At 39.4% G+C, this 105,503-nt stretch carries 96 protein-coding genes and 1 tRNA gene (1 of these 97 cut by a window edge); 48 read left to right on the plus strand and 49 right to left on the minus strand.

Annotated features, from left to right (window positions below):
* Together Q0H92_RS10105 and Q0H92_RS10110 are read right to left on the minus strand one after the other, a co-directional pair.
* On the minus strand, nucleotides 1-682 hold the 5' portion of the coding sequence (locus tag Q0H92_RS10105) for a leucine-rich repeat domain-containing protein (protein ID WP_296014629.1). Its footprint begins 641 nt before the window's first position; 682 of the gene's 1,323 nt are visible here — the first part of the coding sequence; the start codon lies at nucleotides 680-682; its stop codon lies beyond the left edge, outside the window.
* Nucleotides 683-1,071: 389 nt separating this feature from the next.
* Nucleotides 1,072-1,947, minus strand: a complete 876-nt coding sequence (locus Q0H92_RS10110; RefSeq protein WP_296014631.1) for a methyl-accepting chemotaxis protein — start codon at nucleotides 1,945-1,947, stop codon at nucleotides 1,072-1,074.
* Nucleotides 1,948-2,169: 222 nt separating this feature from the next.
* On the opposite strand from Q0H92_RS10110, the gene Q0H92_RS10115 reads away from it, so the two are divergent.
* From Q0H92_RS10115 to Q0H92_RS10130, 4 genes are all read left to right on the plus strand, one after another.
* Nucleotides 2,170-2,243: transfer RNA gene (locus tag Q0H92_RS10115), tRNA-Pro, on the plus strand.
* A 32-nt stretch (nucleotides 2,244-2,275) separates the two neighbouring features.
* Nucleotides 2,276-3,307: a phosphate acetyltransferase gene (pta, locus tag Q0H92_RS10120; protein ID WP_296014633.1), complete on the plus strand. Its 1,032-nt coding sequence runs from the start codon at nucleotides 2,276-2,278 to the stop codon at nucleotides 3,305-3,307.
* A 60-nt stretch (nucleotides 3,308-3,367) separates the two neighbouring features.
* A complete protein-coding gene (locus tag Q0H92_RS10125) occupies nucleotides 3,368-3,703 on the plus strand; it encodes a DUF4258 domain-containing protein (protein ID WP_296014634.1) in 336 nt (111 codons plus the stop codon).
* Nucleotides 3,703-3,939 carry a type II toxin-antitoxin system MqsA family antitoxin gene (locus Q0H92_RS10130; RefSeq protein WP_296014637.1) on the plus strand — a complete coding sequence of 79 codons (237 nt, stop codon included), beginning with the start codon at nucleotides 3,703-3,705 and terminating at the stop codon, nucleotides 3,937-3,939. Before Q0H92_RS10125 ends, Q0H92_RS10130 begins: the two co-directional genes overlap by 1 nt.
* 44 nt (nucleotides 3,940-3,983) lie before the next feature.
* Here the strand turns inward: Q0H92_RS10130 and Q0H92_RS10135 are convergent, their stop codons facing one another.
* The 3 genes from Q0H92_RS10135 to lysS all read right to left on the minus strand — a co-directional run bounded on the left by Q0H92_RS10135 (nucleotide 3,984) and on the right by lysS (nucleotide 6,875).
* On the minus strand, nucleotides 3,984-4,463 hold the full coding sequence (locus tag Q0H92_RS10135; protein WP_296014638.1) for a small multi-drug export protein: 480 nt from the start codon (nucleotides 4,461-4,463) through the stop codon (nucleotides 3,984-3,986).
* 57 nt (nucleotides 4,464-4,520) lie between these two features.
* On the minus strand, nucleotides 4,521-5,153 hold the full coding sequence (locus Q0H92_RS10140; RefSeq protein ID WP_296014640.1) for a hypothetical protein: 633 nt from the start codon (nucleotides 5,151-5,153) through the stop codon (nucleotides 4,521-4,523).
* Nucleotides 5,154-5,258: 105 nt separating this feature from the next.
* Nucleotides 5,259-6,875, minus strand: a complete 1,617-nt coding sequence (gene lysS / locus Q0H92_RS10145; protein ID WP_296014642.1) for a lysine--tRNA ligase — start codon at nucleotides 6,873-6,875, stop codon at nucleotides 5,259-5,261.
* Nucleotides 6,876-7,118: 243 nt separating this feature from the next.
* Between lysS and Q0H92_RS10150 the strand changes: the two genes are divergently transcribed.
* Nucleotides 7,119-8,891: a phosphoglucomutase gene (locus Q0H92_RS10150; RefSeq protein WP_296014644.1), complete on the plus strand. Its 1,773-nt coding sequence runs from the start codon at nucleotides 7,119-7,121 to the stop codon at nucleotides 8,889-8,891.
* 3 nt (nucleotides 8,892-8,894) lie between these two features.
* Here Q0H92_RS10150 and Q0H92_RS10155 read toward each other — a convergent pair whose 3' ends face one another.
* Entirely contained in the window at nucleotides 8,895-9,734 is an 840-nt protein-coding gene (locus Q0H92_RS10155) for a Cof-type HAD-IIB family hydrolase (RefSeq protein ID WP_296014645.1), read from the minus strand.
* A gap of 77 nt (nucleotides 9,735-9,811) precedes the next feature.
* Nucleotides 9,812-11,407, minus strand: coding sequence for an AAA family ATPase (locus Q0H92_RS10160; protein WP_296014647.1), 1,596 nt, complete (start codon nucleotides 11,405-11,407; stop codon nucleotides 9,812-9,814).
* A 334-nt stretch (nucleotides 11,408-11,741) separates the two neighbouring features.
* Between Q0H92_RS10160 and Q0H92_RS10165 the strand changes: the two genes are divergently transcribed.
* On the plus strand, nucleotides 11,742-12,458 hold the full coding sequence (locus Q0H92_RS10165; protein WP_296014648.1) for a hypothetical protein: 717 nt from the start codon (nucleotides 11,742-11,744) through the stop codon (nucleotides 12,456-12,458).
* 248 nt (nucleotides 12,459-12,706) lie between these two features.
* Here the strand turns inward: Q0H92_RS10165 and ettA are convergent, their stop codons facing one another.
* Together ettA and Q0H92_RS10175 are read right to left on the minus strand one after the other, a co-directional pair.
* Nucleotides 12,707-14,446 carry an energy-dependent translational throttle protein EttA gene (gene ettA, locus Q0H92_RS10170; RefSeq protein ID WP_296014650.1) on the minus strand — a complete coding sequence of 580 codons (1,740 nt, stop codon included), beginning with the start codon at nucleotides 14,444-14,446 and terminating at the stop codon, nucleotides 12,707-12,709.
* A 311-nt stretch (nucleotides 14,447-14,757) separates the two neighbouring features.
* Nucleotides 14,758-16,938: a beta-galactosidase gene (locus Q0H92_RS10175; RefSeq protein WP_296014652.1), complete on the minus strand. Its 2,181-nt coding sequence runs from the start codon at nucleotides 16,936-16,938 to the stop codon at nucleotides 14,758-14,760.
* Nucleotides 16,939-17,338: 400 nt separating this feature from the next.
* Here Q0H92_RS10175 and Q0H92_RS10180 point away from each other — a divergent pair, with 400 nt between their 5' ends.
* Entirely contained in the window at nucleotides 17,339-18,823 is a 1,485-nt protein-coding gene (locus Q0H92_RS10180; protein WP_296014653.1) for a hypothetical protein, read from the plus strand.
* Between the two features lie 457 nt (nucleotides 18,824-19,280).
* Here Q0H92_RS10180 and Q0H92_RS10185 read toward each other — a convergent pair whose 3' ends face one another.
* From Q0H92_RS10185 to Q0H92_RS10200, 4 genes are all read right to left on the minus strand, one after another.
* Nucleotides 19,281-20,123: a sugar ABC transporter permease gene (locus Q0H92_RS10185; RefSeq protein ID WP_294016886.1), complete on the minus strand. Its 843-nt coding sequence runs from the start codon at nucleotides 20,121-20,123 to the stop codon at nucleotides 19,281-19,283.
* Nucleotides 20,120-21,442, minus strand: a complete 1,323-nt coding sequence (locus Q0H92_RS10190; protein ID WP_296014656.1) for a sugar ABC transporter permease — start codon at nucleotides 21,440-21,442, stop codon at nucleotides 20,120-20,122. Before Q0H92_RS10190 ends, Q0H92_RS10185 begins: the two co-directional genes overlap by 4 nt.
* Before the next feature lie 256 nt (nucleotides 21,443-21,698).
* Complete coding sequence (locus Q0H92_RS10195; RefSeq protein ID WP_296014657.1) at nucleotides 21,699-22,898, minus strand: maltose ABC transporter substrate-binding protein; 1,200 nt, start codon at nucleotides 22,896-22,898, stop codon at nucleotides 21,699-21,701.
* A gap of 48 nt (nucleotides 22,899-22,946) precedes the next feature.
* Entirely contained in the window at nucleotides 22,947-23,945 is a 999-nt protein-coding gene (locus Q0H92_RS10200) for a LacI family DNA-binding transcriptional regulator (protein ID WP_296014660.1), read from the minus strand.
* 242 nt (nucleotides 23,946-24,187) lie between these two features.
* On the opposite strand from Q0H92_RS10200, the gene eda reads away from it, so the two are divergent.
* Nucleotides 24,188-24,847 (plus strand): bifunctional 4-hydroxy-2-oxoglutarate aldolase/2-dehydro-3-deoxy-phosphogluconate aldolase, encoded by a 660-nt coding sequence (gene eda, locus Q0H92_RS10205; RefSeq protein WP_296014661.1) that lies wholly within the window; start codon nucleotides 24,188-24,190, stop codon nucleotides 24,845-24,847.
* Nucleotides 24,848-24,857: 10 nt separating this feature from the next.
* Here eda and Q0H92_RS10210 read toward each other — a convergent pair whose 3' ends face one another.
* The 3 genes from Q0H92_RS10210 to gdhA form a co-directional block, all read right to left on the minus strand.
* Nucleotides 24,858-25,262, minus strand: coding sequence for a putative toxin-antitoxin system toxin component, PIN family (locus Q0H92_RS10210; RefSeq protein ID WP_296014663.1), 405 nt, complete (start codon nucleotides 25,260-25,262; stop codon nucleotides 24,858-24,860).
* A complete protein-coding gene (locus Q0H92_RS10215; protein ID WP_296014665.1) occupies nucleotides 25,259-25,507 on the minus strand; it encodes an AbrB/MazE/SpoVT family DNA-binding domain-containing protein in 249 nt (82 codons plus the stop codon). Before Q0H92_RS10215 ends, Q0H92_RS10210 begins: the two co-directional genes overlap by 4 nt.
* 177 nt (nucleotides 25,508-25,684) lie before the next feature.
* Complete coding sequence (gene gdhA, locus Q0H92_RS10220) at nucleotides 25,685-27,040, minus strand: NADP-specific glutamate dehydrogenase (protein ID WP_295799466.1); 1,356 nt, start codon at nucleotides 27,038-27,040, stop codon at nucleotides 25,685-25,687.
* Nucleotides 27,041-27,215: 175 nt separating this feature from the next.
* On the opposite strand from gdhA, the gene Q0H92_RS10225 reads away from it, so the two are divergent.
* Together Q0H92_RS10225 and Q0H92_RS10230 are read left to right on the plus strand one after the other, a co-directional pair.
* Nucleotides 27,216-27,707, plus strand: a complete 492-nt coding sequence (locus tag Q0H92_RS10225) for a hypothetical protein (protein ID WP_296014667.1) — start codon at nucleotides 27,216-27,218, stop codon at nucleotides 27,705-27,707.
* A 67-nt stretch (nucleotides 27,708-27,774) separates the two neighbouring features.
* Complete coding sequence (locus Q0H92_RS10230) at nucleotides 27,775-29,490, plus strand: carbon starvation CstA family protein (RefSeq protein ID WP_296014671.1); 1,716 nt, start codon at nucleotides 27,775-27,777, stop codon at nucleotides 29,488-29,490.
* 114 nt (nucleotides 29,491-29,604) lie between these two features.
* On the opposite strand, the gene Q0H92_RS10235 is transcribed toward Q0H92_RS10230, so the two are convergent.
* Nucleotides 29,605-30,750, minus strand: a complete 1,146-nt coding sequence (locus tag Q0H92_RS10235) for a hypothetical protein (RefSeq protein WP_296014675.1) — start codon at nucleotides 30,748-30,750, stop codon at nucleotides 29,605-29,607.
* Nucleotides 30,751-30,888: 138 nt separating this feature from the next.
* A complete protein-coding gene (locus tag Q0H92_RS10240; protein WP_295795808.1) occupies nucleotides 30,889-32,313 on the minus strand; it encodes an ATP-dependent 6-phosphofructokinase in 1,425 nt (474 codons plus the stop codon).
* 141 nt (nucleotides 32,314-32,454) lie between these two features.
* On the opposite strand from Q0H92_RS10240, the gene Q0H92_RS10245 reads away from it, so the two are divergent.
* On the plus strand, nucleotides 32,455-33,036 hold the full coding sequence (locus tag Q0H92_RS10245) for a LemA family protein (protein ID WP_296014676.1): 582 nt from the start codon (nucleotides 32,455-32,457) through the stop codon (nucleotides 33,034-33,036).
* Nucleotides 33,037-33,051: 15 nt separating this feature from the next.
* The gene (locus tag Q0H92_RS10250; RefSeq protein ID WP_296014677.1) at nucleotides 33,052-33,849 is read left to right on the plus strand and encodes a TPM domain-containing protein; all 798 of its coding nucleotides are present in this window, start codon (nucleotides 33,052-33,054) and stop codon (nucleotides 33,847-33,849) included.
* 100 nt (nucleotides 33,850-33,949) lie between these two features.
* Here the strand turns inward: Q0H92_RS10250 and Q0H92_RS10255 are convergent, their stop codons facing one another.
* From Q0H92_RS10255 to Q0H92_RS10270, 4 genes are all read right to left on the minus strand, one after another.
* A complete protein-coding gene (locus Q0H92_RS10255) occupies nucleotides 33,950-35,140 on the minus strand; it encodes a chemotaxis response regulator protein-glutamate methylesterase (RefSeq protein WP_296014678.1) in 1,191 nt (396 codons plus the stop codon).
* 27 nt (nucleotides 35,141-35,167) lie between these two features.
* The gene (locus Q0H92_RS10260; RefSeq protein WP_296014680.1) at nucleotides 35,168-35,989 is read right to left on the minus strand and encodes a protein-glutamate O-methyltransferase CheR; all 822 of its coding nucleotides are present in this window, start codon (nucleotides 35,987-35,989) and stop codon (nucleotides 35,168-35,170) included.
* A 117-nt stretch (nucleotides 35,990-36,106) separates the two neighbouring features.
* Nucleotides 36,107-37,105, minus strand: coding sequence for a M23 family metallopeptidase (locus Q0H92_RS10265; protein ID WP_296014682.1), 999 nt, complete (start codon nucleotides 37,103-37,105; stop codon nucleotides 36,107-36,109).
* An 8-nt stretch (nucleotides 37,106-37,113) separates the two neighbouring features.
* Entirely contained in the window at nucleotides 37,114-37,719 is a 606-nt protein-coding gene (locus Q0H92_RS10270) for an RlmE family RNA methyltransferase (protein ID WP_296014684.1), read from the minus strand.
* A gap of 192 nt (nucleotides 37,720-37,911) precedes the next feature.
* On the opposite strand from Q0H92_RS10270, the gene Q0H92_RS10275 reads away from it, so the two are divergent.
* A complete protein-coding gene (locus tag Q0H92_RS10275; protein WP_296014686.1) occupies nucleotides 37,912-39,849 on the plus strand; it encodes a long-chain fatty acid--CoA ligase in 1,938 nt (645 codons plus the stop codon).
* On the opposite strand, the gene Q0H92_RS10280 is transcribed toward Q0H92_RS10275, so the two are convergent.
* From Q0H92_RS10280 to ptsP, 4 genes are read right to left on the minus strand one after another with little or no spacing between them, the layout of a single operon-like run.
* The gene (locus Q0H92_RS10280; protein ID WP_296014687.1) at nucleotides 39,846-41,207 is read right to left on the minus strand and encodes a small ribosomal subunit Rsm22 family protein; all 1,362 of its coding nucleotides are present in this window, start codon (nucleotides 41,205-41,207) and stop codon (nucleotides 39,846-39,848) included. The two genes, Q0H92_RS10275 and Q0H92_RS10280, sit on opposite strands and share 4 nt — an antisense overlap.
* Entirely contained in the window at nucleotides 41,207-41,542 is a 336-nt protein-coding gene (locus Q0H92_RS10285; RefSeq protein WP_295795827.1) for a MerR family transcriptional regulator, read from the minus strand. Before Q0H92_RS10285 ends, Q0H92_RS10280 begins: the two co-directional genes overlap by 1 nt.
* Nucleotides 41,542-43,095: a ribosome biogenesis GTPase Der gene (der, locus tag Q0H92_RS10290; protein WP_296014689.1), complete on the minus strand. Its 1,554-nt coding sequence runs from the start codon at nucleotides 43,093-43,095 to the stop codon at nucleotides 41,542-41,544. Before der ends, Q0H92_RS10285 begins: the two co-directional genes overlap by 1 nt.
* Nucleotides 43,096-43,110: 15 nt before the next feature.
* Entirely contained in the window at nucleotides 43,111-44,820 is a 1,710-nt protein-coding gene (gene ptsP, locus Q0H92_RS10295) for a phosphoenolpyruvate--protein phosphotransferase (protein WP_296014691.1), read from the minus strand.
* A gap of 128 nt (nucleotides 44,821-44,948) precedes the next feature.
* Between ptsP and Q0H92_RS10300 the strand changes: the two genes are divergently transcribed.
* From Q0H92_RS10300 to Q0H92_RS10310, 3 genes are all read left to right on the plus strand, one after another.
* Entirely contained in the window at nucleotides 44,949-46,919 is a 1,971-nt protein-coding gene (locus tag Q0H92_RS10300) for a GGDEF domain-containing protein (protein WP_296014693.1), read from the plus strand.
* Nucleotides 46,916-47,410 (plus strand): hypothetical protein, encoded by a 495-nt coding sequence (locus Q0H92_RS10305; protein ID WP_296014695.1) that lies wholly within the window; start codon nucleotides 46,916-46,918, stop codon nucleotides 47,408-47,410. Before Q0H92_RS10300 ends, Q0H92_RS10305 begins: the two co-directional genes overlap by 4 nt.
* Nucleotides 47,411-47,595: 185 nt before the next feature.
* Nucleotides 47,596-48,363 carry a lytic transglycosylase domain-containing protein gene (locus Q0H92_RS10310; protein WP_296014696.1) on the plus strand — a complete coding sequence of 256 codons (768 nt, stop codon included), beginning with the start codon at nucleotides 47,596-47,598 and terminating at the stop codon, nucleotides 48,361-48,363.
* On the opposite strand, the gene Q0H92_RS10315 is transcribed toward Q0H92_RS10310, so the two are convergent.
* From Q0H92_RS10315 to Q0H92_RS10340, 6 genes are all read right to left on the minus strand, one after another.
* Nucleotides 48,360-49,208, minus strand: a complete 849-nt coding sequence (locus Q0H92_RS10315) for a biotin--[acetyl-CoA-carboxylase] ligase (RefSeq protein WP_296014698.1) — start codon at nucleotides 49,206-49,208, stop codon at nucleotides 48,360-48,362. The two genes, Q0H92_RS10310 and Q0H92_RS10315, sit on opposite strands and share 4 nt — an antisense overlap.
* The gene (locus Q0H92_RS10320; RefSeq protein ID WP_296014702.1) at nucleotides 49,208-49,852 is read right to left on the minus strand and encodes a P-II family nitrogen regulator; all 645 of its coding nucleotides are present in this window, start codon (nucleotides 49,850-49,852) and stop codon (nucleotides 49,208-49,210) included. Before Q0H92_RS10320 ends, Q0H92_RS10315 begins: the two co-directional genes overlap by 1 nt.
* Nucleotides 49,849-51,369 (minus strand): DUF1538 domain-containing protein, encoded by a 1,521-nt coding sequence (locus Q0H92_RS10325; RefSeq protein WP_296014703.1) that lies wholly within the window; start codon nucleotides 51,367-51,369, stop codon nucleotides 49,849-49,851. Before Q0H92_RS10325 ends, Q0H92_RS10320 begins: the two co-directional genes overlap by 4 nt.
* Before the next feature lie 104 nt (nucleotides 51,370-51,473).
* Nucleotides 51,474-51,959 carry an S-ribosylhomocysteine lyase gene (locus Q0H92_RS10330; protein WP_296014704.1) on the minus strand — a complete coding sequence of 162 codons (486 nt, stop codon included), beginning with the start codon at nucleotides 51,957-51,959 and terminating at the stop codon, nucleotides 51,474-51,476.
* A gap of 23 nt (nucleotides 51,960-51,982) precedes the next feature.
* Nucleotides 51,983-52,636 carry an HAD hydrolase-like protein gene (locus Q0H92_RS10335; RefSeq protein WP_296014705.1) on the minus strand — a complete coding sequence of 218 codons (654 nt, stop codon included), beginning with the start codon at nucleotides 52,634-52,636 and terminating at the stop codon, nucleotides 51,983-51,985.
* Nucleotides 52,636-53,970 carry an aminopeptidase gene (locus tag Q0H92_RS10340; protein ID WP_296014707.1) on the minus strand — a complete coding sequence of 445 codons (1,335 nt, stop codon included), beginning with the start codon at nucleotides 53,968-53,970 and terminating at the stop codon, nucleotides 52,636-52,638. The genes Q0H92_RS10335 and Q0H92_RS10340 overlap by 1 nt, the downstream gene beginning before the upstream one ends.
* 139 nt (nucleotides 53,971-54,109) lie before the next feature.
* Between Q0H92_RS10340 and Q0H92_RS10345 the strand changes: the two genes are divergently transcribed.
* Genes Q0H92_RS10345 through Q0H92_RS10360 form a run of 4 tightly spaced genes read left to right on the plus strand, consistent with a single transcriptional unit; the run spans nucleotide 54,110 to nucleotide 56,529 of the window.
* Entirely contained in the window at nucleotides 54,110-54,730 is a 621-nt protein-coding gene (locus tag Q0H92_RS10345; protein WP_296014709.1) for a CarD family transcriptional regulator, read from the plus strand.
* A complete protein-coding gene (gene ispF, locus Q0H92_RS10350) occupies nucleotides 54,723-55,904 on the plus strand; it encodes a 2-C-methyl-D-erythritol 2,4-cyclodiphosphate synthase (RefSeq protein WP_296014711.1) in 1,182 nt (393 codons plus the stop codon). The genes Q0H92_RS10345 and ispF overlap by 8 nt, the downstream gene beginning before the upstream one ends.
* A gap of 50 nt (nucleotides 55,905-55,954) precedes the next feature.
* On the plus strand, nucleotides 55,955-56,233 hold the full coding sequence (locus Q0H92_RS10355) for a type II toxin-antitoxin system RelB/DinJ family antitoxin (RefSeq protein ID WP_296014712.1): 279 nt from the start codon (nucleotides 55,955-55,957) through the stop codon (nucleotides 56,231-56,233).
* Nucleotides 56,230-56,529, plus strand: coding sequence for a type II toxin-antitoxin system YafQ family toxin (locus Q0H92_RS10360; protein ID WP_296014713.1), 300 nt, complete (start codon nucleotides 56,230-56,232; stop codon nucleotides 56,527-56,529). Before Q0H92_RS10355 ends, Q0H92_RS10360 begins: the two co-directional genes overlap by 4 nt.
* Before the next feature lie 50 nt (nucleotides 56,530-56,579).
* On the opposite strand, the gene Q0H92_RS10365 is transcribed toward Q0H92_RS10360, so the two are convergent.
* Nucleotides 56,580-56,903: a helix-turn-helix transcriptional regulator gene (locus Q0H92_RS10365; protein ID WP_296014715.1), complete on the minus strand. Its 324-nt coding sequence runs from the start codon at nucleotides 56,901-56,903 to the stop codon at nucleotides 56,580-56,582.
* Between the two features lie 150 nt (nucleotides 56,904-57,053).
* Here Q0H92_RS10365 and Q0H92_RS10370 point away from each other — a divergent pair, with 150 nt between their 5' ends.
* From Q0H92_RS10370 to Q0H92_RS10405, 8 genes are all read left to right on the plus strand, one after another.
* Entirely contained in the window at nucleotides 57,054-57,407 is a 354-nt protein-coding gene (locus tag Q0H92_RS10370) for a hypothetical protein (protein ID WP_296014717.1), read from the plus strand.
* A 79-nt stretch (nucleotides 57,408-57,486) separates the two neighbouring features.
* Entirely contained in the window at nucleotides 57,487-57,843 is a 357-nt protein-coding gene (locus Q0H92_RS10375) for a hypothetical protein (RefSeq protein ID WP_296014718.1), read from the plus strand.
* Between the two features lie 34 nt (nucleotides 57,844-57,877).
* On the plus strand, nucleotides 57,878-58,396 hold the full coding sequence (locus Q0H92_RS10380) for a hypothetical protein (RefSeq protein ID WP_296014719.1): 519 nt from the start codon (nucleotides 57,878-57,880) through the stop codon (nucleotides 58,394-58,396).
* A 62-nt stretch (nucleotides 58,397-58,458) separates the two neighbouring features.
* Entirely contained in the window at nucleotides 58,459-59,133 is a 675-nt protein-coding gene (locus Q0H92_RS10385) for a hypothetical protein (protein ID WP_296014721.1), read from the plus strand.
* 3 nt (nucleotides 59,134-59,136) lie between these two features.
* A complete protein-coding gene (locus Q0H92_RS10390) occupies nucleotides 59,137-59,745 on the plus strand; it encodes a hypothetical protein (RefSeq protein ID WP_296014722.1) in 609 nt (202 codons plus the stop codon).
* Nucleotides 59,746-59,786: 41 nt separating this feature from the next.
* Nucleotides 59,787-60,281: a hypothetical protein gene (locus Q0H92_RS10395; RefSeq protein ID WP_296014723.1), complete on the plus strand. Its 495-nt coding sequence runs from the start codon at nucleotides 59,787-59,789 to the stop codon at nucleotides 60,279-60,281.
* A gap of 82 nt (nucleotides 60,282-60,363) precedes the next feature.
* On the plus strand, nucleotides 60,364-61,611 hold the full coding sequence (locus Q0H92_RS10400) for a hypothetical protein (RefSeq protein WP_296014724.1): 1,248 nt from the start codon (nucleotides 60,364-60,366) through the stop codon (nucleotides 61,609-61,611).
* A 291-nt stretch (nucleotides 61,612-61,902) separates the two neighbouring features.
* Entirely contained in the window at nucleotides 61,903-62,646 is a 744-nt protein-coding gene (locus Q0H92_RS10405) for an AAC(3) family N-acetyltransferase (protein ID WP_296014725.1), read from the plus strand.
* A 3-nt stretch (nucleotides 62,647-62,649) separates the two neighbouring features.
* On the opposite strand, the gene Q0H92_RS10410 is transcribed toward Q0H92_RS10405, so the two are convergent.
* From Q0H92_RS10410 to Q0H92_RS10425, 4 genes are all read right to left on the minus strand, one after another.
* Entirely contained in the window at nucleotides 62,650-63,849 is a 1,200-nt protein-coding gene (locus Q0H92_RS10410; protein ID WP_296014726.1) for an SUMF1/EgtB/PvdO family nonheme iron enzyme, read from the minus strand.
* Nucleotides 63,850-63,922: 73 nt separating this feature from the next.
* On the minus strand, nucleotides 63,923-64,834 hold the full coding sequence (locus Q0H92_RS10415; RefSeq protein ID WP_296014727.1) for an ion transporter: 912 nt from the start codon (nucleotides 64,832-64,834) through the stop codon (nucleotides 63,923-63,925).
* 18 nt (nucleotides 64,835-64,852) lie between these two features.
* Nucleotides 64,853-65,200 (minus strand): hypothetical protein, encoded by a 348-nt coding sequence (locus Q0H92_RS10420; RefSeq protein WP_296014728.1) that lies wholly within the window; start codon nucleotides 65,198-65,200, stop codon nucleotides 64,853-64,855.
* Nucleotides 65,201-65,230: 30 nt separating this feature from the next.
* Nucleotides 65,231-65,935, minus strand: coding sequence for a hypothetical protein (locus Q0H92_RS10425; protein ID WP_296014729.1), 705 nt, complete (start codon nucleotides 65,933-65,935; stop codon nucleotides 65,231-65,233).
* Nucleotides 65,936-66,048: 113 nt separating this feature from the next.
* On the opposite strand from Q0H92_RS10425, the gene Q0H92_RS10430 reads away from it, so the two are divergent.
* From Q0H92_RS10430 to Q0H92_RS10440, 3 genes are all read left to right on the plus strand, one after another.
* On the plus strand, nucleotides 66,049-66,402 hold the full coding sequence (locus Q0H92_RS10430) for a helix-turn-helix transcriptional regulator (RefSeq protein ID WP_296014730.1): 354 nt from the start codon (nucleotides 66,049-66,051) through the stop codon (nucleotides 66,400-66,402).
* 145 nt (nucleotides 66,403-66,547) lie between these two features.
* A complete protein-coding gene (locus Q0H92_RS10435) occupies nucleotides 66,548-67,528 on the plus strand; it encodes a WYL domain-containing protein (protein WP_296014731.1) in 981 nt (326 codons plus the stop codon).
* 179 nt (nucleotides 67,529-67,707) lie between these two features.
* Nucleotides 67,708-68,745: a WYL domain-containing protein gene (locus Q0H92_RS10440; protein ID WP_296014732.1), complete on the plus strand. Its 1,038-nt coding sequence runs from the start codon at nucleotides 67,708-67,710 to the stop codon at nucleotides 68,743-68,745.
* Between the two features lie 224 nt (nucleotides 68,746-68,969).
* Here Q0H92_RS10440 and Q0H92_RS10445 read toward each other — a convergent pair whose 3' ends face one another.
* Together Q0H92_RS10445 and Q0H92_RS10450 are read right to left on the minus strand one after the other, a co-directional pair.
* Nucleotides 68,970-69,335: a hypothetical protein gene (locus tag Q0H92_RS10445; protein WP_296014733.1), complete on the minus strand. Its 366-nt coding sequence runs from the start codon at nucleotides 69,333-69,335 to the stop codon at nucleotides 68,970-68,972.
* A gap of 198 nt (nucleotides 69,336-69,533) precedes the next feature.
* A complete protein-coding gene (locus tag Q0H92_RS10450; protein WP_296014734.1) occupies nucleotides 69,534-71,198 on the minus strand; it encodes an ATP-binding protein in 1,665 nt (554 codons plus the stop codon).
* Nucleotides 71,199-71,555: 357 nt separating this feature from the next.
* On the opposite strand from Q0H92_RS10450, the gene Q0H92_RS10455 reads away from it, so the two are divergent.
* The 3 genes from Q0H92_RS10455 to Q0H92_RS10465 all read left to right on the plus strand — a co-directional run bounded on the left by Q0H92_RS10455 (nucleotide 71,556) and on the right by Q0H92_RS10465 (nucleotide 76,711).
* Nucleotides 71,556-73,235, plus strand: a complete 1,680-nt coding sequence (locus Q0H92_RS10455) for a PcfJ domain-containing protein (RefSeq protein WP_296014735.1) — start codon at nucleotides 71,556-71,558, stop codon at nucleotides 73,233-73,235.
* A 71-nt stretch (nucleotides 73,236-73,306) separates the two neighbouring features.
* Nucleotides 73,307-76,018: an SNF2-related protein gene (locus Q0H92_RS10460; protein ID WP_296014737.1), complete on the plus strand. Its 2,712-nt coding sequence runs from the start codon at nucleotides 73,307-73,309 to the stop codon at nucleotides 76,016-76,018.
* Between the two features lie 435 nt (nucleotides 76,019-76,453).
* On the plus strand, nucleotides 76,454-76,711 hold the full coding sequence (locus tag Q0H92_RS10465) for a phospholipase D-like domain-containing protein (RefSeq protein ID WP_296014738.1): 258 nt from the start codon (nucleotides 76,454-76,456) through the stop codon (nucleotides 76,709-76,711).
* Nucleotides 76,712-76,717: 6 nt separating this feature from the next.
* Here Q0H92_RS10465 and Q0H92_RS10470 read toward each other — a convergent pair whose 3' ends face one another.
* Together Q0H92_RS10470 and Q0H92_RS10475 are read right to left on the minus strand one after the other, a co-directional pair.
* Nucleotides 76,718-78,871 carry a DUF262 domain-containing protein gene (locus Q0H92_RS10470; protein ID WP_296014739.1) on the minus strand — a complete coding sequence of 718 codons (2,154 nt, stop codon included), beginning with the start codon at nucleotides 78,869-78,871 and terminating at the stop codon, nucleotides 76,718-76,720.
* A 3-nt stretch (nucleotides 78,872-78,874) separates the two neighbouring features.
* The gene (locus Q0H92_RS10475; protein WP_296014740.1) at nucleotides 78,875-80,713 is read right to left on the minus strand and encodes a DUF262 domain-containing protein; all 1,839 of its coding nucleotides are present in this window, start codon (nucleotides 80,711-80,713) and stop codon (nucleotides 78,875-78,877) included.
* 570 nt (nucleotides 80,714-81,283) lie between these two features.
* On the opposite strand from Q0H92_RS10475, the gene Q0H92_RS10480 reads away from it, so the two are divergent.
* The 10 genes from Q0H92_RS10480 (at nucleotide 81,284) to Q0H92_RS10525 (ending at nucleotide 93,038) form a co-directional block, all read left to right on the plus strand.
* On the plus strand, nucleotides 81,284-81,871 hold the full coding sequence (locus tag Q0H92_RS10480) for a DJ-1/PfpI family protein (RefSeq protein ID WP_296014741.1): 588 nt from the start codon (nucleotides 81,284-81,286) through the stop codon (nucleotides 81,869-81,871).
* Nucleotides 81,872-81,886: 15 nt separating this feature from the next.
* The gene (locus tag Q0H92_RS10485; RefSeq protein WP_296014743.1) at nucleotides 81,887-82,351 is read left to right on the plus strand and encodes a GNAT family N-acetyltransferase; all 465 of its coding nucleotides are present in this window, start codon (nucleotides 81,887-81,889) and stop codon (nucleotides 82,349-82,351) included.
* A 124-nt stretch (nucleotides 82,352-82,475) separates the two neighbouring features.
* Nucleotides 82,476-83,132 (plus strand): TetR/AcrR family transcriptional regulator, encoded by a 657-nt coding sequence (locus Q0H92_RS10490; protein ID WP_296014744.1) that lies wholly within the window; start codon nucleotides 82,476-82,478, stop codon nucleotides 83,130-83,132.
* 28 nt (nucleotides 83,133-83,160) lie between these two features.
* Nucleotides 83,161-84,018 (plus strand): putative ABC transporter permease, encoded by an 858-nt coding sequence (locus tag Q0H92_RS10495; protein WP_296014746.1) that lies wholly within the window; start codon nucleotides 83,161-83,163, stop codon nucleotides 84,016-84,018.
* A gap of 254 nt (nucleotides 84,019-84,272) precedes the next feature.
* Nucleotides 84,273-85,394 carry a 3-phosphoserine/phosphohydroxythreonine transaminase gene (serC, locus tag Q0H92_RS10500; RefSeq protein ID WP_296014748.1) on the plus strand — a complete coding sequence of 374 codons (1,122 nt, stop codon included), beginning with the start codon at nucleotides 84,273-84,275 and terminating at the stop codon, nucleotides 85,392-85,394.
* A 15-nt stretch (nucleotides 85,395-85,409) separates the two neighbouring features.
* A complete protein-coding gene (locus tag Q0H92_RS10505; RefSeq protein WP_295800892.1) occupies nucleotides 85,410-86,588 on the plus strand; it encodes a phosphoglycerate dehydrogenase in 1,179 nt (392 codons plus the stop codon).
* A gap of 191 nt (nucleotides 86,589-86,779) precedes the next feature.
* Nucleotides 86,780-87,094, plus strand: a complete 315-nt coding sequence (locus Q0H92_RS10510) for a metal-sensing transcriptional repressor (RefSeq protein ID WP_296014750.1) — start codon at nucleotides 86,780-86,782, stop codon at nucleotides 87,092-87,094.
* 19 nt (nucleotides 87,095-87,113) lie between these two features.
* Nucleotides 87,114-87,476 (plus strand): heavy-metal-associated domain-containing protein, encoded by a 363-nt coding sequence (locus Q0H92_RS10515; protein ID WP_296014752.1) that lies wholly within the window; start codon nucleotides 87,114-87,116, stop codon nucleotides 87,474-87,476.
* Nucleotides 87,477-87,526: 50 nt separating this feature from the next.
* Nucleotides 87,527-90,046, plus strand: coding sequence for a heavy metal translocating P-type ATPase (locus Q0H92_RS10520; protein ID WP_296014753.1), 2,520 nt, complete (start codon nucleotides 87,527-87,529; stop codon nucleotides 90,044-90,046).
* 115 nt (nucleotides 90,047-90,161) lie between these two features.
* Nucleotides 90,162-93,038, plus strand: a complete 2,877-nt coding sequence (locus Q0H92_RS10525) for a pitrilysin family protein (RefSeq protein ID WP_296014754.1) — start codon at nucleotides 90,162-90,164, stop codon at nucleotides 93,036-93,038.
* Here the strand turns inward: Q0H92_RS10525 and Q0H92_RS10530 are convergent.
* The 3 genes from Q0H92_RS10530 to Q0H92_RS10540 form a co-directional block, all read right to left on the minus strand.
* Nucleotides 92,950-94,533 carry a RecQ family ATP-dependent DNA helicase gene (locus Q0H92_RS10530; RefSeq protein ID WP_296014755.1) on the minus strand — a complete coding sequence of 528 codons (1,584 nt, stop codon included), beginning with the start codon at nucleotides 94,531-94,533 and terminating at the stop codon, nucleotides 92,950-92,952. The two genes, Q0H92_RS10525 and Q0H92_RS10530, sit on opposite strands and share 89 nt — an antisense overlap.
* A gap of 138 nt (nucleotides 94,534-94,671) precedes the next feature.
* The gene (locus Q0H92_RS10535; RefSeq protein WP_296014758.1) at nucleotides 94,672-96,762 is read right to left on the minus strand and encodes a cation:proton antiporter; all 2,091 of its coding nucleotides are present in this window, start codon (nucleotides 96,760-96,762) and stop codon (nucleotides 94,672-94,674) included.
* Between the two features lie 101 nt (nucleotides 96,763-96,863).
* Nucleotides 96,864-97,628, minus strand: a complete 765-nt coding sequence (locus Q0H92_RS10540) for a class I SAM-dependent methyltransferase (protein WP_296014759.1) — start codon at nucleotides 97,626-97,628, stop codon at nucleotides 96,864-96,866.
* 48 nt (nucleotides 97,629-97,676) lie between these two features.
* Between Q0H92_RS10540 and hprK the strand changes: the two genes are divergently transcribed.
* From hprK to holA, 4 genes are read left to right on the plus strand one after another with little or no spacing between them, the layout of a single operon-like run.
* Entirely contained in the window at nucleotides 97,677-98,666 is a 990-nt protein-coding gene (gene hprK / locus Q0H92_RS10545; RefSeq protein ID WP_296014761.1) for an HPr(Ser) kinase/phosphatase, read from the plus strand.
* A gap of 32 nt (nucleotides 98,667-98,698) precedes the next feature.
* Nucleotides 98,699-98,965 (plus strand): HPr family phosphocarrier protein, encoded by a 267-nt coding sequence (locus Q0H92_RS10550; RefSeq protein ID WP_276780891.1) that lies wholly within the window; start codon nucleotides 98,699-98,701, stop codon nucleotides 98,963-98,965.
* A 3-nt stretch (nucleotides 98,966-98,968) separates the two neighbouring features.
* On the plus strand, nucleotides 98,969-99,583 hold the full coding sequence (lexA, locus tag Q0H92_RS10555; protein WP_013702390.1) for a transcriptional repressor LexA: 615 nt from the start codon (nucleotides 98,969-98,971) through the stop codon (nucleotides 99,581-99,583).
* 1 nt (nucleotide 99,584) lies between these two features.
* Nucleotides 99,585-100,601: a DNA polymerase III subunit delta gene (gene holA, locus Q0H92_RS10560; protein WP_296014763.1), complete on the plus strand. Its 1,017-nt coding sequence runs from the start codon at nucleotides 99,585-99,587 to the stop codon at nucleotides 100,599-100,601.
* Nucleotides 100,602-100,670: 69 nt separating this feature from the next.
* Here holA and rpsD read toward each other — a convergent pair whose 3' ends face one another.
* The 5 genes from rpsD to Q0H92_RS10585 form a co-directional block, all read right to left on the minus strand.
* Nucleotides 100,671-101,264 carry a 30S ribosomal protein S4 gene (gene rpsD, locus Q0H92_RS10565; RefSeq protein WP_296014764.1) on the minus strand — a complete coding sequence of 198 codons (594 nt, stop codon included), beginning with the start codon at nucleotides 101,262-101,264 and terminating at the stop codon, nucleotides 100,671-100,673.
* A 175-nt stretch (nucleotides 101,265-101,439) separates the two neighbouring features.
* Entirely contained in the window at nucleotides 101,440-101,787 is a 348-nt protein-coding gene (locus Q0H92_RS10570) for a hypothetical protein (protein WP_296014765.1), read from the minus strand.
* Between the two features lie 13 nt (nucleotides 101,788-101,800).
* Nucleotides 101,801-103,183 carry an SPFH domain-containing protein gene (locus Q0H92_RS10575; RefSeq protein ID WP_296014766.1) on the minus strand — a complete coding sequence of 461 codons (1,383 nt, stop codon included), beginning with the start codon at nucleotides 103,181-103,183 and terminating at the stop codon, nucleotides 101,801-101,803.
* Nucleotides 103,184-103,315: 132 nt separating this feature from the next.
* A complete protein-coding gene (locus Q0H92_RS10580) occupies nucleotides 103,316-104,431 on the minus strand; it encodes a zinc-ribbon domain-containing protein (protein ID WP_296014768.1) in 1,116 nt (371 codons plus the stop codon).
* Between the two features lie 13 nt (nucleotides 104,432-104,444).
* Nucleotides 104,445-105,383, minus strand: coding sequence for a hypothetical protein (locus Q0H92_RS10585; protein ID WP_296014769.1), 939 nt, complete (start codon nucleotides 105,381-105,383; stop codon nucleotides 104,445-104,447).
* Nucleotides 105,384-105,503: the final 120 nt, after the last annotated feature.

Consider the following 105,503-nt stretch of genomic DNA (forward strand, 5'->3'; position numbering starts at 1 on the left):
CTATTTCATTCACAGTATCTGGAATCGTTACACTTGCAAGTGATGTGCATCCATCAAAAGCATTTTCATCAATAGAGCCTATTCCCTCCGGGAGAACTATGGCAGAAAGAGCTGTGCAGTTCTGAAACTTTGTCACACCAATTGAGCTAAGCCCGGTTGTCCTGCCAAGGTCAAGGCTTATGCAACCTTCTGTAAGAACATCCTTTAAATTTTTAGCTATTTCTAACAAGCCGTCGTCATCTATCGGACCGGCAACAATTATGTTCCAGTTCTCGCCGTTATTATCGCTTATACGCTCCGCAGCCTGCGCCGCAGTGTACACTCTGTTCATAAGAACGCTGCATGAAGCCGTCTCACCCTCTGTAACTGCAACTTCCGCGCTTCCCACGCCGCTCAAGGCACCGCTTAAAGTCGCCTCAACGTCAACCGTGTAGCTTCCGGCATCAAGCTCATTGAACTCCACTGCCCCCCCCGGCACGGCTGTCTGGCTTTCTATAACTTTTCCGCCTTTCAGCAGGGAAACTGTGTACGAGTCGGCCCTGCCACTGCTAGAGACATTCCGGGAAGAGCCCGGAAGCGCAACAAGAACAGAGCCAGCTCCACCGTTTCCGCTTGCGGAATCCATGCACGAGGCAAGCATTAGCATTACCGCTGGTAAAATCAAGAAAATATATTTCTTCATAGTTTTCTCCTGTTAATTTGAATACAATTCTATCTAAAAACAGATTCTGTTCGAGATGTGTCTGCAAAAATACGCACTGTTTTTCCTTTGAACTATCAACGTTGCCGCTTCCGCGGCAGCAAAACAGAGCGTTTTCTGCATTCGCCTCTCTTCCTGCGCCGTTTTTAACTGCTTTATAAAGCCCTGAATTAGGACTACCTATTTATATTATATATCAAACTGTCTGGAAAATCCAAAAGGAAACTAAAAAAAATATATTTTTTTTATAAAAAACACCTGATATTGTCTATACAGCTGAATTTTGCCTCTTTTAAGCCTTCATTTAAACAACGATGCGTACTGTAGCTGTCTGGGAAAAAAAAGAAAGCGAAAAAAAATGTAAGCCAGTGCTACACCTTGAAAAGTCCAATCTTGCCGCCGATTTCTTTTACTGAGTCTGTAATATCGCCGGAAATTGCAGAAAGCATCTTCCTGCTCTCATCTGCAGCCGTGGAGTTTTCCTGCATTCTGTCCATACTGTCTTTTATTGTCAAAGCAGTTGACTGAAGCTTTTTCACTTTTGCAAGGATATGCCTGTTGTCCTCAGACATTTTCGCAGACGAAGATTTTACTTCGGCAGTAGAATCGTTCATAGACTGAAGGGCATCTATAATCTGCTTTGAGCCTATCTGATGTTCTTCCATCGCATTTTTTATCTGCGCCACAATCTGGCCTGTTTCCGCAATATTGTCTGAAACAAGCGAAAATTCCGACAATGTCTCATTTGAAAGAGAGACAACGCCTTTTATTGTCTCCTGAATTTTTGCCAGCCGCGCACCTATGGAATGTGAGCGCTCCGATGAAGTTGCCGACAATTTTCTAATTTCATCCGCAACCACGCTGAATCCCATTCCGGCCTCGCCTGCATGGGCTGCCTCAATCGCGGCATTCATAGCAAGAAGGTTTGTCTGCGAAGCAATGCCTGCAATCGCAAGGTTTGCGTCCTGAAGAATTTTCGACTGCTGCTCAATGTCAAGAATCATTTCATTTACATTCGACTGGTTGGCAATTCCAGTATTAGAATGCTCCTCAAACTGGTCAAAGGAAGAAATCATCTTGCCCACGGAAGCATTCACGGAAGATATATTGCCAATCATCTGTTCAATTGCAGAAGATGCCTGCTGAACATTTTTGGATTGAACCTGAATCATTTTTTCAAGAGACCCGATGCCCGAACTGATTTCATCTACTGCGCCCGCAGAAACATAGTAGGAAACCACTCCCACAAAAAGATTTGTGACAATGAGAGTTGAAACTAAAATAATTACAATAGATGATTTTTTAGCTTAATATTGTTCTTCATTTTCTTTTACGAATCTGCCGAAAATGCTACCACAAAATACCCCCTGTTGCAATAAAAATGAAGTATGCGCACAAGATGAACAAAATATACCTTTTCCGCTGCAATTGATAATCAATACGCCATTTGATATAATTGCAGTGCTTTTCGGGCAATAGCGCAGTTGGTTAGCGTGCGTGTCTGGGGGGCACGAGGTCCCGGATTCGAATTCCGGTTGCCCGATTTTCAAGCAAAACAATTAAAGAAGGTGCATTATGGATTTTGTTTCACAGTTGAAAGAAAAGGCTAAATCGGCCGGAAAAAAAATCGTTCTTTGCGAAGGCGAGGACAAGCGCGTTGTTGAAGCGGCGGCAAAAATCGTAAAGGAAGGAATTGCAAAAATCATCCTTATCGGAAACGCAGACGAATGTGCAAAGGCAGCTCCGGGAGTTGACCTTTCAGGAATCGAGCTTGTAGATCCAGCAACAAGCACAAACACAGACAAGTACGCGGAACTTTTGTTCAAGACACGTGAAGGCAAAATCAACAAGAAAACTGGTCAGGCAGAATATCCTACAGTTCAGGATGCAAAAAACTACATTCTCAAAGACCGCACAATGTTCGGAGCTCTCATTCTCAAGGCTGGAGACGCAGACGGATTTGTAAGCGGCGCTTGCCACTCAACTGCAAACACATTGCGCCCGGGACTTCAGGTTATAAAAACAGCTCCTGGAATAAAAACAGTTTCATCAAGTTTTATCATGGTTGCCCCGGAATGCGGAAACAAATACATAAAGGAAGGCGTTGCTCTTCTTGCTGACTGCGCAATCAACATCGAGCCTTCAAGTGAAGAGCTTGCTGACATCGCAGTTGCGACAGCCGACACAGCAAAGAAAATTGCAGGAATCGAGCCAAGAGTCGCCATGCTAAGCTTCAGCACAAAAGGAAGCGGAAACGACGACAAGTTCTTCAAGAGCGTTCCAAAAGTTCAGGAAGCTGTAAAACTTGCTCAGGAAAAAGCGCCGGACTTGGCATTGGACGGAGAATTTCAGTTTGATGCCGCAGTTGCTCCAGAAGTTGGCGAGCTAAAAGCTCCGGGAAGCAAAGTTGCAGGACACGCAAACGTTTTTGTATTCCCAAATATCAACGCAGGAAACATCGGCTACAAGATTGCCCAGAGAATGGGCGGCTGGATGGCGATTGGACCTGTATGCCAAGGATTCGCAAAACCGCTTAACGACCTTAGCCGCGGCTGCAACGTTGACGACATTGTTGCAACAGTAGCAGTTACAGCATTGCAGGCATAACAAATCACAAGCTGTCCTAAACGGACAGCTTTTTTAATTTTATGCTATAATATAAATGCAATGGAATCAAATAATATCAGTTTGAAAAAAATACAGGAACTTTGCAAAGAGCATAAAATCCGCTGGACAAGGCACATTCTTACAAGGCTTATTCAACGTGGAATTAGCCAAGCTGATGTTGAAAATGCTATAATGAACGGCAGAATTATAGAACAATATGCAGACGACTATCCAGTGCCAAGCTGTCTTATTCTTGGCAAAACAGAATCAAACCAAAGCCTGCACATTTGTTGCAGTTCAAACGAAAAATATATATGGATGATAACTGCATACTATCCTAGTTCAGAAAGCTGGAACGAAAACTTTGATACAAGAAAAAAGACAGGAGGACTATAATGAAAAATGAAAACTGCTTTTTCTGCAAAGGAGAAATGAAAGAAGATATTACAACATTCATGGCAGACCTTGGAAAATGCATTGTAATTATCCGCAATGTTCCTTGTCTAAAATGCCCTCAATGCGGCGAAGAACTTTTTACTGATGAAGTCGCAAAAAACATCGAAAAGATTGTAAACAAGCTAAAGGAAAGTGTTACAGAAATTGCTGTTACTGACTACAAAACAGCAGCATAACAAATCACAAGCTGTCCTAAACGGGCAGCTTCTTTATTAACTTTTTATCCTGCGACTGCGTTTGCAGCTCCGAATCCCAGCAATGTCAAAACAAGCATAATCACGCCGGCAAGCAAAACGCCTCCCATAACGGCAAGAGATGTCTTTTTTCCGTCCAAGTCCAGAAGGCTAGCCGCAAGAGTTCCAGTCCAAGCTCCAGTTCCCGGAAGCGGAATTCCTACAAAAAGAAAAAGCGCAAAGTAAAGCCCGCGTCCAGCTTTTGCCTGCATTTTTTCACCGGCAGCAGTTCCCCTGAGCAAAAAGAAACGGCAGATTCCGCCCACAAGACGCTTGTCCTGACCCCACTCCAAAAACTTTCTTGCGAACAAAAAAATAAAAGGAACAGGAATCATATTTCCAATTATGCTGACAATGTAAGAAGAAATCACCGGCAATTTTAACGCCTGCGAAACAGGAATCGCGCCCCTAAGTTCAATAAGCGGCACCATCGAAATAAAAAACACCCAAAGAAAATTTTTTAACATAAGCTCATTTTAGCATACTTAAGAAATCATTCGCAACTGCAACACAAAATACAGCTTTCAAAATGATTTTTTCCTAGATGCCGCCCAAATTCCAACGCTCATCAAATAGTTTCCGCCGATTACAACAAACGTCCAGCCCACAGAAGCAAGAACGCTCTGCTCGTAAACGTGAAGAAAAAAATACGGACCGACCAAAACGCGGGCAATATTCAAGACAAAAAGAACAACAGCATAAATCAGCGTGGGAACAATTGCGCAAACTGTATGCAAAAATTTCAGCGGAATTTCTTCAAAGAAAATGAAAGAAATCAAAGCCAGAACAGGGCAAACAAAATGCATAAAAAATCCGGAACCTTCAAGCATATAATGGCTGAAATTCTTCATTGTGTATCCGCCAGCATTCGGAATGAGCAAGGCAAGAACAACCGTAATTGTGAGCGTTGTGCAGCAAACCGCAATGTAGGAAAACAGTTTTACTGAATCAGGAATTTTCTTGCCTGAATGTAAAAAACGGATTTTACAAAATGCCATAACAGCGCACGAAATCCCCAAGAGAATATTGCTGTCCTGCGTATAAAATTTAAAAAAACTAAATCCGCCATATTCAATTATGGACAAAATCACAGCGGCAATTTCGAATGCGGCAATCAGAATATTCAGCGCAAGTGAAAAATAAATTTTCTTCTTCATTTGAACAACCCAAGAAAATAGGGATGTCTAACAAGTTCTAAATGTCATTGCCGTATCAAGCACGATAATGACATTTTAAACTTTTGGAACATCCCCGGAAACTTTTTAATATACGCTCAGGATTTTCTGAAGTTTTTCTTTTCCGATAATCCTAAAGAAACTTGCAAGGCGCGGTCCCTGATCTTTTCCAATCAAAGCATGATACAAAGCTGTAAACAACGCCTTTGACTCAAGACCGAGTTCTGTCGCAATGTCGTACATCGCCTGCTGGCATTCCTTGTCAACCGCAAAAGTATCAAGGCGAGGAACAACTTCATCACGCACACGGCGCACAGCAGTCAGCATTTCACCGGAAATATCTTCAGCCTTAGAACCGTCTTCTCTTAAAGTAAAGCAGAAATCCGGAGCGCAGTCTGGAGCGCTTTCTTTAATCCAGTACCAAGCGCATTCACAGCGGCGGCGCAAAGTTTCCTTCTGTTCTTCTTTTACATCCTTAAGGGAAGCAATAACCGCATCGATGTCGCCTGAATAAGTCTGAAGCAAAGTTGTAAGCAAGCGGAATCCAATCTGATACGGCTGAACTTTCGGCATTCCGTTTTCAATCTGGCTAAGTTCGTAGATGCGTTTTTCCTTGAGGAACAAATCTTCGTTCTTTGCCTTGTCGATTCCCCAGGCAATTCGCTCTGTCTTGTCGTAAGCTTCGTATATTGTAACAACGTCCAAGTCAAAGCTGATGCTGAACTCGTGGTCAACTTTGTTCATGGCGAAAATGTAGCGCAAAACTTCAGGCTGATAAACTTCAAGAGCATCAACAAGCGAAATTACTTTTCCTTTTGAAGACGACATTTTTCCCGGAACACCTTTGAGCTTTACAAAGTCGTACTTCATTGTAACTGGAGCATCCCAGCCGAAAACTTTCTTGCTTACAAGTTTTGCAGTGTCGTAGCTTCCGCCCGGAGAAATGTGATCTTTTCCGCCCGGCTCGAATACAACTTTTTCTTCGTTCCATCTCATCGGCCAGTCAACACGCCAGCCCAGCTTGAATTCTTTTGAAGTGCGAAGGTCGCCTTTTTCTTCGTGTCCGCAAGCCTTACATTTATATGTAACGCCATACTCGCCATCGTAGTCAAGGATTTCAGTTTCGTCCTTATTGCATTTGCAGCAGAAAGCGGCTATTGGCCAGTAAATGTCTTCTGGCTTCATTTTATGCTGCTCGTCGCGGTATTCGTTCAGGCATTCTTTTATAAGCTCGCGGTTTTGCAATGCCTTTTTCATTCCTTCTGTGTAACGGTTCGCGCGGTAACGGCTCGCCTGATACAAAAATTCAGGATGGATTCCAACGCGCGGTAGCTGAGTTTCAATATCAACTTCGTGATGGCGCGCATAGTTTTCATCGCGTCCAAAAGTATCTGGCACCATTGTGATTGGATAGCGCAGATATTTTTCAAGAACTTCCGGCTGAGGCATATTGCCCGGAACTTTTCTGAAAACATCGTAGTCGTCCCAAGAATAAATAAAGCGCACATTCTTGCCCCGGTCACGGAGAGCGCGCACAATCAAATCAACAGTAATAATTTCGCGGAAGTTTCCAATGTGAACAGTTCCGCTCGGTGTAATTCCAGAAGCGCAGGTGTAAAGGTCAAGGTCGCCTTTCTGCTTGATAATTCTTGAAGCCTGCTGGTCTGCCCAGTGGCAAAGTTCTTTTTCGTTTCTTTCTGACATAATGCGGATTATTATATTGAAAAAAAAGGCAATGTGCAACGCAAGTTTTTTCACGCATCGTCATCTTCGGGCTTGACCCGAAGACCCATTATGGATTGCCGGAACAAGTCCGACAATGACACTCGCCGTTTTCTTTCCTCCAAACCATCAATCTTTCCCATCGCTGTTTAAAGCTTTGCCTTAAGAACCTGTAAATTTGTTCGCTTCCACACCAGCGGCAAAAGCGTTATAATGGAACACATTATGGAACACAATATGATTTTATCGGCGTCCGGCTGGAGAAAAGTTTTTGCAGAAAGCATGGATGCGGAAGACACATCGCCAAAAATCGGAGAAGCAAACAGTTTTCTCTGCCTTTTAATCGCAGAAACATTCGCTGAATATATAATTTCAAAAACAGAAAAAAAAGAGCCGTCAGTTGTCGTGGCAACAGACACCCGCCCCACAGGAAAAGAAATCGCGCTCAATGTAATTCAAGGACTTTGCGCCTGCGGAATAAAAGTTGTTTTTCTTGGAACTGCCGCCGCCCCGGAAATAATGGCGTACTCAAGAAAGCATGACGGATTCCTCTACATTTCAGCAAGCCACAATCCAATAGGACACAACGGAATAAAATTCGGTCTGAACAATGGAGGCGTTCTTGAAGCCGGGGAATCAAAAAAACTCGCAGAAAGCTTTGCAGCAAAATGCAATTCAGCCGGAGCAGAAGACCACGCACTTTCACTTGCATTCAAAACGCAAAAAGCACAAGTTGAAAATGTGTACGCAAAATGCGCCAAGTATAAAAAACAGTCTCTTGCCGCCTACGAAAAATTTATAAAAACCGTAATAGCCGGAAGCTCCAAAAATTTATTTCAGCACAAGCTGTTCAACATTTTAAAAAAGGCAGCGCAGAAAAATCCGCTTAGCATTGTGTGCGACATGAATGGTTCTGCCCGCGCAACTTCAATAGATAAAAAATTTATCCCGGAAAGCGGAATCGGTTTTATTCCATTCAACGAAGATAAAATTGTCCACGCAATAATTCCAGAGCCAGAAAATCTTGTGCATTGCGCGAAAAAAATCAACGAGCTTCAAAAAGAAGGAAACAAATCCGCCCTGCTTGGTTATATGCCTGACTGCGACGGCGACCGTGGAAACGTTGTCTACTGGAACGGCAAAGAGGCAAAAACCGTGCCGGCACAAGAAGTGTTCGCGCTGTGCGTAATGTCGGAACTTACGTTTGAATACTGGAAAAATCCGGACACAAAAAATCTTGCGGTAGCTGTAAACTGCCCTACTTCCATGAGAATTGACAAAATTTGCGCCAGCCTGAATGCAAAAGTATTCCGCGCGGAAGTTGGAGAAGCAAACGTAGTGAACCTTGCGCGAGAAAAAAGAAGCGAAGGCTTTAACGTAAGAATATTCGGGGAAGGAAGCAACGGCGGAAACATAACATACCCTTCCGCAGTACGGGATCCGGTTGCAACAATTTTTGCCTTGGTAAAACTCCTTGCGCTGCGGGACACAAAAAATAAAATCGGACTGTTTCATTTGTGGTGCAAGATGTCCGGACAGGAAGAAAAATACAATGACAACTTTACGCTCAACGATGTTATTTCCACACTGCCTGAATACACAACAACTGGCGTAAGCGAAAGCCGCGCAGTTCTTCAAGTAAAAACGCAGGACAAAGGCAAGCTCAAGGAAAACTTCAGAAAAGAATTCATTTCATCTTGGGAAGAAAAAAAAGAGCAGCTCAAAAATGAATACGGAATTTCAAGCTACGAAGCGTTCACGACAAACGGCACAAAAGAAACTGCCGCTGACCAAAACTGGAACAATGCGAACGGCGGACTAAAAGTAAAATTCTTGGACAGTTCAAATCAGCCTGTCGCATTTATCTGGATGCGTCCAAGCGGAACAGAGCCAGTCTTTAGAATTATGTGTGATGTAAAAGGAAACAAGACGCAAGAAGAAAAAGCCCTGCTCGAATGGGAAACAGAGCTTCTGCAAAAAGCGGACATTGAATCCTAAAAGCTACAAAACATATTTTTCTATAAAGTCGCCAACGCCGCTTGAGTCGTTATCTTTTTCTGTGATAAAGTCAGCGGCGTTTTTTATGTAGTCAATTCCATTGCTCATGCACACGCCGTAGCCGCATTTTACAATCATGCTTTCATCGTTCATGCTGTCTCCGAATCCCATTGTAGATGAGCGCGGAATTCCAATGTAGTCAGCAAGCCAGTTGATCGATTCGCCTTTTCCGCAGTTCGGCGGAAGGATTTCAAGAAAGTACGGTTTGCTTGTAAAAATAACGGCGGAATCTCCAAGCTCTTCCTTGAGTTTTTTTTGCAGCACTTGAAGAGTTTCAGGCTCGCCCGGAACAAGCATCTTGGGAAATTTTTTTTCACGCAGGAAAGTTTCGTAGTCGTCTATGACTTTGCCTTTCAAGCCGCACATATCAACGTCCTTGCGCGTCCAAGAAGTTTTCTCCGCATAGAAAATTGTGTCCGGGGAATAAACTTCGCTTCTAAGCCCCATTTTTTCAGCTTCGGAATTAGCCTTTAAAAGAACAGAAGAATCAACGCTGCAAGTGTAAATCTGCCTTCTCTCGTGCATATCAAAAACGCTGCAACCGTTTATTGCAATTATGAATTTTCCGAACTCACTGCCAGCAATGTCCAGTCTGCGCACAAAAGGCAGAATTCCATCTTCCGCGCGCCCAGAGCAAAGCACAACATAAATTCCGCGGCGAGCGCATTCCTGCAGCACCTGCACATTTTTGTCGCTGATTTTCCGATTTGAATCCAAAAGAGTGTCGTCCAAGTCAAGCGCAATAAGCTTTACATCAAGAGCGCAAGAAGGAAGCTTTGCCATATAAACCTCGCATAAAAAATCTTGGCAGATTATAAACTACACATAAAGTTGTTTCAATGGGATTTATAAGGACAGTTTTAATGTTTGCCAAGTTCTAAAAGATATTCCTCCACATTTCTATACAAAATCCCCTCTTCTGTTTCTAAGTTTTTTCCTCTATATAAAACTACCTTGCTCAAAATCTTACCATAGCGAAATTCTGTCTGTTCACATTTTTTTGTATCGACAAGATGATGGTACTGTTCTTTGGAAATTTCTTTGCTGTGCTTAATCTCATATATTTTACAGTTAACATTTTCAGAATCATAGACAACCATATCAAATTCACCTACAGCAAACTTAAGCTTAAAAATATCTTTTTCAGGGTTAGCTTTTTTAGTTTCCAGCAAAACAATTTCCTCAAGAATACGACCTTTTACATCGTCAAGAATTTTATCTGTAACTCTTTTTCTATCAATTGCGGAAATATTTTTAAAAACGTCATCCATCATAAGACTTTTTACAAGAGATTCCGCCTGCGAATAACGCAAGCCCGGCTGACTAAAAACGGTTAAAAAAGCCCTATTGTTCAAATCAGCCATAGAAACAACAGGAATATCACAAGTCAAATCCAGCATATCCAAGTATTCTTTAATTTCCTTGCGATGAACATCCTTTATTTCCACAGTCTGATTTTCTTTATTTAAAATTTCCAAAGCCTTCATAAGATTTTTTATCAGCTTCGGTTTATTAACAGTATCAAGAATATCTGTAGGATTATTTCTGTCATTACGGACATTTCTTTGCGCCAAGCCAAAATCATGGGATTTAAAATCGCGCGTCAAAACATCAATAGTAAAACGATGATTCATATCTTCTACAATTCTATTGATTACATTTGTCAGCTCATGTTTTTCATATAGCTCATAAAGATTTCTAAAATGATCTTCATATTGATAATTTTTAAGCGAATGCTGTATGTTTCTGGCAATTGCAGTATTTACATATTCATCAGTACTCTGCTTTGTACCAAAAATTGAATTACTATAATTTTCACCGCTACGGCTCATTGTGCCGCCGTATTTAATATATTCATCAATACTTTGAATTCCAAGAATATCATAAAACTCTCGGAACGGAATAAATGTTGTATGCAAAAGAATGCATCGATCATAAAGCTGCTCATCTTCAGAAAAAATAAAACCAAGAGAATCTGTTCCAGAAAGAACTATCTTCATTCCACTAGCAGCAAAAACATCAGAAAAAAGCGCAGCTCCATCAATAAAATCTTCCATCAGTGTAACTTCATCAATAAAGACATATTTATAGCCTTTAGCTTCCAGCGCTTTTAAATCCTTGTTTACATCAGAAAGCGTATTATTTGAATTTATCTGAATAAAAACTGATTTAGAAAAATTATCTTCCAGCATATTATAAACAATCTGACGGATTAAAGTAGTTTTTCCAGTTCTTCGCAAGCCATAAAGAATAAACACCTTATCATGCGTTTCATTGTATATAAAATTTTTTATGCCTTCATATATATAACGTTTTTTATAAGAACTTACAGATGACGCAAAAGTTTTTAGAGACTCTCCAATTCTAACATCACAATTATAGATATTATCTTTTTCAATCTTTGCCGAAAAAACATGAATTTTAGAATTCTTAATCACCTTTAATTTTTCCTGCAAAAGTTTTCTCTCTTCTATTTGAGCCTTTAAAAGCTCGGCTTCTTTTTCTTTTACAGTCCGCGAAAATTGCCTGCCGTTTTCTGTCCACTGATAATAAAGATATTTTTTTCCTTTTATCGTTTTTGCCGTAATTCCGCCAGATGGAAGAGATTCTATTTTTTTCCTAAGTTCTTCTATGTCATTCATGCTTAAATATTAACTTAATTAACTTACTTTAACAAGTTAATTAGGTTAACCTATGCAATAAATAAAATCTCTAAAAAGCAAACAAATCTCTTGACAAAGTGCCGGGGGGGGGTAAGATAGGGTAACAAAATTAACAAGGAGTTATTTTATGAAAACTTTGAAAAAACTTAGCATTATTTTTGCAAGCATGTTTATGCTGGCTGCATTTGCAGGTTGCGATGATGGAGGATCTGTAGAACATCAAGCATCAGAATTTCCATCTAAAACTGAAGCTTCAGGTATCTTTCCTAACGGAGATGGTTTGCAAAATTCACATAAAATTGAGTTAGCTGAAAATTTAAAGAACGAATACGGTTCATTAAATATAAACTCTATTTCTAGAGGATTAGCCAGAAAATATAAATTTGCTTACGCTTTTGCTGATAAAAATAATGATGGAATTTACACTACTGAAGATATAAACAAAATGACAAATGCTGGATACGGTTATGGGCATGATGCTTTTGTAATGACATCAGCAGAACTAAAAGAAAGTTTTAATGTTAATTCTGATAATATAAACGATTATTTCAAAACACCAGAGCAAGATGTTAAAATCTATTACGGAATATATAAGCTAGATAGCTCGAAAGAAATTCAAGGTGTGATTTTAACAGAAGAAACGAGGACTCCGGCGCAATTCAGTCAAGAGGGAAAACTTAGTAAAACTATGTACAATACCGATATTGATAATGCGATATGTGAATTTAAAGGATATCTTTCAGTCGGAACTATAATAGAAACACAAGATAGAGATACAGCTTCAGAGAAACATATCTGGTATCCTGGCACAATAACAATTACATCTATAGTTCCAAAAAACTAATAAAAATATTCAAAACCAAAAATATACAACTACTGAAATTCATTTTAAAGGAGCATAAAAATGGGAAAGACAACTGTAAAACCAGGCAACAGCCACGCAGGAGAAGGTGGAAGAATGCCTTCAACAACAGGAAACCCAAGCGGTGGAAACCGCGGCAACAATCCGCCTAGCAAATAACATCGCATTGGTTTTATGACACAAAAAAAAGGATGCCTCGCTGGGCATCCTTTTTTTTTACAATTCTACATTTACCTTGTGAGCTTGCGGTACATGGTCTTGTGAGGATGGTCGTCGTCAATGCCAAGAACGTTTTTCTTCCATTCTACGTATTCGCTCCAGTTGCCTTCGAACCATTTGACTTCGCTGTTGTTTTCAAACGCAAGAATGTGAGTGCAGATACGGTCAAGGAAGTAGCGGTCGTGGCTTATTACAAGAACACAGCCAGCAAAACTGTTGATTGCCTCTTCAAGCGAGCGTGTTGTAGAAATGTCAAGGTCGTTTGTAGGCTCGTCCAAAAGCAAAACGTTTCCCGCTTCCTTGAACATAAGCCCCATGTTCAGCCTGTTTTTTTCTCCGCCGGAAAGCACGCTGATTTTCTTGTTCTGCTCCGCGCCGTTAAAGTTGAACCAAGAGCAATACGCATGGGCATTCACTTCGCGCAACGCTCCGTTTACAGGCCGTCCTTTTTCATCAACCGCGCCAAGCTTTATAAGGTCAGCTCCTCCAGAAAGAAGCTCAAGCACAGTCTTGTTCGGGTCAAGCTTGCTTCTCATCTGATCCACGTACACAAGCTTTACTGTGTCGCCGACTTTTATCGTGCCGGAATCCGGAGTTTCTTCACCTTCGCCGGTGGCAGCCTTTGCAAGCATTTTGAACAAAGTAGTTTTTCCTGCTCCGTTCGGTCCTACAACACCAACAACAGCACCAGCCGGAATTGCAAAGTCAAGATTTTCAAAAAGCAGTTTATCGCCGAATGATTTTGTAAGTCCGTTCGCTTCAATTACAAGGCTTCCAAGACGAGGTCCTGCCGGAATTGAAATCTGGCTGTCCTTAAGCTGAACACGCTTCTGCTCTTCCGCCAAAAGCTGCTCGTACTTTGTGATATGCTCCTTGTGCTTTGCCTGACGACCTTTTGCGCCTGCGTGAATCCATTCAAGCTCTTCTTTCATTTCGCGCTGACGGACTGAAGCCTGCTTTTCTTCCTGCTCAAGACGCTTTTCTTTTGCCTCAAGCCATTCAGAATAGTTTCCTTTAAACGGATAGCCTTCGCCTCTGTCCATTTCAAGAATCCAGCCGGCAACATTGTCAAGGAAGTAGCGGTCGTGAGTAATCGCAATGATTGTGCCCTTGTAGTCACGAAGGTGGCGTTCAAGCCAGGCGACAGTTTCTGCGTCAAGGTGGTTAGTAGGTTCGTCCAAAAGCAGAATATCCGGCTGCTGAAGAAGAAGGCGGCACAAAGCAACACGGCGGCGTTCACCTCCAGAAAGCACGTCCACAACTTGATCAGCTGGAGGACATCTTAATGCGTCCATTGCAAGCTCAAGGTTTGTGTCCAAATTCCAAGCGTCCGCGGCATCAAGTTTTTCCTGAAGCTCCGCCTGTCTTGCGCAAAGCTTATCAAAGTCAGCGTCAGGGTCTCCAAACGCCTCGTTCACTTTGTCGAATTCAGCAAGCAAATCTGTAATCGGCTTTACGCCTTCCATTACAATTTCTTTTACAGTCTTGCCTGCTTCAAGCTGCGGCTCCTGCTCCAAGTATCCCATTGTGAATCCAGGAAGCAGATGAGTTTCGCCTGTAAAATCGTTGTCAACGCCCGCAAGAATTTTAAATAAAGAAGACTTACCGGCGCCGTTTTCACCAATAACGCCGATTTTTGCTCCGTAATAATATGAAATGCTTATGTCTTTAAGAACAACTTTAGTCCCGTAAGCGCGGGAAACCCGATCCATTGTGTAAATAATTTTCTTATCGTCTACAGTCTTTGCCATATGCCCAATTGTAGTTTATATAATGATAATTTGCAATGAAGGGGAAAAATAGAGTTTGCTTTCCACCCGCATATAAAAAACAGGTCAAAAGTCAGTGAGGCTTGGGTCAAAACTCACTGACTTTTAAACGAAAACTCACTGACTTTTGAGTGAAATCTCAGTGAGTTTTGACTGAAAATGCACTGAGAATTGAGGTAAAAAAAATCATCCCCAGACTTGCCACAATGACCAAAAAGCAAATCCGGGAATGATGAAGGAGGACTAATTTTAAGCGCTTTAAAAAATCAGACGAATTTTAAAACCGTCCAATCTTAAAGCTGGGCAGAAACTTTTACAAAAGCTCTCGCCTTTATTCCGTTGACTTTTTTGAGCGAATCCTGACCTGCAAAGTCCGGCCACTCTTCTATGAAAATCGGAGCGTCTTTTTTGAGCGCATCAATTTCAAGTGTAAAGTCGTGCGCATTTTTTCCGTAGCGTTTAAGCCCGATGCTCCAAGGATAATTTTCGCCAACAAAAATTCCGTCGTCAATGAGCTTTCCGTTTTCGTAAAGGCGCGCGCAGTTTCCGGCATATCCAATGTCAATAAACAAATCGTCAAGTCCGTTCTGCCAGCTTTCCACGGAAATTTTATAGACCGCAGTTTTTTCATTTTCTGAAATTTTCTGGCACGAAACTTTTGGAGCTTCCGCTTCTTCCTGTTCGCAAGTGTAGATTGTGAATCCGCAGCCGCATTTTTTTGATGAAAATCCTTCTGGAACTTTTTCAAATTCCGGGAACGCCTTGAATGAAATTTTCTTGCAGTCCTGAAATTCAAGTTTTGTTTTTCCGGCTTCGCAATCTTGGAACAAAACTGAATCCGTCACAACAAGATATTCTTTTCCGTTTGCAAAAACTTTGTGAGCATTCAGCGCATCTTCCCGTGAAAGAGTTACAATGTCGCAGTCAGGCGCTTCGCCCTCAAACTGATAAAGAGAAGCGGAAGCGTCCTTTGCAGAACAAACGCTGGAATTTTTTTCAGCCAAAGAGCCAGCAGGTTTTGCCGCCGAATAAAAAACGTAAGCCTTGCGTTGATTATTTAAAACACAAAGCGGAGTTGCAAGCGAAGTCTTTAAAAGTCCATCCGCAATTTTCATGTTGAACGGCAAAAAGAAAAAGTCTTTGTCCGCAACATCGATTGCCGGAAACTTAATGTCCGCGCCGCTTTTTTCTGTGGAAGCAAGCACAACATTTTTATGCTCAGCCATTTTTCTTCTGCGCTGATAGTTGTTTACAAAGACAAAGCCGCGTTTCTTTCCGCATTTTTCGCATTCCCTGTAACGCCAGCTTGTGCGCAAGTCAGAAAAGTTTTCCGGCGTAACAGAATTTGATTCAGGCAAGTCAGTTTCCGTGGAAGCAAGAAATTCTCCAAAATCATGCGCAAAAAGTGAATACAATTTTATTTCGCCGTAAGTTCCGTTTGGAAGCCCGTACTCTCCCAAAGGCGCGCGGAAGTCGTAGTTCTTTATGCTCATGTCGTTCAAAGAGCCAGTCGCAATATTTTCTTCAAGAGTTGTAAGCTTTCCTTCCGGGTTCTGTCCGCCATGATACATATAATAGCCAAGAAGATTGCATCCGCTTCCCATTTTTGCAAGGCTCATCGCGCCAATGTCTTTTGGCTGTGCAATCGGACGACGCTTTAAAGTAACTTGAAGTCCGCCGCCAAGCTCCGCAGTAAGATACGGATACTTTGTCATATCGAATGTGATTCCTTCGCCAAGCCCAAAGTCGCAGCCAATCGCGTGGTCGTTGCGCTCGTAAGTGAACACATAGTTTCCGCTCGGCTCAATTTCTGTAATGCGCGGATCCCACGGAGCTTCGCAGTAGCCGCCCATAACAGGCAAAAGTCCGGCAGTAACAGCACCGCCCCAGCCAGTCGCAGTGTACAAAGGAACATCAAAGCCAATTTTACGCGCCATTTTTTCAAGACGCTTCATGTGGGCTTCTCCAGCCTCGCCTGTAAGTCCGCCGCAATGACCGAATTCATTTTCAATCTGAACTCCGATAATCGGACCGCCGTCTTTTAAAAGCAAGCCTTTTACCTGCTCATAAATCGCCTTGTAGAATTTTTCAACTTCCGCAAAATATTTTTCGTCGTTTGTGTTGCGCGCGTCAGGGCATTTTGCAAGAAGCCAGTCCGGGAATCCTCCGTGGCGAACTTCCGCATGGCTCCAAGGTCCGATGCGCAGAATCATTGAAAGCCCGCATTCTTTTATAGTTTGAACAAATTTCCGAAGATTGCGCCAGCCTGTCCAGTCAAACTGATTTTCAATTTCCTCGTGATGAATCCAAATTACGTAGGAACTTACAATGTCCACGCCGCCCTCTTTCATTTTTAAAAGAGCCTCTTTCCAGCCGCTGTCCGGGTAGCGTGAATAATGGATTTCGCCCATAATCGGAAACCATCTTTTTTCGCCCTTAAAAAGGCTTTTATTATCAAAAGAATATGAAGTCATGTTTTTCTCCAATCGTTGATATTTACACGTGTTGATTTTATAAAATGATAACACGGAAGTTTCAAAAAATCTAGGAAAATTTTTATAACAAAACCTCACAAAACAAAAAGTGAGCAACAGATTGCGCAATAAAAAAGTTAAAAAAAAATGCCCTCAAATGCTGACAAATAGAATATTTTGAATCATAATTATAATAAACTGTCATTCCCGTGCAGCGACACGGGAATCTCTAACAAGGAGGTAAGATAAAAACTGCCGAAAATAGTGTCAGTTTTTATCTTTTCAAGTTTGTGCTACAAACTTGTTATCAACTGCAAATTCTCACTTCGTTGCGAAATTGCGTAAAAAATCAAATCGAAAGTTGAAACTTTCTCATTGACTTTTTATTGGAGGAATCTTTATGAAAAAGCTAATTTTTTCTATTTTACCAGCATTTTTATTCGCATTCATTTCGTGCATGAACATGAGCTCTGGCTCTGGCGAAAACGGCTCTGTGCGTGTTGCCTTGCCGGGAAGCGAGCGCGCCACATATACTTACAGCAAAAATAACGCCGACAAATTCATTGTGCGCCTTTATAATGACGACTTTGACCAAACCGAAGAAGGAACTGTGGGGGGGGTAATAGAGTTTGGCGACCTTGAGCCTGGAAAATACACAGCCACAGCGGAAGCCTGGAATACAGACGAAAACATCCTTGAAGGCAGCGGAAGTACAAAAATTACCGTAAGTGCCGGCGAAACTTCCGAATGCAATATTACAATGATTCTTGAGGGACAAACCGCGTATTATTCACAGTACATGATTCTTACAGATTACGAAAACAACAAGCACATCTACGACTACAAAACATCGCAAAAATCATCTAAGAGCATTAGCTTTGAAACTTCATACAATACCGTGGAAGACAACAACGGACAAATCTACCATATAAAAGACAGCAATTTATATAAGGACAATGAATCTGTTTTACAGATTAGCAACACATCAAATCTTATAAAAAATCCTCTTTATTATGACAATACAACAAATACATATTGGATTGGTCTTGAAAAAAAAATTCTTCAATGGCAATTCTGTTTGCAAAATTCTGACAATAGTTACAATACAGAAGCTTTCGGTAATTTTAGTGCCTCACAAGGTGAAAGCTTTTTAAATTTTGCGGTTCAAGAAAATAAACTTTACCTTATATATATAGAATATAATGATTCAGGATATAATGATTCTGATTCAAATATCATATATTTTACAAAAGATGAAAATTTAAAATTAACAGAGCAAAATAGAATCCAACTTCCAACTATTGGTGTTTCTGGCACAATAACAGACTTGGCGGTTCTTGAAGATGGAACTGTGGCTGTCCTTGTGCGCTCTGTTGGCGTAGAGTCCGAAACAGAAGGATTTAACAACACTTCGGTTACTGACGGCGGAACGGTATACAGCCGCGGCGCGCTTGTTCTTTTGTCTTCGGACTTGTCAACTTATAAAGTTTATGGCTGGACGGATTCTCATAGGACAATCAGCGCAACTGGCGAAGATACAAAAAATGCTGTAAAAAAATGGACTTCAATTGAAGCGTATATTCCAGAATATGAAGAGCGCAATTCGTACTTCTACGGACCGCTTAAAATTGTCGCAATCCGCCCAAAGGAACTTGTAATTGCAGACTGCGGCGCAAATTTTGTCCTGCCTGATTATGACGGCAAAAAGAACGGAAAAATGTATGCCCACAACAGGCTTATGACTGTAAACTTGCGCAACTTTGCCATAGGCTGCAAAAAAGAATTCAGTGAAAGCGAGCTGAAATTCAAAGACTTTGTAATCAACGGCGGAATCGAAGCCACAAGCGCAAGTCCTTACGGTGGCAACTACGTAGACGAAAAATAAAGCAACTATATTGCCCGAACACAGTCATTGCCGTGCATGACACCGCGATGTTTGCATAGCAAACTCGGTTAGCAATCTTGTGTTATAAACATTTTAACAGATTCCCTTGTCAAGCAAGGGAATGACAGTTAAATGGCTGCTTTGACATTGCAATTTTTCCCACTATTCAGGATTATATTCCCAAAAAGTTATAAATTATCTTGATTATATTCCCAAAAAGTTGTATTTCAAATGGCAATATCATAATCTTTAGCAATATGGAAGATTTTTTACTTTAGGCAACAATGGGCAAAAAAAATTCCCCAGTCTAGCCGGGGAATAAAAAGATTACAAAAAACTGTTCGCTCTTGCTCACAGTCGTTTTTTTCTCGGTGGCATTAAGCCTTGCGGCTTAATGTTGGTTAAAAAACAAAAAACTGTTCGCTCCTGCTCACAGTTTTTTGTTTTTTTTCGAGGGTCACTCTTTTACAGCTGCTGTTCCCATACTCATCATCATTGCTTTCTGTGTGAACAGGAAGAAGATTACGAACGGAATACAGATTACCAAAGAACCTGCTGCGAAGTTTGTGAACTCATTCTTTTTATCAGAAACAAAAGAGAACAAGCCCAACGCAAGTGTTTGTTTTTCAGGGCTTCTTAAAACCATCTTTGGGAAGATAAAGTCCATCCATGGTCCTGTAAAACTTGAGATTCCCAAGAATGTGATAATCGGCTTTGTAACAGGAAGAATGATTGTTCCAAAAATTCTAAAGTGGCTTGCTCCGTCAATTCTTGCGGCTTCGTCAAGGTTCTTGCTTACTGTGTCCATGTAGCTTTTTACCATCCAAGTGTTGTACGGAATTCCGCCGGCAACATAAACAAGCACCAGTCCCCACAAAGTATCAAGTCCGCCGATACGGTTCAAGATTACATAGATTGCAATCATTCCTACAAATGAAGGGAAAATCTGAAGAATCAGCATGCTCATCAAAAGAGTGTGCTTAAAGACGAACTTAAAGCGTGAAAAAACATAAGCGCTCAATGAGGAAATCACAACGGTAAGAAGTGTTGTCCAAAGGGCGATAATGAATGTGTTCTTGAACCACAGCCAGTACTGGGTTTCAAAAAACAGATACTTGAAGTGCTTGAGCGTGAATCCGTCCTTGAATGGAACAATATTCATGTTTGCAATTCCGTTTCCGGGAGCGAAAGCGGCGGCGACAACATAAACAAGCGGATAAAAAACAATAAGAGAAATCAGTATAAAAATCAGATAAGAAAAAGTTGTGCTGACTGTCTTGAATGAGCGGTAATTTTTCATACTTCACCTTCCTTATAAGCCTTGGTATTTCTGAACTGATAAATAGCAAACGGCGCAAGAACAACGAAGATAAGTACTGCGATAACAGAAGCGTAGTTGTATCTAAGCATTGTAATTGTAAGCTTGTAAATCCAAGTAACAAGAATATCAGTTCCGCCCGCCATTGTGGTTGTGGAATCTGCAACTGTCGGATCTCCGCCTGTCAAGAAGAAGATAATTCCGAAGTTGTTGATATTGTGCGTAAAGCTCATAATAATCAAAGGCATTGTCTGATAAAGAACAAGCGGCATTGTAATGTGGCGAAGAATCTGAGGTCCGTTCGCACCGTCAATCTTTGCAGCTTCGTACAAATCCTTGGAAATCGCGGTCATCGTTCCCATAGAAAGCATCATAAAGTAGCCGAATCCAGCCCAAAGGTTGATTACGACACACATTATTTTTGCCAGTGTCGCATCTCCAAGCCAAGGAATTGTGCTTCCCTGCTCAAGAATTCCAAGGGCAATAAGAGTTCTGTTTACAATTCCGAAAGTTCCGTTGAGCATCTGACGCCACAGAATCATTGTGATTACGGCTGGAACTGCATAAGGCAAGATAAATATAAACCTGAACACTGGAGCAATTTTGATTCCGCTTTCATTCAAATGAACGGCAACCAAAAGTCCGCCAAAGTAGCAGGTAAAAGTTGAAGCCACAGCCCAAACAAGTGTCCAAATTGCGATGCGTGCAAAACCAGCTGACCAGTTTGTTCCGCCGAAAAGGAGAGCCTTGAAGTTCTGGAATCCAACCCAGTCTACAGTATTTTTAGGAGGAATGTTGTTTGGAGCAGAATAGTTTGTAAAAGCAACCGCAACGCTAAAGAGAAGCGGAACAACAACAAAAACAAGAAGCATAATTACACAAGGAGCAAGTCCAGTTATAGGGAACGCCTTGTTGCCAACTTCTTCCAAAGAGGACTTTTGAGAAACGAATCTCTTTGTCCTGCAGTATTCTTCATAAGATTTTTTTGCGCTTCTTACTGAAATTACGTAAGCCGCCACAAAAAGTGCGATTATCGAAAGAATAAGAATTCCGTCGATAAGCATAAACATAGAGTTATTGCGAAGCTTAACCGGAATATCAGGCTGAGGCTCGCCAAGAGTAATCAAATCAAAAATCTTTCTGCAAGTAACTGGCAGAAAAGCAAGAAAAAGAACTTCAAGGGCAGCAAAAAGAGCGCCTTTGACATATTGTTTAAGGTAAATAATATGGGATAATCCCATGAAGCATAAAGATGCAACTTTTACCTTTTTTGCAGAACTTCCATCGGACTCTATCCGCATAAGACACCTCGCAATTGAATACGTCTGGTCAAGACACGCTTAAACTCAAGGCCTTGACTCATCCGTTTTTACGGTTTGGACAAACCCAAAATCAGTGTAAAGCACAAAAAGTGCTTAAAAAGGCAGACAAAAAATGCGCCGTCTTTTATAAAACTGTTTTTAAATTTTGCAAGAAAACAAAGGGCTGCCGCAAAAAATTCTTTTCGATAATTCTGGGCAGCCCATAGGCTTAGTTTACAATAGCAAGAAAGCTAAATTACATTCCAAGGATTGTAGCGTTGCAAGCGTCAAGTTCTTTCTTAACATCTGCACCGTTCCAAATGTTCTTTGAAGCGTTTCCAAGAGCATCCCAGAAAGCAGACATCTGTGGAACAGAAGGCATTGGGAATGCATAGTCAAGCTGATTGAGGAATCCGCCAATGTATTCGCTTGAAACTTTTACGTTGATTGCTGGCATAGCTCCAGTGATGTCGAATCTGAGCTGCTGCATAGCCGGGCTGATAAGGAACTGAGCAAAGTCAGCTGCTTCTTCCGGATGATCAGAGTATGAGCTTACAAACATAGCGCGTGTTCCAGAGAATGAAGCTGCCGGAACTGTGTCTCCAGGAAGTGAAGGAAGTGGCGCAACACCAAAGTTCAATTTAGCGTCAACAAAGTTCTTTACGTTCCAAGGTCCAGTAATGTGCATTGCAGCCTGTCCGCCCTGGAATGCAGCGTCGCAAACTCCAGTTGAAAGATCAGCAGCAGGAACATCAAGAGCGTTTCTGAGTGACTGGAAGAATTTCATTCCGTTTACAGCATCATCGTTGTTAAGATATGTTGTAGAAGTGTCAGCTCCAGTTGAACCGAAGATGCGGTTTCCGTTTTCTGTTGTGAATACAATTGAATAGTATGCGTTTCCTACATCCATTACAAATCCACGCTTGTCTGGATTCTTTTTGTTGAATTCAATAGCCCATTTTGCAAGGTCATCCCAAGTCTTTGGAACATCTTTTTCAGCAATAAGATCCTTGTTGTAGAACAAAGCATAAGTTTCTGCGCTTACTGGGTAGCCATACATTTTTCCTTCGTAAGTAAGAGCCTTTGAACAAGCGCCAAGAACTTCTTTTGCAACAACGTCAGCGTTTTCTGTTGGAGCAACGTGTCCGCCGTTAACAAGTTCGCCAAGCTTATCATGTGGAGCAGCAAAAAGGTCTGCGCCAACTCCAGCTGGTCCGTCAAGGGCAATCTGTCCTGTTGAATCGCCAAGCTCTACATTTACGAATTTGATTTCTACATTTGGATGAGACTCTGTGTATTTAGCTCCAGCCTGTTTAATGAATTCATCTGGTCCTAAAAGAGACTCCCATACAGTAAGAGTTATTTTTTCAGACTTTTTAGCTTTCTTGCTGCATCCTGTAAATGCGAGCAAACCTGCAGATACTACAGCTACAGCTGCAATAACACCTTTCTTCATTTTGTCCTCCTATTATAAACAATGAAGCTTTTATATTCCAACCGCAAATCAGCGGAAAGATTCCCTTATTCTAAGCTCGTAACCGACTTTTGTGTGGCTTGGAACTTTTTTTCCTTCTATCATATCCACAAGAAGACTTCCTGCCTTCTTTGTAAGATTTGAAACGTTTACATTCAATGCCGTAATTGGAGGCGTATTGTTCTCCAAAACCTGACTGTCGTAAAACGAAATCACCTGAATGTCCGCCGGCACTTCATAGTCATTCTGCTTGAGCCATTTAAGCACATAGACGCAGATAATGTCATCCATGCAGACAAGACACTGCGGATTTTCCTTCATAATATCCGGCAAAACAGAAAAAACATCTTTCTGGCATTCCAGATTCCAATGAACAACGCAGCCGTCCAAGGAAATTCCAGAAGAAGCAAGTCCTCTCTTAAATCCTTCAAAGCGGAATGTGTTCACGCTGTTTTTGCTGTCGCCCGCAAGAACAGCAACTTTTTCACATCCACGGCTTATCATAAACTTTGTCATTTCGTAGCAGCCAGAAATCTGGTCGCTTCCAACATGGCAAAACTCATTGTCCCCGGACGTGCCCATTACAATAAACGGAATCCCTTCTTTTTTCAAGAAGTCCACGGATTCATCTTTTTCTTCAAGACGGGTCAAAATAACGCCGTCAACTTTTCTATTTATAACAAGCCGCCTTAACGGAGTAATATCTCCGCCGCCCTGAACAACAATCAGCGCATCATAGCCAGCCTTGTAAACAGATTCAGAAATTCCAACGAGGCAATTCTGAAAAAACGGATTGTCCTCTTCATTTTTTGGAATCACAACGCCAATATTGAAAGTCTGTCGCAGAACAAGTCCTTTTGCCATCGGATTAGGAACATAGTTGCACGACTGAACTTTTTCCATTACGCGCCGCCGGGTTTCCGCGCCAATCCGCCCCTTGCAGTTTATAACTCGGGACACTGTAGACTTTGAAACTCCAAGTTCCTGGGCAATATCCGAAATTGTAACAACAGAAGCGGACCTTTCCATAAAAACGTTTCCAAATTATTTTATTAAACAATGCAAAGCAAAAAGTTCTGCAATGCTTAAAGTTTACACCAACAATTCTTATAAAACAAGAAAAATCGGTTGCTCAACACGAAAAAGTATACACGTGTCGATTCGATTTGTCAAACTTTTTTTATAAATTCTTTGTAATTTTCTTACAAAAATAATAACGTTTCCAGAAGTTTTTCTTGCGCCCTCTTTTTTTTTATGCAATACTTATTTTCATGTTTGAACAAACCGCAGAAAAAATCAAAAATGCAAAAATCATTCCGGTCGTAAAAATTCAGGAAAAAGAAGACGCAATAGAACTTGCACGCGCGCTCACAAACGGCGGAATGAAAGCTGTTGAAATAACGTTCAGAACAAACGACGGCGAAACCGGGCTAGAAAAAATCGCTGGCTGCATAGAATCAATAAAAAAAGAATTTCCGCATATTCTTGTGGGAGCCGGAACTGTAATAAACGCAAGCCTCGCACAAAAAGCGCAAAATGCTGGCGCGGATTTTCTTGTTTCCCCGGGATTCAATCCAAAAACCGTAAAATGGTGCGTTGAGCATGAAGTTCCTTTTTTCCCTGGAGTTTGCACACCGGGCGAAATTGAGCAGGCATTAGAAGCCGGACTGAATTTTTTAAAGCTTTTCCCTGCGGAAGTAATGGGCGGAACAAAATTCCTAAAATCGCTGGCAGGACCTTTTCCGCAAACAGTTTTCATTCCAACGGGCGGAATAAACGGCGAAAATTTTTCAAGCTATCTTTCATGCAAAAATGTTGGCGCGGTGGGCGGAAGCTGGATGTGCCCCGAAAAACTCATAAAAGAAAAAAATTGGCAGGAAATTGAAAACCTTTGCAAAAAAGCAAATTTTCCATGCATAAAAAGCTGCTGAAAGTAAAAATTTATTTATCTATCAACTCAAAATATCTTGTAGGAGAAAAAATCAACAGCTTATCGATTTTTAAATCTTCAAAATCCTTGTCGCCAGTCAATAAAATATCCGAATCAGACAAAATTGCAGAGTCAAGAACTGGCAAATCTTTTACATCTCTGATTTTTGGATATTTATTTTCATCAATTTTATTTGGCGTTGTAAATTCTTCAAAATTTATTCCGTCAAAGAAGATTTCAAGCTGTTTTAATTTTTCAGGGAATTTCTTTTCAAAGACTTCATTACATTCTTCTTTTGTATAGGAAGAAATTACAACTGCATGTTTTTCAAGCAGATGAGAAAAAACTCTTGCAACTTTTCCGCTTGGAAAAAGCATTGCCGAGATTATGACATTTGTATCAACAAAAACTCTCACCTAGTTTTCCTTAATTCTTTAATGTAGGCAACAACATCTTCTTCTGTTTGAAAACCTGCTTTTTCAGCTTCGCCCTGCATTTGATTTTGCGCATTCGCCAAAGCTATTTGTGATGCATTTGCAATATAAACTTTTCCTTTTTTTTCTTCAAAATACACTTTGTCGCCGGTTTTCAATTGAAGCAAATTTCTTATCATAAGAGGAATTGTTATCTGACCTTTTGATGTTACTTTTGCAAGTTCCATAGAAAATCTCCTTACTTTCCTTACTTCAATATAAATGAAGCAACTCTTGCTGTCAAATTCTAAACAAAAAAAACTGCCCTTTAAGCTAAATGAATTCAGCCTAAAGAGCAGCCTTTGAATAGCTAGCTAAAAACCAGCGACAGATTCCCGTGTCATAGCACAGGAATGACAGTTAAATTAAACCAATCCCTGGGCAACCATTGCGTTTGCAACTTTTACAAATCCTGCAATGTTAGCGCCTGCAACATAGTCGCCTTCTGTAGCGTATTTTTTTGCAGTTTCATAAGCGTTGTCGTGGATGTTTGTCATAATCTGCTTAAGCTTAGAGTCAACTTCTTCAAATGTCCAAGAAAGACGCTCTGAGTTCTGGCTCATTTCAAGTCCGGATACCGCAACACCGCCGGCGTTTGCAGCTTTTCCAGGAGCGAACATAACTTTGTTTTCCTGGAAATACTTTATGGCTTCCGCACGTGTAGGCATATTTGCGCCTTCTGCAACGAGCATACATCCGTTTGCAACAAGTTTCTTTGCATCTTCAAGATAAATTTCATCCTGAGTTGCGCAAGGCAAGGCAAGGTCAGCTTTTACGCCCCAAGGCTTTTCACCTTTGAAGAATTTTGCGTTAGGAAATTTCTTTACATAAGCGTCAACTTTTTCTTTGCGTGCGCGGAATTCTTTTACATAGGCAAGTTTTTCAGCAGTGATTCCGTCTTCATCAAGAATATAGCCAGTTGAATCAGACAAAGTGATTGGCTTTCCGCCGAGCTGAAGAAGCTTTTCAGCAGCGTACTGGGCAACGTTTCCGTCTCCAGAAATAATAGCTGTCTTTCCTTTGAAGTCCTGGCCTTTTTTTGCAAGCATGCATTCAACAAAGTAAATAAGTCCGTAGCCTGTAGCTTCTGTGCGGGCAAGAGAACCGCCGAATGAAAGTCCTTTTCCTGTAAGAACTCCAGTGTACTGGTTTGTAATTCTCTTGTACTGGCCGAACATATAGGCAACTTCTTTTCCGCCTACACCTTTGTCTCCAGCAGGAACGTCTGTGTCTGCGCCAATATGACGATAAAGCTCTGTGATAAATGACTGGCAGAATCTCATAATTTCAGCGTCTGATTTTCCGTGGCCGTCAAAATCTGAACCGCCTTTTCCGCCGCCCATTGGAAGAGTTGTAAGGGAATTCTTAAGAACCTGCTCAAATCCGAGGAATTTCAAAACATCAAGTCCTACTTCCGGAGAAAAACGCAAACCTCCTTTATAAGGTCCGATTGCGCTGTTAAACTGAACACGGAATCCGCGGTTTACATGAGGCTTTCCTGCATCGTCAGTCCAAGGAACACGGAACATTACAATTCTTTCTGGCTCTACGAAACGCTCAAGAACAGCATACTGCTCCAGCTCAGGCATTTTGTCTACCGCAGGAGAAATTGCTTCAAGAACAAGTCCAGCAGCCTGAAGAAAATGACCCTGATCTGCATAGCGAACAGAAATGTCATCCCAAACACGTTTACAATAAGCATTTTTAATACTGTATTCCATATAAACAACCCCTGTTTCTTGATTTTTTAATTTGTAACCCCAGAAATCAAGAAAAAACTTAAATAATATTAAACTATATTAAATGTTTTGAAAAGTAAAAATTCAAAAATTTGTTGCAACATTTTACAAGCCGATATATAATAAATACTGAAATTTCTTTAACGAGGCTTCAGAATTGACAACAGAAAGCTGCCTTGAAAACGTTTTGCTTTCATATAAAAAATACTACGATGTTTCAAAAAATCCAGGCGGAACTTTTTGCGCGACTGCGGAATTCCATTCGCACGAGGAACAGTATTTTTTAACAAAGTCGGCAAGAATTGCAGAGGTGGATTCAAATGAATATGTCTACTTTGCGCTTGAAGAAAAACTTTCATTGCAAAAACTCAAGGAACTTTCAATTTCGGCCTGGGCAGACGGGCTTTCAAAAGTAAAGCCTTTTTGCGGTCACAAAAATTCAGACATAAGCCTGATTGTCATTGCCGGTTCAGTTGAAAAAGACGCAGCCAAGGAAGCAAAAAAAATCAAGTTGCACAAGTCGTACAAGCTTTCATTTTTTGGCTGGAGCAGCTTCAGTCTGATTGTTTACGATCTTTCAGAAAGAAAAACTTGGTTCAACTGGCACGGAAGAAATTTGCGCAGTATTTTTTCTAAAATGCCGCTGTAACTTTTAAGCAAATTTTGAGTGGGCTTCAAAACTCATTCACATTTATATTTTTTTGGAGGCACAAGAGATGGCTGCTTTACTGATTATTTTAGCGGCGCTTGTTCTGCTTTTCTGCGGATACGTTTTTTACGGTTCGTGGCTTGCAAAACAATGGGGAATTGATCCGGCGAAAAAAACACCGGCGCAGGAAACACCAGACGGAGTTGACTACGTGGCGGCAAAACCGGCAGTTCTTATGGGACACCACTACTCTTCTATCGCAGGAGCAGGACCAATCAACGGACCAATACAGGCGGCGGTTTTCGGATGGGTTCCAGTATTTTTGTGGTGCATAATCGGAGGAATTTTCTTCGGCGGAGTTCAGGACTTTGGCTCACTGTTTGCTTCAATAAGGCACAAGGGAAAATCCGTAGGCGAAATCATCAACGACACAATGGGAGCAAAGGCAAAAAAACTCTTTATCATTTTTGCGCTTCTTGTTCTGATTCTTGTAATCGCCTCGTTTGTAAACGTTGTTGCGGGAACATTCTTTACCGTGGCAGGAAGTCCTGTAATGTTCGGGCTTGTTTCAAATCCGACAAACAACCAGACAACAGCAATGATTTCAGTTTTATTCATTGTGCTTGCCATTATCTACGGAATCATTACAAACAAATGCGGACTTAAAACGCTTCCGGCTACAATTCTTGGAATAATCGGAATTGTGATTGTTACAATAATCGGGCTTAACGTAGGATTCGCAATGAGCCGCAACGCTTGGATTGTTTTTGTCGGAGTTTACATAGCAGTGGCTTCTCTTGTTCCAGTGTGGATTATGCTTCAGCCGCGCGACTATCTTTCAAGCTTCCTGCTTTACGCCATGATGCTTGTTGCCCTTGCAGGAATTTTCTTCAACGCGTTCAAAGGAAACTCTGCAATCGCATTTTCAATTCCGGCATTCACGGGTTGGAAAACACAAGCAGGATTCCTTTTCCCGACGCTTTTTATAACAGTAGCTTGCGGAGCCTGCTCTGGATTCCACTCGCTGATTGCAACAGGAACAACTTCAAAACAGCTTGACAACGAAAAAAACGCAAAGCCAATCGGATACGGCTCAATGCTTATTGAATCCGCGCTTGGAATAATCGCACTTATTTCTGTAGGCGTTATCTGGAGCCAGTGGAAGCAAGGAAAATTCGGCTCTCCTTCTGCGGCATTCGGTGCTGGAATCGCGACGCTTTTCGGTGAAGAAGGAAGCGGAATTTACAACACAATAAACGCGCTTCTTACACTTGCAGTTTCTGTATTCGCCCTTACTTCGCTTGACACAGGAACAAGATTAAGCCGGTTTATGTTCAGCGAGCTTTTCCTTAAAGACGGAGAATTTTCTTGGAAGGACGCAAAGGGAATCCGCAAGGTTCTTGCCAATCCGTTCTTTGGAACAATTTCAATGGTTGTAATCGGAAGCGTTCTGGGCGGACTTAAGCTCAGCCAGATTTGGGGACTTTTTGGCGCGGCAAACCAGCTTTTGGCAGGACTTGCTCTCATGGCGGTTGCGGCTTGGCTCGGTCAAGCAGGAAAAAACAACAAAATGTTCTTTATTCCTATGGCATTTATGCTTGCGGCGACTTTGACAAGCCTTGTTCTTACTGTATACAAAAAGATTGCGGCAATGGTTCAAGGCGCGCAGGGTGCTCTTGCCTGGGGAAACTGGTTCCAGCTTATATTCGCGGCGGCAATGGCGGTTCTTGCAGTAATTCTTGTTATTGAAGGAATCCAGACATTTAAAAAACAGAAAAAATAGCTTGGAGCACAAAAGCATGAAAAAAGGCTGCCAAAACAGGCAGCCTTTTTTGTTGTGTGATTTATTAAGTTTTATTTCAAATTAAAAAACAACTACTTAACCAGCAGTCAAATATTACCAAGCAATACGAACGCTGACCGCTGCAGAAGGAATCTTTGAGGCGATGTCGTAGCTTCCGCTTACAGTAAGGTTCAGGAACAGAAGGTCAAGCCCGATTCCTCCAAAAACCTGCGGATAAACAGAGAACCCTGAAGAACTTCCGCTGAATGAGCTAGGAAGAATTCCCCAAGTGAGTGCGTCAAGAACACCATCGTAGTAAGTATCACTTTCTTCTGCAATAATGCTTGCCCAGTCAGCATTTACCTTCCAGTCAACAGAAGTCTTTGAGAACAAGGCGCGTCCTCCAATGAACGGAACAAAGCAAAGCACCTTGATAGAAGCCTGTGTGTTTAACATGAATGTTGTAGACTTAAAGTCGAGGCTGGCTTTTGCGCTGTCATCGTCTACATCAACACCGCCTTTTGTATAATAGAATCCGGCTCCAACAGACCATTTTGGACGCATAAATCCGCCCTCAAAAATCGCATAACGGATGTCGGCTCCAACCGTAAAGAAGTCAATTGCAACAGGATCAATAGATTCGTCAATTGCGCCCATTTTTGAAGTGTCGATTGACATTGCAGTAACGCCAATATCAAACGGAAGAATTATTCCGCCAAGACGCGCGTCAACAGTAATTGTCGGGAAAACAAGCGTGTCGTTTATATCTTTTACATCCTCAACACCGAGCGCAAGTGCAGCATCTTTAAGAGAAGAAACGTCAAGGGCTGAAACTCCAGCATTAACACCAGCGCCAAAGTGGAATCCCGGGAAAATCTTTCCAATCCAGGCTTCCGCATAAACATTCTGCTGAGTCTGCGAGTTCGGAACAACATCTACAAGATCATCGCAAAAGTCGTTAAGTCCATTTTCCGCAACAGTAAACGGAGAATCTGTTGGAATGTAATCTTTGATGTTTACATAAGCTTCATTTACCTTGTCAGCGGCATTAGTTATCTGGCTTTTTTTAACACCATTTTCAAGCAACGCATTGTTGATTTCATCAACTCTTCCAGAAACCATATTATAAACATCATCTGGAATATTAATTGTAACTTCGCCGTCAACACCTTTTACAGTAAGAGGCTTTGCAAAAAGTCCTGAAGCCGCAAAAGCGCAAGCCATTGCCAATGCAGCAAACTGCTTTATTTTCTTTACCATAGTGGTTCTCCTTAGATTCAGCAAAAAAAGAATCTTCTTCATTTATAGCATATTATTCTATGCAAGTCAAAAAAAACAAGCTGCCTTACAAGACTTTACAGTTCCTGCAGGCAGCCCGTTTATTCAGCAAAATCTAATTTAGCTGTTTTTCATTCCGTTGACTTTTTCAAGGCGGGCAAGCGCTTTTGCTTCTGCCTCGTCAGCGTCCTTCTTGAGTTTTTCAACAACAGTGTTGATATTATTAACCATATATACAGGCTGCAAAGTCGCATCCAGACAGTCGCGCCACAATGAGCTTTCCGGGTCAACAATGTTTCTCTTCAAAGTTGCCATTGAAATCGGAATGTGAACATATTTGTCATGTACAAGGCCGATAACAATCTTTGTTTTTCCTGCCATTGCCGCATGAACCGCGTTGTTTCCAAGACGCTCGCAGTAAATAGAATCATTTGCAGTTGTAACAGCCGCGCGAACTTCGTATCCAGGATCAATGTATTTTAGGTTGATATGGATTTTCTTTGAAGCGAAATATTCAGTGATTCTGTCGCGAAGATAAACGCCAATGTCAGCAAGTTTTTTGTTTCCAGAAGCGTCAGTCTGATTTGTAGAAGTCAAAAGCTCCTGTCCAGCACCTTCTGCAACAACAATTACAGCGTGATGGCGTTCGTTCAAGCGGGCTTCAAGATGAGCAAGCAAGCCGTTAGGTCCGTCCAAGTCAAAAGGAACTTCCGGAATAAGACAGAAGTTGGCTTCGTGGCTTGCAAGGGCAGTCGCAGTCGCAATAAATCCAGACTCGCGTCCCATAAGCTTTACAAGACCGATTCCGTTAATCTGAGAATGCGCTTCCATGTGGATTGAATTTACAGCCTGAGTTGCTTTCTGAACAGCAGTTTCAAATCCGAACGAGCGGTCAATAAACTGAAGGTCATTGTCAACAGTCTTTGGAATTCCCACAACTGAAATTTTAAGTCCGCGGCGGTCGATTTCGTTTGCAATATCAAGCGCGCCTCTCTGAGTTCCGTCACCACCGATGATAAACATCATGTTGATTCCCATGCGCTCAATAGAATCCACAATGTCAGAAGTTCTGTCTCCGCCTCCGCGTGAAGTTCCAAGGAAAGTTCCGCCGATTTTATGGATTGCATCAACGTTGTCCGGGTTAAGGTCGATTGTGTCATATCCCTGCTCTGCAAAGAATCCCTTGTAGCCAAACTGAATTCCCTTGATTCTGCGCACACCGTAGCGATTCCAAAGACAGCGTACAACAGCGCGGATTACATCGTTAAGACCAGGGCAAAGACCACCGCAAGTGCAGATTCCCGCTGTAACATGAGCCGGATTGAAGTAAATGTATTCACGAGGACCTGCTTTTTCCATGAACTTGGCTTTGTCATCGCAATCCTCTTCAACACCTTTATAAACATTCACCTGACGGCGAACATAAGAATTGTCTGTAACATAAGCGGCGCGGAAATTTCCGTGTTCCAAAGAAAGTTCAATAGGAGACTTTACCTTGCATTCTCCCAAGTTTTCCACTGAAAAATCATATTTCATTGTTGCCATAGCAAACCTCGTACCGTGAAATAAAAAAGCGTAAAAACACGCTCTTATAAAGATACTTTCAAATAGTAAAAAATTCAATATCGGAATAAAAGAAATTGCTAAACTTGACCAAAAAGCGTTTTTTGCGTAGTTTTCTATATTATGAGAAAAACTTTTTACACTTTGGCGGCAGTTTTTTTGTGCCTTTTTGCATTTTCAAGCTGCGGATACAACGGACTCATCGACAAACGTGAAGCAGTTGAGCAGCAGTGGGCAAACGTAGAAAATCAATATCAGAAACGCTCTGATTTAGTTCCGAATCTTGTGGCGACTGTAAAAGGCTACGCTTCGCATGAAGAAAGCGTTTTCACACAGATTGCTGAATCGCGGTCAAAACTCGGTGGAACTGTAAACGTTGACATAACCGACGATCCTGAAAAATTCGCGCAGTTTCAGGCTGAGCAAAACACTTTTTCTGCAAGCATCGGACGGCTTCTTGCTCTGACGGAAAGCTACCCGGAACTGAAGGCAAACGAAAATTTCCTTGACTTGCAAAGCCAGCTTGAAGGAATTGAAAACAGAATTTCCACGGAACGCAAAAGATACAACGATGCAGTAAGCGAATACAACAAGGCAATTCAAAAATTTCCAGGAGTTCTAACAGCGAAAATGTTCGGCTTTACAAAAAAAGCTTATTTCCGCTCAGAAGAAAAAGCCGCAAAAGCCCCGGAAGTTTCGTTTTAATTCGGAAGCTAAAAAATGAGCGCATCTTTTTTCGGCGGAAGCAAGCAGAACAAAACTTTCATCTGGATTCTAGCTCTTACATTTTTCATTGTAGCTTTTCTGTCGTTTTCAGCAAAAAGCAAAGACGAACAGAACAGCGCAACTTTTAACAATGAAGCTAGCGGAATATACAAGCCGGTTTTAGACAATGCGGGAATTCTTTCCAAGGCGGAACTAAGGCAACTTGAATCTTTCATCACAAATTTGGACGAGCGCACAGGAATTCAGATTGCGGTTATTATTGTAAAAAACTTGGACGGCGAAGACATCGAGTCATTCAGCATGAAGCACGCGGAACAATACAAGCTCGGTCAAAAAGGAACTGACAACGGAGTTCTGCTAACAGTCGCCATGAAAGAGCGCGAAGTAAGAATTGAAACTGGCTACGGTGCGGAAGGAATTCTTACAGATGCAGTTTGCGCGCGCATAATCCGCAATAAAATTGCGCCGCTGTTCAAGCAGGAAAAATATTTTGAAGGAATTGAAAGCGGAATCAAAGCCATTGCTTCAGTTTTAACAAGCGATGAAACAATGACAGAAAATCAGTCCCAAGCTGAAAATTCTGCGGAAGAAGACGAAGAGGAAAGTCCTTTTTCTGTTCTTGCGTTTGTTTTTTTTGTAGTGCTTATTTTTGTAATATTCGGGCGCGGAAAAAATCTCTGGCTTTTGCCTTTTATTTTTGGCGGCGGAAGTTCAGGCAGAAGAAATTCAGACAACTTTAGAAAAGGCGGCGGCGGAAGTTTTGGTGGAGGCGGCGCAAGCGGACGCTGGTAAAATAAATTTGATTTTTAATTACAACTGTCATTCCCTTGCTTGACAAGGGAATCTTTTATAGAGTTAAACAGATTTTCGGGTCAAGTCCGAAGATAACAGATTATTTTCCGTGCTCTCTTACAAGAGTGTTCATTTCGTTTGCCATGTTTTCCAGCGAAACTTGCTTTTGAACGGCTCCAAGCTCATAGGCAACACGCGGCATTCCGTAGACAATAGAAGATTCTTCGTCCTGCCCCAAAGTCCAAGCACCCTGTTTTCTCATTTCCGCAAGCTGAACCGCGCCATCACGTCCCATTCCGGTCATTATAACTCCCAGCGCCCTGTTCTGGTAAATTTTCGCCACGGATTCAAAAAGCCAGTCTGCGGAAGGTCTGTGTCCGTTGCGAAGATCTGCGCTTGAAAGCCGGATTACATTGCACAAAGTTGATTTTTCAACAACAATATGAAAGTTTCCGGGAGCAATATAAATCTGCCCGGGATGAATTTCGTCCTTGTCCTCTGCCTCTTTTACAGAAAGCGGACAAATTTTATCCAAACTCGCGGCGAATTCCTTTGTAAAACCAGCCGGCATGTGCTGAACAACAAGTATTGGCCGTGAAAACTTCGGATCAAGATGCGCAAAAACTTCTCTAAGCGCGTTAGGTCCGCCAGTAGAAATTCCAATTGCAACAACTTCAATTCTGCCGGGTTCTCTTAGAGGAACAATAACTTCCGGCTCTTTTCTTTTTGAAGTGAATAAAACAGGCGAAAAAGTTTCCTGCGACAAAGCTGCCGGAGCAATTTTATCTATGATGCCTTCTTTTTTTGCAGCGGCTTCGGCTTCACGGAGTTTTGCCTGCTTTACAAAAGTTTCTGTTGATGGAATATTTTTTCCGTTTTTGCGGGCAAATCTTCCGCCGTAAGAAGCAATTTTTTCGATAATTGCGCTGGAAACTGATGCAATGTTGCTTGAAACTGAGCCGGACGGTTTTGTAATAAAATCACTTGCGCCAAGCTCAAGACACTGCATTGTTACGGCCGCGCCTTTTGTCGCTATGGAAGAAAGAATTACAACAGGAATATCTATGCCGCGTTTTTTGCGTTCTTCCAAAAACTGAACGCCTGTCATTTCAGGCATTTCTATGTCAAGAAGAATCAAATCCGGCTTAAGAAACGGAATTTTCTGAAGCGCGAATTTTCCGTTCATTGCAGTTCCGCAGACTTTCATGCCTTCGGTTTCGTCTACAATTCTTGAAATAAGATTTCGCATCAACGCTGAATCATCGCAAACAAGTACTTCAATATTGTCCATCAAAATCTCCGCAAGAAAAAGGCGGGCTTATTTTTCATTTTTCTGATAAAGGCAAGCCCACGGTGTTTTTAAGAATTCAAATTTCGTGTCCATTCCAAAAAGGCTTTCAGAATGTCCGATAAAAAGATAAGAATGACGCGCCATTGACTTCCAGAAATTGTCAATTGTTATTTTCTGAGCCGCCTCGTCAAAGTAAATGAGAACGTTCCGGCAAAAAACAATGTCAAAATTTCTTGCGCCCATGTCAAAACGCAAATTGTGGTAGTCAAAGCGGATTGTCTTCATAAGTTCCGGCTTAACCTGATAACCGCCGTCAACTCTTGTAAAATACGAAGCAAGGTAATTCTGCGGAATTCCTGAAATGCGGGAATCCGGGTAAAAACCTTTTTGCGCCGTCATCAGGGATTTTAAGGAAATGTCGGAAGCAATAATTTCAAATGTATAAGGAGCCGGAAGCTTGTCCTTTAGAAGCATCGCCAAAGTGTAAGGCTCTTCGCCAGTTGAACAGCCCGCGCTCCAGATTCTGATTTTAAAATCCCCGACAGTCTGTTTTTTATCTTCAATAACATGAGGAATTACATAATTTATAAGAGCATCAAAATGCGGCTGGTTTCTGAAGAATCTTGTAAGGTTCGTTGTGATGCTGTCAAGGAAAACTTTGAATTCTTCCTTATTGCTTGTTATCAAACGGTAATATTCCTGAGGATCTGTCAGATTTTTTTCACGCAGACGTTCCTTCAATCTGCTGTCAAGAATCGAACGGTTTGTCTCTGAAAAAGTTATTCCGCTTGCATCGTAAATGAGTTTTCTAAATTCATTGAATTGTATATCTGAAAGCAAATCTGCCATAAATCAAATTATATAATTTAATAAAATATTTGTAAACTGAATTACAGCAGCATAAACTTCCAGCGCATAAAAACTGATTGAAGAAATTTCAGAACAAAAATAAATTTTAAAACTGCCTTATTTCCACAAATTCGCAGGATTTATTGAGCGACCGTTTTTGTAAACTGTAAAATGCAAATGCGGACCTGTGCTCATTCCGGTGCTTCCAACTTTTCCGACTCTTGTATTTGTGTCAACGAACTGACCTTTTCTTACAAGAATTTCGTTCATGTGTCCGTAAAGAGTTTTGTAGCCAGAATGATGCGAAACAATCACATATTTTCCATATACTGCATTTTCTCCGCAGGCAGAAACTTTTCCCGGAAGAGCCGCATAAATCGGAGTTCCCTTTGCGCACGCCATATCGATTCCGCCGTGAAACGTTCTCTTTGAACTATCAAAAGGACTTGTGCGCCAGCCGAACATAGAAGAATAATAAAAGCGTGTCTTAAGCGGCTTTGTGAACAAGTCCCCGTTGATTTCCTGCCGTGTAACCCAGTCAAGTTCTGCATAAGGAACAAAAAGCGATTTTCCAGCTGAAAGCTTTTCAGAAAGTCCAATGTTGTTTACTGAAGAACATTTTTGAGCGTCAACATTGTATTTTTTTGAAATCGACTCAACAGTTTCGCCATCTTCCCTTACTGTATAAAGAATTCCAGGCAGCGAAGGAATTTTCAAATACTGTCCAATCTGAATCAAGCGCGAAGCATGAATATTGTTTACGCTGATTATTGTGTCCTGAGTAACGCCGAATTCGTCCGCAATAAAGCCAATCATATCGCCTTTTTTTACGCGGTACGAAATATATGAAAGTCCGTTGTCGTTATATTCAGGCTGAACAGGAATGTCTTCGCCGGAAAAAATTTCAGTTGAAATATGAGATGAAGAATTTGAATCAAATCCGCCTTGACCGCTTGAATTCTTAAAATGAACAACGCCAAATGTAATTCCCGTTACAAAAGCCGCGATTCCAAAAATTGAGCAAGCGCAAGTCAGTGTTAATTTTAAATATGATTTCATTTTTAGAGTTTTACTATAGCACACATCATCTGAAAACTCAATTTTATTTTTTTTCATAGCAGCCTCTAAATTTTTTTGTTCAAACCGATTAAATAAGTTTCAAAAGATTCCGTGCGGCAGGCTTCAGGCTTGAATCCTTTTGCCTGAGTAAAAATTTCGCGCATTTTCATAAGAAGCTTTTGCTGATCTCCGTTCTGAAAAATTTTCACGCAGAAATTTCCGCCAGTTTTAAGCATTGCGCCCGCATACCAAATCGCCATTTCAACAAGCGCCTTTGAACGCAAAGTGTCTATCGTGCGGTTTCCAGTCGTCAAAGGAGCAGCGTCGCAAACAACCAAGTCGTAAGGTCCCTGCTCTTTTATCAGATTTCGGATTTCCTCGCTAAGCAAATCGCCCTGAAAAAAAACAAGATTTTCCGCCTTGACATCTTTTGAAAGATGATTCAAATCCACGGAAACAACTTTTCCAGACTGCTTTATATTTCTCAAAAGCCAGACAGTCCAGCTTCCCGGAGCCGCACCCAAATCAAGAACAATGGAACTTTTTTTAAGCATTCCAAATTTTTCATCTATTTCCTGAAGCTTATAAACGCTTCTTGCAGGGTAACCTTCCTTGAAAGCTTTTTGAGACCAGTAATCGGGCTTTTTGTAAAGATTCTGTTTTGATGGCATATGTTGATTTTCGGAAAAAAAACAAGATTTATTAGCATTGTTGAAGAAATAACACATATAAAATTGCGACTATTTATTATAAAATTCTGTCTTTTTTATAAAAAATTTATACAAATTTCTTTAATTTTCATTGTAACTCTTTTTTTTTTCACTTAAACTTACTGAAAATCAAACAAAATCAAGCAGGTCTATATGAATTACAAATTCGGAGATACTCTTCCAAAATTAGTCAGAAAAAGCGCAATCCAGTGGCCTGAAATTTCAGCGCAGCTTTCAAGAACAAAGTCAGGCGAATACAAGGAAACTAATTACCACGATTTATTTGAAAACGCAATGGACTTTGCCGGCGCGCTTTTGGACATCGGCGTAAAACGGGGAGACAGAATCGGACTCATTGCTGACAACCGCGAAGAGTGGGAACAGGCGGACGTCGGACTTCTTTCAATCGGAGCAATAGACACACCGCGCGGACTTGACGCAACAGAAACAGACCTTGCTTACATTCTTTCTTTTTCAGAAGTTGAAATCACAATTGTTGAAAACGAAACGCAAGTAAAAAAACTTTTGAATATAAAAAAATCAATTCCAACGCTCAAGACAATAATTTCATTTGAGGAAGTTTCAGAAGACACAAAATCAGACTGCGAAAAACAAAAAGTTGCTTGTCTTTGGTTCAGGGATTTGCAGAAATCAGGACACGAATGGCGCAAACAGCATCCAGACGCAGTTGAACAGGAACTTGAAAAAGGAAAGCCGGACGATCTTGCGACAATAATTTTTACAAGCGGAACTACAGGAACTCCAAAAGGCGTAATGCTAAGCCACGGAAATATTTTATGCCAGCTTGATGAAGTTACAGAGCGAATATTTTTAAATCCGGGCGAGCGCGCATTGCTTGTTCTTCCGGTATGGCACGCATTCCAAAGAGCAGTTGAATATGTAATCATTGCTCAAGGTGGAACTCTTTGCTACAGCAAGCCGATTGGAAGCGTTCTTCTTCAGGACTTGCAGAAACTTGATCCTTATCTTTTGCCGGCTGTTCCGCGTGTCTGGTCAGCAGTTTACGACGGAATCTGGCGCAAAATGAGAAAAACCGGAGGAATCGCATTTGCACTTTTCAGATTTTTTGTTGCAGAAGCATTATTATGGAGCAAAATCGACAGAAAATTAAGAAGAAAAAATACTCGCTTCGGTCCGGACTATCTTGGATTTTGGTGGCCGGTTCTTGTATGGCCGTGGCTTCTTCTTTATCCAATCAAACTTCTTGGAAACCTGCTTGTCTTTAGAAAAATCAAAGCGATGGTTGGAAAAAATTTCCGATCTGGAATTGCTGGTGGCGGAGCGTTTCCTAAAAATGTTGATGCGTTTTTCTGGGCAATCGGCGTAAATATTCAGGAAGGCTACGGACTTACAGAAACTTCTCCTATTATAAGCGTCCGTCCGATTGCAGATCCGATTTTCGGAAATGTCGGAACTCCTTTGCGCGGAATGGAAGTAAGAGTTGTTGACGACGACGGAATTATTCTCGGCAGATGCAAAAAGGGAACTCTACAGATAAAGGGCGGATGCGTTATGCAAGGCTACTACAAACGCCCGGATTTAACCGACAAAGTTATGACCGTGGACGGTTGGTTTGACACTGGCGACATTGCAATTCTTTCCGTAAATAATGAAATTCAACTTAGAGGCCGAAAAAAAGATACAATAGTTCTTCAAGGCGGAGAAAACATTGAGCCGCTTCCAATTGAAGCAAAAATAAACGAATCCAGATTTATTTCAACTTCTGTTGTGTTCGGAACAAACGAAAAAGGAATCGACCAAAAATATCTTGTGGCGCTTATTTTGCCAGACCAAGATGCAATTGAAACTTACGCGACAGAAAACGGAATCAGCTTTGGCTCTTATGAAGAACTTGCGGAAACAGAAGCGATTCAAAAACTTCTTGAAGGTGAAGTATTCGAGTCAATTAGCGCAAAAAACGGATTCAAGTCTTTTGAGCGCATAAACAAAATCGCCGTAATAACCAAGCCTTTTGAGGTTGGAGTAGAACTAAGCGCAAAGCAAGAAATGATGCGCTATAGGGTTGCAGACATTTACAAAGATAAACTTGCAAAACTTTACAAAGACTAAAGTTCCAAAATATAAGCTCCTGATTTTGAATCAATCGGGAGTTTTTTTTGCGGATTCAGCACTCTGATTTTTTGTCCGCTCAAAAACTGCTGTGAAGTCACAACAAGCAAAAGTCCTTTTTCTGAGCAAGCGTAATATCCGCTTCTTCCGCCCGGAAGTTTTATAAGCTCGCTTGTTATCCGCATTGAAATAAATTCTGGTCTTTCATCGGAAAAACAGCCGCATCCGTCAATTTGCCCGTCTTTTGATTTTTGGAACGCGACAAAAGAAAGCACTGCCCTTTCCTTTGGAAGCTCGGATTTTTCAGAAAGCTTTTTCAATTCAGCTGGAGCATCGTCTGTTTTAAAAGCGTAGTTGCACCATTTGCCGCCTTTTTTTCCATCCATAGGACACTGGCAAAAATGCGTGCAAGGAGAAACTGGAAAAAATCCGCGCCGCATAAAACTGTCGCGCATCAAACTTACAAGCCGCGCCGAACGAGGATCGCCTGGCTCTACAATAATATAACGCGCATTTTCATTTTCAAATTTTAAATATGAAAGAATTTGTTCTGTATATTTTTTTGCAAGAAAATCCGGCGGATTTTTAAAATCATCACAAAGCTCATTGAAAAGATTTGCGCTTATAATAAAATCCGCTTTTTCCTTTACAGACGAACCAAGCTCACCTTTCACACGGACAATTTTCCACGGCTCGCATTTTAAACGCGCTGCAACTGAAAGAAAAATATTTTCACCAAAAGCCAAAGCCTGCTGAGAAATGTCAAGGCAATAAAAAGTGATATGTTTTTTTCTAAGTTCAGGACGAGACAAAAAAAGCGCAAGCGGAACGGTGAGAGGTCCAGAACCAAGATCAAGAAAAACTGAAGAATCTTTTACATCAAAAAATTTCTTATCGATATTGGAAAAAAGCCGCACAAGCCGCACAAGATTCCACCAAGTATAATAATGAACATACGCGCTTAAAAGAACAGTCTGGTTCATGTAGCCAAGCCGACGCTCTCCACGCTCATCCGTAAGAAAATGGCTAAGACTGCGGATTTGCTTTGGCAGCAAAAGTTTCTGCTTGGAATTAAGCGGATGCGTTGACTCAACAACTTTGTCAAATTCTTCAATTATTTTTTTTGCATCTTCTGGAATTTTTTCAGCGGAAAATAAATCTTCCAACGGCTTTACAAATTTGGATTTTTGAATCGAATGGATTCTTTTTGAGTTTAGCTGTTTTTTTTCGGAAGCGCTGTTTTTCTTTAAATTCTGCTTTTCAAGAAATTCTTTTTTTTTCTGTTCCGATTTTATTTTATCCTTAAGTTTTATTCCCTGCCGTTTTTCGTACCACTTAAGTTGAATTTTCTCTTCCATTAATTTTCCTCTTGCTTCTTGGCTTTTTGAATTTCAAAAAAAAGCTCGCTCAAATCCGCCCGAATTTTTCTAATTTCCATTACAGCATCTGGATTGTTCTGAACATTTTCCGCGTCTTCTATAATCTGATTTTTTGCGCCTTCTATCGTAAACTTTTTTACATAAATTAGATATTTCAGCCTTAAAACAATTTCCACATCACGCTGCGAATAAATTCTTCGGCCGGAATAATCTTTCCGCGGAGCAAAGCCTGGAACAGTTTCTTCCCAATAACGCAAAACGTGCGACTTAACCCCGGTAATTTTTTCAACTTGCCCGATGCTGTATTGCGCCATCAGCGTTCCTTTTCATTTTGTTCAGTTCTGTTCTGCCACTTTTGACGGCTGGCTTTCATTTCAATTTGAACCGGAATGTAATCAAAGCCCAAGTCTTCGCGGATTCTATTTTTCAAGTAAGTAACATAAGTCAAAGGAACATTGTCTGGCCGGGTTGCAAAAATCAAGAAATTTACAGGATTAATGCTAGTCTGAGTCATGTAGCGGATTTTAAAATGAATTGATTTTGTTGCTGGCGGCGGATATTTAAACAGCCAGTCTTTTAACGCTGCATTCAAAGATGCAGTGTCAACCTTGCGTGTAAGCTGGCTATAAATTTCCAACGCAGTGTCCATAAGATTTTTTATACCGTCATGGTTTTTCGCGCTCAACGGAATAATCGGAGCCCAGTTCATCTGACCAAACATTGCCTGAATCCATTCTTTTGTTTTCTTTACAGTTTTATTTCCCTGGTCTTCAAGCAAATCCCATTTATTCAAAATAAAAATAACACCGCGACCTCTTTCAAACGCAAGTCCTGTAATTTTTTTATCTTGTTCCGCTAAACCTTCAACAGCATCAATCATAACAAAAGCAATGTCGCATTCGTCCAAAGTTTTTATGGCGCGGTTCACGGAATAATATTCAACATTTTCTTTAACTTTGGATTTTCGCCTGATTCCGGCAGTGTCCAAAATCTGAATATCATGTCCATTGTATCGGAAACTTCCTTCAACAACATCACGAGTTGTTCCCGCATAATCGCTCACAATAGAAGATTCCGTATGTGTAAGAGCGTTGCTCAAAGTTGATTTTCCAACGTTAGGTTTTCCAAGAATAGCAATACGGATTGGACGTTCTTCTTCTGAGCCTTCAGTCACTTTTGAAAAATCAAGCCCTTCAATCATTTTTTCCTGAAGAACATTCAGTCCGTCGCCGTGAAACGCAGAAATAAGCGAAATGTCTTTAAAGCCATATTTCATGTAGTTGTATGCAAGATGCTCGTTTTTTCCGCCCTCGGTTTTATTGACGGCAACAATCAATTTGTCGGAATAGCTTCTGAGCAAATGAATAAGCTCTTCGTCTTCGGAATTAATTTCAGTCGCATCAAGAAGCAAAAGAATTCTGTCCGCCTTTTGGAACATGCTGACAGTTTTTTCAACAACAAGATCGTCCATTTCACTTTCGCGGGATTTTAAATTCCGGGTAAGCTTATATCCGCCTGTGTCCATAAGATGAACAGGAAGCCCCGACAAAAAGCAAGTTCCTTCAACAGGATCGCGTGTAACACCGGGAGTCGGATCTGTAATGGCGCGCTTTGTGTGCGTAAGTGCATTGAACAAAGTTGACTTTCCAACATTAGGACGACCGGCAATTACAATCAATGGAAGATTGTTATATATTTTATCTGGGAAAAATTTCTGACTGCGCTCTTTTCTGCGGCTTTCAATTTCTTTTTTTATGGAAGAATTCTCTTCATCGTTTTTTTCTTCTATCTGACGAATTTCAAGCTCGTCTTTTTTTTCTGGCTTTGGTTTTGAAAAATCCGGCTTCTTCTTTTTATTTTTTTTCATTTGATTTCCTAAATTTTAAAATACTGAACGGTTTGAAAGATTCTCAAGTTCCTTTATTGAAAAATGAGAAAGCATTTCCTTAATAACTGGAATTTGCTTTGGAATCATGCTTAAATTTCTAACGCCCATTCCGACAAGAATAACTGCGCTTTCTTTGTTGCCCGCCATTTCTCCGCAGACAGAAAGAGGAATGTTGAATTTTTCAGCATTTAAAATTGTGTTTTTTATCATGCGCAAAACGGCAAGACTGAATTCATTGTACAGCGGATTCACAGCCTGATTTTCACGGTCAACGCCAAGAACATACTGGGTCAAGTCATTTGTTCCAAGCGAAAAAAATTTCGAGTATGGAGCAAGACAGTCCGCGCAAATTGCAGCAGCGGCGGTTTCGACCATTATTCCAATCGGAACATCTGGATTAAAAGGAATATTGTCTTCCTTTAAAGAAATGCGGATTCCTTTTGCAATTCCAAGGGCAGTTTCAACTTGCGAAACATCCGTAATCAGCGGAAGCATAATTCTCAAATTTCCGTAGACGCTCGCACGGTACAAAGCCCGCAGCTGAGTTCTAAAAACAGAAGGACAGTAAAGAGACATTCTTATTGCGCGTAATCCCATCAGCGGATTTTTTTCGGAAAAGGCAGGAATATCAGAGCCTTCAACAATTTTGTCTCCGCCCGCATCAAGAGTTCTTATAGTAACAGGTTTGTCGCCCATTATTTGCAGAACACGCTTGTAGGCTTCAAACTGCGCATCTTCGCTCATGGAATTTGTGTAAGAAGACGAAGACTGCTTGTTAAATTTTTGCGCGGAATTCATAAAAAGAAATTCTGTTCTAAAAAGTCCGATTCCGTCCGCGCCATTATCCAACGCAAGCTGAGCTTCTTCCGGAGTTCCGATATTCGCATAAAGTTTAAAAATAGTTCCGTCTTCAGTTGCCGCAGGAACATCCTTGAATTTCTGAAGGTTGACTCTATATTTTTGCTCGGAAACAATTTTTGCATTTGCGCTTGTCAAAGTCGCCGCATCAGGCTGAATTATAAGTTCACCGATGTTTCCATCAACAACAATCGTTTCTCCATTCTGCGCAAGATTCGCCGCATCTTCAATTCCAACAACAACAGGAATTCCGTAGCTTTTTGCAAGAATGGCTACGTGGCACGCGCTGCTTCCTTCTGTAAGAGCAAGCCCGGCAATTTTCCGTTTTCCAAGAATTACTGTGTCGCTGGTTTTCATAGAGCGGCCGATAATAACTGCACCGTCAGGAACAAGCCAAATGTCAAACGGATGATAGTCAAGCAAAATATCAAGGACACGGTTAAAAACATCTTCAATGTCCTGTGCGCGCTCCGCCAAATATCCGTTGTGGCTGTTGCGAAGCATATCCGCATATTCCCTGACTTTAAAATCCAAAGAATATTCTATATTAAGCAGTTTTTTCGAAAAGAAATCCTGAAGCTCTTTCATAAAAACAGGATCTGAAAGCATAAGCTGGTAAGTTTCAAGAACTTCACGCTGATCCTTTGTAATATCCTCGCTCGAAAGAAAATCAGAAAATTCCTTTTGAACCTGAGAGCAAGCGTCAGTCAGCCTTTGCCATTCAATATCAACTTCCTGAGCAGAGATTTTTCTTTTGGGGATTTTTCGTTCCTGCTCGTCTGGAAGAACAAATGCTTTTCCAATTCCGATTCCTTCGGCAGCAGAAATACCAAGGATTACATTCATTCTGATATAATAACGTCAAACAAAATGATAGTCAACTTTTAAGGAAATTTCAAAGTTGACCAAACAAAAATCCGCAGAAAAAAATCTTTATTGCCTACAGAAATATTATCTGCTATAATTATAATGTTATGCGTCTAAGGAAGAGAATTGCAATCATAGTTGACTATCTTGAAACAGAATACACAAACCGCGCAGTCGAAGGAGCGCAAAATTTCCTGAAAAAACATAATGCGGAGCTTGTTGTCTTTCCAATCGGAACAATGAACGCCGTAAATTTCAACTATGAATATCAGAATCTTGCTGTCGCTTCCCACATAAATTCCAACAATGTTGACGGAATGATTTTTTTAACCTGCACACAGCTCAACAATGTTTCAACTGAATATTTGCGGATGTACTTAAAGTCATTTTCTCCGCTGCCGGTTGTTTCTGTAGGCTGCGAATTTGAAGATATTCCGAGCATAACAATTTCCTGCAAACGGAGCATGTGCCAGCTTGTAGAGCATTTAATTTTAACGCACAAAAAAAAGAATTTTGCGCTAATGACTTTGGAAGGCGAATCGCAGGAAGCACGGGAACGAGAATGCGCTTTCCGTCAGACTTTAAAAAAATATAAAATTGAATTTGACGAATCAAAAAAAATTTACGGCGGATTCACTTACGACACGGCAACTTCCGCTTTAAGAGAATACAGAGAAAGAAAAGGCGAATTTAACTTTGAAGCAATTGTCGCGCTAAATGACGAAATGGCTTTTGCTTGCCTCGATGTCCTGAAAATGTACGATGTGAAAATTCCGCAGGAAGTAACAGTTACAGGATTCGATGACGAAATCAGAGCGGCTTGCGTAACTCCGTCGCTTACATCTATAAATCAAAATGTTGAAAAACAAACTGAAGCCGCGGCAAAACTTTTGTGCAAAATAATAAACGGTGAAAACACTTCAATAAAAAAGGCCATAAGTTCCTATCCAGTTTTCAGGCAGACTTGCGGATGCGTTTCACCAAAAGACACAACTGGCGTTGGAATTGGAATTAAGGGAAACAAAATTGAAGCTTCCGTAAAAAACATAATGGATTTTGGGCTGAACAAATGGTACGCAAACAGAAATAATTTTATTCAGATTATTCAGCACTACTCTACTTTGCAAGCCGAAATCACGCTGGACAGTTTAAGGCAAAGAATAAACAGCGACTTGATTTCTTACGGAATAACCGCGGCGGCAATCTGCCTTTTTGAATCTCCAGTCTCAACTGAACGTTTTGATTTTTTTAAGTTTCCAGACAAAACTTATATTTTTTCAGCATTTGACAAGGAAAAAAATTTTATACTCAGCCACAATGCGGAAAAAATTTACTTTGACCCAAAATCAAAAATGCTCCCAGATGAAATTTTTTCTTCGATGGATGGAATGTATGTTTGCACTTTGTTCAACAACTCGCTGATTTACGGCTACATAGTTTACAGGCCTGGCGACTACGATTCTTCCGTTTACTCGATGGTTTGCAAAATGATTTCATCCAGCATCGCAAACGCAGTTACTTTCAGCCAGGCAAAAAACAAACTTAAAAAACTCGAAAAAGACTACAACAAAATCTGCGCGGTTTCTGTTACGGACGAGCTTACAGGACTTTTAAACAGACGCGGATTTATTTCCATAAGCTCAAGAATTCTTGAAACCGCCATGAACAGCGGACAAAGCGGACTTGTTCTTTTTGGCGACATTGACGGGCTGAAAAAAATAAACGACACACATGGGCACGCCGCAGGAGACAGAGCCATAAAAAATGAAGCCGAACTTTTAAAGAAAACGTTCCGCTCCTCAGATGCAATCGCGCGTCTTGGCGGAGATGAATTTGCAATACTCGCAGCCGGGCTCAATCAGGAAAATTTTTCAAAGCTAAAAGACAGGCTTCAAGTTTATTGCGACGAATACAACAAAAATTCAGGAGAGCCTTTCACGCTTTCAATAAGCATAGGTTCGGCTCCGTTCGGCGGAAAAAGCGGCTACGACATAAATTCCTTGCTTGAATATGCCGACTCAGTTTTGTACAAAGAAAAACAAAAAAAATACGGATTTAAATTTAAAGGTAGAAAATGAAAATCGAAGCGAAATTTTATTCAGAAAAAAACAAAATTTATTTTTTAAACGGAACTGAACTCGACACAAAAAATGCAAAACTCATAGACGGAAAATTCTGCAAAAATAATTTCGAGCCGGAAGAAAACGCGCTTTATTCTATAAACGTTGCGCAAGAACTTATAGGCTCAGAAGAAAACGCAAACGAAGAATTTCTTGCAGAATTCAGAGACTGGCTAAAAAAACTTGAAGAAAAAAATTCATTTGCGGTGATAATTCCTTCCACGGAAAAAAATCCTGCAACTCAAGAAGAAAAAGAGATTTTCACGGCAAGTTTCAAGCATTGCGCAAGAAGAATAAAAGACTGTGAAAACGTAATAGGCTTTTCAGTTCCAGAAAATGTTGCGCCGGATTTTTTTATTTCAGAATTGAAAGCAAAACACGGACATTACATCTTTTTTAGCGCGGATGAAAATCTTCTTGCTTCTGATGAAAAAATCGCAAAGCTTTAAGACAAAATTCTTTAGCTTCAACAAAATATCATTATCTGCGAAATAACGCAACGATTTCAAAAGTTTTTCAGTAAATTCTCTTGAACATTTTTTTATTTTTTGTCAAAATAAAGAAAAAGTTGAACGAATCCTGTTTATTTATTAAATTTTTCAAGAGGAAAAACAACTTTTATGGAGAATATACCATGGATTATGAGCACAACTACTTTATCAAACTTGTTGCAGGAACTGTAGCTTTCAGCGTGTTTTTTGTAGCTCTTTGTGTATGCACTCTTGTTTTTATCCCTGCTGAAAAGCCAGTTGAAAATACCGTGGCTTCAGAAAATGTTCAAACTGAACCAGCGCAGGAGCAAACTGTAAATTACGAATCAATTTTTGACAAGGAATATCCTGAGCTTGTAATTGAAACAAAAAGCAAAGACGATGCCGGTCTTATTCTTTACAAGCAGCCGCAAAGCAGAGCCGCAGTTGAATGGTACTACTCAAGAGTTGTAAACAGCCGTGAAGTTGCGCAGGCAGTGCTTCAGTCAGCAGAAGAATTCAACATTCCGCTTTCACTTGCGTTTGCCCTCGCCCACACCGAAAGCAACTTCAAAGTAACGGCAATGCACAAAAATACAAATGGAAGCATCGACCGCGGACTTTTCCAGCTGAACAACACAAGTTTTCCAAAGCTTGAAGAATCTGATTTTTACGATCCGAAAACTTCCGCACATTACGGACTTTCACATTTGAGATTTTGCCTGAACACAGCAGGAAACGAAATCGCGGCTCTTGCAATGTACAATGCCGGAGCAAACAAAGTAAGAAAAAACAGCACGCCTCAGATTACGCTTGATTATATTTCTAAAATCCAGAATTACAAGCGCGACCTTGAAGACAATTTTGCAGTTGAAGTTTTGACTTTGTACAATACAGAAACTCAGAAAAATTTGCTTGCAAAAAAGTTCTAGCCTAAAAATGAATGAAGCGTAACTTCGCCGGAATGAAGAATTTTTTTTGTTCCGTCAGCAAGTTCAACTAAAAGCCCTGCGTCATCAGTAATGTCCAGGGCTTTCGCTTTAAATGATTTTTCCTGACCAATCACAGGCAAAACGTCCAGTTCCTTTCCAAGCAAAAAAGAAAGATTTTTATATTCTGGAATAATATTTTCACCGGAATTTAAAATCGCGGTTATTTCATCCATGCAGCAAAATATCAACTTCTGGCTGCTTATTTTTTTTTCAGATAAAAATTCCTCTGTGGAAATTCCGCCGGCTTTTTTTCGAAGCTCTTCTGGAAAATCATTTTGAGTAGCAAGATTTATGCCGATTCCAACCACAGCGGCTTCAACAATTCCTTTTGAAGAATTTACAATTCCTTCAGTTAAAATCCCGCACACTTTTTTTCCGCCGCAAAAAATATCGTTCACCCATTTTATTGAGCAGATTGTTCCAAACAATTTTTTTATGGCGCGGCAAACTCCAACTGCAGAACTCACCGTGAACATCGCAGGATTTTTTATGCCGCCTTCTTTTACAACTGAAAAACTGAAATACGCTCCAGTCAAAGACGGTGAATAAAAAAAACGTCCCAAGCGTCCATGTCCGGAAGTTTGGGATTCGGCTGCAACAAGAGTATTGTTAAAGATTCCGCCGTTTTCTGTCAAAGAGCCATCTTCATTTAAAAGAGGCGACATTGCATTTCCGCGGCGGACAAGTTCGGAATTTGTGCTGTCAATTTCTTTAAACAGCTGAATTTTAAAATATTTTTTCCAGCTACCTAAAGAAACATTTTCAGCATCAAATTCATTCGACATTATTTTTTTCCAAGAGTTGAAAAAGAATTTACAGTTGAACAGAAAACGATTCCGCTTCCCGGTTCCTGCAAGCAAGCAAGATTTTTTACAGCGTCAAGAACTGAATCCTTTTTTTCAGAATCAACAATAATCATAAGCATTTCTTTTTCTGGAACAATGTGCATTCCAAAAAATTTGGCATCATCCTCGCGCGCAGTTCCTCTTGCGTTTATAACAGTTCCGCCACCAGCTCCAGCTTTTCTTGCCGCAGCCATCGCGTCATCTGCATAACCTTTATTCAAAATCACCGAAATTAAAGTCTGTTTTCCTTCTGACATAGCGTCGCCTTCCTTTCCTTTTATAATTCCTGCTTTTACCATTGTATCCGACTCCAAAGCGCAAAGGTAACCAAAATCTTTTTTTTCATTTTCACAGGCTTCCTGAATCGCTGAAAAAATTTTGTCTTTGTTTTCCTGCTCAACAAGAATAAGAACAATGTCCTTTGTTGTTGCTCCAAGCCCCAAAGCATCCGCAAGTCCGCTTGAAGAAATTCCTTTTCCACGCAAAACAGTTCCGCCAAAACTTCCTGCCTTTACAGCAGAATCAGAAACAAGCTCGGCTTTATTCTGCGGAACTTCAGCTAACAAAAGATAAAATGCGCTCATTGCTTAACCTCCTTTTTTCTTGTCTTCAGCTTGAAAATTATTCCAAGAATCTGAATTGCAATCAGCGGAGTCATGGCAACAAGGGCAATCACTCCGAACGCTCCGGCAGCAGAATCACTTCCGCTTGCAGAAGCCGCGCCGATTGTGAATGAAAGAATAAACGTGCTAGTCATAGGACCAGACGCAACTCCGCCGGAATCAAAAGCGATTCCCATAAAAAGCGGAGGACTAAAGAAAGTCAAAAGAAGCGCAACCGCATATCCCGGAATCAAAATGTACCACAAGCTGAATCCGTACAAAATGCGAATCATGCACAATGCGATTGAAGCCGCAACTCCAAGTGAAAGAGTCGCAAGAATAACTTTTCTTCTGATGTTTCCGCCAGTCGCAGTTTCAACTTGCTCCGTAAGAACCCAAACGGCCGGCTCTGCGCAAACCGTTATCGCCCCGAACAAAAGCGAAACTATAATTATAAGCGCAATCCAAATTCCGCCGTTGGAAAAAGCCGCCTGTCCAAGAACACTGCCAAGCATTTTTCCTGCGCTCATAAATCCGCCGTCCGCTCCAACAAGGAACAAAATCAATCCAAAAAAACAGTACAAAATTCCCTGGGCAACTTTTCGGATTTGAACTGGAGGAAGCTTTAAAAGCAGGATTTGGAAAACCGCAAACATTATTACAAGCGGAAGCATCGACATAAAAACTTCACGCACAACTTCCGGCAAGTATTCAATAAAAACTGAAAGTCCTTCCTGAAGATTGTCCGCAGAAGATTCCGCCGAACCAGAAGCCGAAGAAGATGAACCCGCGCCAGAAAGATTCAAAATCATTCCGTAGACACAAACCGCGGCAATAGGTCCGATGCTTGCAATTCCCGTAAGACCAAATGAACTGTCGCTTGTTCCGCCTTCTTTTGAAGAGCCTGCATGACGAACAGAAGCAACACCCATTCCAAGAGCCATGATAAACGGAACCGTCATAGGTCCTGTTGTCGCTCCGCCCGCATCAAACGCCGCACCCTGAAGTTCTTTTGGGCACATGAACGCAAGAGAAAACAAAGCAATGTATGAAATAATCAAAACAGTTCTAAGATTAAGAGAAAAAACAGTTCTGCAAAGTCCGATTGTTATAAAGAAACCTACGCCAACCGCAATGCCCAGAACAAGTCCCCATTTGTTCACATTTGAAGAAAGACTTTTTATCTGATCAGCAAGAACTTGAACATCAGGCTCGGCAATTGTAACCATAACGCCAATCAAGAATGAAGCTGAAAGAAGCAAGGCAAGATTCTTTTTACTCGTAAGAGCCGCACCGCTCCGTTCACCTATAGGAAGGATTCCAATGTCAACGCCAAGCAGAAAAAATGTAAGCCCGACAACGACAAGAATTCCTCCTACAATAAACCTCACAATTATGTTAAGGCTTAAAGGAGCAACGGTGACCGAAAGCAAAAGAACAATCACCATAATCGGGAAGACAGAAAAAAATGTCTCCTTGAATTTTTGAAACAGGTTCATAACAACTCCTCAGTATGAACGAATTAGAAAAATGCTTTTATAAAAAAGACCGCTGAAAGCTATTGCTTCCTAGTCGCATTCTAGCATTATTTTTTTAAGCTAAACTACGATAAATTTTTGTAGCAATTCCAGCCTTTTTCCCTGATTTCCTTGACCCAGCGGGCGGCAAGTTTTTTTGCACCTTCCAAGTCATGGTCTTTGTAGTTTCCGCATTCAACTTCTGTGCTTCCGGGAATTTCTTTGTCCCAAGCCGCAACTTTTTCAAGAACATTACAAAGATGCTCGGCAATATAAGATTCCTCGTGGTCGCCCCAAACTGTAAGATAAAATCCGGTTCTGCATCCCATAGGGCTAAAGTCAATTACAATGCGCGGAAACTCATCTCTTATATATTCAGCAACAAGATGTTCCAAAGTGTGAATCGCTCCAGTCGGCATGAATTCCTTGTTCGGCTGACAAAAACGAACATCATACTTGCTTACAATATCGCCTTTTCTGCCAGTTTTTTCAGAAGCCAAGCGCACAAAAGGAGCTGTAACCTTTGTGTGATCCAAATTGAAACTGTCCACATTGTATTTTTTTTCAGACATAATTTTCCTCCATTTTTAATTTACTAATTTTGAATAAGAAATGCTTCTACATTTTTAGGAAATTCAAAAATAAAATCCGCGCCGCAATTTTCAAATTCTTCTTTTGTTCCAAAGCCCCAAAGAATTCCCGCGCACTTTATTCCGGCAGAATGCGCGCCGTCCACGTCATAATGTCGGTCGCCAATTAAAATGCACTTTTCTTTTTCACCTGAAATTCCGTTTGATTCCAAAACATATTTTACAACATCGCATTTTTCAACGCGGGATTTTTCTTCCAAGTCGCTTCCGCCCACAAAATCAAAAAGCTCCAAGATTCCTTTGCGCTCAAGAATTTGCTTTGCGTAAACTTCTGGCTTGCTTGTTGCGACAAATATTTTTTTTCCGGCAGCGCGCAGATTTTTTATAAGCTCAACAACGCCATCGTAAAGTTCCGCTTCGAACATTCCTTTTTCCGCATAATAATTTCTGTAAACTTGCATTGCGTTTTGAATTTCACTTTCAGGAAGTTTGAGCGTTTTGGAAAAACTTTCTTTTAACGGCGGACCAATCATCGTGCTGTAAACCGCGCGGTCAACTTTCAAGCCGTAATGAGCAACGACTTTGTCAAACGAATTAAAGACGCCTTTTGAAGTGTCCATTAAAGTTCCGTCAAAATCAAAAAGAATATAGTCAAACATTATTCCATTCCCAAGAAAAGTTTGTAGCCGTTGTACGCCTGCTGAATATCTTCTTTTGAAGTGATTTCCCACGGAGCGTGCATGCTCAAAACCGCAACGCCGGCATCAAGAACATACATTCCGTACTTTGCGGCAAGATGTGCAATTGTTCCTCCGCCGCCTTGGTCAACTTTGCCAAGTTCCGCAAGCTGATATTTTACATTTCCAGAATCAAGAGCATTTCTAAGCTTTGCAATGAATTCAGGATCCGCATCGCTTGCCCCGGACTTTCCGCGCGAACCTGTATATTTTTGGAAAACAATTCCGCCGCCAAGGAACGAAGAATTTTCTTTGTCAAATAAATTTGCGTTCATCGGATCATAAGCTGAATTCACATCGCTAGAAAGCATCCAGCTGTTGTTCAGGCAACGGCGCACAGAAAGTTCTGAATATTCGCCAAGCCGGGCAACAACTTCCGCAACTGCGTTCTCCATAAAATGACTTCCCATTCCAGTTGCGCCATAGCTTCCGATTTCTTCCTTGTCAACGCAAATGCAGCAGTTTGTTCTGGAAGAAGCCTTGCTGTCCACCATCGCCTGTGCAGAAGTGTAAGCGCAAGAACGGTCGTCTTGTCCGTAAGCCAAAATCAAGCTGCGGTCAAATCCCAAATCTCTTGGAGCGCCAGCCGGAACAACTTCAAGCTCAGCGGAATTAAAATCTTTTTCTTCAATTCCGTATTTTTCCTTTAAAATTTCCAGAACAAGTTTTTTCGCCTTGTCTTTTTCCTTTGAATCTGAATATTCATTTTGAACTGAAGGAATTTCGCTTCCGCAGATTAAGTCCAAACTTTCTCCGTCTATAAAATCAGCGGCTGTTTCTTTCATTTGTTTTTGGGCAAGGTGCGGAAGAATATCTGAAATGCAAAAAACAGGCTCATCGGATTTTTCGCCAATTGAAATTTTTACAGTAGAACCGTCCTTTAAACAGACAACTCCGTGCAAGGCAAGCGGCAAAGTAACCCACTGATATTTTTTTATTCCGCCATAATAATGCGTGTTCAAATAAACAAGAAAATCTTTTTCATAAAGCGGATTCTGCTTTACATCCAAGCGAGGAGAATCAATGTGCGCTCCAAGAATATTCATTCCGTTTTCAACAGAACCTGTGCCGATTTCAAAAAGCGCGATGCTTTTATTGCGTTTGCAGACGTAGACTTTTTCGCCCGGCTTTAAAGAATCAGTTTTCTGAATGTCCTTGTATCCATTTTTTTCCGCAAGCTGAATTATAAGCGAAACACATTCGCGTTCAGTTTTTCCGTTTTCAAGAAATTTCTTATATTCTTCTATTAAATCCATTTTGTTCTCCAAATAATTTTTCGGAAAGTATAGCATAATAGAAGCAAAAAGTCAGTCGGAAAAAAAGCCAAGTGCAATTTGATTCGTCCATTTTTTCAGCGTTGAATTTTTAAAGAAACTGTGCTATAATAATTTCATTATGGCAAAACCAAAGACAGAATTTTCTGTAAACCAAAAAGTTGTTTACCCAAGCCAGGGCGTTGGAAAAATCACAGAGATTTTCAAAAAAGACTTCAACAACGAGCCAACATATTACTACAAAATTTATATTGAAGTTTCCGACATGAATGTAATGGTTCCTGTATCAAAATCAAAGGACTTAGGAATCCGCGCAATCGTTTCAAAAGATGAAGCGCAGGCTGCACTGAATTCAATCAGCGACGACTTTGAGCCTCCTACTTCCGACTGGAAACTCCGCTACCAAATGAACCTTGACCTGCTCAAAAAAGGCACAATCGGCGACATTGCGGCAATCGTGCGCTGTCTTTACCACCGTTCAAAGGTAAAGGAACTTCCGATTCTTGAGCGCAAACTTTACGACAATGCAAAAAAACTTCTTGAGGACGAAATTGCAGAAGCCTTTGGAATTTCCGACAAGGAAGTTGAAGCCATGCTGCATGAAAAACTTGAGCCGCTTGGTTTAAAGATTGAAAAGAAACAAGCCTTTGCCGACGAAGATGAAGACGATGATGAGTTTGAAGAAGAAACTTCATCTAACGAAAAAGATTCCGAAGACTTTGACAGCGAGGATGATGATTAATAAAGTTCTTGTCATAGCCGCCGCAGGTTCTTCCAGCCGAATGGGGCTTGGCAAAAAAAAAGAATACCTTCCATTAAAAAAAGGAACTGTGCTTTCTGAATCAGTCCGTGCATTTATTGAAGCTGCGGATTTTTCAGAAATTATAGTTTCCATTCCAAAAAACGGCGAGCAGGAAGCAAAATCCGCATTGCTTGCCGACACGGAACTAGAAAGCCTTTTAAAAAACACAACGCTGACTTTTGCAGAAGGCGGAGTTACAAGGCAAGAATCAGTTTTCAAGGCGCTTTGCAAAATCAAAAACAAAAATTCAATTGTCCTAATCCATGACGGCGCGCGTCCGTTCGTTTCAAAAAAAATAATTCAGGATGTGATTTCTAAAGCGCAAGAATTTGGAGCGGCAGTTCCGGCAATTCAGCCTGTTGACACGCAAAAAGAAATTGCGCCGGATGGAACAATCAGCCGTCATCTTGTAAGAAAAAATTTGGGAGCCGTGCAAACTCCGCAGGGATTTTTTCTTGAACCGCTGACTGAATGCCACAAAGCTGCTTTTCAAAAAAAACTTGAGTTCACGGACGACACAGAAGTTTGGGACGCTTTTCCAAATTTTACAGGCGGAAAAAAAGTCCACGTTGTTGAAGGCAGCGAAAAAAACAAGAAGATAACTTTTATTCAGGATATTTCCAAGGAAACAAAAATGATCCGCATAGGAATTGGAACAGACTTGCACAAGCTTGTTGAAGGCAGAAAATTTATTTTGGGCGGAGTCGAAATCCCGGCGGAAAAAGGAGAGCTTGGGCATTCAGACGGAGATGTTCTGCTTCATGCAATCAGCGACGCGCTTTTGGGAGCTTCTGGCATGGGCGACATAGGCTCGTATTTTCCAAGCGAAGATTCAAAATGGAAAAACGCTGATTCCGCGGAACTTCTAAAAAAAATCTGGGCAGACGTAAAATCAGCAGGCTGGGCTTTAGGAAATCTTGATTGCGTGGTAGAAACAGAAAAACCAAAATTGCTTCCTTGGCGCGAAAAAATAATCAGCTCAATCGCAGGCATTCTTGAAACTGCATCAGAAAAAATTTTTGTAAAAGCAAAGACAAACGAAAAACAAGACGCTGTAGGAGCAGGCAACGCAATAAAGGCATACTGCGTATGTCTATTAGAAAAAACTGAATAGTTTGCAAGCATTTTCTTTACAAATGCAACTTTTTAGCATATATTGTAGATATGAACACAGTAGCAATGAATGTTAGAGTTGACAAAAATCTCAAGGAACAGGCGACGGAGCTTTACAACGATTTGGGGCTTTCGCTTTCGAGCGCAATCAATATGTTTTTGCGGCAGTCGGTCAGGGAAAACGGGCTGCCGTTCAAGCCACAGCGGACGAGACGCAAGAGCGAGATTGAGCTTGCATCCGAGGAAGCCGACCAGCTTATGAACGACCCGAATGCGAAAACGTACAATAATTTTCAGGAAGTTCTTGACGAATTAGGAATTGAAGCATGAGCGGAACAGAAAACAAATACAGTCTCCGCCTGACAAAACGTTTCAAAAAGCATCTTAAGCTGATGGAAAAACGCAACAAATCTTCAATCAGAAAGATTGCGGAAACAGTCGATTTACTTCAAAAAGGCGAAAAACTTCCCGAACGATTCCGCGACCACGAACTTACAGGAAACTTAAAAGGCAACCGCGAATGTCATATTCTGCCGGATTTGCTTTTAATTTACAGAATCTTCAACGACATTCTGATTCTTGAGCTTGTTGACACTGGCAGCCACGCTGATTTGTTCGGAATGTAAAAACAACCGCTAATTTTCTTCTATTAATACCAAATCCATTACAAAAAAAATCAAGCGTCCTTTATTTTTGAAAAGGCTTTCTGAATGCTTTCGAGGACTTCGGTTCTGAGGTTTTCTTCTATATTAAGAACAGTTTCGGCGATTTTTTCTTTTTCTGATTCTTCACATTTTCCAAAAAGGCGGACAGGCTCAATTCCCAGCGAAAGCGCGATGTTTTCGATTGTTTCCGGGGAAGGAAAATATTTGCCGTTTTCAATGCTGTTTATGTAGTTCGAGCTTTTTCCAATTTCGAGCGCAAGGTCAAGCTGGCGCATCCCCTTTTGCTTTCTGAAAAATTTAAGATTCTGAATGAACTGTTGCCGCAAAGTCTGCATACACATACTATGGCAATGTTTTTAAAACTATGTACATCTAAATAAAATGTGTATTTCCGCATATTTTATTGACGATAACTGCATTTAGATGTATTATTACATTCATATTAAATGTATCGTGGGAGATTATCACGATAAAGGAGTTTTTTTATGAAAAGTTTTAAAAGTATTTCAATGTTTGTAGCAATACTTTTATGCGCGGTGTCTTTATTTGCAAAGTCGGAAGGTGTAGCCATTGAGCCAAGCTCTCCGGAAAATCCTTTTTTATCAACATCATGGGAATGCAAAGGAGTAGATGTTTTTGAATTTTCAGATGACGGAAAGCTGATGTATGGATTTTCTGAAGTTTCATATAAACTAAAAAAAATCGGAGAATCTTACGAGCTGACTTTTAAATCTGGTCCAGTAAAATCGGTTGTTACACTGGAAAACAAAGATTCTACAACAGCAATTTGTAAAACTAAAAGCACAACTATGATAACTATGGTTTGCACAAAAAAATAAAAACTTTTTATGCAGCAGGAATATTGCGCACACCACAATGCTCCTGCTTTTTTTATGAAAAATTATAAGGGGGAATTTTATGGAACAAATCAGAAATATCGATGAACGTGTTGTAATGTTTTTTACACATTATGACGTTGTAAGAAAACGCGGAAGCCTTGTTGAAGCCACACGCAAATGGTGGCGATGTTCAGAAAACAAAGCAATGTCTGCCGACTACGTTTTTTCTGTAATTTCAGGCATCGTATACGAAGTCTATATAGCAACAGGCTGCCACGAGGAATTTGATGACGGCACGGCGCATCCACATTTTTCTGGAGCACGCAAAGTGTTTGACCTCGACCTTGCTTCAGATAGCGTCCGCTCAAAATACAACGGCAAGCGCCTTCCTCCAGAATACATCGGCGGTCAAAATCCCGTAAGATACAATTTTTAGCAAGAAAAACAACAACAGAAAGGAGAAATTTAAGATGAAAAAAAGAAGCCTTGTTATAGCAATTCTATTTTGTATTTTTTCACACATTTATGCGGATAATGAGTGGGTAGAAATTGCAAGTACTGAAAATAAAAATCTTACATATTCAGATATAGTGCGTTTTTTTGTAACAGAACTAGGAAAAGGCACATATCATTATGCAGTAATAAATTATGAGACATTTGATGGTGAAAACTGGCATTGGACTTATTGTGTAAACTATAGAAAAAACAGAAAAGTACTCCGACTTTTTATAAGAAATGCCCGAATAGATGTTGCCTTATATAGCGAACCAGACTGGTATGTAACAACAAATGACGGAAGAAGAATTGATTCAGTTAACATAAATAGCTATGCTTTTTCAAACATGGCATATTCAACAATACTTAGTTGTATAATAGAAAGCAAACTTTTATTAAAAAAACATGGGCAGGTATATTCTGGCACTGAACTAGAAGGTATAGAAGAACTAGAAGGATATGCAGATCTTCTTAAACTAAATACTCTTCGATAGAACTTAGCTACTAATATTGATGAGATTATTTTATCATATAAAATTAAAGGACAAGAAATTTTATGAGCATGAGATGGCATAGAAATCGCAATCTGCCAAAAGATGAATATCTGAAAAATTTTAATGAAAGCGTAAAACCTGCTCAAACTGCAAAGGACAGCAAAATAGAAAATGCGTACAGGCAGGCTGCTGAAATCCGCAAGTTTGAGATTGAGCTTTTCTGGAAGCGCGCCGGATATTTTTGGGCATTCATTGTTTCTATTTATGCCGCATTTTTCAACGTGCAGAAAGAATTCTACTATGACGAATGTACTGGCTTTAAGCACGGAACAATTCCACTGCTCTCACTTTCTGCCCTGGGATTTTTCTTTTGCCTTGCATGGCTTTTGTCTAGTTACGCGTCAAAATTCTGGCAGGAAAACTGGGAAAATCACATCGACCTTCTGGAAGATTACGTTACAGGTCCGCTTCATAAAATCTATTCCGCAGGAGAATCGTTTTCAGTTTCAAAAATAAACATTGCGGCTGGCTACGTTGTTTCGTTCTTTTCTGCCGGACTGTTTGTATTCGAGCTTGTTGAATTCTGCAAGAATTTAAAGCTTAATCACTTCTTGATTTTTCTTGTGCTGATCGTGCTGTTTACTTGCGGCGTGGCAGGATTCATCTTTCAAGTGAAAGGTAACGTTTCTGACAACGGTGAAATTCATTTTGACAAGAAAATTTATGAGGGAAACTGACAAGTGAAAAAAATCAATCCTTTTTTATTGCTGTTTATTTTCATGGGATTTTGCCTTGCCATTTTATACGGATTTTTTGAGCTGGGGGATTTTAAATTTATGAATTCAAGTTTAGAAAAAAAATTTTGTTGTATCTCTATAATATTAATTGCTCTTATTTTATGTGGCTTCATCTGGTTTTGCATTTATTCAGAAAATTCAAATGATTCTGTAAAAATATACTATTGCAATAATTCTGCTTTAAAAATCGAAAATGCAGACATTGACAGTTTTTTCGTGCTTTGTAAAAAAGATGCAACAGTTCCTGCAAAAACAAAAATGGTTGTATATTCTTCAGCAGATATTCTTTCAGAAAATAATTTTAGTGATTTGACAGATTTATCAATACTTTGTTTTTCTGGTGAAGAAAACAATATAGATAAAAGCCTTTATGAAAAACTTATAAAAGGCAATGTGAAAATTGCAATATGCAATGGAAACAAGCTGAATATATTTAAGAATGAAAAACTTTGTTCTTCCATTGTTTTTCCCATAAAAGAAAATTCACAAAAGAGCAATTTAAATATATCTGGGAAAATAAAAGTTTCAGCATCTTTTGAAAAAGATAAATAAAACATATTCGATACAAAAGCATAAAAGAGCGGAGGTTTTGTATGAAAAAGAAAATTTTAGTTGCAGGAATTTTGTTTTGCATTTTTTCGCATATTTCTGCGGAAGGATATATAAGCTTTGGTGATTTAAAAAAATCACCATCAGGAATGTTTACTTATATTTCAAAAATTTGCATATCTCCAGAAATAAAAGAAGATATTGAAGTCATGAAAAAAAACTTTTATGAGGATTCTGAAAAGAGTTTCCAAGAAGCCTGTAAAATGATAGAACAAATTGCAAATGGATATGCAGTAACAATACTCTCCACTGCTTGTGTGTTACTAGAGAAAGATTCTAGCACCAAAACTGCTTACGCTATAGTGAGAACAACTTTTTTAGATCCTAATTCTAAATACCCACTAGGAGGCCCTTCTATACAAGTTTTTAAACATACTAAAGATAGAGTTATTACATTATATGAAGAAAACTATAATGATTTTAATATAGCAAATGCCGAATATGAGCGCTTATGTAAAAAATATATTGGAATGCTTTAAAATAAATGTCTATTAAACTAACAAGAGTTTCCCCAAAACAATGAATATACCTTTTTCTAAATCCCCAGTATACTAAACCCACATGAAATTTTATCAGCGAATATTTCTCTTCACATTCTTCTCCATTGCGGCTGCCCATGCCGATGACTTTACCAGCATTCTTCAGGATTTGGCGGTTCAGACTGCTTGCATCGGGCAGTACTCGGCAACGCAGGCGGGCGGAACTTGGAGCGAAGATCCTCTTGATTACTACAAACCGTATTTGCTGGCAGAGCGGTTCAAAAAAATGTCCGGAAACATGACGCGCACAACAACTTTTTACGGCGTGTGTTTCGACTATGCGGAATTTGCATACTGGGACATAAAAGACAACGAAAGTCTTTACATTAAAAACGGAATGAAAGCAGGACAATTTTTTCTTGCCGGAAATAATTCAAATCCAAACATCATCGAGCTTTCAGTTCCAACTTCAACTTCAAACGCAACAAAATTTCAGAACGGAATTCCTGTCAGAACTTATGGAAACTCAAGCTGCAAAAATGTAAAGGCGCACAAAGCGCAAAACGGAACACGCGCAACAAACCACGCATGGCTTTGGGTAATGCGCAACGACGGAGTGTGGTTTTGGATTGATCCGACTTGGACAGACAATTTGGGCTACGTAGTCTACGGATATGTTAGCAACGGAGAAGAAATTCAGTGCCGCCCCGACAAAGACTTCTGCCTTGAATATCCTGACTTTCTGAAAAATCTTCCATTGCCGCCAAAAATGTCTGAATGGAATACGCCTTCTAATTCCACTTCAACTTCTTCATCTTACAGCGGCTATTCCAGCTCAGGTTCTAGCGGCTTTAACTACGGAAATTACAACAATGAATTTCCTTGGATTTTCGGAATTTCAGCGACCGCTCCTTACCATGATGTAGAAGAAAAAGAATTCAGCCAGGACAAAATTGGTTTTTCATTTGACGCTTTGAGCTTGATAGATGAAACGACCGGCGGATTCAGCATTGACTACTTGCGGAACTTTGAAGATGAAGAAAAGCTTCAGTCATGGCTGCTTTCAATATGCTTTGGACCAAGGCTCTACAGCAACCTCGCGGCTTATGTTGGCGGCGGTCTGGGAGTTGGATTCGACGGAAATAAAAAAGATGAAATAGAAAATTCAGGAGAAACTTATGACTTTACAGACTCATTCTTTCTTAGCTACAAACTCTCACTAGGTCTTGTTCTAAACATTTCCAGCCTTGTTGCAAAAGTCGAACTTTCATTCAACGACATTCTCGGATTTTCTGCCGGAGCTGGAATCATGCTTGGATTTGGGGAATAAAGAAAAAGCCTAATTCTTTTTGCATAGAAGAATTTTTTTATAAAGCAAGAACATAATTAAAATAAAGAACATTCATCTTGTCTTAATGAAAAAGAAAGTGTAGAATCCACAGAACAATTTTCTAGTAGGTTCAATTTCGAGTTTTGTAAATTTACTGTCATTGCCGCGTTTGACACGGCAATCTTGGTAAAAAAAACTGCAAGAGATTATCGGGTCAAGCCCGATAATGACTAGAAATTTGAAGAAATCCTAAAACTCGATATTCGAAAAAAAATCACTCGGAGCAAAAAAATGGACAAGAGCTTTATCGTAAATGCGCTTAAGAAAAACGGCGTGGAAGAAGGAATGTGCCTTGAAGTTCACAGCAGCCTTAGCAGTTTTGGTTATGTTGAAGGCGGAGCTGAAAGTGTAATCAGCGCGCTCAAGGAAAGCGTCGGTTCAGAAGGCACAATTTTTATGCCGGCACTAAGGCTCAGCCCTGCACTTCCGATCACGGACGAAGATAAAAAACTTGGAATAACTTGCAAAATAAAAATCCTTCCCGACGACAGAAAAAAAAGCGCAATGGGAATTATCGCCGACACATTCAGGCTGCAAAACGGAACTCTTACAGGAAGCGGAATCATGCAGATTTCAGGCTGGGGAAAACACGCGCATGAAGCTGGAACTGGCGGACTTAATTTTGCCATTCACAACGGAGGAAAGGCTCTGCTTTTGGGCGTGGACATTTTTAAACTTACCGCAATGCATTACGTTGAAGAAATCACTCCAAAAGAAATTTCCAATATGTTTGCTCCGAGCGCAGAAATCAACAAAATTTATCCGCCTGAAGAATGGTTTATTGAAGCAGGAAATCCGCCTGTAAAAGCCTGGTGCAAAATTCAAAAAGCAGCTGATGAACTTGGACTTATAAAGCACTTTGATATCGGAAGCTGCAAGGCAATGCTTTTTGATGTTGGAAAAGTCGTTTCGCTTTATGAGCACGAACTAAAAACAGATCCATTTGGATTTTGGGAAATAAAGAAAAAATTTTAGAGTTCAGTCCAGTTTTTTTGCAAGACGAAGTCCGCCGGTTTTTACATAGGATGGGTCGGCTCTTCTGTAGCAGGATTCAAAATATACGTAAGAAGCGTTGTAGCCGCCCTGTTTCATGGTTTTGTAAGGGTAGACTTCGTATTTCCAGTCGTAAGGCGAGCCAAAATCGCAGCACCATTCGTAGGCGTTTCCAGCAAGGTCGTAAAATCCAAGCTCGGAAGGAAGTTTTCCGCCCTGCTTGTGGATTCTCATTGAGCCGTTCGCAGGAATCTTGCACGCGGAATTACGGTCGTCCCAGCCGGCGGCGGTTTCTTTTGGTCCGTCATTTTTTGAGTTGCTCATGTTCCATCCGTAGTTTTTTGCAACTTTTGACGGCGGAACTGGCGTAACTCCCATGATTTCGTCCATAAGAGTAGGCTTTGAGTTTCCGCTGCAAGGACCGGTCTTGTCGCCAGGAGCATTTTTTCCGCTTATAAAAGAGCCATCGTTGCATTTGCGTGCGGCGTATTCCCATTCGTAAACATACGGAAGCCTAAATCCGTCCGCATTTTTGTTCACGTAAGGATTGTCTACGTTTCCTTTGGCAAGGCTTGTCATGTCGGTCGCCTTTGCGTTTCCAAAAGGAAGCGGAATGTTTGATGGAGTTTCGCCTTCGGCATAAATTGAACTTCTGAGCGGATTTTTAAAAGCTGAGTCCGTGCAGTAAACCGGAGCAAGGCCGCACAGTTCGCTCAACGCATTGCACCAAACAACCGCATCGCGCCAGTTTATTCCGCAGACAGGAATTCCTTCATCCTGCGGCTCTCCACCCTCGTTAAAAAGCTTGTTGCTGCTCAAATCACCGTACTGACCTTCCGCGCCGGCATTTTCAAAAGTATATTTTTTTTCTCCACGCAAATCAGAAGTCGCCCATTTGTACACAAAACGCCACACATTGTAGCTTACCTCGAACTTTGACATGCTGAACGGCGCAACGGAAACATTTTTTGTGACGCATTCAACATCCTCGCCAAGAACAATCGCATCCGTATTCAGAACGCTTATCATATCGATTTTCAAGTCTGAATTGGTAAGAGAAAACTGCGATTCTTCCGTGCGTGGAGCGACTTTATAATAAGCGTAGTCGTTGGAATTGTCGCCTGAAAAATAACACGAGAAAAACAGGACGCAAACCGCAGGCAAAGCAAAAAGAAATTTGTTCATAACGGAATTTTACTTGTTATTCGGGGATTTTACAATGGAATTTTGTTTGTTGGAATGAAAACTTGCACTGCAATTATTTTGTCGTATTCTGCATTTTTGTGTTCAATTCGCAAATCTGTTTTTCAAGAAGTTCCATCTGTTTTGAAAGATTTTCTATTTCAAGTGCGGTAACGGTAGTTTTTTCCGGCTCTAAAGGTTCTTTAATTTTATGATTTTTATCTGCTGTTACATTTTGAATGGACTCAACAACAATTCCTGTTACAACCTGAAGTATTGTATAGGCGGAAATTATTCCAAAACTCACAAAATAAATCCAGGAAGCTGAAAATTCCTTTAAAATCGGGCGTGTAATGTTTCCCCAGTCGTCGAACAGCATAAGTTGAAAAAGTGTATAAAAGGCTTTTCCCAAAGAGCCAAAAGTTTCTGAAAATTCCGCACCGAATAAATTAACACCGATAATCGCATAAAAATAAAAAGCAATCAGAAGCAGCGAAAATGTCCAGATTATGCTTGGTATTGCAAAAACAATAGCCTTTAGAATTACTTGAAGATGCTTTAGGCTGTTTATTATTTTTAAGGTTTTTACGACCCTAAGCGTTTTTAAAGTTTGAACAAGCTTAAACGCCCTAAAAACTTTTATTCCACGGAAAATCGAAAAATAAGGAACTGTGCAAAAAATAGAAACAAGAACAATGACTAAATCAAAAGTATTCCATTTTGAAGCCGAAAAAAAATATTTATTATATGCAATAAATTTTAAAACCAGTTCAACAACAAAAATCGCAAGACAAACTTTATCAATAATATCCAGCACAGTGCGAAACTGTGCAGAAATATTCGGCGACGTTGCAATCCCCAAAACTACGGAATTCAAAATAATTACAAAAATTATAAAATATTCAAAGATTGAGTCTGCTTTGCCATCCACATAAGGAAGAAGTCTTTGCGGAATTGATTTTTTCTGTTCCTGCGATTTTTGCTTCATTTTTTTGCTCAGTTTATCTTATTTTGCAGGAAAATGTTTTCCTGTTGGAGACTTTGAACAATGACCACTTGTCAAACTTTTCAATGATGAATATTTGTCTCCGCAATATTTGCAAGTGTATTGAGACTTTTCACTACCTTCATACGGAACATGGAAATCTCCGTCAGGATTTCTTGAACAATGACCTCTTGTCAAACTGCTCAATGATGAATACTTGCTTCCGCAATAACAGCAGTAATAATTGCCGCCAGTTTCTCCTTCAAACAATTCATGTCTTCCTGAAGAAGAGCGAAAACAATGACCTCTTGTTAAACTAGAAACACTAGAATTCTTTTCCCCACAACATTTACAATAAAATTCCGCCATAACTTCTTCCTCCAATTTTTGGCTTTAATTTTAATTCAAACATTCTGATTTTATGATTTCTGCAATTTCGCTGGTATTTTTTATATCGCTGTACCGGCGGCTGCAGGCAATCACTTCAACAGAAGTTCCTTCATTGTTTATATATCCAATTTTGTAGTTTTCATTGTTACCCCATTGAGTCGAATCGCACATAATATCCGGATAGCATCTTTTCAGTTCATCAAAAACCGCAAAACCTTCCGCCAAAATAAATTCTGGATTTACAATGCCAATCAAAGTCTTTGTCCATTCACAAGGCTTAAAGAAACTTTCTTCGGTTAAGTTATATTTGTTTTTCAAAAGATTTAGCAATTCATAAAGAGAATCCATATCCTTTGTTGTAACATAATAGAAATTCGTTTTAAAAGAGTTTTCCAGCAAGTCCATCCGGTTCAACATTCCGTCTTTTTCACCAAAAATATATTTCCATTCGTTTGCCAATTTATAATCTTCTGCGGTGTAGTCCATTTTTTTCATAGGTTTAACTTCGCATTTAAATTTATTTTCTTTAGCAGCAGGCGATATTCCCGGATTTATTCCTAAAAACATGAATTTTGGATTTTTTACAACAGGGCTAAAAAAGATTTTTGCACCTTTATATAAATCACGAACTTTTTCGTCTGTTTTAGCTATTTTAACTATTTTTTTTGCAAAAGATTTTACATCCTTCTGTAATTTTTTCAACTTGTCTTCCATAAAAACCTCCATATAAATTCATAAAAAGTATTGCAATCAGCAAAATAAATTATATCACATTTATTGCTAATCACAAGTACAATTATCTAAAAAACTTGCTTACAATAAGTAAAATGACTCCGAAATTATTGCAAGAACGACTTTCATTCAACTTAAAAAAGATACGAAAAATACTGGGCTTTTCTCAAGAAAAATTAGCAGAAAAAGCTCAGATTTCTTTCCAAATGATAAATGATATAGAAGGTTGCCGCCGCTGGCCAAGCGAGAAAACGCTCTCAAAACTAGCAAACGCTCTTCAAACTGACGTTTATACATTGTTTCTTCCTGAAAACACGAATGCACAGGCAACTCCTTTTCAAAAACAGACTATTGCCACCGATTTGCAAAAGCTTTTTGCAGAATCAGTAGAGCAATATCTTGAAAAACAAGACGCTTTTTCTTTGCCAAATTCATCACAAAAAATTTAAACAACAGAATATTTTTCTTTCAAATCATTGCTTTTCATACTGAAGAGTATAACTCGCCCACTCTATCTTAAAACGATATACTGATTTTTTTTACATATTTTTTAATCCCTCACGCAATGATAAAGTTATGTGGTATAATAAAAATATGAGCAAACAGACAAAAATCACTTACAGAATGATAGAAAGACTTTCAAAAATCCATGAAATGATAAAAACTGGAAATTTTCCTAATTCAAATGATTTTGCAAAAGAAACAGAATCCAGTGCGGCAACCATAAGCCGCGATATTGAATATCTGAGAGACAGAATGAATGCGCCTATAAAATACGATTACAACCAAAAAGGCTTTTTCTACACAAAAAATTACGAACCGAATTTTCAAAATTATCTTTCAGAAAAAGATTTTAACACTCTGATTGCCGCAAAAAATCTGCTTTCACATTATAAAAACACACCAATTTACAAAGAAGCCTGCAATCTTATAAACCTGATTTCGGAATCTTGTATAAATAAAAATACTGCATTAATCGAACGAATTACGGTTGCGCCAACAGAAGAAGTTGCAATAAACCAAAATTTATGGAATGTCATTCAAGACGCATTGAACAAAAATCTTATTCTAAAATTTGATTACACAAATCGCTGGGGAAAACAAACCGAACAAAGAAAAGTCCATCCTTACCAGATTGTTTTGGATAATGGAATTTGTTATCTTTTTGGATTTGACGAATTGCGGAATGAAGAGCGGATTTTTTCATTAGCAAGAATGAAAAACATGACACTAACTGAACAAAAATTTGATTTGCCAAAAGATTTTGAATTCAACAACCGACTTGGAAATTCAAATTTCGGCGGATTTTTCAGCAGCAAAAAAGAACACTACAAAATTGAATTTTATGGAGAAGCCCGAACAATTATAAAAGAGCGAAAATGGGCAGACAATCAAAGCTTCAAAGAAAGCAAATACAAAACTACAATTGAATTTGAAAGCACACAATCACTTAAAATAAAAAACTGGGTGCTTTCAAATGGTTGTAAGGCCCGTCCAATAAAACCTAATTGGCTTTTTGAAGAATGGAAACAAAATGTTCTGGAAATGAACAGAATGTTGAATTGGCCACTTTAATTTCTACGCTTTCATCAACTCGCAAACTTCCTCATCCGTAAGTTCGCGGTATTCGCCGGTGGCAAGGTTTTCGTCCAGCTTTAGAGGTCCGATTGAAATGCGTTCTCGGTCTTGTGATTCTGTGGGTCAGAGTGCCATCAAATGATAGTATTAAAAAAAATCTATGATATAATAAAAATATGACTAAAGCACTTTCCGCAGAAGAAAAAAGAATCCGACAAGCAAAACGCGATGAAAAAAAAATTGAAAAACTTTTAAATCCAAAACTTGATGAACGCTGCTATGAGATTTTACGCATTCTACGAGATGCTCCAAAACATCCGGAAATAAAATACAATTCCAAATACTTTGAAAATCATTTTCAAACTTCGAACATAACAATTCTTAGAGCAATCCGAACTTTAAAAGACATGGATTTAATAGAAGAAAAACAAACACACGGAAGTTATAAAATCAAAAAAACAGTCGAGGAAATCTACTCTAATGAAACTAAGAAAAATATCGCCCTTGTGGCAAGCCTAAAAGGACTTTTACAACAGTACCAAAATACTCCGCTTTTTGAAAACATTACAAAACTGATTTATTTTCTTGAACCAAAAGTTGCAAAGGAAGATTCCGTTTTGTCTTCCGGGCGCATAATTGTATCTCCTCAAATGGAATATGACATCAATGTAAAAAACTGGGATAAAATAAACGAAGCCTTATCAAAAAATCGAAAAATACAATTTCGCTACACAAAACCATACACAAATAACGAAGCAGAGCGTCTTGTGTGGCCTTTTCAGCTTATTCTGGACAACGGCTCTGTATATCTTTTTGCCTACAGTGAATATGCGGATTGTGTCCTTTTATATGATTTAAATTTTATGACAGACATTGTAATTACAGAAGAAGAATTTAAACTTCCCGAAAAATATGATTTCAATAATTATTGTGGTGGCGGCAGACTTGGGGCATTCAAAACCGATAATGTTGAAAAATATAAAATCCGCTTCACTGGATATGCAAAAGATTGGATAAAACTTCACAAATGGGCAGATGACCAAAAATTTAAGGAAGATAAAAAATCCACAACAATAACTTTTTCTTCAAGCCAATTTGAAAAAGTGCTTCAATTGATCTTTTCTTGGGGTTCACAAGCAGAACCGCTTGCTCCAAAAAAACTGGTAAAAAGATGGAAAGAAGAAATTACAATTTTATGGAAAAAGATAAAATAAATAGTTTTTTCCCCTTCCTCTCAAAAAAACTATGAATTTTTAGAAAGGTGAACAAAAGCGTAAGCAAATTTACAATTTGTGAAGATTTTGTGCGATAAGAACGATTAAGGTTGCATAGCAACCCGAACCAGCCCAAGTAAAACGCGAGCACAACCGTCTGAACAAATTGGAAATTTGCTGAAAGCGTTTTTCTCAATTTATAAAAAACTCGACATTTTGACTAATTAAATTATTTTATAATGAAAATCCGTATCAAAATCAGTAAGTTCCTTTGGAAGACAGAAAAATTTTCTAATTTTATTAAGTTCTCGTTTTTTTAATCCGCCATGAAGAATTGTAAATCTGTCTGTATCTTTGTGAAACACAACACGTCCGCGAGAAATATAAAAATATTCAGACCGCAAAATTAGAGGAAGTTTATTTAATTCTTCTTTTTCAAAGATCTGCTCCCAGAAGTCCGCATGGTCTGAAAGCCCTGTGATACATTCGCCATAAGGCAAACCGTTTTCAACTGCAACTGAATCTGCGAACAAAACTTCATCGTAATAAAACCACCAGATTCCAACAGATGGCGTTTTACAAACTAGCATATTATGCAACCTCTCACACAATAAAATTCGTAAATATTCAATATAACACAAAAAGTCTATCACTAAATGATAGCATTCATACTTTATTTTAGAAAAAACATGGAGAAATTATGCCATTAGCTTCAGAAGAAAAAATTAATGTTTCAAATTGTTAACTGCACAAAGGAAAACGTAATAAATCTGTCATTCTTATTTCTCCTACAAACAAAATCCTATACGTCTTGAGCCTTCTGGATTGTCGATTTTTTCGCACTTACACATATCGCGGATATCTGAGATTTCCGGACGTTCCCCTGTAATCACTTCGTTCATCGCAATTTTTCTTACGATATTGTCTATCTGACCGCCTGAAAAATTGTAATTCTTTGCAAACTCAGTGGCTGATTTTTCATCGAGCCAGGAAAGCTTGTTCATCCAAATTGAAGTCTTTGCTTCTATTGAAGGATTCTCAAACTTAATCTTAAAGAGAAAGCGGCGTTCAAAAGCTGAGTCCATATTTGAGGCAAGGTTCGTTGTTGCAATAAAGATGCCTTTGAGATTTTCAAGCTCTTCAAGGATGATATTCTGGACTGCGTTTTCTGTCTGAGCGCAGTTCCCGGAAGTATCATTCTTTCTTTTGGAGATAATAGCATCTGCTTCATTGAAAAGAAGAATTGGTATAAGCTCTCCCTTCCTTTCTGCAAGCTTACAGTTATTTCTATAGCTTGTGAAAATCTTTTTGATGCGCTTTTCACTTTCTCCAAACCAGGCAGACTTCGCTTCGCTGATATCAACATGAATGATAGAACGACCTGTTTCCTTTGCAATCTGCATAACCGATTCTGTTTTTCCGGTTCCAGGTGCTCCGTACAATAAAACTGCAACGCCTACAGGAAGCCCATCGTCTTTAAGACGCCGCTGGATACCTTTGAGTTTTTCTTCCTGAAGGACTTCCTTGAGGCGGTCAATTTCCTTCTGATTTTCAGGACTGTAGAAAAGCTTCTTCTCTTTGATGCAGTCTGTTTTAATCAGATTCTTATCGTTAATGCTGTCTTCAAAGAGGAATGCTTTTTCGCCAAGGACGAGCTTTCGGCCTTTATCTGAAAGCGTTATGGTTGCATCAGAAAGATTTCCTTTCTTTACGAATTCAACGAGTCCCTTCTGGAAAAGTTCATGCTTTTCTTCCATCATTTCTATGGCAACATTGTATCTCTCTCCTCCATCGTATAAATCGGATATGGTCGCATTCAGATTAGAATCTCCGCCTTTCAAAACATCATTTGCAACATCATAAAGGAAAAAACGATAATTAGGATTTTCAAGTTCTGCAGAAACCCTCTTTACAACTTGGAGGTATGAATGAGCTCTTTCGTACAGTCTCAATTCTCTCTGAATTGACCTTGCAGACATATCTTCTCCACGGCGTGACTCATAGCGGTCAGCCATATAAGAGATGAAGTCAATATCATCATCTTCTTTCTTTGCCTGAGGAATATATTCGGTATTATTATAGATTGATTCGCTGAAATCATTTATTGGCTGAACAGCATCATTTCTTCCGCTGTGTTCCAGAAAACCGTGCTCAACAAGAAAGTCAATTTCTTTTTTCCAGTTGATAATAGACATAACTGGTACATCCAGTTTTCTAGAAATATTTTTGAGAGAAAAGCTGTCTTCGTATTCAAAATAGCTTTCACAGACAAGGCAGAGAATCCAGACCTGAATCTGATTGAGATTATAGAGAGTCTTCAAATTTTCCATAGCCGCGCTATAAGCTTTTGTTTTCTTGATTTTAAGCCTCGAATCGTTTAAACTCTGATATACAGAACTCATTGCCTTGGAAATGTTCCATCTAATCTTCTTTTCTTTCAACACTTCTTCCATAAGTACCTCATAATTCGAAGGATAGTTAAACGGAAATGTCAAGGCTCTAAGCTAAGCGTGCCTTGACATGGACGTATAGACACCTCTTCTATTACACCTATATTTATACTCAAGTAAACTATCATTTTGTGATAGAGCCAGCGCTTTTTGCAAAGATTTTTATAAATTTCTAATTGCCAGGCGGAGCGTAGCGCCGCATAGAGAAGAAAAATTTTTATTTTTTTTGAGAGAATCTGGGATTTTATTTTACAAAAGTATTTCACCCTTCGCATTAAAGTTGTAATTGAATAGATTTTTTGCTCTTCTATCATTGTTTGATAGTTCTTCTGAGTACAATAAAATGTTCAGGAGGTTGTCATGAAACTCACTGCACAATTAAAGAAACTCATTTTACAGTCTGTTCACTGCACAGGATACCTGTCTCAGAGGTATGGGAATTACAGGCTTGAACATAATGAATATGACAATAAATGGTATTTCAAGAAGAAATTTTCGAAGGATAATTATGACGGAGTTGCCACAGATAGCATTTCTTCATGGAAGCATAACCGTAAATATGAATTAAAAGAAAAGGAATTTGCTGGTGTCGTTGTAAAAATAGATAGAGTTCTTATATCAACACTGCTTGGTACGTACAAACGTACTTATAGAGATGAGTATATTTATTCCTGTGATTTTGCACCTTTAAGGCAGGACGGTTGTTCTGTTCTTGCTGCAACAGTTTTTTTCAGAAACGGATGCAAACGCATAGTCCCACTGGATTGTATCAAAGAGTCAGAAGATTTCTCCAACGGAAAAGAGACCAGACGGATTATGACGAATCTGGAACAGTTGATTTCTGAAGATATTAAAAAGAATGTTGTAACGGTCAAACCTGACGGTATCATTGAGATTGAGAATAGTTATATCAGCATGAATCCGGAGACTGCTGAACTTCTTAACTTGAAACGCTATCTTGTCCTGGATGTGCGAAACAGAAGAGCAAGCTGGTATGCTGAAGAAGGAAATGAATGGTTCAATATTTCTGATGCTGAATACAATCAGATAATGGATGTCATGAACTCCCAAATGAAAGAGGCCTGTGGTTTTGTTCCTGATTTGTTATACGGAGAGACAAATTTTGACCGGCTTGTAAACTTTGCTAGATTCCCTTTTGCTCCTGTTCTGAATGAACTTTGTGTAGAAGAAATCCTCGGTTATAAATTAAATGAAACAGAATCAGATCTAAAAAACAGTCCAGACTGCGTTAAAAAATTCATACAGCTTACAGGTCTTCCATACACTCCTAAAATCAACAAGATTTTGTTGCAGGGGCATCGTGACTTTGCTGAATATTTTTCAATCTGTTCTCTGGGATTCAAGGATGAAAAGTTAATTGAAAAACTTATGGATGCAGACAAGTCCAGGTTATTTGCAGCAGCGACTCCGTATTCTGATAATCTCCTTTTGAAAGCTGATGTTTCTTTTTTGTTCATGTTTTATGATGAAAAGACAGTCATAAAACTGCTAAGCGAGCAGCTTTATGAGAAAGCATATTACACAACCGACGATTGTCTGTCGTATATGAAAATGCTTTCTGAAGCCGAGGAACTATCTCAGGATGTTATCAATAAAATCAGGAAAGAAGGCTTTACTGAATACAATCACAATCTTCTGATGAGAATCTGGCGGGATTTACATCCTTCTAAAGGTGAGAAATTTGAAAACGAGGCTATTTCTTATTCGGATGAAGAAAAGAATCTGGAATGGGAAAATGCCGGTTATAAGTTCTGTCTTCCGGAAAATACTAGCCGACTGGTCGATATCGGCTCGAAGATGAATATTTGTGTGGGTCATTTATATCGCGATAAAGCCGTAAACAAAGAGTGCACAATTGTTTATGCCCAGAAAGACGGTGAGTATGAGCTTTGCATAGAAGTGAACAAGCATAACAATCGCTTTCGCCTTGTTCAGAAAAGTGCATTCAATAACAGTGTTCCAAAGGGACAAGACATGACAATTTTTAAGCAGTGGTGCCGTGTAAAAGGTGTAAGTTGAAAAAAAATGCTTTGCTATCACTAGGTGATAGTATCTTCATTTACAATTGAGTTTTGAGGAGTTTTAGCCCATTGGAGTCTTCATACAAACAGATTACTAATATTCATTTTTCTCTTCATTCAGTTATTACAAGACAGTCAGAAGAAACTGATTTTGACTTGAAAGCCCTATTTTATAGATGGATTTCTGCAAGAACAGAAGATGAAGATTACCGTGATATCGACTGGCTTTGTTCTCCTATATCAAAAACGGATTTACCTGATGATATTATGTGGTCCGATATAATCGATTATGCCGAAGGTATTCCGTGTAAAAGAAGGTCACTCAGTCAGACAGAGAACGATGAAAGAAATATTCTCCGTATGGACACAGCTGAACTTCTATTTGAACGATTTCTCCACGAAGGTCTTTCTGCTGAACAGCAAGCCTGGGTAGAACAAATATGGAATCAGACTTTCAACTCCTTTGAATCGGTGGATTATGAGGCGTTTGATTACTCACTGGAAGGTTTCTCCGGAAAATATGATGGCAAAAAATTTATTCTTCATGAACAGCAGAAAAAGGGTGTCGCTTTTCTATGTACAAAGGGAAACGGTCTTCTTGCTTATGATGTAGGAGTCGGAAAGACTGCAACCGGGATAGCAGCCGTTATGTATCAGCTGCAACACCAGAAATGTACTCGTCCTCTTATAATCGTTCCTAAGGCTGTATATTCAAAATGGGTGCATGATATTCAGGAACTTTTTCCTGATGTCACATTAAACAAGCTGGAAAATCTTAATAAAGACATAATTGATAACCTTCGAATGAATTCAGTTTTCTCAGAGGAAAATGACAGCCTACTTCTTCCTGCCAATTCTGTTTCAATCTGTACAGCGGAGGCAATTGAAAAAATCTATTTTACAGAAGAAAGCAGCCCTCTTCTTGAATCAAGCTTTGAACATATCATCTCAAAGAGAAAACAAAAGGAATATTTTACTCCATCATCTGAACTTACAAATGAGCAGTATGTATACTTTGAAGACCTTGGAACCGATTTATTGCTTGTAGATGAAGCTCACCGATATAAAAACCTTATTAAAAAGGTCAGCGGTTCAAATTATTCGGAGTTTTCCAGACTTGGTATTGGAGAGCCGTCCAGTCGTGCTATAAAAATGTTTGCAATTACAGAATATATTCACCGGCACAATAATGAGAAAAATGTATTTCTGCTGTCTGCGACGCCTTTTACAAATTCTCCGATGGAAATCTACACTACCCTTCTGTTTACCGGCGGAAATGAAATCCGTGCCCTTGGTTACAATGATATCAATGACTTTCTCAATGAATTTGCAGAGATAAAGATTGAATGGACTGTTAACAACAAAAACGAAGTTGTCCGCAAGACTGTAATGAAAAACTTTCGTTCCTTGGATGCTCTTCAGAAAATTATCCAAAACTACATAGATAAGGTGGATGCCGAAGATGCTCATATCAACAGGCCGGAAAAGGAAACTCACGTCATTAAAATTGAAATGACAAGCCTTCAAAAGAAAATCTATGATACACAAATAAAACGTCTTACCGATAATCCCGACCTGGATGCCATCTTTTCTGCTATGAATACAATGCGGATGTGTCTTATTTCTCCAACTTTAGTAAATGATAAAAATATAAAAGTACCAAATCTTTCTCAGTTTGTAGCAGCTTCTCCCAAGATGCTTTTTGTATGTGACACTGTTGTCAGTATTTATAGAGAAAAACCTGATTGCGGTCAGATAATTTACCTTCCTCGGGGAGTTAAAGAGTTTACAGCTGTAAAACAGTATCTCACCAAAAATCAAATACCAGAAGAAGCTATCGGTACGATGAATTCTTCAACGACAGAATCAAAAAAGGGAAAAATTACAAAGGCTTTTAATAATCCTGATGATCCGCTCAAAATTCTGATTGGTTCTGAGACTATAAGTGAAGGCATAGATCTCAACGGCAATTCCCTTGTTTTGTATAACTGTATGCTTGGATGGAATCCGACCGAACCTGTACAGGTAGAAGGTCGTCTCTGGCGCCAGGGAAACCGGCAGAAAAAAGTTCATATAGTTTATCCGCTTATGTACAACTCATTGGATTCCCTTATTTATCAGAAACACGATGAAAAAGCCAGCCGCATAGACGCAATCTGGGATTATCGCGGTGACAAAATCAATGTAGAAGAAATTAATCCAGCTGAACTCAAGTTTGATCTTATCAAATCCCCAGAAATGAAAGCCGATATTGTTCTTGACCAAAAGGCGATTCCACTTAAACGTGAACTTAAAATAATCGAAGAAAGCAGAGCTCTTTTAGCTCTTGCTGATGAACGAATTGCAGCCATTATGAATGAAATTAATGAACTTCAGAAACAAATAGATGAATTAAATAATGATATTGAACAAACAATAAAGAAAAATGAGGAAATGCCTGAAGTTTTTCAGCATCTTTCAGACTTAATAATCAATAATGCAAGAGAGGAACAAAAGACTATTGAAAAGACGATTGTTGCAAAGAAAAAAGGGATTGCGGTAATCCGAACCAACTTAAAAAAGAAAATGGAAGCCCAGTATTCAGATAAAGAAGATTGTTTATCAAAATTATCCCAAAGAGAAAGCGTGTTAAAGGATAAAATTGAAAATCTCTATAAAGAACGTGAAAGTTTAATTGAATGGTACAAGAAGCAGTATATTCAGCAGCAATGTCAGTTGCAAAGTATTCCTAGGCTTGTAAAAGAGCTCAGTAGAAGTATCATGGAAAATACTGTGGTTTAGATGGTATAATAGGAAATGTTATGTTTGAAAAGAAAAAGACGGAAAAAAAATCCACATCAAAAAAAAGTTACAAAGAAAGCAGCAGTGAACAATCGGCCATCTACTTCAGCTCGCAAGAAATCTTCTGATACTCCTTCTTCTAAGAGCATCGCCACTAAAAAGATAATTTTGGAAAATGAAGAATTTCTCTATATATAAAACGAATCTCATTACAAACAGGTAATCGAGCGAATAAAAACGGTCAAGAAAACGCTTTGGATTGGCACTGCCGATATTAAAGACTTATATGTAAAAGACGGACGCGGAACAAAGACTTTGCTTGAAGTTCTATCCGACCTTGCAAAATGAGGAGTTGAAATTCGCCTGATTCACGCAAAAGAGCCAGGGTCTGCTTTCCGCCAGGATTTTTACAAATACCCTGCTCTAATTTAAGGCATGGAACGTGCCCTCTGCTCGCGTGTTCATTTCAAAATCATTATTTTCGATTTGAAAACTGCCTACGTCGGTTCTGCAAATCTTAACGGAGCCGGGCTTGGTATGAAGGGCGAAAAGACACGAAACTTTGAAGCAGGCGTTTTGAGCAGCAACAAAGACTTTGTAAAAAACGCCGCCGAACAATTCGCCAGCGTCTGGATGGGAGCCTATTTCAAAGGATGCAGGCGGAAGGGAGGCCTTCTGTGGGAATCCGATTAGTTGAGATTATTCCTTCCAGTTATAAATTTCTTTTATTAAAGAACAACAACATTCAATCCTATCAACATCTTTTGGAACTATTAATACTCCATCTTTCAATTTTTTATTTAAAATCTCAAAGTGTTTTTGATACTCGACAGCATTTGATTTTCTAGTAATTCTCCATCCTGAACCCACAGGAAGAATTTCACAATTATTTATTGTGAGAGGTTTGCAATCATCCAAATAACCTAAGTTTTTTAAGAATTTTGTTCCTAATGTTTCTTGAATTTCCGCCGGTAAGCGCTTGTACACAGTATAGAGATAGGGATCATACCACCATCCGCGGAGAGTTTCTCCGGTCAAACAAGCCATTTTAAAATTTTCTTCCCATTGCATTAAACCTTTTTTAGATTTTCTCAGCATTTCAGGATACTTGATATAATAGTATATATAATCATCTTTACTGGAATTATTAACTGCATTGTTAATAATACTTTCAATTGTGCTCTTCCCAAGATCCATTGTTAATCTTGTAAATGTCTTATTTATACCATCTTTTGTGTCTTTGGAAGCATCATGTAAAATTGCAGCTAGAGATTGTTCAGAATTTACATATTTCCATTTCGTATCTGAATAGTATTCTGCATAATCTCCATAAGATAGCATCGCTCTTCCAAATAGAATTGCATTTTGATTGCTATTCGGATTATTAGAAAAATATGAGATAATAGTATCGTGTAATTCCTTTAAATTTTTGTCATTATAAGATAGGGCTGTTAGATGTCCCTTGAAAATAGCCAAATCCTCGAGTTCAAATAATGTCTCCTTCAATTGTTTATTATTAGAAATAAATGCAAACTTTTCTTTTTCTTCATTAATTTGATTGGTGTTAAATTTTTTTACTTTAGTTAAATTATTAACATCTGAGCAAATTAGTTTTACTTCAGTGAATAATTCATGCCAATTATTAAAGCGCAATTCATTTTCACTATTCCAAGCCAGATTTCGTATGATTCTTAATTTGTATGTATCAATAGAATTATTTTGTATCATATTCAAGACGGCAAAGAACATAATGGAATTTTTTATGTCTGCCTTTTTTTCAGGATTTATACATAAATCAAATAAATCAATATCCTTTTGAAATAAACAAACTTTATTTGTTTCATAGTTATCAAGAGAAAAAATGGTTTTAAAAAAACTTTCTGTATTCATATGAGTCTCGAAAAAGTTCAAGCAATTCATAAGTAATAATGCAGAAGATTTATTCCAAGCATTAATTTTGTAAAAATCATCTTGAGTTTGTTCATTAGTGTCATTACTAAGAACGCGTTCATATAATTCAATTAATTCAAAAAAATTTAAGAAGGCATCATCAGATTTTTCCCCATATTTTTTCCAAAAGATTTTATTTTGCCAGGCACCATCTATCTTTCTAGAAAACTCACTTCTTAAAGTAGAATCTATTTTATCGAGTTTATCTTCGAAATTTGCTTTATATATCTCAAAGTCTGTTAGAGGTCTTCCTCTTGCATTCATCTTGATATATAAAGAATCACTCTGTTTAAATGACTTACTATTCATATCAAGAAATTGAAATGTAATAAGCTTTTTATTTGCCAATAATTCATATAGATCCTCTTTGAAATCTAGGAATTTTTCCTGAATCTCATCAAGCATTACTAGCATTCCACTTACAGTAGGGTCATTTTTCCATATAGTTGAGAAATTCTTATTGGTTTCAATTTGCTCGCTGAGTTTTCTGTCTGTCTGAATTATTTCTTTTAAATTGGCTAAAAACAAACAGAATCGAGAAGCAGATTCTCTTATTTTATAAGAAAACTTGCCAAGTAGCGAAACCACATTATTTCTCTCATCTTCGTTCCCAAAAGAATGTTTTTGAATGGAATACCAATGTAAAAGAAAAAGTGTAGTCAAGCGTTGTTGGCCATCTAAAGGGATAAAATCAAGACCTTCTGTTTTGCCATAAACAAAATCCAATGTCATAGAATTATTGTTATTGAGATTATATTTTACTGATTCAATAAAATTATCTCGTATTTTATTTGTTTTCTCATCAATTCTTCCTTGAGCATAGTCTCGTTGAATTACAGGAATTATAATATTCCATTTGTTGAGAATTTCAATAAATGTATAAGTATTAAAGGTTTCATTCATAACTTAATCTTCCTCGTTCTCAATATTTGAGCCATCATTGTATTTTGGTGGAAATCCAGCTTCTGTTAGTGTATCTATAATAGACTTCCTGTAGGTTTTTCTATCTTCTGTTGTCCAAAAGGAAAAGTTCTCTGCATCCGGATTATAATATTTACAAAAGACATTTCTTGTACATATCGGGATATAAGAGCCTGACTTATCTAATTCCATCATCTTTAATCTTTTTGCAGCAAAAGTTGAAGAATTAAATGCTGAATTATCTTTTTTTCCTAATAATGCAAGATTACTTATTAAATGCATAGAATCATCATCTTTAGAATCATTTAATAATGATTCAACATCATGTGCTATCTCTCGAAATATTTTTTCTAATCCTTTCCCATCTGTTTTAAACTTTGGTAACTCAAGTTGAATGCGACAAAGATTTTCCACACGCCTCTGCTCTTTATCAGGTTCATTTGGAAATTCTACTTTTGATAATGCTCTGAACTGGTAATCTAACCAATTAAACCAATCTTTTCTTTTTTGCAATTCTTGAGAATTTTGGGCATGAATATGTTCTATACTCCAAACAGTTCCTTTATGCTTTGAGAAAGGATATCTTTGATTTGCTCCAGATTTACCTACCGTCATTACATTGAAAAGATTAAGTATTCTATAGAGACTGCGATTTCCTGATTCACCATTATAATGTATTTCGTCAATATTGATTGATTTAATTGTGTCTGCAATTTTTTCTGTTAAAAAATCCCTAAAGCCTTTTCTATCTTTGCATTTTGAGCTTTTATAATAATCAAGGATTTCCTTTAATGACAAAATATTTTCATTGATAATGTATCCGATAAGGTGATAAAGATTTTTATCTATATACCATTCTTGCAGAGTTTCAAAATTAATTACAATTTCTTTCCATATTTCCAAAAAATCTTTTGTTTTAGAAATGGTGTTAAAATAATCAAATGGTTTTTTGTTTTCTGGAGTAGATAACTCAAAAAGCAAGTCTATTCTTGTAGCTTTATCTATATTGGATAAAAAACTCCAGAATTCTGTATCATGAAGTTTATGTTCAATTTGATCCCATTCTGCAGCCATTGAAATTTGCTTTAATAGCAATGTTTTTTTATTTGCTTTTTCCACTTCAAGTTTTAGTTCTTCATCTTCAATAGGAGATAACTTCAATGTTTTTTTTATAGAATCCTCGGAAAGTAGCAGGGCTTTTATTAATTCTGAATCTGTTAATTTTATCTTACCGGCATTCAATCTGTGAAAAATATTAATCGGAGTACCGTCTGAGTCGTCTACCTTGTACCAAATAAATCTTAACTGTTGAAGAATAGTATTAAGAATGCTGCTTGCAAAACTATTACGTAAAAGGACATTTGGTTCTTTGTTTTCAAACCATTCTGTTATTCTTTGATAAGCCTTATAAATATGAGAGAAATCAATATCATCTTGAACTTTTTCCTTTACAGGATTTTTTAAAAAAGATTCACTAGATGCTCTTCCTGCACTATCATAAATTATGGAATAAAATGTTGAATCATTTTTATATACGGTTTTATTTATATACAATAGAATTAAATATAAAGTTGTCAGTCTTTGCTGCCCATCTATAACTTCATATTCTGTGCCTTTTTTTAGGAGAACCAGTGGTTGAATACAATAGTAATCTGTTCCATCTGTTTTATCTTTGAATTCTATAATATCATCCAGAAGTTTTTCAACTTCAATGGGAGTCCATCTGTAACCTCTTTGGTAATCAGGAATTATGAACGTAAATCCTGCGAGTTCCTTGATTGCAACTGTTTGTAATTTTTTGTTTGGATCAAAATTTTCTTCCATACTTATTATAATCCCCTTAAAAAACTTGTGGCGATTCACGGATGACGAGAATCACAGTTTGTGAAAGCAACGCTTGAGCAAACTGTACTGATAAAAATTACACGTATGTAATTTTTATAATATCTACATTTCTTTCAACAGTTCTTCTATTACACCTATATTTATACTCAACTAAACTATCATTTTATGATAGCCCTGCGCTTTTTGCACAGATTTCTATAAATTTCCAAAGGCAAGACAAAAAGAAATTTCTTCATGCAAAGATTATATTACAGCAACGGAAAATTGAACACAGAAATTTCATCATTATTCTCAGATTGCAAAGAAGCGGAATAAAGTTTAAGATTGCAAATAGCATTTCCACTGTCATCCCCGCACTTGATACGAAAATCTTAATAACAGATTGCAGGATCAAGTCCGACAATGACATATTGATTTGTCATTCCCGTGCGCCGACACAGGGATCCATTACAGGAGATCATCAAACGAGTTTCTTCCAGAAACATCGCAGGGTCAAGCCGGATAATGACAAAGAAGCTGGATAATTGCAAAAACTTTTTAGGAGAGAGCATGAAAATAAACATTCTTCTTTTTGACAAATTTGAAACGCTCGACGCATTCGGACCTGCTGAAATTTTCGGAAAAGCTCAGGAATTTGAACTTGACTATTTTTCAGTTGATGGTGGAATTGTAACAAGTTCGCAAAATGTTTCTGTTGTAACAAAACCAATCACAGAAGAAAAAGAAGATTGCGTTTGGCTGATTCCCGGTGGCGAAGGAACGCGAAGCCTTGTTCACGACGAGGACTTTCTTTTTAAATTAAAACAACTTGCCCAAAAATCAAAGTTCTGCCTTTCAGTATGTACCGGCTCTGCCCTTCTTGCAAAATGCGGTGTACTTGACGGAATCCGGGCAACTTCAAACAAAAGGGCATTCGAATGGGTAAAAACAACTTCGCAAAAAACGCTTTGGATTGAAAAGGCTCGCTGGGTCGTATGCGGAAAATTCTACACGTCATCTGGAATCAGCGCAGGAATGGACATGGCGTTGGGCTTTGTTTCCGACACCCTTGGAAAAAACAGGGCGACGGAAATTGCCAGGCGGATTGAATACGTATGGAACGACAACCCGGAAAAAGACGACTTTTCAGCAATTTAATAAGGAAGCAAAAACATGGTTCAAATCAGAAAAGCAACCGCCTCGGACATTGACGCACTGATGAAATCCCGATGCCGGACAATGGGCGATGTATGCGGATTTTGTGATGACTATGAATTTTCCGCCGAATTTATGGAAGCCACAAAAGAATATTTTCTGCACGGAGACGGAACTACCGTAATCGCAACTGACGATTCCGCTGGAACACCGCAAATCGTGGGAAACGCAACGCTCTGCTACACAAACTTGATGCCGACATTTTCTCACCCAGGCGGAAAACGCGCGCACCTGATGAACGTCCACGTTGAAAAAGAATTCCGCCGCAAAGGAATTGCCCGCAAAATGATTGAGCTTCTTATTGACGAGGCAAAAGAACTCGGCGTTACCGAAATCAGCCTGGACGCAACCGACGACGGCAGAAAACTCTACAAGACAATGGGCTGGCACACAAACAATGAAGCGATGGCGAAGGATTTATAAAGCGGAAATAAATTAAAAAAGTGAAAAATTTCTTGAAATCACCGCAAGGTTCAGCATTTTTCCTCTTTACAAAAATCACAAGTTGATTTAGACTAACGAGCGTTAGTAGTTAAGCGAGGTTTATATGTCGGAAAAAATCACAAAGGAAAGCGTTATAAAATCTCTTTTGGACACAGCGTTTTACAAGTCCGCGGGCGGAACAAGCCTTTCAGATATAGCCGAATCGCTTGGAATAAAAAAAGCGTCGCTTTACAATCACTTTGAAAGCCGCAACGACATAATCGATCAGACAACTTTTTCCTGCGCCGAATATTTAAGAAACATTTCATTTATTCCGGCTGAAATTGAAAGCGTGGCAAAAAAATATCCAGTTGAAACTGTCCTAAAAGGAATCGTAAGCCGCTACGTAAAAATGCACGAAAAAGCGCCACTGTTTCAAATTTACACTTTTGTGGAAAGCCAAAAATATTTCGACATAAAAACCGCGCAGATTATAAAGGAAGAAAATGAAAAGCTTGAATCTCAGACTGAAATCGTGCTTGAATGCCTTTTGAACTTGGGAAAAATAAAAATTTCAAAAGAGCAGATTCCAGGAATTTCAAAATGGTTCTGCGCCGGAATAAACGACTTTTTAAACCGACGTCTTTTAGAACGCAAGCAGGCTGTTGTGCAGAATCCCAAGAGCGGCGAAGGAGAACTTTTTACGCTTCAATCTGACGACAAGGGAATCGATGAAATCAACAGGCTTGTAGAGCAGTTCAGCAATCTTTTGCACGCCTAAAATTTTTCAAAAATTTCTTGAGGAAAAAATGAATCAGATAAATATGCCTTTGATTGACAGCCAGCATCTTTTTTTGCTTTTTATTTTTTATTCTTTTGTCGGATGGATTTGCGAGGAAATCTGGGTTTCTTCACTTTACAGAAAAATTGAAAAACGCGGAATGCTGCACGGTCCGATTTGTCCTATTTACGGATTCGGCGCGCTTATAATTCTTTTTGGAATTTATCCTTGGCGCGAAACTTGGTTCAGGCTTTTTGTAGCTTCGGCAATTTTAGCTTCAATTCTGGAATATTTTTCAAGCTGGCTTTTGGAAACGATTTTTCACACAAAATGGTGGGATTATTCGGCGCATAAATTCAATTTAAATGGAAGAATTTGCCTTTTAAATTCCTGCGCGTTCGGGTTTGGCGGAGTTGCGCTTGAGCATTTTCTGCATCCAATAGCCGTAAATCTGATTTTCGCTCCTGAAATTCAGCCTTTCATTCCTGCAATTTACTACGCGTTCAGCACGATGCTCGGAATCGATTTGATTTTCACGGTAAAGCGGCTTGTTAAATTCAGCGAGACAATGGAAAAACTCAAAATGTTCGGCGAGCAGCTCAAGGAAAAATACGGAAGCGAATCTTGGTTTGCGGACACGAACTTGCACACAATGATTCAGTCTGTAAAAGCGAGAATCGAATCCGGCTCAATTCAGGCAAGCGAAAAAATGAAAGAACGACTTGAAAAATTTTCACGCAGGCAACGCAACGAAGAAAGCCTTTTCAGAAAATTTCCTACAATGTCCAGCCGCGAATACAAACTTCCGCTTGACCACATAAAGCAGACGCTCAAGGAAAGCATAGAAAAGAAACGCAACGAGCGCCTGAGCAAAATCCGAAAGTAACCTAAATTCCACAAGTTTGTCATTGCCGTGTCAAGCGCGGCAATGACAAACTGTTTACCAAGCAAAAAACACCAAAATATTGTGATTTTTCTCACATAAAGACAATTTTCAACGTAAAATCAGCAAATTCTAGCATTTTTTGTAAGCCTAGGCTAAATTTCAATGGAAATGCCTTCATTTTTCTTATAAAATTAAAGAAATTATAGCAAATTTATTGTGATTTTTCTCACAAAAAAAATTAAAAGGGGTACAGAATGTCAAGAGTATACAATTTTAGCGCAGGTCCGTCTTGCTTGCCGGAAGAAGTTTTAAAAGAATGCGCAGCAGAAATGCTCGACTACAACGGAAGCGGCCAGTCAGTAATGGAAATGAGCCACCGCTCAAGCACATATCAGGCGATAATTGACCACGCGGAAGCTCAAGTCCGCAAGCTTATGAAAGTTCCAGAAAACTACAAAATTCTTTTTTTGCAGGGAGGCGGTTCAACTCAGTTTGCAATGGTCGCAGAAAATCTTGGCATCCACACAGGAAAAGCGGCTTACATTCAGACTGGAGTCTGGGCAAAAAAGGCGGCGGCGGAAGCAAAGCATCTTGGAATAAAAGTTGACATAATCGCTTCAAGTGAAGACAAAAATTATTCTTACATTCCGCGTGTTGAAAAAATTGAAGGCGACTACGATTATGCGTACATTTGCTTCAACAACACAATAATGGGAACTCACTACGAGTACATTCCCGACACTGGAAAAATTCCGCTTGTAGCAGACATTTCATCTTGCGTTTTGAGCGAAGAACTTGACGTTTCAAAGTTCGGACTTCTTTTTGCAGGCGCGCAGAAAAATCTTGCTCCGGCTGGAGTTACGCTTGTTATAATCCGCGAAGACTTGATTACAGAAAATCCGCGCGAAGGAACTCCGACAATGCTTTGCTACAAAACTCACGCAGACAACGGAAGCATGTACAACACTCCGCCTTGCTACACAATTTACGTTCTCGGAAAAGTTCTTGACTGGATTGAAAAGAACGGAGGAGCAACTGGAATCAACAAACTGAATGTTGAAAAAGCAAACTATCTTTACGACTATCTTGACTCAAGCGATTTCTATCACGCCACAGCAGAAAAAGGAAGCCGCTCGCTCATGAATGTTCCGTTCCTTACAAAATATTCAACAGGCTCAAAAGACGAAGCCGACATTGCAAAGGAAAAAGAAATCAATGCAAAGTTTGTAAAAGAAGCTGAAGCCGCGGGTCTTGTAAATCTTAAAGGACACAGACTTGTTGGCGGAATGAGAGCTTCAATTTACAATGCGATGCCGATAGCCGGAGTCAAGGCTCTTGTTGAGTTCATGAAAAAATTCGCAGAAGAAAACAAATAACAAACGGAGAAAAAAATGTTTAAGATTCAGACACTAGACAGAATCAGCGCAGTTGGACTTGATAACTTTCCGCGCGATGAATACGAAATTGCAAGCGAAATTGTAAAGCCGGACGCAATTCTTGTTCGCAGCCACGATATGCTTTCAATGGAAATCGACCCGAACATAAAAGCTGTTGCCCGCGCAGGAGCCGGCGTAAACAACATTCCGGTAAAAGACCTTGCTCAGAAAGGCGTTGTAGTTTTCAACACGCCGGGAGCAAACGCAAACGCTGTAAAGGAACTTGTAATCCTCGGACTTCTTATGGCAAGCCGTCCTGTAATCGCCGCAAACCAGTGGGTAAATTCACTTGCCGGAAAAGGCGCAGAAATCGCAACGCTTGCTGAAAAGGGAAAGAAAAATTTCATCGGTCAGGAAGTAAAAGGAAAAACTTTAGGCGTAATCGGACTTGGAGCAATTGGAGCGCAGGTTGCAAACACAGCCGTAGAACTTGGAATGAATGTAATCGGCTACGATCCGTTTCTTTCCGTAGATGCCGCTTGGAGCTTGAATCATCAGGTTAAGCACGCTGAAACATTGGACACTCTTCTTGCAAAAGCTGACTACCTTACTTTTCATGTTCCGGAAACTCCAGACACAAAAGGCTTTGTCAACGCAAATACAATCAAGAACATGAAAAACGGCGTAAAGCTCATAAACATTGCGCGCGGCGGACTTGTAAACAACGAAGATGTTCTTGCGGCAATCAGAGCCGGAAAAATTTCGTGCATGGTTACAGACTTTGCAGCTGAAGAACTTATTGCCTGCGACAAAGTAATCTGCCTTCCGCATTTGGGAGCTTCAACTCCAGAAGCAGAAGACAACTGCGCGGTAATGGCTGTAAAAGAGCTTCGTGATTTCCTTGAGCGCGGAATCATCAAAAACAGCGTAAACTTCCCAAAGACAACAACAGACAACCCAATTCCTTGCGGCGGAACAAGACTTTGCATTAGCCACAAAAATGAGCCGGGACTTGTTGCGCAGTTCACGACAATTCTTGGAGAAGCAAATCTCAACATCGAAGGAATGGTCAACCAAAACCGCGGTGAAGTTGCCTACAACATTATTGATGTGGCAGGAAAAGTCACCGAGCAAACTTTGGAAAATCTTGCTGCTATAAAAGACGTTACAAAAGTAAGACCAATCTACAACTAAAAATCTTTCATCAAAACAATATTTCCCTGCGGAATGAATTTTATTTGTCTTTCGCAGGGATTTTTTATTTTAAATTGTCGCAAAAAAATTTCATTTTCTCGCTGAAAAATAATTCAAAACCTTTCCCCGGTATATTGACATATACAGTAGCATGGTATAGTATAATAAAAAACTTACCACGGAGAAAAATTATGGAAATGGAAGAAGAAAAAAAATCTTGCTGTGCAAACAAGACAACCAAACGCCCGGAAGAGGAATTAAGAAAACTCGTAAACAGACTCAGCAGAATTGAAGGTCAGATCAATGGAGTAAAAAAAATGCTCCAGAACGACGCATACTGCACGGACATTCTCATTCAAGTTTCAGCGTGCCAAGCCGCATTTAACTCGTTCACAAAGGAGCTCCTTGCAAGCCACATAAAAGGCTGTGTTGCAGAAGGAATAAAAAAAGGCGACGAAGAAATTGTTGACGAGCTTGTCCGCACACTTCAAAAACTTATGAAATAAATTTTCATGGAAGAAAAAAATGATAAATGTAATTTTAGTTTTATTTATAATTGTAGTTTTTGCATTTGCCTTAAGAAATTCAATAAAGCATTTTAAAGGCGAAAGTTCTTGCTGCGGCGGAGGCGGCGGAACTTTAGTTGAAAAAAAACAGCTTGAAAATCCTGTTGTTGAAAAAAAGACAGTTTTTACAGAAGGAATGAAATGCTCAGAGTGCGCAAAAAAATTATGGAACTCGCTGAATAAAATCGAAGAGCTTTCTGTAAAAAAAGTAAACTACAAAAATGGAACTGCGGTTTTTGAAGCAAGCAGAAATATTTTAGACGAAGAAATCAAATCTGCTGTTGAAAATGCAGGATATAAATTTATAAAAACTATTCCATAATAAAAAGGAAATTTCATTCTTGACTTTTGTCTGTAAGCAAGGAGGTTCGAATGGAAAAATTTCTTATTTCAGGAATGAGCTGTGCCGCTTGTTCGGCTAGAATTGAAAATGCAGTAACAAAAGTAAAAGGCGTGCAATCTTGCGCTGTAAGCCTTCTTACAAATTCAATGTCCGTGGAAGGAACGGCTTCCGCAAAAAGCATAATTCAAGCTGTTGAAAAAGCAGGCTATGGCGCAAAAGTTTCAGGCAGCGAAAAAACAAGCAATTCAGAAGACCAGGAACTTTTGCTAGAAAATTCAGAACTAAAAAATCTAAAAAGCCGCTTGGCAAGTTCATTGATTTTTCTTTTGATTCTCATGTATTTCAGCATGGGACACATGATGCTGAGCTTTCCGCTTCCTTCTTGGTTCAACGGAAACCATGTCGCAATGGGACTTGTTCAGCTTTTGCTTACAATCATAATTTTATTCATCAACAGAAAATTTTTTATAAGCGGAACTAAAGGACTTCTTCACGGAACTCCAAACATGGACACGCTCGTTGCACTCGGAAGCGGAGTTTCATTTGTGTACAGCACACTGGTTCTTTTCAACATGACTGACGCAGTTCTAAAAGGCGATGAGCCGCGCGTAATGAAATGTATGGACAACTTCTATTTTGAAGGAGCTGCAATGATTGTAACTTTAATCACTGTAGGAAAAATGCTCGAGTCCATTTCAAAAGGAAAAACTACAAACGCTCTAAAAAATCTAATAAAGCTAAAGCCTGAAAACGCAACAGTCATCCGTGAAGGCAAAGAAATTGTAATTCCAATAAGCGAAGTAAAAAAAGACGACGTTTTTATTGTAAAGCCCGGAGAAAATATTCCTGTCGATGGGATTGTAATTGAAGGCGAATCTTCTGTAAACGAATCCGCATTAACAGGAGAAAGCATTCCAGTCGATAAATCTGCAAAAAGCGAAGTATATTCGGCAACTATAAATTTAAACGGATTTTTAAAATGCAAGGCATTGCGTGTCGGAGAAGAAACTGCGCTTTCACAAATAATAAAACTTGTAAGCGACGCTTCCGCAACAAAAGCTCCGATTGCAAAAACAGCAGACAAAGTTTCTGGAATTTTTGTGCCGTCCGTGCTTTTAATTTCAGCAATAACATTTTTTGTCTGGCTGATTTGTGGCGCGGAATTCAACTTTGCATTGTCCAGAGCAATCGCAGTTCTTGTCATAAGCTGTCCTTGCGCGTTGGGACTTGCAACTCCAGTGGCTATCATGGTCGGAAACGGAGTCGGAGCAAAAAACGGAATTCTTTTTAAAACCGCGACTTCACTTGAGGAAACTGGAAAAATAAAAATTGTCGCGCTAGACAAAACTGGAACAATAACGAAAGGCGAGCCGGAAGTAACTGACATTGTTGCGACGAATGATATTTCAGAAAAGGACTTGATAAAAATTGCAGCATCGCTTGAATCCAAAAGCTCACATCCTCTTGCAAAAGCTGTTGTAAAATTTTTCAGCAACTCAAGTTTTGCCAGCGAAGAACTTTTCGACACGCAGGATTTTGTTTCGCTTCCGGGAAATGGAATTTCATGCACAATCAAAGGAGAAAAATTTTTTGCAGGCAACTTAGTCTTCATAGAAAAAAATGCAGACATTTCAGCAATAAAAGAAAAAGCGGCTTTGTTTGCTTCCGAAGGAAAAACTCCGCTCATATTCGCAAAGGAAAATAAAATTCTTGGAATGATGTGCGTTGCGGACAAAATAAAAGACGACAGTGCGCAGGCGGTTTCGCAGCTAAAGGCAATGTCTGTAACTCCGGTTATGATTACAGGCGATAATGAAAAAACGGCGCAGGCAATCGCAAAAAATGCCGGCATAGAAAAAATTATCGCGGGCGTTCTTCCAGACGGAAAAGCAAAGACAATTGCAACTTTAAAATCAAAAGGAAAAACTGCGATGGCTGGAGACGGAATCAATGATGCTCCGGCACTTGCAAGCGCAGACATTGGAATCGCACTTGGAGCAGGCAGCGACATTGCAATTGATTCCGCGCAAGTTGTTCTTATGAAAAATTCACTGCTAGATGTTCCGGCGGCAATTCGGCTTAGCAAAGCAACTCTGAAAAATATTCATGAAAATTTATTCTGGGCATTTTTCTATAATGTTGCGGGCATTCCTCTTGCAGCTGGAGTTTACTATAAAGCATTCGGACTGCTTTTAAATCCAATGTTCGCGGCGGCGGCAATGAGCCTTTCAAGTTTCTGCGTTGTAACAAATGCGCTTAGACTGAATTTTTTTAAGCCATACAAATTTTCCAAATCAGAAAATAAATTTCAATCTTCAAAAAGACAAGAGGAGGTTACTATGTCAACGATTGAAAAAACTATAAAAGTTGAAGGAATGATGTGCGGACATTGCGAAGCGCACGTAAAAGAAGCTCTTGAAAAAATCAAAGGAATTGAAGAAGCCACAGCAGACCATGAAACAGGAAAAGTTGTCTTAAAACTTTCAAAAGAAGTCGATGACAAAAAAATTTCAGATGCAGTAAAAAAGGCTGGATACACAGTAGTCTAAAACAAACTTCCGTGGTGAAAAATTTCGCCACGGATTTTTTTTTCATAATAAAAATTTATTCCGCGCAAAACAAAACGCTCTTGAAAATCTAGCAAAAATTCAGTGAAATAAACTTATGAAACAAAACAAAAAATTTATTAAGATTATTTCATTATTTGTATTTTTATTTACACTGAATTTCATTCACGCCGAAAAAACTCCAGTTGAAAATTTATATGAATACAAAATGGAAAACGGCCTTACAGTTTTTGCCGCAGAAAACCACACAGTTCCATTAGTCTATATTGAAATTGCAATCCGCGCTGGAGCCATAACGCAAACTCCGCAAACCGCAGGACTTTTTCATTTGTATGAGCACATGATGTTCAAGGGAAACAAACTTTACAAAGATGCGGCATCAGTGAACAGGGCACTTTCAAATCTTGGAGTTGCAAGCTGGAACGGAACAACAGGAATAAACCATGTGAATTATTTTTTCACAGTGCCGTCAAACAAACTTGAGGAAGGACTTGCGTTTTGGAATGCGGCGGTTCGTTCTCCTCTTCTTGATGAGCAGGAACTTGAAAATGAAAAAAAAGTTGTGCTTTCAGAAATTGAAGGCGGAAAATCAGAGCCATCAAAAATTTTTTATAGCTATTTAAACAAAAAACTTTTTCCAGATGCGCCGTACAAACTTGATTCCGGCGGTTCATTTGACGCTGTAAGAAATGCGACTTCAACTCAGCTAAAAGAAATAAAAGGAAAATACTACATTCCAAAAAATGCCGCACTTTTCATCGGCGGAGATATTCAGCCCGAAGAAACTTTTAAGCTTGCAGAAAAAATATTCGGAACTTGGAGCAACAACAATTCAAATATTGAACATTCAATTCAGCAAAAAAAAGAACCGTTTGAAAGTACACAATTTTGCGTAATGCCTTTTGACAAAATCACAAAGGAACTTGCGCAGATTATGATTCAGTTCAGAGGTCCGGACGCAGACTTTGATTTGCAAGACACTTATGCCGCGGACTATCTGATGTATCTTTTGTCAGAGCCAAACGGAGAATACATTCAGTCGCTTTACAAAAATTCAGAATTTAAAATTCCAGACTTCAACAATTCTTGGGCGCAATATGCCACAGTAAGAGCGAACGGACTTTTTGAATTCGGAACAATTGTGTCAGAGCCGGAAACTTTACTTCCAGAACGAACGGAAAAAATTCTTTCAGAAATTCAAAATTTAATTATTCCGAAAATTGCAAACGAGAAAAAATTTTTTACTGAATCTTACAAATCAAAAATAATAGAAAAATTAAAAGACAATCAGACGCTGACAACAGAAACTCCTTCAGAACTTTTGACAAGCATCCGAAGCTGGTGGACGAATACAAATGCAGAATACTTTTTCAGCTACTACGACAATCTTTCAAAAGTTACGCAGGACGATGTAAAAAGAATTGTAGAAAAATATTTATCAAACAAAAAGCCGCTCGTAAGCGTTCTTTTAAATCCTGAAATTTACAACAGCACGAAAAAAGATTTTGAAAGCACAGGATTCTATGAAATTCATTCCGATGAAAAAAGATGGTGGCAGGAAAAACAATTTGAATTAAAAGAACCGATTCAGAATTCAAATTACAAATTTGCAGAAGAAAAAAATATTTACATTCCGCAAGAAAATCAGTCGAGCAAAACTGAAAATAAAATTTTAAAACGGAATATTGAAATTAAAAAACTGAAAAACGAAATTCCTGTTTACATAAACAACACGAGCGACAAAATTATTTCCATTGCGATTCTTTGTCCGGGCGGAGTTGAAAAACTTACACCAGAAACATCGGGCATGGAAACGACATTGTTTTCTTTCATGGCGGATTCTTCAAAAAAGTTTTCGTACAAAAAGCGAACAGAAATTTCATACGACACAAATTCCAGCATAGGATATTTTTCAAAACTTTCTGGAAGCGCACTTTACTTAAATACAATGGACAAGCATTTTGAAAAAACACTTTCAGTTTTTCTGGACGGATTTTTAAATCCTACATTTAAGCAGGATGACTATGAAAACACAATCAATGCTTTGCGCCAAAGAATACAAGGAATTTTCAACGACCCGGAATCTTTTTTGGCTTACACAATTTCAAATGAACTTTACAAAGGTCATCCTTACGAAGCAAAAACTTTTGCAACTCCTGATTCAATAAAAAATATTACAATAGAAAATTTAAAAAATTATCACAAAAAGCTTTTGGCAAATGGAAATTTTTCTGTTGTTGTTTCAGGAAAAATTGATTCAGAATTTTTAATAAAAAAACTGAACAGCACAATTGGAAAATTAAAATTTTCAAACGAGGAAACAAAAAGAAAAATCATACAGCCAATCAGCATACAAAAAAATGCGCCGGTTACACTTCGCCATCCGTCAGCAGAAGGAACGGCATACATTACAAAAGTTTTCGCTTCTCCTGCAAACACCGAGCCTAACTTTATTCCATGCGTGCTTGCAGGAAATATTTACACAGACATTCTTTTTAATGTTGTAAGAGAGCACTATGGAATTTGCTATTCGCCGCAGAGTTATGTCATCGGCTCGAAAGCACCTTACGGAATTGAGCATTTATTTAAAGTTTCTGATTTTGTCAATTTTGAAAAAACCATGCAAGAAGCAAGAAACTACATGGCAAATGACAAAATCGTAGAAAAAACAAATGCGGACGGAAGCTATGAATTTTCAACGATTGAACAAAATTTGGAAGGCTACAAAAATTCGTATATAAATCAAACTTACCAAAGCCAGCAAACCAGCGCAGGCTTAGTTTCAATAATGGGATACAACTTGATTCAGTTCAACGATATTGACTACGACCTAAAGCAACTGGAACAGATCAAGCAAACTTCCGCGCAAGAAATTCTCCGTGTCTTCAAAAAATACTGGATTGAAAATCCTTCCGCTTGGTTCGCAATAACTGGCGAAAACACAACTTTAAATTTTGGTGAGCAGGAGCAATAAGTCCTTTAAACGGAAACTTTCTTATACGGATGATTTTTTGCATCTTAAGCTGACTTATAATTTCATCCGTATCTGAATGTTCATAAATATTCACTGAGCAATTTTTCCCAGCAATTTTATTCAAGGCAATCATCGCCTCTTGATTCAATTCATCTTGAGTAAAACGGTTTGGATTTTTTCTTACAAGCTCCAGAACAATTTTTGCATCAGGCGCAATTTTTTTATCTGATTTTCCTGAGCAAACATCACAGCCATCACACACAGCCTGTTCTCCGCCCAAAGCATCTAATAAAATTTGACGGCGGCAAGTTTTGCTTTCTGCAAATTTCTGCATAATTTTTCTTCTGTCATTTTCTTTTATTGCTGAAAATTTTTTGTGGTCATTAAAACTCCAAAGCAATATCGCATTTGAAATTTCCCCATCTCTTCCGCCGCGGCCGGCTTCCTGAATATAAGATTCCGCGCTTGGACTTGGCTCCAAATGAATGACAGTGCGGATATTTTTCTTGTCCACTCCCATTCCAAAAGCGCAAGTACAGCACAAAACCGCATCGTCTTTTGGATAAAACCATTTTTCAACTTTTTGCTTTTCTTCGCGGGTCATTCCAGCATGATAAAATTTCACTTTGTCATTTCCGTAGTAAGCAGAAAGTTCCCTCGCCATGTCTTCAGATTTTGCACGAGTTCCGCAAAAAATAATCAGCGGCTTTTGTTCCGTCAGCGCAAGTAAAAAGGCAGTCCGTTTTTTTGCATAGCATTTTACAACTTTATAGTGAATATTCGGACGGTCGCTTTCGCTTCTTACAATTTTCGCCTCTCCATCAAAAAGAACTTCAGAAACTCTTGCAAGAACACTTTCCGAAGCAGTCGCAGTAAAAGCGGTTACAACAGGCGGATTAATTTTCTTTATAACTTTTCCAAGATTTAAATACGCAGGCCTAAATGAATCGCCCCACTCGCTTACACAATGAGCCTCATCAATTGCAATGTGAACAATTCCAAATGAACAAAGCTGCTCCAAAAGATTTTGATTTTGCAACGCCTCTGGGTTTGTAATTATCACTTTTGCGCCGTTCTTTATGCGCATAAAATTTTCTTCACGCTCTAAATCAGTCTGGCCGCCTCGAAACACAACGCAGTCAAGACCGCCTTCATCCATTCTTCTTTTTTGATCTGAAATAAGCGCAAGCAAAGGATAGATAACAAGCGTAGGTTTATCTAAAAGCAAAGCCGGAGCAAGAAAGCAAAGCGATTTTCCAGCTCCAGTCGGAAGCAAAACAATTTGCCGTCCGTTAGAACAGACATCATCTTTTAAAACATCATCTCTTGGATTTGCCGAATCCAAAATATTTGCAATTACAATTCTCTGCCACGGAAAAAAATAAGAAATACCAAAAGCTTTTTTCGCCGCCTGCAAAACTTCATCAGAATCCAAAGTGCTTTCTTCTTCCGATTCTGGAATTGCCCAAAACTCATCATTGATTTCTTCTGCCATAAAGTCCTCTTTTTATTTGCGCAAAAAAAACTGCCTAATAAATTTTACTTTACTAGGCAGTCTGATTTTTTCTTATAAAAACTTTATTGCTCAAGAAAAACAAAAAATGCAGAATCAACTGCAAAATTTTTTTTCAGTTTAAGAATTATTTTTCCGCGCGGCAAATTCTTTCATCTTTTCAAAAAGCGATTTTGCGTCAGGACATTTCAAAAGTTCCTCAACATTTTTTTCATCGCGAAGAATGTAGCTCATGGAAGAAAGCAAAAGCATGTGCGGCGAAGAAGTTTTTTTCGGCGAAACAATCATAACAAAGACCTTGCACTTTTCACCGTCAAGAGAATCAAAGTCCACTCCGTTACGGCTAATTCCCAAGGCAACGCAAGTGTGGGTAACAGCGTCGGATTTTCCGTGAGGGAAAGCAACTCCATGCTGCATTCCAGTGCTCATAATATTTTCACGCTCACGCACATCGGCAAGAACAGTTTCCCAGTTGCGCACAGCCCCGGAATTTGCAAGAAGCATGACCATTTCCTGAAGAATTTGATCTTTTGTAGTTCCCTTCAAATCCACAGAAACAGCGTCCGGCGCAAAAAGCTTAAGAATGTCGGAACTTGTGCGGCTCACTTCGCTCTGGTCAAAGAAATTTATTTTTTCAGGAACATAGTTTTCCTTTAAATTCTGAACAAGATTTCCAAGGCGGATTAAAACTTCGTACATCGCATTTTTTACAAAGCCTGAATCTTCCGCGCTTGTTTCAATTTTTACAACAGATTCAGTTTCTGTAATTGAAAGAGAAATTCCGTCTTTTCTTGCTTGGGAAATTCCGTCGGAAATATTCATCATCTGAACATAGAATCCTTCGCTTCTAAGATCCTTAAGGAAAATATCAATTACAAGGTCGGCAATTTCATCAGAGCCAAAATCCCAAGTAAACGCAACGTTGTCTGTTGAGCGGGTTTCTTTTTTTGTTCCCTTTCCGTTTATAGAAAGAGCCGCGGAAATAAGAGGAGGCGCAAACAAAGTTGTAACAAGCGTCATAAGAATAACAACGCCGAACATCTGCTCATCAAGAATTCCAGCTGTAAGACCGATTCCGGCTATAATAAGAGCAACTTCTCCACGAGGAATCATTCCGCAGCCAATTCTCAAAGCTCCCTTCAAGTTAAAGCCGAATCCCAAGGCAGGAAGTCCGCAGCCAACAACTTTCGCAACAACCGCAAGCACAGTATAGAACGCGCCGAACGCAAGAACTTCCTTGGACATAAGCTCGCGCATATTCACCATCATTCCCATTACAGCAAAAAACAGCGGAACAAAAAATTTGTAAAGTCCATGGATTCTTTCCTGAATAATCGCCGCAATGTCAGTTGCAGAAAGTGAAAGTCCTGTAATGTACGCGCCGATAATCATCGCAAGCCCTTGCTTTTCAAAGAAGCCGCCAAGAAGCAACGCAATTCCCAAAGCGCAAATCGAAAAATCATAAGAATGCTTAAAAAGCTTTAGGAACTTTGCAATTTTCTTTGAAAAAACAAGACCAGCAGCGGTAAACACAAGCCAAATTCCAAAAGCGCGCGCAGCAATCAAAAGAATCTTAACGCCGTCAATTGAAACCTGTCCGCCTTCAGAACTCAAAGCCGCAACAATTCCCATCACAACAGCAAGAAGAATAATTCCAAGAACATCGTCAAAAACAGCAGAGGCAAGAATCGTAACGCCTTCCGGGGAATCCATCTTCTTTTTGTCAGACAAAATGCGCGCCGTAATTCCTACAGAAGTCGCGGTGGACATAATTCCAAGGAAAAGACATCTTACATCCATTATTCCGCAGCCAAAAAGCATCATTCCTGCAATGTCGCCCAAAAGAAACGAAGCCACAACTCCGCCAAGACCAATCACGCCGCCCGCAAGAGAATAACGCAAGAAAAGCGCAAGGTCAGTTTCAAGACCGGAAGCAAAAAGCAAAATAACAGAAGCCACAGTAGAAAAACCGTAAAGCTCAGGAGTTACAGCAAGCGAAGCAGAATTCAAGCTGAAAATTCCAGACGGAAACCCAGGAAGCGGAATTGCACCCAAAGCATAAGGACCGATAACAACACCGGCAATCAACTCGCCAAGAACCGATGAAATCCTGACTTTCTTAGCAAGAAATCCAAAAAAGCGGACAGCAAAAAGCAAAACTCCGATTTGAATAACAAGAGTTCCCATCCGGGCAGTAATATCGCCTTCCATAAAAAAAGCCTCCGAGAAAATATATAAGTCCGTATTTTATAACCTTTTTTAGACCTATACAATAAGGGCATCTTTAAAAATGAACTGCGAAAACTGAAAAATTATTTTTTTGCAACGATTACCATTGTTTTGGCGTTTTGGTCGTAAGGCTCGCCGTAAAATCCTCCGAAAACCTGCGCAGAAGAAAATCCACACTCGTTGCAAAGAATGTCGCGCAGCTCGGCGGCGGAATAAAGGCGCTGGACAAATTCGTGCTCAATTCGTTTTCCGTCCTTGCCAATCAAAATCCATTTTGAAACCAAGCCTTCCCAGGCGCCCTGCACTTTAAATTCCGTAAGAACGGTCATTCCGGCGCGTTCAAACCATTCGCCTTCTGTAAAATATTTTACGGCAGTTTCGCGGCTTATACATTCAAGCACAAAAGTTCCGCCTTTTTTAAGAGCAACATTCACTTTTTTTAGGATTTTTATGTCGTCGCTGATTTTGTCGCAGTAGCCAAACGAATTGTAAATGTTCACGGCGGCGTCAAATTTTTTGCGTGAAGAAAAAGTTCTCATGTCCTTGTTTACAAATTCAATCTGAACACCTTCGTCCTGTGCAGTTTCGTCAGCCGCATCCAAAAACGGCTGAGTTATGTCAACGCCGGTAACGTTCAGCCCAAGAAGCGCAAGTTCCACGCTGATTCTGCCAGGTCCGCAACAAACATCCAGCACAGAATTTCTTTCAGAAAGTTCTGCAAGATTCATCACGCTTTTTGCAATTCCTGCCGCCTGCGCCCACTGCTGCCCATCAAACATAACAGGGCCGTAGTTCAGCCAAAAATCTTCATTTTCAAACCATTCAGTTTCAGTTTTTTTGTTTTTCATTGGCCATTCCATATTGAGTTTGTTTGTTTATAGTTGTATACTATATATATGTCGGAAAAAAAGATAACAGTTTTAGACCTTCTTGACTTGGATTTAAAAGGCCAGGACTCGCTGAACATGAAGTGCATCGCGGGAAGATCTGGACTTTACAGGGAAATAACTGTTTCCGACATAAACCGCCCGGGACTTGCAATTTCCGGATTTTACGAGTCGTTTGCTTATGAACGCGTCCAGCTTTTTGGAAGAGGAGAATCCGCTTATCTTAGAAAGCTTGAATCCGAAGGAAATTTCGATCTTATAAAAAAATTCTTTACTTATGAAATGCCCTGCATCGTTTTTAGCCACAGCATTGAGCCTTCAGAATTTTTTCTTTCAGTCGCGGAATCTTCAAGGTGCGCGGTTCTTCAGACTGACTTGATTTCAACGGATTTTTCACAGCGGCTTTTAAGAGTCTTTTCAAATATTTTCGCTCCAAGAAAAACGCTCCACGGAGTTTTTGTAGAAGTTTACGGCGTTGGAATTCTTCTTATTGGAGAAAGCGGCGTCGGAAAAAGTGAAACTGCGCTTGAGCTTGTTGAGCGCGGACATCGTCTTGTTGCGGATGACATTGTTGAAATAAGATGCGTAAACGGAAACTCGATTATCGGACAGGGAGCAAACAAGCTTATAAGCCACCACATGGAAATCCGCGGACTTGGAATTATAAACATCGCCCAGCTTTACGGAGTCGGCGCAATCCGTGAGCAAAAAGAAGTGCAGATGGTAATAAAGCTTGAAGCCTGGAACCAGACAAAAGTTTATGACAGAATCGGAACAAAAGGAGCTTTTATAGACCTTTTGGGCGTAAAAATTCCGATTATAGAAATTCCTGTAAAACCAGGACGAAATCTCCCAATTATAATTGAAGCCGCCGCAATGAATGAAAGGCTAAAGACGATGGGCTATTATTCCGCGCAGGAATTCAACCAGAATATTTTGCGCTGGATAGAAACCGGAGCCGCCCAGAGAGATTACTATGGAAAAGAAGACTCTTATTGAGTCCAAAAAATAAAAACAAAGGAAGTGCCACTGTGACAGAGAAAATTCTTACAGTTAGAAACCGCGCAGGAATCCACGCAAGGCCTGCAGCATTGATTGCCCAGACAGCAAACAAGTTTTCATCAGAAATAATCCTCGAAAAAGACTCGACCACTGTAAACGCCAAGTCAATAATGGGCGTTATCACAATGGCGGCTGGATATAACACAAACATAACTCTAAAGGCTGAAGGTTCGGACGAAAAAGAAGCTGCCGAAGCGATCTTCAACCTTTTTGAAGCGAAATTTGAAGAGGAGTAGCCGATGAAAAATCTTACAGACCGGCAAAAGGAAGTTCTGGAATTTATCGCGCGTTTTACAGAAGAAAACGGTTATCCTCCGACTGTACGCGAAATTGGAGAAAACTTCGGAATTTCACTTAGAGCCGTGCAAGACCATATCGCCGCCTGCCAGAAAAAAGGCTATCTTTCGCAGTGCCAAAAACGCTCGCGCTCAATCCGTGTTTTAAAAGACGACGGACTTGTAAGGGAAACAAAGCCATTCCTGGCAAAAATTCCGCTGCTTGGAACTGTAGCCGCAGGAAAACCACTTCTTTGCGAGGAAAACCTTGACGGCTATGTAAACATCGCAGAACCTTTTGTCCGCCCGGGAAAAAGCTACTTTGCCCTTCATGTCCGCGGCGCAAGCATGGCAAACGCAGGAATTCTTGACGGCGACCTTGCAATAATCGAGCAGGCAGAAATCGCCACAGAAGGACAGATTGTTGTCGCTGTTGTAAACAACGCAATCACATTAAAAAGATTCTACCGTGAAGAAGAAAGAATCCGCCTTCAGCCAGAAAACCCAGATTTCCAGCCGATTTACACACGCGATGTTCAGATTGCAGGAATAATGGTCGGACTTGTAAGAACATACTAGAATGGCAGAAACAGAAGTCTATCTTTTTACAGGTCCAGAAGCCGGTGAAAAAAACGAAGCAATAGAAAATCTCCGGGATGCAGCCTCAAAGAAAAACAACGGAATTGAGCAGTACAAATATTACGCCGCCGATGTAAGAATTGAAGACATTGTAGCCCAGCTTCAAAATGCAAGCCTTTTTTCTCCGGCGCTTTTTATAACACTTAGAAATGCCGAGCAAATAAAGCAGAAAAGCGACATTGAATCTCTTGTTTCCTGGATAAAGGCTTCTAAAAATTCTCCAAACACGCTTGTTTTAATTTCCGAAGAAAATTCCATAGACAAAAAAATTGAAAGCGCAGTTCCTTCCAGCCACAAAAAAATTTTCTGGGAAATGTTTGAAAACAGAAAGCCTCAGTGGGTTGAAAATTTCTTCAGGAAAAACGGATTTTCTATTGCGCCGGACGCAGTTGAGCAAATTCTTGAAATGGTCGAAAACAACACGGAAAGCCTCAAGTCTGAGTGCTCAAGATTTTTCTTTTGCTTTGAAAAAGGCGCAACAATTACTTCCGCTGACGTGGAAAAAATTCTTTCGCACAACAGGGAAGAAAATGCGTTTACACTTTTTGACTCAATGGCAGACACTTCAAAAAATCCCCAGCAACGTTTTGAAAATTCACTAGAAATTCTTCAGAAAATCCGCGCAACAAAAGAATCAAACGGAATCGCATTAATCGCAGGACTCACATATTGCTTTAGGCAGCTTAGGCTATGGCATTCGCTTCATTCAGACGGAAAATCTCCAGCCGACTCAGAGCTAAAGTCATCAGGATTTTCAGGCAAGCGGAATCAGGAAAAATACTCAAAGGCAGCAAAAATCTGGACAGCAGGCGCCGCATCTTCAGTTCTCGCGCTTCTTTCCGCAACCGACATTTCAATCAGGGAAACAGGCTCTGTGCTTGAAGAAACCTACCTTTATATGCTCATTTATTCAATTGTAATAAAAAACGGACTTTTCTGCTCCGTATGCGAATATTAAAAAATGATATTTAAACAAAAAAAATCCGCCTGAAAAACAAGCGGACTTTCTTTTTAAAGCGGAATCTAATTATTTAGAGTAGAATTCAACAACGAGCTGTTCATTGATTTCTACAGGAATTTCTTCGCGCTTTGGCATCATGATAAGTTTTCCAGAGAAAGCTTCTTCTGAAACTTCAATATAAGCAAGCGGACGGCGGTTTCCATTAAGGAAGCTTGTCTTGAACTGCTCATTTTTCTGGGCTTTTTCACAAAGTGTTACAACCTGACCCGGTTTTATCTGGAAAGACGGAATGTTGATTTTTTTGCCATCAACACGAACGTGTCCATGAGAAACAACCTGACGAGCCATGCGGATTGAATTTGCAAAACCAATGCGGTAAACAAGGTTATCAAGGCGAGTTTCAAGACCAACGATAAGATTTTCACCAGTCTTTCCTTCTTTTCTTGAAGCGATGTCGTAATAACGGCGAAGCTGACGCTCAAGAATTCCATAGTAAGCCTTTACCTTCTGTTTTTCGCAAAGCTGTTTTCCGTATTCAGAAGTTTTCTTTGACTTCTTGAAAGCCGGATCATTTGCTCTGTTCATTGCCTTTGGGTGTCCGCAGACATTTACACCAAGTCTTCTGCATTCCTTAAAACGAGGATTTCTTCTAGTTGCCATAATTTTTACTCCTATTCACCATGGTGATTTTCTCACCAATTTTTGCCGCGGTGAGGGATATAAATTAGTTCAGAAATTATATAAAACTTTCAAACTAATTTCAATAGAGATTTTTGTAAGTGCCGAAGATCGGTCTTTGTCAAAAACACTCAATAAATGAGTTGGTTTCAAATTTCTATTCAGTGGATTTTACAATTCCATATTCGATAATTGCAAAAATTAACAAAAATATTCCATTTATAATTATGTAAGGAGCTATTTTTACTCCCACAAATCCAAAAATTAAATTGCTTAACAAAAAAATAATAAAGAAAATAAGGGAAACAATCCTAAAATTAATATTTCCGCTCCTTCCTTCTATTTTAACTCCTAAAGTACCAATTAAAGTTATGGCAAAACACAAGCCACTTCCAATTGCAAGCAGAATACAGAATGACTCTCCTGAATTTGCAGCATAAAAGCCATAACCTGCAAGCGCAGAAATTAAGACTGACAATATACTTAAAAAGAAATTTGCTTTCATAAAATACATCTCCTTACATTGCAGGTGGAACTGGCGGTACATTCTGAGCAAAAAGCGCAGCTAATTCTTGAATTTCACCAGCTGGCTGCCAGCTTGTCATTCCAGCTTTCCATACCATGCTGTTTTTTGAGAATTGTCCGCTTGCAGCCATCTGCGAAAGAACCTGAACTGTATAAGGGCCTGTGCTTTGACCATTCACAGCAACATTGTACTGAATAACTGGCGGCGGAGGAGGAACTGCAGCGTCAGTCATTTTTGGAGAAAATTGTTGATTTATTCCGCCTAAGGCTCCATTCATCATTCCTGCCATATTCTGACCGATGGCGCTTCCCATTGCCATACCTGCCATCATGCCAGCAGGATTGAATCCGCTTCCGTTACCAAGGTTTACTCCAGCTCCGCCGTTCGCTCCCATATTGCCAAGAGCAGCTGCGCCGGCAATTCCAACTTCCGTTTGTTTTTCAACCTGAAAGGCAGAAAGGTTTGCGCTTTCTGTCTGAAGCTTCTGCGCACGCTGCATTTCCTCACGCTGAATACGCTGCGTTTCTTCAAGATTTTCCATCTGAACACGCTGCATATCCTGCATCTGCTTGATGTTTACTGCAGCCTGAGCCTGCGTTGTCTGAGTTGTTATATCAGCTGTAACAGCTTTTAGCTCCTTATAACCTTCACTGCCTTTGTCTAATTCAACGTCAGAAATATCTACCGCGCTTACAGTTACTCCAAAATCATTTTGCAGGCGAGGCTTTATATAATTCTCAACAGTCTCATTTATCAAAAAAATCTTTCTCTCCAGCTGAATCAAAGGAATTCCTGTGTCTGACGGAATATTTGAAACCACACCTTTTACATACTTTATAACAGAATCACGGATCTGAGCTTGAAAGGAATCCAGATTAAAATCTATCAGGCGGTGCAGCTTTATAAATTCCTTATAATCTGAAATCTTAAAGCTGATTGTTCCCCGAACTGCTACAGGAACTGCGTAGTCCGAAAAACGAGAATCTGCCACATCAAAAAAAGGCACGCCAAATTTTATCTGAATAATTCCTGCAAGGTTGATAAAGTAGATTTCTGCCTGAAAAGGACTTTTCCCTCCAAAGGCAGCTCCTGCAATTGAGGCAAGAATCGGAAAATTGCCTGTTTTTATTGCTTTGTCGTAAGGTCCTTCAATAAAATCCTGCTGGCTCCCATCCTTTTGAGGATAGACAAAAATAGCCACTTCTCCTTCTTTTACACGGAGAGAAGAACCATAACGTATTGCATTTTCTTTTTTAGTGGTGTTTGCAGCCTCACCTTGCGGTCGCCACTTCCATATAAGGTAGCTTGGCTCATCACAGCGGATGACATCAAGCATGCCGCCTTCATTTGTCTTGTTTTTTCCAAAAAGTCCCATATTGTTCTCCAGTTAAACTATTAAGGAAACACTTTCATAAAGCATATTTATCAGTGCTGTGACAAAGCGCTGCGCAATGCCACAAGCTATGCAGATTTTTTTTATAATCACTCTGATTAAATATGAGCCAAATTACCATCCTCTTTTTTCATCCAACCATTGCTCATAATATGCATCAATGAAGCTGGTCATCTTAAAGCTAAATTTCCCTCTCTCGTGCAATTTTATTGCCAGATTTTCACAGTCCTTTCTGCTTCCTGCAATCTGTGTAAGCCTGATTTCTAATTTTATTGGCTTGTTTATATCGTTTTCGTCAGAGTTCATCAGTCTTTCTGACACCTGATGAACATTGTCAAATCCATGTAGCACTGCATTCTGGGATTGATATGGGCAAGCAATAGCCGCTTCGTGTCCTAAAGTCCTAAAGAAAACTGAACCATGAAAATCAGGAGATAAGTAATATTCAGGATAGACTTCTTTGAGGCGCTCCACTACTTCATTTTTAACATCTGCAATAGGCTGAAGTTCCACGGTTGCAGTCGTATCAAGGCACCACACAGGCTTGTCTGAGTCTGTTTCAACTCTTTTAGAGATATTGGTCGTTTCAATCTTTGCGTCAGAAAGAACTTCAAAATACTTGGTGCGGTCTATTACAACATTCTCTTTAGGAACAACGCAGCCGGAAACAAGTTCTGCCCGTTTTTTTTGTTTGACTGTAAAAACTCCGGCGACAGCAAGCATAAGCAATGCCGCTATTGAAATTTTTAACATTTTTCTTAAGAGCAGCTTGTTTTTTATTTTTTTTATCTCCCTGCCGGAGTTTTCAACTCCGTTCTTATAATCGTGCAGATACTGCATAAAATCAGAATCTGCTCCAAATACATCAAAGCCCTGGTTTACAATCAGACGGCACTTGTTGTTCCACACTGTCAGCCAAAAGACTTTGTCTTTTAATGCGGCATAATCTTTGTCTCTCTGGCTGGATGCATAATTTAAAAATCCGCGGATATCATTCTTGTTATTTGGAATCGGGTAAGTTTCAACAAAATCCTTTTTCTCCGCATCAGTTTTCAATGAAACAAACTTCTTTGCAAATTCTTCCATCGTAGATGATGCATTTTCCTTTTCAATTACAAATCCGCAGGAAGGACATTTTGCCGTATCTGTAGCAATCTGAGCGCCACAATTCGGACATTTTCTGATTGCTCCGGCAAAAATTTGCTTTCTTTCTGTAAATTCTTCTGACATTTTTATAACTCCTCTAATCTGTATTTTTTATTTCTTCCTTTATTTTCTTTAGGCAAAGACTGTAAAAATCAGAATTATATTTTTTTGCTTTTTCTATCTGAACAATATTTATTCCAAACGACTCAAGAATTTTTTGTTTTGCAGCTCTCTTAGCTTTTGCGCTATTATCTTCAATGCAGTCAACTGGAATATCGTAGTAGTTTATATTATTGTTTTTTATTCTTTGCAGGATTTTTTTCCTGTAATTCAAAATCCACCAAAGGTCGATTTCTTCATCACAAAGAGAAAGGCCTAGAATATCTATAGTCGTATTTTCCTTGAAAAAATAATCTATCCACGAAACTGACTTGTTTTCTGTTTTGTTTTTATAGTTTTTTTCAGAATATTTTTGCACAACAAAATTTTCGATTTTGCTCAGATTTTCTGTATATTGTTCATACCCCAAACAGATTGTAGATGGATTTCTAAAGTATCCGTGTATAAAAAAAATTGATTTTTGGATTTTGTCATATATAAAATCTAATCTTCGAAATTGAACATTGTTTTCATACGTAAGATGTTTTTCTTTAGGATCCCCGTCATTTTCAATCACATTAGCCTTGCTGATTACAAGGTTGTTGTCAAAATTCGTTGTTAGAATAACATTATAAATATTCCAAAGCTTATGCACAAAATTTGATTTATCCCCCACATACTCTTTTACTAATAAGCGAAGTTCTTTTTCTGTTTTATTTTGATCAGCAGATTTCTTGCAAAGCGATTCGAAAAACAAGGTAGGTGAAATGTTATTTATTTCTTCTATTTTTTCAGATTCAGGACTTTTATCTTTTTGGATTAGCTTTTCCTGAACATAAGAAAGCATATCATTCCAGCTAATTTTCTGCGCATCGCTGATACCGTTACCTGCGAGAAGAACTCTTCTTTCGGCTAAAAAACTTTCTTTTATTCCCATTTCGCTTATCCCTATGCTAATCCGATTTTTCGAGCGCAGCGAAGAAAAATCACAAACCACCCGTCAAACGGGTGGTTTGCACTTAGCCTATAAGGCTAGGGTCTCAAGCTGAGACTTAAG

Origin of the sequence: uncultured Treponema sp. (genome assembly GCF_934725225.1) — a bacterium.
GTDB lineage: Bacteria > Spirochaetota > Spirochaetia > Treponematales > Treponemataceae > Treponema_D.

Coding starts and splice junctions, on each gene's coding strand:
- pta (WP_296014633.1), top strand. CDS start 2,276: ATGGATTTTGTTTCACAGTTGAAAGAAAAGGCTAAATCGGCCGGAAAA.
- Q0H92_RS10125 (WP_296014634.1), top strand. CDS start 3,368: ATGGAATCAAATAATATCAGTTTGAAAAAAATACAGGAACTTTGCAAA.
- Q0H92_RS10130 (WP_296014637.1), top strand. CDS start 3,703: ATGAAAAATGAAAACTGCTTTTTCTGCAAAGGAGAAATGAAAGAAGAT.
- Q0H92_RS10135 (WP_296014638.1), bottom strand. CDS start 4,463: ATGTTAAAAAATTTTCTTTGGGTGTTTTTTATTTCGATGGTGCCGCTT.
- Q0H92_RS10140 (WP_296014640.1), bottom strand. CDS start 5,153: ATGAAGAAGAAAATTTATTTTTCACTTGCGCTGAATATTCTGATTGCC.
- lysS (WP_296014642.1), bottom strand. CDS start 6,875: ATGTCAGAAAGAAACGAAAAAGAACTTTGCCACTGGGCAGACCAGCAG.
- Q0H92_RS10150 (WP_296014644.1), top strand. CDS start 7,119: ATGGAACACAATATGATTTTATCGGCGTCCGGCTGGAGAAAAGTTTTT.
- Q0H92_RS10155 (WP_296014645.1), bottom strand. CDS start 9,734: ATGGCAAAGCTTCCTTCTTGCGCTCTTGATGTAAAGCTTATTGCGCTT.
- Q0H92_RS10165 (WP_296014648.1), top strand. CDS start 11,742: ATGAAAACTTTGAAAAAACTTAGCATTATTTTTGCAAGCATGTTTATG.
- ettA (WP_296014650.1), bottom strand. CDS start 14,446: ATGGCAAAGACTGTAGACGATAAGAAAATTATTTACACAATGGATCGG.
- Q0H92_RS10175 (WP_296014652.1), bottom strand. CDS start 16,938: ATGACTTCATATTCTTTTGATAATAAAAGCCTTTTTAAGGGCGAAAAA.
- Q0H92_RS10180 (WP_296014653.1), top strand. CDS start 17,339: ATGAAAAAGCTAATTTTTTCTATTTTACCAGCATTTTTATTCGCATTC.
- Q0H92_RS10185 (WP_294016886.1), bottom strand. CDS start 20,123: ATGAAAAATTACCGCTCATTCAAGACAGTCAGCACAACTTTTTCTTAT.
- Q0H92_RS10190 (WP_296014656.1), bottom strand. CDS start 21,442: ATGCGGATAGAGTCCGATGGAAGTTCTGCAAAAAAGGTAAAAGTTGCA.
- Q0H92_RS10195 (WP_296014657.1), bottom strand. CDS start 22,898: ATGAAGAAAGGTGTTATTGCAGCTGTAGCTGTAGTATCTGCAGGTTTG.
- Q0H92_RS10200 (WP_296014660.1), bottom strand. CDS start 23,945: ATGGAAAGGTCCGCTTCTGTTGTTACAATTTCGGATATTGCCCAGGAA.
- eda (WP_296014661.1), top strand. CDS start 24,188: ATGTTTGAACAAACCGCAGAAAAAATCAAAAATGCAAAAATCATTCCG.
- Q0H92_RS10215 (WP_296014665.1), bottom strand. CDS start 25,507: ATGGAACTTGCAAAAGTAACATCAAAAGGTCAGATAACAATTCCTCTT.
- gdhA (WP_295799466.1), bottom strand. CDS start 27,040: ATGGAATACAGTATTAAAAATGCTTATTGTAAACGTGTTTGGGATGAC.
- Q0H92_RS10230 (WP_296014671.1), top strand. CDS start 27,775: ATGGCTGCTTTACTGATTATTTTAGCGGCGCTTGTTCTGCTTTTCTGC.
- Q0H92_RS10235 (WP_296014675.1), bottom strand. CDS start 30,750: ATGGTAAAGAAAATAAAGCAGTTTGCTGCATTGGCAATGGCTTGCGCT.
- Q0H92_RS10240 (WP_295795808.1), bottom strand. CDS start 32,313: ATGGCAACAATGAAATATGATTTTTCAGTGGAAAACTTGGGAGAATGC.
- Q0H92_RS10245 (WP_296014676.1), top strand. CDS start 32,455: ATGAGAAAAACTTTTTACACTTTGGCGGCAGTTTTTTTGTGCCTTTTT.
- Q0H92_RS10250 (WP_296014677.1), top strand. CDS start 33,052: ATGAGCGCATCTTTTTTCGGCGGAAGCAAGCAGAACAAAACTTTCATC.
- Q0H92_RS10255 (WP_296014678.1), bottom strand. CDS start 35,140: ATGGACAATATTGAAGTACTTGTTTGCGATGATTCAGCGTTGATGCGA.
- Q0H92_RS10260 (WP_296014680.1), bottom strand. CDS start 35,989: ATGGCAGATTTGCTTTCAGATATACAATTCAATGAATTTAGAAAACTC.
- Q0H92_RS10265 (WP_296014682.1), bottom strand. CDS start 37,105: ATGAAAAAAAATAAAATTGAGTTTTCAGATGATGTGTGCTATAGTAAA.
- Q0H92_RS10270 (WP_296014684.1), bottom strand. CDS start 37,719: ATGCCATCAAAACAGAATCTTTACAAAAAGCCCGATTACTGGTCTCAA.
- Q0H92_RS10275 (WP_296014686.1), top strand. CDS start 37,912: ATGAATTACAAATTCGGAGATACTCTTCCAAAATTAGTCAGAAAAAGC.
- Q0H92_RS10280 (WP_296014687.1), bottom strand. CDS start 41,207: ATGGAAGAGAAAATTCAACTTAAGTGGTACGAAAAACGGCAGGGAATA.
- Q0H92_RS10285 (WP_295795827.1), bottom strand. CDS start 41,542: ATGGCGCAATACAGCATCGGGCAAGTTGAAAAAATTACCGGGGTTAAG.
- der (WP_296014689.1), bottom strand. CDS start 43,095: ATGAAAAAAAATAAAAAGAAGAAGCCGGATTTTTCAAAACCAAAGCCA.
- ptsP (WP_296014691.1), bottom strand. CDS start 44,820: ATGAATGTAATCCTTGGTATTTCTGCTGCCGAAGGAATCGGAATTGGA.
- Q0H92_RS10300 (WP_296014693.1), top strand. CDS start 44,949: ATGCGTCTAAGGAAGAGAATTGCAATCATAGTTGACTATCTTGAAACA.
- Q0H92_RS10305 (WP_296014695.1), top strand. CDS start 46,916: ATGAAAATCGAAGCGAAATTTTATTCAGAAAAAAACAAAATTTATTTT.
- Q0H92_RS10310 (WP_296014696.1), top strand. CDS start 47,596: ATGGATTATGAGCACAACTACTTTATCAAACTTGTTGCAGGAACTGTA.
- Q0H92_RS10315 (WP_296014698.1), bottom strand. CDS start 49,208: ATGTCGAATGAATTTGATGCTGAAAATGTTTCTTTAGGTAGCTGGAAA.
- Q0H92_RS10320 (WP_296014702.1), bottom strand. CDS start 49,852: ATGAGCGCATTTTATCTTTTGTTAGCTGAAGTTCCGCAGAATAAAGCC.
- Q0H92_RS10325 (WP_296014703.1), bottom strand. CDS start 51,369: ATGAACCTGTTTCAAAAATTCAAGGAGACATTTTTTTCTGTCTTCCCG.
- Q0H92_RS10330 (WP_296014704.1), bottom strand. CDS start 51,959: ATGTCTGAAAAAAAATACAATGTGGACAGTTTCAATTTGGATCACACA.
- Q0H92_RS10335 (WP_296014705.1), bottom strand. CDS start 52,636: ATGTTTGACTATATTCTTTTTGATTTTGACGGAACTTTAATGGACACT.
- Q0H92_RS10340 (WP_296014707.1), bottom strand. CDS start 53,970: ATGGATTTAATAGAAGAATATAAGAAATTTCTTGAAAACGGAAAAACT.
- Q0H92_RS10345 (WP_296014709.1), top strand. CDS start 54,110: ATGGCAAAACCAAAGACAGAATTTTCTGTAAACCAAAAAGTTGTTTAC.
- ispF (WP_296014711.1), top strand. CDS start 54,723: ATGATTAATAAAGTTCTTGTCATAGCCGCCGCAGGTTCTTCCAGCCGA.
- Q0H92_RS10355 (WP_296014712.1), top strand. CDS start 55,955: ATGAACACAGTAGCAATGAATGTTAGAGTTGACAAAAATCTCAAGGAA.
- Q0H92_RS10360 (WP_296014713.1), top strand. CDS start 56,230: ATGAGCGGAACAGAAAACAAATACAGTCTCCGCCTGACAAAACGTTTC.
- Q0H92_RS10365 (WP_296014715.1), bottom strand. CDS start 56,903: ATGCAGACTTTGCGGCAACAGTTCATTCAGAATCTTAAATTTTTCAGA.
- Q0H92_RS10370 (WP_296014717.1), top strand. CDS start 57,054: ATGAAAAGTTTTAAAAGTATTTCAATGTTTGTAGCAATACTTTTATGC.
- Q0H92_RS10375 (WP_296014718.1), top strand. CDS start 57,487: ATGGAACAAATCAGAAATATCGATGAACGTGTTGTAATGTTTTTTACA.
- Q0H92_RS10380 (WP_296014719.1), top strand. CDS start 57,878: ATGAAAAAAAGAAGCCTTGTTATAGCAATTCTATTTTGTATTTTTTCA.
- Q0H92_RS10385 (WP_296014721.1), top strand. CDS start 58,459: ATGAGCATGAGATGGCATAGAAATCGCAATCTGCCAAAAGATGAATAT.
- Q0H92_RS10395 (WP_296014723.1), top strand. CDS start 59,787: ATGAAAAAGAAAATTTTAGTTGCAGGAATTTTGTTTTGCATTTTTTCG.
- Q0H92_RS10400 (WP_296014724.1), top strand. CDS start 60,364: ATGAAATTTTATCAGCGAATATTTCTCTTCACATTCTTCTCCATTGCG.
- Q0H92_RS10405 (WP_296014725.1), top strand. CDS start 61,903: ATGGACAAGAGCTTTATCGTAAATGCGCTTAAGAAAAACGGCGTGGAA.
- Q0H92_RS10410 (WP_296014726.1), bottom strand. CDS start 63,849: ATGAACAAATTTCTTTTTGCTTTGCCTGCGGTTTGCGTCCTGTTTTTC.
- Q0H92_RS10415 (WP_296014727.1), bottom strand. CDS start 64,834: ATGAAGCAAAAATCGCAGGAACAGAAAAAATCAATTCCGCAAAGACTT.
- Q0H92_RS10420 (WP_296014728.1), bottom strand. CDS start 65,200: ATGGCGGAATTTTATTGTAAATGTTGTGGGGAAAAGAATTCTAGTGTT.
- Q0H92_RS10425 (WP_296014729.1), bottom strand. CDS start 65,935: ATGGAAGACAAGTTGAAAAAATTACAGAAGGATGTAAAATCTTTTGCA.
- Q0H92_RS10430 (WP_296014730.1), top strand. CDS start 66,049: ATGACTCCGAAATTATTGCAAGAACGACTTTCATTCAACTTAAAAAAG.
- Q0H92_RS10435 (WP_296014731.1), top strand. CDS start 66,548: ATGAGCAAACAGACAAAAATCACTTACAGAATGATAGAAAGACTTTCA.
- Q0H92_RS10440 (WP_296014732.1), top strand. CDS start 67,708: ATGACTAAAGCACTTTCCGCAGAAGAAAAAAGAATCCGACAAGCAAAA.
- Q0H92_RS10445 (WP_296014733.1), bottom strand. CDS start 69,335: ATGCTAGTTTGTAAAACGCCATCTGTTGGAATCTGGTGGTTTTATTAC.
- Q0H92_RS10450 (WP_296014734.1), bottom strand. CDS start 71,198: ATGGAAGAAGTGTTGAAAGAAAAGAAGATTAGATGGAACATTTCCAAG.
- Q0H92_RS10455 (WP_296014735.1), top strand. CDS start 71,556: ATGAAACTCACTGCACAATTAAAGAAACTCATTTTACAGTCTGTTCAC.
- Q0H92_RS10465 (WP_296014738.1), top strand. CDS start 76,454: ATGGAACGTGCCCTCTGCTCGCGTGTTCATTTCAAAATCATTATTTTC.
- Q0H92_RS10470 (WP_296014739.1), bottom strand. CDS start 78,871: ATGAATGAAACCTTTAATACTTATACATTTATTGAAATTCTCAACAAA.
- Q0H92_RS10475 (WP_296014740.1), bottom strand. CDS start 80,713: ATGGAAGAAAATTTTGATCCAAACAAAAAATTACAAACAGTTGCAATC.
- Q0H92_RS10480 (WP_296014741.1), top strand. CDS start 81,284: ATGAAAATAAACATTCTTCTTTTTGACAAATTTGAAACGCTCGACGCA.
- Q0H92_RS10485 (WP_296014743.1), top strand. CDS start 81,887: ATGGTTCAAATCAGAAAAGCAACCGCCTCGGACATTGACGCACTGATG.
- Q0H92_RS10490 (WP_296014744.1), top strand. CDS start 82,476: ATGTCGGAAAAAATCACAAAGGAAAGCGTTATAAAATCTCTTTTGGAC.
- Q0H92_RS10495 (WP_296014746.1), top strand. CDS start 83,161: ATGAATCAGATAAATATGCCTTTGATTGACAGCCAGCATCTTTTTTTG.
- serC (WP_296014748.1), top strand. CDS start 84,273: ATGTCAAGAGTATACAATTTTAGCGCAGGTCCGTCTTGCTTGCCGGAA.
- Q0H92_RS10505 (WP_295800892.1), top strand. CDS start 85,410: ATGTTTAAGATTCAGACACTAGACAGAATCAGCGCAGTTGGACTTGAT.
- Q0H92_RS10510 (WP_296014750.1), top strand. CDS start 86,780: ATGGAAATGGAAGAAGAAAAAAAATCTTGCTGTGCAAACAAGACAACC.
- Q0H92_RS10515 (WP_296014752.1), top strand. CDS start 87,114: ATGATAAATGTAATTTTAGTTTTATTTATAATTGTAGTTTTTGCATTT.
- Q0H92_RS10520 (WP_296014753.1), top strand. CDS start 87,527: ATGGAAAAATTTCTTATTTCAGGAATGAGCTGTGCCGCTTGTTCGGCT.
- Q0H92_RS10525 (WP_296014754.1), top strand. CDS start 90,162: ATGAAACAAAACAAAAAATTTATTAAGATTATTTCATTATTTGTATTT.
- Q0H92_RS10530 (WP_296014755.1), bottom strand. CDS start 94,533: ATGGCAGAAGAAATCAATGATGAGTTTTGGGCAATTCCAGAATCGGAA.
- Q0H92_RS10535 (WP_296014758.1), bottom strand. CDS start 96,762: ATGGAAGGCGATATTACTGCCCGGATGGGAACTCTTGTTATTCAAATC.
- Q0H92_RS10540 (WP_296014759.1), bottom strand. CDS start 97,628: ATGAAAAACAAAAAAACTGAAACTGAATGGTTTGAAAATGAAGATTTT.
- hprK (WP_296014761.1), top strand. CDS start 97,677: ATGTCGGAAAAAAAGATAACAGTTTTAGACCTTCTTGACTTGGATTTA.
- lexA (WP_013702390.1), top strand. CDS start 98,969: ATGAAAAATCTTACAGACCGGCAAAAGGAAGTTCTGGAATTTATCGCG.
- holA (WP_296014763.1), top strand. CDS start 99,585: ATGGCAGAAACAGAAGTCTATCTTTTTACAGGTCCAGAAGCCGGTGAA.
- rpsD (WP_296014764.1), bottom strand. CDS start 101,264: ATGGCAACTAGAAGAAATCCTCGTTTTAAGGAATGCAGAAGACTTGGT.
- Q0H92_RS10570 (WP_296014765.1), bottom strand. CDS start 101,787: ATGAAAGCAAATTTCTTTTTAAGTATATTGTCAGTCTTAATTTCTGCG.
- Q0H92_RS10575 (WP_296014766.1), bottom strand. CDS start 103,183: ATGGGACTTTTTGGAAAAAACAAGACAAATGAAGGCGGCATGCTTGAT.
- Q0H92_RS10580 (WP_296014768.1), bottom strand. CDS start 104,431: ATGTCAGAAGAATTTACAGAAAGAAAGCAAATTTTTGCCGGAGCAATC.
- Q0H92_RS10585 (WP_296014769.1), bottom strand. CDS start 105,383: ATGGGAATAAAAGAAAGTTTTTTAGCCGAAAGAAGAGTTCTTCTCGCA.